Origin of the sequence: Rhodococcus oryzae, assembly GCF_005049235.1 — a bacterium.
GTDB lineage: Bacteria > Actinomycetota > Actinomycetes > Mycobacteriales > Mycobacteriaceae > Rhodococcus_G > Rhodococcus_G oryzae.
Genome location: NZ_SUMD01000015.1, coordinates 1 through 91,461 on the forward strand (window position 1 = coordinate 1; position 91,461 = coordinate 91,461).

General features: G+C 68.2%; 68 protein-coding genes and 2 pseudogenes. 59 read left to right on the plus strand and 11 right to left on the minus strand.

The genetic code is table 11. The annotated features are described in order from the left end of the window. Positions 1 to 1,367 (plus strand): thioesterase domain-containing protein (locus FCG67_RS22925; protein WP_246045237.1); only part of this gene is annotated, 1,367 nt, incomplete at its 5' end. A 21-nt stretch (positions 1,368 to 1,388) separates the two neighbouring features. Here FCG67_RS22925 and FCG67_RS22930 read toward each other — a convergent pair. Further along, positions 1,389 to 2,084 carry a GntR family transcriptional regulator gene (locus FCG67_RS22930; protein WP_136911918.1) on the minus strand — a complete coding sequence of 232 codons (696 nt, stop codon included), beginning with the start codon at positions 2,082 to 2,084 and terminating at the stop codon, positions 1,389 to 1,391. Positions 2,085 to 2,128: 44 nt separating this feature from the next. Next, positions 2,129 to 3,274 (minus strand): acyl-CoA dehydrogenase family protein, encoded by a 1,146-nt coding sequence (locus tag FCG67_RS22935; protein ID WP_136911919.1) that lies wholly within the window; start codon positions 3,272 to 3,274, stop codon positions 2,129 to 2,131. Between the two features lie 174 nt (positions 3,275 to 3,448). On the opposite strand from FCG67_RS22935, the gene FCG67_RS22940 reads away from it, so the two are divergent. The 4 genes from FCG67_RS22940 (at position 3,449) to FCG67_RS22955 (ending at position 8,892) form a co-directional block, all read left to right on the plus strand. Continuing rightward, positions 3,449 to 4,978, plus strand: coding sequence for an aldehyde dehydrogenase family protein (locus tag FCG67_RS22940; RefSeq protein WP_136911920.1), 1,530 nt, complete (start codon positions 3,449 to 3,451; stop codon positions 4,976 to 4,978). 9 nt (positions 4,979 to 4,987) lie between these two features. Further along, on the plus strand, positions 4,988 to 5,884 hold the full coding sequence (locus FCG67_RS22945) for an oxygenase MpaB family protein (RefSeq protein WP_136911921.1): 897 nt from the start codon (positions 4,988 to 4,990) through the stop codon (positions 5,882 to 5,884). 105 nt (positions 5,885 to 5,989) lie between these two features. Continuing rightward, positions 5,990 to 7,447 carry a wax ester/triacylglycerol synthase domain-containing protein gene (locus tag FCG67_RS22950; RefSeq protein ID WP_136911922.1) on the plus strand — a complete coding sequence of 486 codons (1,458 nt, stop codon included), beginning with the start codon at positions 5,990 to 5,992 and terminating at the stop codon, positions 7,445 to 7,447. A 38-nt stretch (positions 7,448 to 7,485) separates the two neighbouring features. Beyond that, complete coding sequence (locus tag FCG67_RS22955; RefSeq protein WP_281282355.1) at positions 7,486 to 8,892, plus strand: wax ester/triacylglycerol synthase domain-containing protein; 1,407 nt, start codon at positions 7,486 to 7,488, stop codon at positions 8,890 to 8,892. A 19-nt stretch (positions 8,893 to 8,911) separates the two neighbouring features. Here the strand turns inward: FCG67_RS22955 and FCG67_RS22960 are convergent, their stop codons facing one another. Beyond that, complete coding sequence (locus tag FCG67_RS22960; protein ID WP_136911924.1) at positions 8,912 to 10,144, minus strand: TetR/AcrR family transcriptional regulator; 1,233 nt, start codon at positions 10,142 to 10,144, stop codon at positions 8,912 to 8,914. A 270-nt stretch (positions 10,145 to 10,414) separates the two neighbouring features. Here FCG67_RS22960 and FCG67_RS22965 point away from each other — a divergent pair, with 270 nt between their 5' ends. The 14 genes from FCG67_RS22965 (at position 10,415) to FCG67_RS23030 (ending at position 59,635) form a co-directional block, all read left to right on the plus strand. Beyond that, the gene (locus tag FCG67_RS22965) at positions 10,415 to 11,200 is read left to right on the plus strand and encodes an enoyl-CoA hydratase-related protein (RefSeq protein ID WP_136911925.1); all 786 of its coding nucleotides are present in this window, start codon (positions 10,415 to 10,417) and stop codon (positions 11,198 to 11,200) included. Between the two features lie 121 nt (positions 11,201 to 11,321). Continuing rightward, a complete protein-coding gene (gene fadD5, locus FCG67_RS22970; RefSeq protein WP_136911926.1) occupies positions 11,322 to 12,908 on the plus strand; it encodes a fatty-acid--CoA ligase FadD5 in 1,587 nt (528 codons plus the stop codon). Positions 12,909 to 13,091: 183 nt separating this feature from the next. Continuing rightward, positions 13,092 to 13,901 carry an MlaE family ABC transporter permease gene (locus tag FCG67_RS22975; RefSeq protein WP_136911927.1) on the plus strand — a complete coding sequence of 270 codons (810 nt, stop codon included), beginning with the start codon at positions 13,092 to 13,094 and terminating at the stop codon, positions 13,899 to 13,901. Beyond that, positions 13,901 to 14,761 (plus strand): MlaE family ABC transporter permease, encoded by an 861-nt coding sequence (locus tag FCG67_RS22980; protein ID WP_097211061.1) that lies wholly within the window; start codon positions 13,901 to 13,903, stop codon positions 14,759 to 14,761. The genes FCG67_RS22975 and FCG67_RS22980 overlap by 1 nt, the downstream gene beginning before the upstream one ends. Position 14,762: 1 nt before the next feature. Further along, positions 14,763 to 15,992 (plus strand): MCE family protein, encoded by a 1,230-nt coding sequence (locus FCG67_RS22985; RefSeq protein ID WP_136911928.1) that lies wholly within the window; start codon positions 14,763 to 14,765, stop codon positions 15,990 to 15,992. Then, entirely contained in the window at positions 15,989 to 17,038 is a 1,050-nt protein-coding gene (locus tag FCG67_RS22990; RefSeq protein ID WP_136911929.1) for an MCE family protein, read from the plus strand. The genes FCG67_RS22985 and FCG67_RS22990 overlap by 4 nt, the downstream gene beginning before the upstream one ends. Then, on the plus strand, positions 17,038 to 18,084 hold the full coding sequence (locus FCG67_RS22995) for an MCE family protein (RefSeq protein ID WP_136911955.1): 1,047 nt from the start codon (positions 17,038 to 17,040) through the stop codon (positions 18,082 to 18,084). The genes FCG67_RS22990 and FCG67_RS22995 overlap by 1 nt, the downstream gene beginning before the upstream one ends. Then, the gene (locus tag FCG67_RS23000; protein WP_136911930.1) at positions 18,081 to 19,199 is read left to right on the plus strand and encodes an MCE family protein; all 1,119 of its coding nucleotides are present in this window, start codon (positions 18,081 to 18,083) and stop codon (positions 19,197 to 19,199) included. The genes FCG67_RS22995 and FCG67_RS23000 overlap by 4 nt, the downstream gene beginning before the upstream one ends. Beyond that, the gene (locus tag FCG67_RS23005; protein ID WP_136911931.1) at positions 19,199 to 20,281 is read left to right on the plus strand and encodes an MCE family protein; all 1,083 of its coding nucleotides are present in this window, start codon (positions 19,199 to 19,201) and stop codon (positions 20,279 to 20,281) included. The genes FCG67_RS23000 and FCG67_RS23005 overlap by 1 nt, the downstream gene beginning before the upstream one ends. After that, positions 20,278 to 21,489 (plus strand): MlaD family protein, encoded by a 1,212-nt coding sequence (locus FCG67_RS23010; RefSeq protein ID WP_136911932.1) that lies wholly within the window; start codon positions 20,278 to 20,280, stop codon positions 21,487 to 21,489. Before FCG67_RS23005 ends, FCG67_RS23010 begins: the two co-directional genes overlap by 4 nt. Then, complete coding sequence (locus FCG67_RS23015; RefSeq protein ID WP_211243304.1) at positions 21,486 to 22,067, plus strand: mce associated protein mas1a; 582 nt, start codon at positions 21,486 to 21,488, stop codon at positions 22,065 to 22,067. Before FCG67_RS23010 ends, FCG67_RS23015 begins: the two co-directional genes overlap by 4 nt. A 24-nt stretch (positions 22,068 to 22,091) precedes the next feature. Then, a complete protein-coding gene (locus tag FCG67_RS23020; protein WP_136911933.1) occupies positions 22,092 to 22,997 on the plus strand; it encodes an oxygenase MpaB family protein in 906 nt (301 codons plus the stop codon). A gap of 507 nt (positions 22,998 to 23,504) precedes the next feature. Beyond that, positions 23,505 to 33,035, plus strand: coding sequence for a non-ribosomal peptide synthetase (locus FCG67_RS23025; RefSeq protein WP_169310602.1), 9,531 nt, complete (start codon positions 23,505 to 23,507; stop codon positions 33,033 to 33,035). A gap of 191 nt (positions 33,036 to 33,226) precedes the next feature. Continuing rightward, positions 33,227 to 59,635 (plus strand): non-ribosomal peptide synthase/polyketide synthase, encoded by a 26,409-nt coding sequence (locus FCG67_RS23030; RefSeq protein WP_211243305.1) that lies wholly within the window; start codon positions 33,227 to 33,229, stop codon positions 59,633 to 59,635. A 73-nt stretch (positions 59,636 to 59,708) separates the two neighbouring features. Here FCG67_RS23030 and FCG67_RS23035 read toward each other — a convergent pair whose 3' ends face one another. The 3 genes from FCG67_RS23035 to FCG67_RS23045 are packed head-to-tail and all read right to left on the minus strand — an operon-like array spanning position 59,709 to position 62,355. Further along, a complete protein-coding gene (locus tag FCG67_RS23035) occupies positions 59,709 to 60,563 on the minus strand; it encodes an ABC transporter permease (protein WP_136911936.1) in 855 nt (284 codons plus the stop codon). Next, positions 60,560 to 61,375, minus strand: a complete 816-nt coding sequence (locus FCG67_RS23040; RefSeq protein ID WP_246045239.1) for an ABC transporter permease — start codon at positions 61,373 to 61,375, stop codon at positions 60,560 to 60,562. Before FCG67_RS23040 ends, FCG67_RS23035 begins: the two co-directional genes overlap by 4 nt. Then, a complete protein-coding gene (locus tag FCG67_RS23045) occupies positions 61,372 to 62,355 on the minus strand; it encodes an ATP-binding cassette domain-containing protein (protein WP_136911937.1) in 984 nt (327 codons plus the stop codon). The genes FCG67_RS23040 and FCG67_RS23045 overlap by 4 nt, the downstream gene beginning before the upstream one ends. Before the next feature lie 271 nt (positions 62,356 to 62,626). Between FCG67_RS23045 and FCG67_RS23050 the strand changes: the two genes are divergently transcribed. After that, entirely contained in the window at positions 62,627 to 63,430 is an 804-nt protein-coding gene (locus FCG67_RS23050; protein WP_246045240.1) for an oxygenase MpaB family protein, read from the plus strand. A 19-nt stretch (positions 63,431 to 63,449) separates the two neighbouring features. Here the strand turns inward: FCG67_RS23050 and FCG67_RS23055 are convergent, their stop codons facing one another. Further along, positions 63,450 to 63,926 carry a hotdog fold domain-containing protein gene (locus FCG67_RS23055; RefSeq protein WP_136911938.1) on the minus strand — a complete coding sequence of 159 codons (477 nt, stop codon included), beginning with the start codon at positions 63,924 to 63,926 and terminating at the stop codon, positions 63,450 to 63,452. 480 nt (positions 63,927 to 64,406) lie between these two features. On the opposite strand from FCG67_RS23055, the gene rpsJ reads away from it, so the two are divergent. The 28 genes from rpsJ (at position 64,407) to FCG67_RS23195 (ending at position 81,709) form a co-directional block, all read left to right on the plus strand. Continuing rightward, complete coding sequence (rpsJ, locus tag FCG67_RS23060; protein ID WP_003938093.1) at positions 64,407 to 64,712, plus strand: 30S ribosomal protein S10; 306 nt, start codon at positions 64,407 to 64,409, stop codon at positions 64,710 to 64,712. Between the two features lie 20 nt (positions 64,713 to 64,732). Further along, positions 64,733 to 65,389, plus strand: a complete 657-nt coding sequence (rplC, locus tag FCG67_RS23065) for a 50S ribosomal protein L3 (protein WP_097211071.1) — start codon at positions 64,733 to 64,735, stop codon at positions 65,387 to 65,389. Beyond that, on the plus strand, positions 65,386 to 66,066 hold the full coding sequence (gene rplD, locus FCG67_RS23070) for a 50S ribosomal protein L4 (RefSeq protein WP_136911939.1): 681 nt from the start codon (positions 65,386 to 65,388) through the stop codon (positions 66,064 to 66,066). The genes rplC and rplD overlap by 4 nt, the downstream gene beginning before the upstream one ends. Beyond that, positions 66,063 to 66,368 carry a 50S ribosomal protein L23 gene (gene rplW / locus FCG67_RS23075; protein WP_056818486.1) on the plus strand — a complete coding sequence of 102 codons (306 nt, stop codon included), beginning with the start codon at positions 66,063 to 66,065 and terminating at the stop codon, positions 66,366 to 66,368. Before rplD ends, rplW begins: the two co-directional genes overlap by 4 nt. A 40-nt stretch (positions 66,369 to 66,408) precedes the next feature. Beyond that, positions 66,409 to 67,248: a 50S ribosomal protein L2 gene (gene rplB / locus FCG67_RS23080; protein ID WP_077040838.1), complete on the plus strand. Its 840-nt coding sequence runs from the start codon at positions 66,409 to 66,411 to the stop codon at positions 67,246 to 67,248. Positions 67,249 to 67,261: 13 nt separating this feature from the next. Further along, positions 67,262 to 67,543, plus strand: a complete 282-nt coding sequence (gene rpsS, locus FCG67_RS23085) for a 30S ribosomal protein S19 (protein WP_003940820.1) — start codon at positions 67,262 to 67,264, stop codon at positions 67,541 to 67,543. Beyond that, positions 67,540 to 67,944 (plus strand): 50S ribosomal protein L22, encoded by a 405-nt coding sequence (gene rplV / locus FCG67_RS23090; protein WP_027503154.1) that lies wholly within the window; start codon positions 67,540 to 67,542, stop codon positions 67,942 to 67,944. Before rpsS ends, rplV begins: the two co-directional genes overlap by 4 nt. Continuing rightward, a complete protein-coding gene (gene rpsC / locus FCG67_RS23095) occupies positions 67,944 to 68,753 on the plus strand; it encodes a 30S ribosomal protein S3 (protein ID WP_097211072.1) in 810 nt (269 codons plus the stop codon). Before rplV ends, rpsC begins: the two co-directional genes overlap by 1 nt. Before the next feature lie 3 nt (positions 68,754 to 68,756). Further along, positions 68,757 to 69,173 carry a 50S ribosomal protein L16 gene (rplP, locus tag FCG67_RS23100; RefSeq protein ID WP_027503156.1) on the plus strand — a complete coding sequence of 139 codons (417 nt, stop codon included), beginning with the start codon at positions 68,757 to 68,759 and terminating at the stop codon, positions 69,171 to 69,173. After that, positions 69,173 to 69,409: a 50S ribosomal protein L29 gene (gene rpmC, locus FCG67_RS23105; RefSeq protein WP_077040840.1), complete on the plus strand. Its 237-nt coding sequence runs from the start codon at positions 69,173 to 69,175 to the stop codon at positions 69,407 to 69,409. Before rplP ends, rpmC begins: the two co-directional genes overlap by 1 nt. Beyond that, a complete protein-coding gene (rpsQ, locus tag FCG67_RS23110) occupies positions 69,406 to 69,693 on the plus strand; it encodes a 30S ribosomal protein S17 (protein ID WP_077040841.1) in 288 nt (95 codons plus the stop codon). The genes rpmC and rpsQ overlap by 4 nt, the downstream gene beginning before the upstream one ends. 249 nt (positions 69,694 to 69,942) lie before the next feature. Further along, positions 69,943 to 70,311, plus strand: a complete 369-nt coding sequence (rplN, locus tag FCG67_RS23115; protein ID WP_027503159.1) for a 50S ribosomal protein L14 — start codon at positions 69,943 to 69,945, stop codon at positions 70,309 to 70,311. Then, complete coding sequence (rplX, locus tag FCG67_RS23120; RefSeq protein WP_027503160.1) at positions 70,311 to 70,625, plus strand: 50S ribosomal protein L24; 315 nt, start codon at positions 70,311 to 70,313, stop codon at positions 70,623 to 70,625. Before rplN ends, rplX begins: the two co-directional genes overlap by 1 nt. Before the next feature lies 1 nt (position 70,626). Further along, positions 70,627 to 71,193 carry a 50S ribosomal protein L5 gene (gene rplE, locus FCG67_RS23125; RefSeq protein WP_077040842.1) on the plus strand — a complete coding sequence of 189 codons (567 nt, stop codon included), beginning with the start codon at positions 70,627 to 70,629 and terminating at the stop codon, positions 71,191 to 71,193. A gap of 3 nt (positions 71,194 to 71,196) precedes the next feature. Next, positions 71,197 to 71,382, plus strand: a complete 186-nt coding sequence (locus tag FCG67_RS23130) for a type Z 30S ribosomal protein S14 (RefSeq protein ID WP_005239644.1) — start codon at positions 71,197 to 71,199, stop codon at positions 71,380 to 71,382. 142 nt (positions 71,383 to 71,524) lie between these two features. Next, positions 71,525 to 71,923: a 30S ribosomal protein S8 gene (gene rpsH, locus FCG67_RS23135; protein ID WP_050063876.1), complete on the plus strand. Its 399-nt coding sequence runs from the start codon at positions 71,525 to 71,527 to the stop codon at positions 71,921 to 71,923. A 14-nt stretch (positions 71,924 to 71,937) separates the two neighbouring features. Next, positions 71,938 to 72,477, plus strand: coding sequence for a 50S ribosomal protein L6 (rplF, locus tag FCG67_RS23140; protein ID WP_097211073.1), 540 nt, complete (start codon positions 71,938 to 71,940; stop codon positions 72,475 to 72,477). 1 nt (position 72,478) lies between these two features. Continuing rightward, positions 72,479 to 72,886, plus strand: a complete 408-nt coding sequence (gene rplR / locus FCG67_RS23145; protein WP_136911940.1) for a 50S ribosomal protein L18 — start codon at positions 72,479 to 72,481, stop codon at positions 72,884 to 72,886. A 31-nt stretch (positions 72,887 to 72,917) separates the two neighbouring features. Beyond that, on the plus strand, positions 72,918 to 73,568 hold the full coding sequence (gene rpsE / locus FCG67_RS23150) for a 30S ribosomal protein S5 (RefSeq protein ID WP_097211074.1): 651 nt from the start codon (positions 72,918 to 72,920) through the stop codon (positions 73,566 to 73,568). A 1-nt stretch (position 73,569) separates the two neighbouring features. Further along, positions 73,570 to 73,749, plus strand: coding sequence for a 50S ribosomal protein L30 (gene rpmD, locus FCG67_RS23155; protein ID WP_027503165.1), 180 nt, complete (start codon positions 73,570 to 73,572; stop codon positions 73,747 to 73,749). Between the two features lie 2 nt (positions 73,750 to 73,751). After that, on the plus strand, positions 73,752 to 74,195 hold the full coding sequence (rplO, locus tag FCG67_RS23160) for a 50S ribosomal protein L15 (RefSeq protein WP_077040845.1): 444 nt from the start codon (positions 73,752 to 73,754) through the stop codon (positions 74,193 to 74,195). 182 nt (positions 74,196 to 74,377) lie between these two features. Beyond that, positions 74,378 to 75,688, plus strand: coding sequence for a preprotein translocase subunit SecY (gene secY / locus FCG67_RS23165; protein WP_136911941.1), 1,311 nt, complete (start codon positions 74,378 to 74,380; stop codon positions 75,686 to 75,688). After that, positions 75,685 to 76,230, plus strand: a complete 546-nt coding sequence (locus FCG67_RS23170) for an adenylate kinase (protein WP_027503168.1) — start codon at positions 75,685 to 75,687, stop codon at positions 76,228 to 76,230. The genes secY and FCG67_RS23170 overlap by 4 nt, the downstream gene beginning before the upstream one ends. 9 nt (positions 76,231 to 76,239) lie before the next feature. Beyond that, complete coding sequence (map, locus tag FCG67_RS23175) at positions 76,240 to 77,034, plus strand: type I methionyl aminopeptidase (RefSeq protein WP_136911942.1); 795 nt, start codon at positions 76,240 to 76,242, stop codon at positions 77,032 to 77,034. A 196-nt stretch (positions 77,035 to 77,230) separates the two neighbouring features. Continuing rightward, positions 77,231 to 78,592 (plus strand): MFS transporter, encoded by a 1,362-nt coding sequence (locus tag FCG67_RS23180; protein ID WP_136911943.1) that lies wholly within the window; start codon positions 77,231 to 77,233, stop codon positions 78,590 to 78,592. Positions 78,593 to 78,643: 51 nt separating this feature from the next. Next, positions 78,644 to 79,309 carry a response regulator transcription factor gene (locus tag FCG67_RS23185; RefSeq protein ID WP_136911944.1) on the plus strand — a complete coding sequence of 222 codons (666 nt, stop codon included), beginning with the start codon at positions 78,644 to 78,646 and terminating at the stop codon, positions 79,307 to 79,309. Positions 79,310 to 79,328: 19 nt separating this feature from the next. Continuing rightward, positions 79,329 to 80,798: a sensor histidine kinase gene (locus tag FCG67_RS23190; RefSeq protein WP_136911945.1), complete on the plus strand. Its 1,470-nt coding sequence runs from the start codon at positions 79,329 to 79,331 to the stop codon at positions 80,796 to 80,798. Then, positions 80,795 to 81,709, plus strand: coding sequence for a TAXI family TRAP transporter solute-binding subunit (locus tag FCG67_RS23195; protein WP_136911946.1), 915 nt, complete (start codon positions 80,795 to 80,797; stop codon positions 81,707 to 81,709). Before FCG67_RS23190 ends, FCG67_RS23195 begins: the two co-directional genes overlap by 4 nt. Positions 81,710 to 81,727: 18 nt before the next feature. Here the strand turns inward: FCG67_RS23195 and dtd are convergent, their stop codons facing one another. After that, complete coding sequence (dtd, locus tag FCG67_RS23200; RefSeq protein ID WP_136911947.1) at positions 81,728 to 82,159, minus strand: D-aminoacyl-tRNA deacylase; 432 nt, start codon at positions 82,157 to 82,159, stop codon at positions 81,728 to 81,730. 189 nt (positions 82,160 to 82,348) lie between these two features. Here dtd and infA point away from each other — a divergent pair, with 189 nt between their 5' ends. The 8 genes from infA (at position 82,349) to truA (ending at position 87,038) form a co-directional block, all read left to right on the plus strand. Beyond that, positions 82,349 to 82,570 (plus strand): translation initiation factor IF-1, encoded by a 222-nt coding sequence (infA, locus tag FCG67_RS23205; protein WP_003418601.1) that lies wholly within the window; start codon positions 82,349 to 82,351, stop codon positions 82,568 to 82,570. Between the two features lie 81 nt (positions 82,571 to 82,651). Next, positions 82,652 to 82,765, plus strand: a complete 114-nt coding sequence (gene rpmJ, locus FCG67_RS23210) for a 50S ribosomal protein L36 (protein ID WP_025347279.1) — start codon at positions 82,652 to 82,654, stop codon at positions 82,763 to 82,765. A gap of 227 nt (positions 82,766 to 82,992) precedes the next feature. Then, positions 82,993 to 83,367: a 30S ribosomal protein S13 gene (gene rpsM / locus FCG67_RS23215; protein WP_027503171.1), complete on the plus strand. Its 375-nt coding sequence runs from the start codon at positions 82,993 to 82,995 to the stop codon at positions 83,365 to 83,367. Next, positions 83,367 to 83,777 (plus strand): 30S ribosomal protein S11, encoded by a 411-nt coding sequence (rpsK, locus tag FCG67_RS23220; RefSeq protein WP_077040851.1) that lies wholly within the window; start codon positions 83,367 to 83,369, stop codon positions 83,775 to 83,777. Before rpsM ends, rpsK begins: the two co-directional genes overlap by 1 nt. Positions 83,778 to 83,798: 21 nt before the next feature. Next, positions 83,799 to 84,404, plus strand: a complete 606-nt coding sequence (rpsD, locus tag FCG67_RS23225; protein WP_136911948.1) for a 30S ribosomal protein S4 — start codon at positions 83,799 to 83,801, stop codon at positions 84,402 to 84,404. Between the two features lie 118 nt (positions 84,405 to 84,522). After that, a complete protein-coding gene (locus FCG67_RS23230; RefSeq protein ID WP_077040853.1) occupies positions 84,523 to 85,587 on the plus strand; it encodes a DNA-directed RNA polymerase subunit alpha in 1,065 nt (354 codons plus the stop codon). Positions 85,588 to 85,620: 33 nt separating this feature from the next. Continuing rightward, positions 85,621 to 86,166, plus strand: coding sequence for a 50S ribosomal protein L17 (rplQ, locus tag FCG67_RS23235; RefSeq protein WP_077040854.1), 546 nt, complete (start codon positions 85,621 to 85,623; stop codon positions 86,164 to 86,166). 2 nt (positions 86,167 to 86,168) lie between these two features. Then, a complete protein-coding gene (gene truA, locus FCG67_RS23240) occupies positions 86,169 to 87,038 on the plus strand; it encodes a tRNA pseudouridine(38-40) synthase TruA (protein ID WP_136911949.1) in 870 nt (289 codons plus the stop codon). Positions 87,039 to 87,053: 15 nt separating this feature from the next. On the opposite strand, the gene FCG67_RS23245 is transcribed toward truA, so the two are convergent. Beyond that, positions 87,054 to 88,067, minus strand: coding sequence for an EamA family transporter (locus FCG67_RS23245; RefSeq protein WP_136911950.1), 1,014 nt, complete (start codon positions 88,065 to 88,067; stop codon positions 87,054 to 87,056). Between the two features lie 83 nt (positions 88,068 to 88,150). On the opposite strand from FCG67_RS23245, the gene FCG67_RS25725 reads away from it, so the two are divergent. Further along, a complete protein-coding gene (locus FCG67_RS25725; protein WP_136911951.1) occupies positions 88,151 to 88,435 on the plus strand; it encodes a CGNR zinc finger domain-containing protein in 285 nt (94 codons plus the stop codon). Here the strand turns inward: FCG67_RS25725 and FCG67_RS25265 are convergent. Together FCG67_RS25265 and FCG67_RS23260 are read right to left on the minus strand one after the other, a co-directional pair. Further along, a pseudogene (locus tag FCG67_RS25265) lies at positions 88,340 to 88,714 on the minus strand (PAS domain S-box protein); the annotation flags it as partial. The gene FCG67_RS25725 and the pseudogene FCG67_RS25265 overlap by 96 nt on opposite strands. Positions 88,715 to 88,834: 120 nt before the next feature. Then, positions 88,835 to 89,977 (minus strand): acyl-CoA dehydrogenase family protein, encoded by a 1,143-nt coding sequence (locus FCG67_RS23260; protein WP_136911953.1) that lies wholly within the window; start codon positions 89,975 to 89,977, stop codon positions 88,835 to 88,837. A gap of 55 nt (positions 89,978 to 90,032) precedes the next feature. On the opposite strand from FCG67_RS23260, the gene FCG67_RS23265 reads away from it, so the two are divergent. Next, positions 90,033 to 90,623 (plus strand): TetR/AcrR family transcriptional regulator, encoded by a 591-nt coding sequence (locus FCG67_RS23265; protein WP_136911954.1) that lies wholly within the window; start codon positions 90,033 to 90,035, stop codon positions 90,621 to 90,623. A gap of 173 nt (positions 90,624 to 90,796) precedes the next feature. Further along, a pseudogene (locus FCG67_RS23270) lies at positions 90,797 to 91,461 on the plus strand (Ig-like domain-containing protein); the annotation flags it as partial.

A 91,461-nucleotide genomic window follows, 5' to 3' on the forward strand; every position in this document is an offset into this window, starting at 1 on the left:
CGGGTGAGCGGATGTACCGGACGGGTGACTTGGTGACGTGGACTGCCGGCGGTGAGTTGGAGTACATCGGTCGTACTGATTTCCAGGTGAAGTTGCGTGGTTTGCGGATCGAGCTCGGCGAGATCGAGTCGGCCATGCTCGGGCTCGACGGGGTCGATCAGGCCGTGGCCGTGGTCCGGCAGGACGGCCTGGGGCATCAGCAACTGGTCGGGTATGTGGTCGGCGACCCGTCGTTCGATCCGGGCGTCGCCCGCGCTTCCCTCGGCCGAGCGCTGCCGGAGTACATGATTCCGAGCGTGTTCGTGGCGCTGGGGGAGTTGCCGTTGAACGCGTCCGGCAAGCTTCACCGCTCGGCTCTGCCCGCGCCGGAGCCTGTCGCCCGCGAGTATCGCGTACCGGTGTCCACGACGGAGGTCGCGATCGCAGAGGTGCTCGCCGAGGTGCTCGGCGTCGGCCGGGTCGGGTTGGACGACAACTTCTTCGAGCTCGGCGGTAACTCGCTGATCGCCACCGGCGTGGTGGCTCGGCTGTCGGCCCGGCTCGGATCCGAGGTTCGCCTCCAGTGGATGTTCTCCGATCCGACCCCGGCGGGGCTCGCCGATCGGATCGACTCGGGTACGAGCGCCGACGCTGACGGTGAGGCGTCCTTCGAGGTGCTGCTCCCGATCCGCGTCGGTGGATCCGAGCCGCCCCTGTTCTGCGTGCACCCGATCGGCGGGCTGTCGTGGGCGTTCGCCGGCCTGGTCCGGCACCTCGAGTCCGACCGCGGAATCTACGGCCTGCAGTCGCCCGCGCTCGGGAGCTCCGGCTGGGCGCCGGGTTCGATCGGTGAATGGGCCGACAGGTACGTGCGCGAGATCCGTTCGGTTCAACCCGAGGGGCCCTATCACCTGCTCGGGTGGTCGCTCGGTGGCGTGATCGCGCAGGCGATGGCGGTCCAATTGCAGTCAGAGGGCGAGGATGTCGCGCTACTGGCGATGATGGACAGCTTCGCCGATCACGAGGCCGCGCCTGCACGGTCGGTCCTCGATGAGCCGACACCGGACGAGCTGATCGGCGGGCTGGTCCCGGAGGGGATCCGCATCGACGACCGGGCACAGGCCGTCGAATCAGTGGTGGAGTCCCTCGCGCTGCTGGCCGCGCATCGCCCGAAGTCGTTCGCGGGTGACGTCGTGTACTTCACCGCGGCGCAGGAAGACAGGAGCGGGTCGCTCGGGGCCTCGACCTGGCGGTCGGTGGTGGACGGCGCGATCCACAATCATCCGGTGGAATCGACGCACTGGGGGATGGCCTCGCCCGAGGCCCTGGCCGTGATCGCCGGCATCCTCGACGACTGGTGGACCGGCGCGGAGGCGGTGACCCGCTAGAGCGCGGTGACGACTACACAGTCAGTCCCAGATCCCGACATCTTCGAGGTGGCTGATCAGTCGCTGCGCCCCGTCGAGGAAGTGCGCCCGGGATTCGCGCCCGGCCTCCTCCGCGTCGCCCACGGCCATCGCGTGGATCAGCCGGTCGTGGCTCGCGATGGCGGCATCGCCCCAGCCGTGGTCCGCCGAGTAGAAGTGCACCGGCGTGTACCGGGTCGCATTGAGCAGGAACCGGGAGAGCTTGGCGGAACCCGCCAACCGATTGAGGATCCGATGGAAGCCGAACTCGAGGTCCTCGATCCGTGCAGCATCCGAATCCTCCACGGCACGAGCCAGTTTCACATTGATGGCGCGAAGCTCGTCGAGGGTCTCCTTGTCGATGGCTGCGGTGGCCCTCGAGGTCAGCTCCTCGGCGATCTGCCCCTGCAACCAGAAGACGTCGTTGATGTCGCCACGACTGAGAGTGGCGACGACGTACCCACGGTGCGGCACCAGCTCGACGAGGCCCTCGCTGCGCAGTGTCAGCAGGGCCTCGCGGACAGGGGTGACGCTGACCCCGAGCTCGGCGGCGGTCTCGTCGAGACGGATGAACTCGCCCGGCCGCACCCCGCCCGACATGATGAGGTTGCGGACGTGTACCGCGACGTCATCGGAGAGCTGGGGGCGGCGACGGAGCGCGCGCGCCTCCTTCGGGCGGGGTGTGGCGGACGAGGTCATCGAGTCTCCTTCTGACGGCACTCAGCTTAAACGCCTGCCAGTGGCTACAAGCCGTACGTCTTGCCGATGATGTCCCGCTGAATCTCGCTGGTCCCGCCGAAGATGGTGGACACCAGCGCCCCGCGGACATGCTTCTCCATGTCGAACTCGGTGGCGTAGCCGTACCCGCCCATCATCTGCATGCCCTCGAGGGCGACGCGCTTGGCGGTCTCGGTCGCTTTCAGCTTGGCCATAGAGGCCTCCCGGGCGAGGACCTTGTCCGGGTTGGCATCCGCCTCGCGAGCGACGTTGTAGACGAGCAGCTTGGTGCATTCGATCTCGGTGGCGAGGTCGGCCATCCGGTGCCGCAGCGACTGGAAGCTGCCGATCGGCCGGCCGAACTGCTTGCGCTGGGTGATGTACCCGAGGGTGTCGTCGAAGGCCCGCTCCGCGGTCCCCAGGATCATCGCGGCAAGGATCAGCCGTTCGAAGTTCAGCCCGGTCATCAGCTGACGCCAGCCGTTCCCCACCTCGCCGACCACCGCATCCGCGGGGAGTACGCAGTCGGTGAAGTAGAGGTCGTTCGTCTCCTTCTGGCCGCCCATCAGCTCGATAGGGCTGATCTTCAGGCCGTCCGTGCGAGCAGGCACGTGGAACATGGTCATTCCCTCGTGCTTGTTCTCGCCGCGGCTCGTTCTCGCGACGAGCAGGATGTTATCCGAGATGTGGGCGTTGGAGCACCACGTCTTCTGGCCGTTGACCAGCCAGCCGTCCGAGGTCTTCTCGGCCTTGGTGCTCAGGTTCCCGACATCGGAACCGGCCTCGGGCTCGGACATCGAGATCGACTGGGACGCACCGCGGACGATGCCGCGCAGCACATCGTCCTTCTGCTGCGGGGTACCGAACTTGGCGTATGCCCCGCCGGTGATGAGCGTCGGCCCGATCGCGCCGATCGGCAACATCCCGCGGTGGGTCTGCTCGAGCAGGATGCACATGTCGACCATGGTCGCGTCGGAGCCGCCGAATTCCTCCGGGATGGTCAGCCCGAGCCAGCCCAGCTCGGCCAACTTCTCGTATACGCCCTGGTTGTGATTGTGCGCGCCGTGATCCGTCAACTGATCGCGCTTTTCGCGCGTACCGGCCTCGCGCTTGCAGAAGTCTGTGACGGACGTGGCGAATGCCCTCTGTTCCGTGGTGAATTCAACGCTCATCTTCGTATGGCTCCCGCTGGTCGTGTGGGCGCACGGTGCGCGCCGGGGGATCAGTGTCGATGTGGTCTTGTCGGCGGGCCTGCCGCCGCCTAATGTGATGTTCACAACAGTACATCACATCAAATATATTTGATGCGAAGTATCTACAGCGATCGGCGACGGAGGGAACTGTCCATGCCACAGCAGGCGGCCAAGAAGCGCGAGCTCACCGAGACAGCAGGGTCTCCCGCGGCGGCGGGGGTGATCGAGTCGCTCGATCCGCGCACCGACGAGGTCATCGCCAGCTACCCGGTCGCGGACGCGGACGAGGTCGCGAGGGTCGTCGAGCGGGCTCGCCCCGCCGCGCGTTGGTGGGAGTCGCTGGGCTTCGACGGCCGCAAGCGATGGCTGCTGGACTGGAAGACGGCGCTCGCGTCCGACGCGCAGGCGCTGGCCGCCGTGATCTCCCGCGAGACCGGGAAACCGCCTGGCGACGCCCTGCTGGAGGTGATGCTCACCGTCGAGCACCTGGATTGGGCTGCCCGCAACGCCGCGAAGGTGCTCGGCAAGAAGAAGGTGCCCGCCGGGTTGGTGAGCGCCAATCAGGAGGCGACCGTTCGGTACCAGCCGCTCGGCGTGGTGGGGGTGATCGGGCCGTGGAACTATCCGCTGTACACGCCGATGGGTTCGATCTCGTACGCACTCGCGGCGGGCAACGCGGTGGTCTTCAAGCCGAGTGAACTGACGCCGGGTGTCGCGGTGTGGATTGCCGACAAGTGGCAAGCGCTCGTCCCCAACCAGCCTGTGCTGCAGGTGATCACGGGTGACGGCGACACAGGGACCGCGCTCTGCAGGGCCGGGGTCGACAAGGTCGCGTTCACCGGTTCGACGCCGACCGCCAAGAAGGTGATGGCCTTGTGCGCGGAGACCCTGACCCCGATGGTCGCGGAGTGCGGCGGCAAGGACGCGATGCTGGTGGACGCAGATGCGGATCTGGAGGAGGCGTCGAACTTCGCCGTCTTCGGCGCCATGGGCAACGCGGGCCAGACCTGTGTCGGTGTGGAACGAATCTATGTGGCGGACGGGGTGTTCGACACGTTCGTGCAGAAGGTCACCGAGAAGGCCAAGCGGTTGCGGCCTGGCGGTGCCCCGGACTCCTCGTATGGGCCGATGACGATGGCACGGCAGTCGGAGGTGGTGCGTGGGCAGATCGACGACGCCATCGCCAGGGGCGGTCGCGCGGTGCTCGGCGGCCCGGAGTCGATCCGCGGGTCCTTGGTCGAACCGGTGATCCTCGTCGATGTTCCGGAGGACAGCAGCGCCGTCCGGGAGGAGACCTTCGGGCCGACGGTGGTGATCAACCGGGTCGCGGACCTGGATGAGGGGATCGCTGCGGCCAATGCGTCCAAGTACGGACTCGGTGCCTCGATCTTCACCGGTGACCGCAGGCGGGCGGTGGCGGCGGCCGAGCGGTTGCGAGCCGGAGTGGTCACGATCAACTCGGTGCTGGGATTCGCGGGCGTGGCTGCGCTTCCGTTCGGCGGGGTGGGGGAGTCGGGCTTCGGCCGGATCCACGGCGCGGACGGACTGCGCGAGTTCAGCCGCGCCAAGTCGGTTGCCCGGCAGAAGTACCGGGCGCCGCTGAACCTGCTGTCGATGGAACGCAAACCAAGAGACATGAAGATCGCCGCGTGGTTGCTCAAGACGCGGCACGGCCGGAGCTGAGGGGGCACGATGTTGCTGGTGAACGAGAACCCGTCCCGACCGCGCGGCAGGTATGGCTGGCTCCACCGGATCGAGCAACTCGATCCGGCAACGGACAACCACGAGATCCATCGGATCACCGCCGGCTTCGAGTTTCCGTGGGACTACCAGCGCGCGCTCGAGTTCGCACTGTTCCGGACCTACTGCGTGCCCACGATCTCCGCGTTGCTGCGCAGGACCGGGGAGTTCGAGAAGCGGCCGCAGAAGCGCTATGACGACACCGCGCTGCTGATGGCAGAACTCGTCGAGCACGGCTACGACTCGCCCCGCGGCACGGAGTCGCTGCGAATGGTGAACCGGATGCACGCGAAGTACGACATCGACAATTCGGACATGTTGTACGTGCTGAGCACCTTCGCTTTCGATCCGTTGGACTGGATCGACCGCTACGGATGGCGCCCACTGCACCCGAACGAGCGACTTGCCTCCTTCCTCTTCTACCGGGAGGTCGGACTGCGGATGGGCATCAAGGACATCCCGGAGGACTTTCAGGAGTTCTACAGGTTCAAGATCGAGTACGAGGCCGAGCGTTTCCGGTACACCGAGGACAATCACCTGATCGGCGTCTACACCCGGGACCTGTTCTGTGCGTGGTTCCCCCGTCCGCTTCGGCCTGCCGTCCGGCAGGGGGTCTACGCGATGCTGGATCAGCAGATGCGCTCCGCCTTCGGGTTCCCGGCCGCACCGGCCTGGATGACGGGCGTCGCGCAGCGCGGATTGGTTGCCCGGTCCAAGGCTGTCCGGCTGCTGCCGCCGCGCAGAAGGTCGAAGGCCGCCAGGGACCCGCACAACCGGACCTATCCCGGATACCCGGTTGGCTACCGACCGAGCGATCTCGGAGTGGACCAGAACCACGGTCGGGGCTGACCGGCGGGGAACGCGCGTCGTCCCGCGCTGCGGGAGCCTCGATGCGCGGGGCTTAGTGTCAAACGGTACCGTCTCGCCGGCAGGGGTCGACGAACGGGGAGTTACGTGCTGCAGGTCGATCCGCGGGATGCGGTGTTCCTCTATGTGGAGCGTCCCGTCGCCTGGCAGACCTTTCTGTCCGCCTACGCGTTCGTCCCCGATGGTTCGCAGGCGCGCCCGGCTGAGCGCCGGGAGATCACCCGTTGGATCGCCGACCGCGCTCGCGGGATCGCTGTACTGCGGCAAAGACTGGTCCGCGTCCCGTTCGACCTCGACCATCCGTACTGGGCCGAGGATCCCGAGCACTCGGTCGAGGATCATCTCTTCTTCCATGACGGCTCGGGATGGGAGGAGCTGCGCGAATGGATGGCGCAGCTCGTGCAGCAGCCGATGGATCGGTCGAGGCCGCTGTGGGAGCTCCACGTCGTCACCGGGGTCCGCGATATCCCCGGCGTCACGGGGGAGGCCACGGTCGCGGTGATGAAGTTCCATCACTCGATGGCGGACGGCGAGCTGAGCACCACCATCTCCAGGGCGCTGTTCGGGGCAGGCCAGGTCCCGGCCGTTCGCCCCGGCGAGCCGGTCGCCGCGCTGCAGATACCGGCCCCGGCCGGTCTGTTCACCTCCGCCGTCCGAGCGTGCCCGCGCAAGATCGGTGAGCTCGTCGGCGGCTTGCGAGAGTTCCGCGCGACGCGCCACCGGCTCCTGGTCGAACGCGAGGAGGGCACGCACGCCCTGCCCGTCGCGAAGCGGCCGCGGACCGTGCTCAACCAGCCGCTCGGCCCCGACCGGGTCTTCGACGTGGCGTTCCTCCCGCTCGACGAGTTGCGGGACATGAAGGCCGCGCTCGGCGAGGTCACCGTCAACGACCTCGTACTGACGGTGATCGCGGGCGCGTTGCGCAGGTACCTCCACGAGGTCGACGGCCCGACGGCGGGTTCGCTGGCCGCCGCGGTTCCGATGTCCATCCGCCACACCCGCGCATCCGAGTCACGAAATCAGTTCCTCACGATGGCGGTGGACCTGCACACCGCCACGGTCGATCCGATCGCGAGGGTCCGCGCGATCCATCGGTCGGTCCTGGAGGAGCGCGAGCGGTTGAGCATTCCTGCCGAGGCCGTGGCGGCTTCCTGCGATGTCGTCGGAGTCATACCCGGATGGGTGATTCGAGCCGCGCTGCGCATCGGTTACGGACGACCGAAGCGACGGTCGGACTCGATCCACTACGTCAACACTCTGGTCAGCAGCGTGCGCAGTGGCGGTGCGGACCTGCGCCTGTGCGATGCGACCGTCGTCGCCGGCTTCGGCCTCGCGCCGCTCGTGGGTTTGGGTGGGGTGGCCCACGCCGTCGGCTCGGTGGGCAACTCCCTCACCGTCAATGTCACCGCCGATCCGCTGCAGTTGGCCGACATCCGCCGCTATCACGAACTCCTGCTCGAGTCGTTTGCCGAGCTAAGGGACCAGATCTGCCTCGGGAATGGTTCGCCGGTACGGTTGGACATCGGGAGCGTCGCCTCGGGGTGAAGCGGCGCGTGTTGGGGATGAGGCGGTACATGGAGCAGATGCATCCGAGAGACACCGTATTTCTGTACGTGGAGAAGGAACAGGCCAAACAGGCCACTATGACCGCGTATGCCTTTGTGGCCGAACATGATTCGGATCGACATCCGGATCCCGTGGAGATCACCCGGTGGATTGCCGATCGCGCGGGCGGGATGGAGATGCTGCGGCAGCGGGTGGTCCGCGTGCCGTTGGACCTCGACCACCCGTACTGGGCGGAGGATCCGGAGTTCTCCGTCGACAATCACCTCGTCTTCCACACGGCCGAGCGGTGGGAGGATGTGCGGACGCTGCTCGCCGACCTGCTGCAGAGCCCGATGGACGAGTCCAGACCGCCATGGGAACTGCACGTGGTCTCCGGCGTCCGCGGGATCGACGGCATCCCGGGCGAGGCCACCGTGGCGGCGCTGAAGCTGCATCACGCGGCGGCGGACGGCATGTTGAGCGCCGCGATCGCACGCCGCCTCTTCGCGGCGGAGCCGGGCGAGCGGGACGGAATGGTCGACGTCGTGGACGTGGCCGCGCCGCCGTCGCAGGTCGGAATGCTGGCGCGCGCGCTCGGATCGACCCCGCGGAACCTGGGCCGGCTCGCGCAGGAGCTCCTCAGGGCGCGGTCGGCGCAGCGTGCACTGCAACTCGGAAGCGATCTGGGTTTGTACCGGACGCCAACGGCCGTTCGCCCGCGCACGACGCTCAACCAGCCGTTGGGCCCGGATCGGGTTTTCAACACCGCGATACTCCCGCTCGGCAGCCTGCGCGCGATGAAGGCAAGGCTCGGCGAGGTCACGGTCAACGACCTGGTGCTCGCCGTGATCGGCAGGGCGATGCGGAATTACCTGCACGCGGCAGGCGAGGTGCCTGCCGGGTCGCTGGGTGCCGGGGTTCCGATGTCGACCCGTTCGACCGTGGAGGCGACGTCGCGAAACCGGTTCGTGACCATGTACGTGGATATGCACACCGAGACCGAGGACCCGGTCGAGCGGGTGCGGGAGATCCACGATTCGGTTCTCGACGAACGGGTCCGCACGACCACTCCCGCGTCGTTGACGCTCGACGAGCTCCCCGGCGCCGTTCCTGGCGCTCTCCTTCGCGCGGGCCTTGCGGTTCTCGGCGCGCTGCCCAAGTCGGAGTCGTCGACTGTCAGCCTGGGGAACGCGCTCGTCTCGAACGTGCCCAAGGGGCCGGCGGACATGAAGCTCGGCGATGCGACGGTGGTCGCGAGTTTCGGCCTGTGCCCGCTCTCGGGGCTCGCCGGTCTTGCGCACCGGGTCGACAGCGTCGGGGATGTCCTCACGATCAACGTCACAGCGGATCCGTTGCAGTTGCCGGACGACGATCGTTACGTCGAGCTGCTGCACGAGTCGTACGACGAGCTCGAATCGGCGATCATGAGCGGCGCCACGGTCTGAGGCGACGGCTCGCGGCCGGTCAGCTGTGCAGCACCGTCAGCATGAGGGTCTGCATCCGGCCGCGGGCCTGTGCGCCGGTGTCGAAATGGAGTAGCCGGCCCACGTCGAGGGTCTGGCCGAGAGCCGCGTGCACCAGGAATCTGGCCTCGACCGCGGACAGCTCGGGCCGAACCGCGGTGAGCAGGTGGACCCACTCCTCGACGTGCAGGCGCTGCACGTTGCGGAGGTTGGTGCGCTCCTGCTTGGGCAGGTTGCCGATCTCCGAGAAGTACACGGAGAGCACCTCGGGATGCGTGAATGCCAGATCGATATAGGTGGCCGAGAGTCGACTGAGGGCCTCGTCCGGGTCGGTGGATGCGGCGAGCGCCGCCGCCGTCGCCATGGCCAGGCGATCGGCTGCCCGGTGGAATGCGGCCGCCAGCAGGTCCGCCTTGCTGGGGAAGTGCCGGTAGACGCTGGACGCGTTGATGCCGGCGGCGGCGCCGATCTCCTCGATGCTCGACTCGTGATAGCCGCGGTCGTGGAAGATCTTCACCGCCTCCGCGAGCAGTAGTTCACGCTTGGAGGTCACGGCGAGTCCGCGCTGAGTGGCGGGATCGTCGATCGTCGTCGTCGCGGGCGGCGCGGCTGCCAGGTCGCATCTCAACACGCCCCGCGCGGTGCCGAGCAGGAGCTTCTCGATCTTGCGGTTCGCCAGCGCGGCGCTGTGGGCGGTGATGCTTCCGATCACGCTGAGCGCCGCTGCCGCGAGGATCACCGATTCGCGTTCGGTGAGTTCGGGTCGCAACTCGCGCAGCGGCCCCGCGACGTTCTGGGTCACCGCGACGAACTCGGCCCGCATCAGGTCCCGGTCGTCCGGCCGGAGGTAGCGGCCCTCCCACCGGTAGAGCCCACCGGTCTTCCGGCTTTCGACGGTCGTCACGATCAGCGCTCGCAGCACGGAATCCAATTGGAGCTCGGGGGTGCGGTCCGGATCGTCGGACTCGGCGGCGGCATCGGAGGCCGATCGGAGGGCGCCCACCGTTCCCATCGCGGCGTGGACCAGCAAGGCGTACTTGTTCGGGAAGTGGCGATACAGGGCAGGTCCGGAGATGCCGAGAGCGGCGGCGATGTCGTCCACGCCGACCGCGTGATAGCCCCGTTCGCTGAAGGCCTGCGCCGCCACCAAGGCGATCTGCGCCTTGCGGTCCTTCGGTCGTCGCCGAACGGGCGCGGCGGCCGAAGCCGGCCGGCCGGTGGTCGTCTGGGGCATCGACGTCTCCTGACTTCGGTCCCCACACCTTACCGGAGAGTCCCGCCGCGCCGATCCACAAGCAAAGTGCGGATCGTGGAATGGTCGTGACCGAGCCGAACGGGCGCTCCATGCAATAGTCAGGCTGGCAACAGAATTCGTTGTTGACAGGCGAGGTTTCGTGGGTGAAAGTTAGCCATCATTCTCACCGTGTGATCACCCTCGCCGGGCCGGGTGAAGCCGCGCCCCGAATGTCGCCGTTCTGTTCGTGTTCGTGCACGAGAAGGGAAGATGGCCGTGGCCCGACATGCGGGACTCCGGGTCGAGTTGGAGGAGGGCGTCCTGCGGGTCACCTTCGACCGGCAGGAGCGGATGAACGCGCTCGACCTGGAGTCGATGAACGCCCTTGGTGACCTGCTGACGGGGCGGGCGGAGGATCCGTCGGTTCGGGTCGTGGTGATCGCCGGGGCGGGTGCGGCGTTCTCGACGGGCGCTGACCTTGCGACGGCGGCGGACGGTCCCGGGGCCGACCCCCGTGCCGTGATGGCATCGGCGAACCGAGTGATCCGGGCGATTCTCACGTTGCCGGTGCCGGTGATCGCGAGAGTGAACGGGGCGGCGGCCGGTATCGGCGCGTCCATCGCCTTCGCGGCGGATCTGGCGTTCGCGGCGCCGAGCGCGTACTTCCTGTTGGCATTCGTCAACGTTGGGCTGATGCCTGATGGTGGATCGAGTCTGCTCGTTCCCGCCGCGATCGGCCGGGCCAGGGCGACCGAGATGGCGCTGCTCGGTAGGAAACTCGGCGCCGCGGACGCCGCGGCGGCAGGGTTGATCGCCCGGGTGCTGGCGGAGGACGAGCTGGCGTCCCACGTCGACGCCGTCGCCGCCAGGCTGGCGCGCGGACCACGGCGAGCGATCGAACTGACCAAACGCTCGTTGACGGCCGCCACGCTCGCCCGCATCGACGAGGCCATAGAGCGGGAGACCGAGGGCCAGGTCGAGCTGCTGGCCGCCCCGGACTTTCGGGAGGGTGTGGCCGCGATGCTTGGCGGCCGGGCTCCCGAATTCGGCAGCTAGACCCAAACTCCCGCTGCGAATCTCTGTTAACAAAAACGCCGCGCGCTAGATCTGGTATTGCCATACTGGGCGCATCCGTGAGGGTACGTCAGCCACACCGTGCCAGGGAAGGGACATCAAGATGTCATTCAGCGATGATCTGCTCTCGCAGCCGCTGCAGTCGCGTAGGAATCACTGGAACAATCAGGTCGCCACGCACGCGGTCATGCGGCCGGATGCGGTGGCTCTGAGGTTCCAAGGGACCACCACGACCTGGGCCGGGCTGCATCGGCGCTCGGAGTCGTTCGCGGACGCGCTCGCTCGCCGGGGCATCGGGGCCGGTGACCGGGTTCTGCTGGTCATGCTCAACCGCCCCGAATTCCTCGAGGCGGTTCTCGCCGTCAATTCACTCGGCGCCATCGCGGTTCCGGTCAACTTCCGCCTCACCCCGCCCGAGATCGCATTCATCGTGACCGACAGCGGCGCGACCGCGGTCGTCACCGACACACCGCTGGCGCCCCTGGTCGCTGCTGTGCGAGCTCAGGTTCCGGCCCTGTCGACCTGTGTCGTCGTCGGGCAGCCGGGTGCGGACGGGATGCTCGGCTACGAAGAACTGCTCGACGAGGACGGCGCGGCCCACGCGCCGATCGACCTGATCGAGGACACCCCCGCGCTGATCATGTACACCTCCGGCACGACGGGCAGCCCCAAGGGGGCGGTGCTCTCACATGCGAACATGCAGGCGCAGGCCCTGACCTGTATCCGAGCCCTGCGAATGTCAGGCGGCGACGACGTCGGGTTCTGTGCGTCGCCGATGTTCCACATCGCCGCGCTCGGGAGCATGGCTCCTTCCCTCGTGCTCGGAGTGCCGACGGTGATCCATCCGCTCGGTGCATTCAACCCAACGGAGCTGCTGGAGGTCTGGGAGGCGGAGCGGGTAACCACGGCCTTCCTCGTGCCGGTGCAGTGGCAGGCAGTGTGCGCGGAACCCACAGTGCGGCAACGTGACCTGGCACTACGAGTGATCAGCTGGGGTGCTGCACCCGCTTCTGACGTGGTGCTTCGGGCGATGTCCGACACCTTCCCTGACGCGGTCAACGTCGCGGTGTTCGGGCAGACCGAGATGTCGCCGATCACCTGTGTCCTGGACGGCGACGACGCAGTGCGCAAGCTGGGATCGGTCGGCAAGGTCATCCCGACGGTTCAGGCGCGCATCGTGGACGACGAGATGAATGACGTGCCAGCCGGGCAGGTCGGCGAGATCGTCTACCGCGGCCCGACCATGATGCGCGAGTACTGGCGAAATCCGCAGGGCACGGCCGATGCGTTCGCGGGCGGATGGTTCCACTCCGGAGACCTGGTTCGCCAGGACGAGGAAGGGTTCATCTTCGTCGTAGACCGGAAGAAGGACATGATCATCTCCGGTGGGGAGAACATCTACTGCGCCGAGGTCGAGAATGCGCTCTTCGCGCATCCGAAGGTGTTGGAGGCGGCGGTGATCGGGCGACCGGATGACAGGTGGGGCGAGGTTCCCGTCGCCGTCGTGGCGCTCCGGGGTGACGATCTCACACTCGATGAGCTCTCCGAGTTCCTCGAAGCGCGACTGGCGAGGTACAAGCACCCGAAGGAACTGGTCATCGTGGACGCGCTGCCGCGGAACGCCAGCGGCAAGGTGGTCAAGGGTGACCTGCGCAAGAACCACGGATCGGTGTCGGCGAAAGCCGGCTGACGTCGGGGTTGGGGGAGCGGGCGGCGGGGAGGGTCGTCCGCGCCAAGGGGGAGGTGCGTCACATGTCTCATTTGCGAGAATCGCCGTTCACTTAATCATTGCGGTTGGCTGTCTGCTGTGAGAGGCTTCACGCATTCGGACCCCGAGGGGCTTCGATCGCGAACGGGTTGAGAGGGGGCTCTCATGACGTACGAACTACCGGTCGCCAAGGGGCCGGTTCGTGACGTCGCGAACCAGGGCGGGTACCTGATCGGATTCGCGGTTCTCTCGCTCGTGGCGTTGGTCCGAGCGTTGTTCCGCCGCCGATTGTCTCTGCACGAGACCATCACTCAGACGTTGTTCATCGGACGGGTCAGCACCGGCCCCTCGCTGCTGCTGATGATCCCGATCGGCGTGTTCATCGCGGTGTCGGTTGGCGAGCTCGCGGGCCGGATCGGTGCGGGTGGGTACTCGGGTGCGGTGGTGGCATTCATCATCGTCGGGCAGGCCGCCGCGCTCGTGTGCGCGCTGATGATGGCGGGCGTGGCGGGCTCGGCGATCTGTACCGACCTGGGGTCACGCAAGATCCGGGAGGAGATCGATGCCATGGAGGTCATGGGCATCGATGTCATCGAGCGGCTGGTCGCGCCCCGGCTGGTCGCGGCGGTGGTGGTCTCGCTCGCGCTGTGTTCGATGGTGACCTTCGGCGGCGTGATGGCCTGCTACCTCTATCACATTTACGTTCAACATCTTCCGGCTGGGACTTTCATGTCGACCTTCAGTCAGTACGGACGAATGTCCGACTTCGTGATGGCGCTGGTGAAAGCGGCGGTCTTCGGTCTCACGTCCACCCTGGTCGCCACCTTCAAGGGCTTGCACACCAAGGGTGGGCCGCGAGGAGTCGCGGATGCGGTCAACGAGGCGGTGGTGATCGCCTTCGCCCTCGTGTTCATCGTCAACGCCGCACTCTCCGCGCTCTACACCGTGATCGTCCCGGCCGTGGGGTCCTACTGATGGTCGGCTTCGACACGATGGTCCGCGTCCGGCGTCAGTCGACCGTGCCCGCCAGGGCGGTCTACGGAGCGCTGGTGGACGTCGGCAGGCACGTGACCTTCTATGCGCGGACCGTCGCATCGATCCCGTTCGCGCTCACGAGATATCGCAAGCACGTCCTCGGCCAGATCAGCGAGGTCAGCTTCGGTACCAACTCGGTGCTCTCCGGGGGCGGCACCATCGGAATCGTGTTCGCGATGTCCCTGGCTGCCGCGATGATGCTCGGCGTCGAGACGCAGCGCGGTCTCGAACTGGTCGGGATGACGACGATGTCGGGAATGCTCTCCGCCATCGCGAACACCCGCGAGCTCGCGCCGGTCGTGGTCGCGATCGCGCTGGCGGCCAAGGTCGGCACCGGATTCACAGCCCAGATCGGCGCGATGCGGATCTCGGATGAGATCGACGCGCTGGACGCGATGGCAATCCGCTCGATCCCGTTCCTCGCCGGCACCCGGGTGCTGGCCGCCATGGTCTGCGTCCTCCCCATATTCATGGTCGGATTGCTCGCGAGCTACCTCTCGACGCGGCTGGTGATCGTGTTCTGGGGCGGTGCCTCCGCGGGCACCTACGACTACTTCTTCCACCTGGCGCTGTCCCCGCAGGACCTCGTCTACGCAGCACTCAAGGCGGTGGTCTTCGCCGCGGTGGTCTCGCTGGTGCACTGCGCGTACGGCTACTACGCCTCGGGTGGGCCCGCGGGGGTCGGGCAGGCCGCGGGCCGCGCGCTGCGCACCGCGATCCTCGCGATCGGGATCCTGGATGTGCTGATGACCTTCGCGCTGTGGGGCCTGGTCCCCGAGATCCCCGGAATGGGGGTCTGAGGTGGACCAGTTCACGGGACGATCGCGCGCGTGGCTGGCGCTGCGCGGGGCGGTCGCCGTGCTCGTCGGTGTGCTCGTCGCGGTGACGCTGGTGCTGCGCGGATCGGGGAACCTGCAGCGCGATCCCGAGGTGGTCGTCGCCATTCCCGCGTCCGCGGGCCTGATCACCGGTGAAGCGCCGGTGCGCTATTCCGGTGTCAATATCGGCAGGATTGCCGGAATCGACTCGGGCACAGAGTCGTCCGTGGTGCGGCTGCAGATCGATGCCGCCGCGATCGGGCAGGTGCCGTCCTCGGTCCGCGCGCGGGTGGTACCCCGGACGTTCTTCGGGGACATCTACATCCAGTTGGTCGACGACCCGAACGCACGGGCTGGGGTCGCGCTCGCGGACGGTGACGCGATCGCTGTCGATGCCGGTCCGGACGCGGTGGCGCTCTACGGGGTCTACAAGAAGATGGTCGACGTCCTCGACCACATGCAGCCTCAGAAGATGCAGTCCGCGCTGACCGCGCTTGGCCAGGCGCTCGACGGGCGGGGGGAGACGGTCGGCCGAATCGTCGACCGGCTCGGCTCGGCATCGCGAACGCTCGGCCCCGCCGCCGAGCAGTTCGTCGGGGCCACTCCCGATTTCCGTTCGGTGATGGCGGCGCTCGACACGGCGACGCCGGACGTGCTCGCCACCCTGACCGCGGCGACATCGGTATCGCAGCGAATGGTCGATCACGGCGAGCAGGTGGCGGCGATGTTCGGGAGCGCGGCGGGATTCGCCTCGGTGGCGGCGTCGTTCGTCGGCGAGCAGCGCGATCAGATCATCACCGTGGTCGATTCGACGGGCACGATCCTCGCGACCACAGCGGCGAACCCGGCCGGCCTGGTCGACACCCTGTCCGGGGCCGAGACCTTCGGGGCGGCGGGCGCTCGCGTGTTCGCCACGGGAAAGTTCAACATCACCGCGGTGCCGACCTTTCAGGGCCCGCTGCCATACACGGCGTCCGACTGCCCGCGCTACGGCGACGAGTACGGCGCCGACTGCGGCGGGGCCCAGGTCTTGTCCGTGCAACCGGGACGCCAGCCCGTTGTCGATGTGGGACGCGAGGCCCCCGTGCTGAACCTTCTCGAGGCCGGTCTGCGCGAGAATCCGGCCAGCACCGACCCTGATGCGGTCCCGAACCCGGCCACCGTCGTCATGCTCGGGCCGATGGTGCGCGGCAGCGAGGTGGCCGTCCGATGAAGATCGGTTGGGTGCCCGCGCTGAAGGCTGTTGGATTCTGCCTGACCGGCGTGCTGTGCGGGTCCTTCGTGGTGAACACGCTGACGGTTCCGGTGCGCGGCGCCACCGATCGGTACACCCTCGAATTCACCGACGTGGAGGGCCTGAGTCCCGGCAATCCGGTGACCATGGCAGGCGTTCGGGTGGGGCGCGTCGAGACCATCGACTTCGCCGACGCGGGCGGCGGCACCAGCAAGGCCGTGGTCCGGATCGAGGTCGAATCGGAGCACCGACTGGCCCGGGACATCACCGCCGCGGTCCGATACGGCGACATGCTGGGCGCACGCTACATCGCGCTGACCCAACCGGATGGCGTCGCGATCGACACCGTGGCGATCGGGCAGAGCCCGGCTGCCCTCGAACCGGGTGGGCTGATCCCGGTCGCGCAGACCACGCCGCCGGTGGACCTGACCGCTCTGATGAACGGGTTTCGACCGCTGTTCGATGCGCTCGCCCCCGATCAGGTCAACACCCTCACCCGTGGATTCGTCGAGACCTTCAGCGGACAGGGACAGACGATCGCGACCCTGCTCGCACAGATCGGCTCGCTGAGCACCGGGCTGGTCGATCGGCAGGACGTGATCGAGCAGCTGGTCGACAACCTGGCCTCGCTGCTGGGCTCGGTCGAAGCGAGAGCCCCTCAGCTCGAGCAGCTGCTGGCAGGGCTCAGCGGGCTGAGCACTTCGGTGGCGGGCAACAGCGACCAATTGATCGCCCTGCTCGGCGACGGGAACCGGGCGGTCGCTCAGATGGCGCAGGCGATGGCTCGGTCCAACGGGGCCTTCGGGAGGTCCGTGACCGATCTGAAGGCGGTGACCGACAGCTGGGTCGCGAGCACCGATGAGTTCAACGCTTTCGTGGCCGAGATGCCGGAATTCGGGGCCGAGATCAACCGGATGGGCAGCTACGGCGGGTTCGTCAATCTCTACCTCTGCAACTTCACCCTGAAGGCGGGCGATGTGGAAGCAAACACCTTCGGCGCAGCGCATTCGCCGGTGTGCTCATGATGTTCCTGGTGAAGCTGATCGACGTGTTCGTCGGCGCCACGCGGTTTCTGTTCACCGGCGAGCGGCGGCCTGGCAGTGGCACGCCGATGGTGCTGGGTGCCCTCGGGATCATCGCACTGGTAGTGGGCCTCGGGATCGCGATCGGCGCGCCGAAGGCGTGGTATCTGGCGCGGACCGGTCCCTTTGTCGCCGAACTCGACAACGCCGCCGGGTTGTCCGGAGGCGACCCCGTGTACGTGGCAGGGGTCCCTACCGGCCGGGTGGAGGGAATCGAGTTGTCAGGTGACCACGTCCGTGTCGACTTCCGGTTGGACAAGCAGCAGCCACTCGGCAATCAGAGCACCGCAACCGTGCGGCTCAAGACGGTACTCGGCAAGCGGTACCTCGAGATCGTGCCCGCAGGGGTGGACGACGGAGGCACCGTCATCCCACGCTCCCGCACCACCGTTCCGTACAGCCTCGATGACGTCAGCAGGGACGCGACGGCGGCCGCCGAGGGTGTCGATGTGGACTCGATTCAGGCGATGATGACCACGCTGTCCCAGATCATGCCCGCCGATTCGGACCAACTCGGGAAGACCCTCGCCGGGCTCAGCGGCGCATCGGCCGCGTTCGCCGAGAACGGGCAGCAGATAGACGAACTCCTCGTCATGTCCCGTTCGCTCTCCGATCTCGTTGTCCGTCAGAGTGATTCGCTGGCGACGACGATGTCGAACGCGCAGATGGTGTTGCAGATCCTCGCCGTCAGGAAGCAGGCGCTGACCGAACTGGTGGACAACCTCAGCACGGTGGTGGCGACCCTGTCCGCCTCGATGTCCGACCATCAGGAGGAGTTCGGACAGCTGGTCACCAACCTCGTGTCGATCACCGACACCCTGAAGACGAACGCGGGCAACATCGAGTTGCTGATGGACAGGCTTCCCCCCGCCCTCCGATCCGCGACAGATGCGACCGGTAACGGGGCCTGGACCGACGTCAACGCGCCCGCCGCGGTGATCCCGGACAACATGCTGTGTGCCCTCGGAGTGATGCAGGGGTGCAGATGACCGCCGCCCGATGGTCGCGGGTCGCGACCGCGCTCACGCTCGCCGTCGCGCTGCTGGCGGCTGGATGGTTCGTCTTCGCCCGCACCGACGATGCGAAGACCGTGCACGCGAACTTCAGCTACGTCAACGGGATCTATCCCGGGAGCAAGGTCACCGTGCTCGGCGTCCCGGTCGGCTCCGTGATCGCGGTGGAGCCGCAGGGCACCTCGGTGCGCGTGACGATGACGGTGCCCGGTGAGGTGGAGTTGCCAGCAGATGCCAGTGCCTACGTGCTCAATCCGTCGGTGATCAGCGACCGGCACGTCGAACTCGGACCCACCTACGGTGGCGGGCCGCTACTCGCGGACGGTGCCCAGATCCCGCTGGAACGCAGCCACGCCCCGATCGACTTCGACGGGCTGATGGGGAGCATCAGCACGCTCACGGATGCCCTCGGTGGCGGTGCACCGGACCGGCCGGGTGCCAGCACCGGCGACCTGCTGACCGAGGTGGCGGACAACTGGCGCGGCAACGGTGACCAGTTCAACGCCGCCATCAAGAGCCTCAGCGCGGCAACGGGAGTGGTGGGAGCGCGGGCCGAGGACATCGGTGCGCTGGTGCGCAACCTCAATGCCCTGATGGCCGCGTTGGATGCCCGTCAGGTGAACTTGGACGCGCTCGTTGCCGACCTCGGGGAGCTCGGGGACGAATGGTCGGCGCAGAAGATCGACATCGCCGGACCGCTGCAGGACCTGCGCGTTGTGCTCGATCAGGTCAACGCCTTCATGACCCGACACGGGGACGATATCGGCACGGTGGCCGAGAACACCCGGGTGCTCGGCGACACGCTTGCCGCGAACCAGGCCGGCCTCGCCGAGTTCATGGACGTGGTGCCGCTGCTGATGCAGAACCTGTCGAACACCGTCGGGCCCGACAATCGGGGCCGGATCCGGCTGAATGTGTCGACGGCGCTGACCCAGTTCGCCGTCGCGAAGCCGCTCTGTGACGCCTACCCGCTGCCGCTCTGTACCGGGGCCGGGTTCACCAATCCGATCTCCTTCCCGGTCAGTGCCTCCGATCCGCTCGGCATCGTCTCGGCGGTCACCGGGGCCGCGCAGGCGCCGAGGGGGAACTGATGCGCCGCACGTCGATCGGTCTCGCCTGCGCCGCGCTGGCAGGCAGTCTGCCACTCGCGGGCTGCGGCATCGGCATCGCGGACCTGCCGCTCGGCCGCACGGCGGACGGTCCCGACTACGCGGTCACGCTGGAGCTCGCCACCGCGGATGGATTGCTGCCGGGTGCCGACGTGCTGAACGGGCAGAAGGTGATCGGTCGCGTCGCGGGCCTGGCGACCGACACGGTGGGCGCGAGGGTCGCATTGAGTCTCGAACTCGCGATCGAATTGCCGGACAACGTCGAGGCGTCCGTGGAACTTCCGTCCGCGCTGGGAAACCCGTTCATCCGGCTCGCCGAACCAACGCAGCCCTCGTCGCGGCCGCTGCGGGACGGCGACGTCATCGCCGAGTCCCGCACGACGATCGGTCCGCAGATCGAGAGTGCGCTGGCCACCCTCGGCACGATCGTCAGCGGAAGCGGGTTGAGCCAATTGCAGACCGTCGTCGGCGAGTTGAACACGGCGTTCGCGGGCCGGTCGGGGGAGGTGCGGGGACTGATGGACACGTTGGCCTCGTTGATGGCGGGCGCGACCGCCAATCAGGCCGAGTTCGATGCCGCCATCGACCTCGCGGCACGGGTCTCGCAGCAGCTGGCCGATCAGCAACGGGTCGTCGACGGCTACCTCGACGCGATGCCGGGTGCGGTCGAACTGCTCACGCAGCAACGGGATTCCATTGCGTCGCTGCTCGCCTCGACGACCGCACTCGCGAGTAGCACCGACGCCATTCTCGCTGCGTCGCCGCAGGGCATCGACGGCATGCTCGCCGATGCCGGCACGGTGATCGGGGCGTTGAACAGCGTCAACGGCAGGATTGCCACGACGCTGGACAACATGAACACGTTCCTGGGGAACTTCGGGCGCTCGGTGCACGGGGACTACCTGAACTTCGATGGCGCGCTAGACATTCCGGGAGGTATTGACAAGCTGATCATCGGAGGAGCGCTGCCCGGCGGCGCCGCGAGCCCGCCCGCGGGCACACTGGCATCGCTGCTGACCGGCGGTGTCCCGTTGTCTGCGCCGATCTCGGGTGGTGTCCGATGAGGCGCCTCGTGCTCGTCCAGCTGGTGCTGTTCGCCCTCACGTCGGCGATCGTCATCCCGTTCGGCATCAACTACGTCCTCGGGCCGCAGGCGTTCGGGGACCCGGTCCGGGTGCATGCCACGATGACGGACGCGCTCGGGCTCACCGCGGGCACCAGCGTCACCTACCGGGGGGTCACGGTCGGGAAGGTGGCGGGGGTGTCTCTCGACCCCGACATCCGTGGTGCCCGTGTGGAGTTCGACCTGGACCCGGGGATCCTGATCCCGCGGGACAGCGTCGCCCGGGTCGGGATGGGGACGGCCGCGGGCATCCAGAACGTCGACATCTTCCCCAACACCGAGCTGGGCCCCTACCTCGCGGAGGGCGACGAGCTCGCCGCGCCCGCCGAGGCGCAGCCGGTCCAGATGGGTCAGATGATGTTGCAGGCAGCCCGACTGCTCGAGGACATCGATCCGCAGGCGGTCAGCGATATCGGAACGGAGCTCGGCGCGTCGTTCGACGGTCTCGGTCCGGCGATGGCGAGCATGATCGATCACGGAGACCGGCTGTCGGCTCAGCTCGACGAGCAGGCTCCGATGCTCAAGGCCCTTCTCGAGCGGACCACGAGTCTGGTCGGAGCGATGGCGGGACAGTCCGATTCGTTCGGGCGGGGGATGGCGGCCGCGCGCAACTTCACCGAGCAGCTCGACTCGAGCGCCCCAGTTCTCGTCTACCTCGCCGACACCTCCCCGCAGGCGCTCGGCAATGCGAGGACCCTGTTCGACCGCTACCACGACACCTTCGGTGCCGTGCTCGCGAATCTGGTGACCGTGGAGCCGGTCATCTCGGATCGCAGCGACGCCCTCGCCGCCGGTCTCGTCGGTATTCCACAGGGTCTGGGCAAGCTGGAGTCGATCGTCACAGGGGACCGCGCGAACTTCGCTCTCGTCGCCACACAGGGACCGGTCTGCAGTTACGACACCGTGCGCAGAGCGGTCGGAGACGTGAGTCCGACCGAAACCGATCTCACCTACTACTGCCCGCCGGGAACGAACATCGCTCAGCGTGGCGCCAGGAACGCACCCAGGCCCGACGATCTCGGCCTGCAGAACGCCACAACGCCAGGGACCCCCATCGGTCCCCCCGTTGTCGCCGACCCGATCCTCATCCCCACCGGGGTCGAGGCATTGAACTACTGGAAATCGCTTCTGGAGGATCTCGGACGATGACAACTGACAGCATCACAGCCGCTACGCCGCGAGGGTCCGACGCGCCCACGACCACAGCGGAAAGCGAGATCGAGCCCGTGCCGCCACGCCGCGCGATCGCTTCGCTGCGTCGACCGTCGGCGCTGGTGGCGCTGCTGGTGGTGCTCGCGCTGCTCGCCACGTCGGCCGCGCTGACGATCCAGGTACTCCGTGCCCGGCACCTCGACGCGCTGCGCGCCGAGGCTGTCGACATCGCGCGGGAGTACTCGGTGGCGATGTCCTCGTTCGACTTCCAGAGCCTGGATGCGAACCGGGACGCGATCATGGAGATGTCGACCCCGGCTTTCGCGGACAAGTACAACCAGATGGTCGACGCGCTCGCGCAGATCGTCACGGAGGGCAAGGGCCAGGCGACCGCGACCGCGGACCACGTGGCGGTCGAGCGCATCGACGACTCATCCGCGCTGGTGCTCGTCTTCGTGGACCAGCAGGCGAAGAACGTCGTCTCGCCCGACGGCAACTCCCAGAAGTACCGGATGGTGGTCTCTCTCGTCCGTGAGGGCGACCGATGGATCGTCGACAACGTCGACACCAAATAGTCACGTACGAGGACAGGGGAAGCGATGCCCACTCACCACCCGGAGGCCTCGGCCGGTGGATCGGCCCTGACCACGGCACAGACCCGCATCCGGATCACCTCGTCCGAGCGCGGGTGGACGCGGCGACCCGCGCACATCTCCGAGGCATTGGACTTCTGGTCCTTCGCAGGCGGCGCGGCGAACGTGGTCATGCAGCTGAGCCGGCCCGAGGTGGCCTACGGGGTGATCGAGAGCAAGGTGGAGTCCGGCAGCCTCATGCGACACCCCTGGAAGCGGGCCAGGACGACCTTTCAGTACCTCACGGTCGCGATTCTGGGAACCGACGAGGAACGTCTCGCCTACCGGGAGGCGGTCAACGCCGCACACCGGCAGGTGCGCTCGGACGAGAACAGCCCGGTCAAGTACAACGCCTTCGATCGCGAGCTCCAGCTGTGGGTGGCGGCCTGCCTGTACATCGGGTTCGAGGACACCCACCAACTCCTGCACGGCGCGATGTCCGAGGAGCAGGCGGAGTCCTTCTATCAGTCGTCCAGCACGCTGGGCACGACCCTGCAGGTCACCGAGGAGATGTGGCCCTCCACCCGGGCCGACTTCGACGGTTACTGGAACAACGCATGCCTGCGGGTGTCGATGGACGACACTGTCCGCTCCTACCTGATGGACCTGGTGAACCTGCGGATGATCGGGTGGCCGCTGCGGCTCGTCTTCGGGAACCTGTTGTCGTTCCTGACCGTCGGTTTCCTGCCGCCGCTGTTCCGCGAGCAGCTCCGGGTCGAGTGGAACGAGGACGACCGCAGGCGATTCGAGCACCTGTTCGTATTCGTCTCGTTCGTCAATCGGTTCCTGCCTCGCTTCGTCCGGCACGGAGCCAACTACGTGCTGATGCGCGACCTTCGCCGGCGGATCGGCACCGGACGGGCGCTGATCTAGTCCGCGGGGGCGGGTTTCGCCGAAATGTGATGAACGCTAAGTTACTCGCTAGTAACAGTCGGGTGCTGGTAGCAAATAGCGCGTAACGCGTGTCGGCTGAATGGGTCTCCCGTCTTTGGTGTGCGATGATTTCGGTTGCTGTATTGCAGGTCATGACGGACTGCGTGCTGTGACGGGGGTCATTGGGAGGTGGAGGCAGGCTCCGCAACCTGCATAGGCCGATCGAGCGATCCTCGACGCGGTCGATGGACCGTGCGCGCTGTTCACCGATGGCGGGCACCCTCGCTGACGTGGACTTATGTGTGCGGCGCCGGGTTACTTCGGGAAAACGGCTAACGCGGATCGTTCGAGCGGCGATGTGATGGGTGGACTGAACGGAAGACCATTTCGCCGCTTGGGCGGGGCCATGACGGGATACAGCGACGGAGTGTCGTCGAGATGGGGGAGCGAACGTTGGACGCCCTGGGTACGGTCGGACCTGCTGAATCTTCGGATGAAGGGGCGCAGGTGAGCGCGCACCCGCAGGATGCCGCACCGTTTCCGCTCTCGTCCGCGCAGCGTGGCATGTGGTTCGCTCAGCAGGCCGCAGGAGATGTTCCCCTCAACATCGCTCAGTACGTCGAGGTCGACGGTGTCCTCGACGTGGATGTCCTCACGGCGGCATGCCGATTCGCCGGCATGGAGCTCGGCTCCGCCTACCTGCGACTGATCGCCGATGACGGTCTTCCCCAGCAGGTCGTCGATCGAACGATCGACGACCGCGTCGAGTTCATCGACCTCTCGGGGCACGAGGATCCGATCGCGGCGGCACAGGCCTGGATGCGCAACGACTACGGATCCGCTCGTGACCTGTTCGTCGAGCGCCTCAACGTGTCGACGGTTCTGAAGCTGGCCGACGATCGCAGCTACTGGTACTGCCGCTTCCATCACATCTCCATCGACGGCTTCGGCGCGATGAACATGCTCAACCGCGCCGCGGAGGTGTACACGGCGCTCGTAGAGGGCCGGGAGATCACTCCGGGCAAGGCTGCCGATCTCGTCGAGATCTACGAGGACGAGCTCGCCTACCGCAACTCCGACCGCTTCCAGCGTGACCGGGAGTACTGGATCGAGCGGGTCGTCGACCTGCCTGCGGCGCCCAGCCTCGCGGGCCGAACCGCGCCCGTCGACTCGCATGCCACCGTGGCGGGCGAGCAGGTACCGCCGTCCACGGCCGAGCTGCTCAGCGCGACGGCGTCCGCGAGCGTCGTCGGCGAGACCCCCGCCATCGTCGCCGCCTTCGCCGGCTACCTCGCCGCGATGACCGGCAACGCCGACGTGGTCCTGAGCCTGCCGGTCTCCGCACGATCGTCCGCGGTACTGCGCAGGTCGGGCGGCATGGTGTCCAATGTTGTGCCGATCCGGCTGCGGATCGAGGGCGACACCACCGTCGAGGACCTGATCGGGAAGGCGAACCTCGAGCTGACCGGTGCCCTGCGGCGCCAGCGGTACCGGCACGAGGACATGCGCCGCGATGCCGGAACCGTCGACGGCCAGCGCGGTTTCTTCGGACCGTCGATCAACATCATGATGTTCCACCGCGAGATCCGACTCGGTGATCTCACGGGCCGGTTCACCGTGCTCAGCACGGGCCCCGTGGAGGACCTCGCCGTCAACCTCTACCCGAGCGTCGCGGGCAAGAGCGTTCAGATCGACTTCGAGGGCAACCCCAACCTCTACGGCGCGTCTGATCTCGACGCCTACCACCATCGATTCCTCAGCTATCTCGAGCGCTTCCTGTCGGCGGCGCGCGATTCCGAGGTGCGCGGCATCGACCTCCTCGAGGTGGGGGAGGCGGAGCACCTCCGATCCCTCGGCGCGGGCGGGTCGGCCCCCTTCGAGTCGAACATCATCGATCGCTGGGAACAGAGCGTTCGGCGTGACGCAGGCGCGGTCGCGGTGGTCGGGTCCGGAAAGTCCGTCACCAGGGGTGAGCTCGACCGGCGCGCCAATCAGCTCGCGCGCGAGCTGATCGCCAGGGGCGTCGGGGCCGACGACATCGTGGCGCTGATGGTGCCGCGGTCGGTGGACTGGGTGGTCGGGATGCTGGCCACGTGGAAGGCGGGGGCCGCGTACGCCTACGTCGATCCGACGCTGCCAACCGATCGGGTGCAGTCGATCCTGGAGGACTGCGCGGTGAGCTGCGTGGTCGCCACGAGCTCGTGGGAGCGGGCGGGATTCGACGGCCAGGTTATCCTGCTCGACGATCCGATCTCGCAGGCCGCCGTCGCCGAGCTCGATCCCACCGCCCCCGTGAACCGGTGGGCCGAGCCGTGCGCGGGCGAGCGCATCGCCTACGTCATCTCGACCTCGGGTTCGACAGGTAGGCCGAAGCCGACGCTGGTCCCCATGCACGGGTTCGCGAACAACGTGGACTGGTACCGCGGAGAGGTTGCGCTGCAGCCCGGCCAGGGCCTGATCGTGGCCGGCTCACCCAGTTTCGATGCCACCCAGAAGAACGTCTGGGTTGGACTGTCGGAGGGCTGGTCGGTCCACCTCGCGGGCGATCCGTTCGACCCGGTCGAGGTCCTGGACATCGTCGACAGCGAGGTCGTGCGGGTCGCGAACATGGCGCCGAGCCTGTTCAACGTCCTGCTCGATCACGACACCAGGGGCGTCCTGCCCAAGCTCGATGCGGTCTTCCTCGGTGGCGAGGCCATGCGCGTGGACCGGCTGGGTCATCTCGCCGCGGCAGGCACCCGACTGGTCAACCATTACGGTCCCACCGAGGTGACCGACATGACGACCTTCCACGAGGTGTCCGTCGACCATGCGAGCTACCCGGATGGGCGGATCCCGATCGGTGGGCCGCTGCCCAACGTCGATCTGTACGTCCTCGACGAGCACCTGCGGCCCGTCCCCGCGGGGGTGACCGGGGAGCTGTACGTCGGTGGCGCCGGTGTCGCGCGTGGATACGGCAACCGGTTCGGCCTCACCGCGTCGACGTTCGTAGCGGACCCCTTCCGCGGCGCCGGGACGCGTATGTACCGCACCGGCGACGTGGTGTGGTGGAACTCCGATGGCGAGCTCGAGTTCCAGGGCCGCAGCGACTTCCAGGTGAAGATCCGCGGACTCCGGATCGAGCTGGGCGACATCGAGGCCGCCGTCCTCGCGCACCCGGACGTGGTGGCGGCCACCGTGCTGGTCCACGAGAGCGATCTCGGGCAGCGACTGATCGGCTACGCCGTTCCGGCCGCGGGCGCCGACCTCGACGTCGCCGCCGTCATCGGTCACGTCGGCGAAGTGGTGCCCAGCTACATGGTTCCCGCATCGATCATCGTCCTGGATCGGCTGCCGCTGACCGCGAACGGGAAGGTGGACCGGAAGGCGTTGCCGGAACCGGACTTCCGGACCCCGGTTTCCGCATTCGTGGCGCCCGCCACCGCGATGGAGAAGACCATCGCCGCGGTGTTCGCCGAGGTGCTCGGCCTCGACGAGGTCAGCGTGGAGGACAGCTTCTTCGCGCTCGGCGGTGACAGCATCATGTCGATCCAGCTGGTCTCCCGCGCCAAGGAGGCCGGCGCGGTGTTCACCACCCGCGACGTGTTCGACTGTAAGACGGTCGCGGGCCTCGCCGAAGTGGTCACGCGCCGTCAGCTCAGCGACGACGTCCAGTTCGTGCTCGACGAGTTGCCGGGCGGGGGCGTCGGTGACCTCCCGCTGTTGCCGGTGGTCCGGTGGATGGTCGATCGGGGACGCTTCGACCGGCTGGCCCAGGCGGTCCTGTTGACGCTGCCCGACGCCGTCGACGACGGACACCTGCGGGACGCGCTGCAGTCCGTGCTCGATCACCACGATGCGCTGCGTTCACGTCTGTTGCGACATGCGGACGGGGAGTGGATCTTCCAGGTCGGCGAGCCCGGTGTGGTGCGTGCCGGAGACCTCATGCGCACGGTCGCCCTCGCTGTCGAGCCCGGTACCGATGAGTTCGAGGCCGCCGTCGACGAACTGCTCGACGCGGCTGCCGACCGACTCGACCCCGCCGCCGGGGTGATGGTGGCCGTGGTCAGGACGACCTCGCCGTCAGGTGCGGGTCGACTGCTGATCGTGATCCACCACCTCGCCGTCGACGGTGTCTCCTGGCGAGTGCTGATTCCCGACGTCGCGATCGCGTGGTCGAAAACCGCATCCGGACAACCGGTGGCGCTCGAGCCGGTCGGCACCTCCATGCGCCGGTGGGCGCACAGCCTGTCCGAGGAGGCGGGCAGCGACGCCCGCGCGGACGAGTTCGACCGCTGGCGAGAGGTTCTCGACGGGCCGGACACCGTGCTCGGCTCGCGCGCGCTCGACACGGCCGTCGACACGGCGGAGACCGCGCAGACGGTCCGGATCGACATCTCGCCCGAGGTCACCTCGGCCGTGATGACCAGCATCCCCCGTGCGTTCCACGGTGGCGTCAACGACGGACTGCTGTCGGCACTGTTGCTCGCGGTCGCCCGCTGGCGCCGCGACCGCGGCGTCGACGAGTCCTCTGTCCTGTTGTCCCTCGAGGGGCACGGGCGCGACGACGACGTGATCGCCGGGGCCGACCTGTCCCGCACGGTCGGCTGGTTTACCAGCATCTTCCCGGTTCGGCTCGACCTCGCGGGCGCGGATCTCGACGATGCGCTCGCAGCGGGTCCGGCCGCGGGTGCGGTGGTCAAGGCGGTCAAGGAGCAGTTGCTCGCAGTTCCCGACGGTGGCCTCGGCTACGGCATGCTGCGTCACCTCGGGGAGGCGACCGGGACCCGGCTGGCCGCCATGGCCGAGCCGCAGATCATCTTCAACTACCTGGGACGCACGGCGTCTGTCGGCGAGCACCTCATCGGCGCCCCGTGGACGCCGGACGACTCCGTCGGCATCGGTGGATTCATGTCGACCACCGACGGCACGACCCCGCTGTCGGCGACCGTCGAGATCAACGCGGGCATCGAGGGCGAGGGCCCGAACGCGCACCTCGCCGCCTCGTTCACGTTCGCGGGCGGACTGCTCAGCGAGGACGAGACCCGATCGCTCGGGCACTGGTGGGCCTGCGCGCTCGAGGCGATCGCGACGTTTGCGAGCGGAAGCGACGCAGGCGGATTGACGCCGTCCGACCTGAATCTCGTCGAGCTGTCGCAGAAGCAGGTCGACCGGCTCGAGCAGCGGTACCCGAAGCTCACCGACGTGTGGCCGCTGGCTCCGCTGCAGCACGGCATGTACTTCCATTCGCTGCTGTCCTCGGACGTCGACGTCTACACCGCCCAGATCCTGCTCGAACTCGGCGGCGACGTCGATGTCGATCGCCTCCGGACGGCCGGCCAGGCGCTGATCGACCGGCACGAGAACTTCCGGACCGCCTTCGTCCAGGACGAGGACGGGGGCGAGGTCCTGCAGGTGTTGCTGCACGATGCGCAGTTGCCGTGGACGCACACCGACCTGTCGTCGATGGACCCGCAGGCCGCCGCGGTCGAGGTGGAGCGGATCCTGGAGGCGGATCGGACCACCCGATTCGATCTCGGTTCGGCGCCGCTGACCCGCTTCCACCTGATCAAGACGGCACCCGCGAAGTGGCTGCTGACGGTCACCAACCACCACATCCTGATGGACGGCTGGTCGACCCCGTTGATCATCCGCGATCTGCTGACCCTCTACGCGGCGGCCGGTTCGTCCGAGGTGCTGCCGAGGGCCCGCTCGTACCGGGATTTCCTCGCGTGGCTGGCGGCCCAGGATGCCGAGGCCACCAAGGCCAGGTGGCAACGGGTGCTCGCGGGCATCGAAGAGCCGACCCTGCTGGCGGCCCGCAGCGAGGCGGCCGCGGAGGACGCGGTGCCCGAGGAGGTGTCCGCGGCGTTGTCCGCCGACCTCGACCGGCGCCTGTCCGAGCTGGGTCGCTCCCTCGAGGTCACCACGAACACGCTGCTGCAGGCGGCGTGGGGTGTGGTGCTCGGCCAGCTCACCGCCCGCGACGACATCGTCTTCGGGGCCACCGTCTCGGGGCGTCCGCCGGAGTTGGCAGGCGTGGAATCGATGGTCGGACTCTTCATCAACACGGTCCCCGTCCGGATCGAGCTCGATTCCCAGGAGTCGGTTGCGGAGCTGCTCTCGCGCGTCCAGCGTGAGCAGTCGGAGACCCTCGGCCATCAGCACATGGGCCTCAGCGAGATCCTCACGGCGCAGGGCAAGGGAAACCTGTTCGACACCCTGGTGGTGCTCGAGTCCTACCCCGTCGATCGGCAGGGGCTGACCGAGCACTCCGACATCGCGGGCATGCGTCTGCTCGATGTCGGGGTCCGTGACGGCTCGCACTACCCGCTCGCGGTTGTCGGACTGCTCGGCGAGACGCTCGAGCTGAACCTCAAGTACATGCCGTCGGTCTTCGACCGCGCCGCGGTCGAGGGCTTCCTCAGCCGCCTCGTGCGGGTGCTCGAGGCGTTCGCGGCGGACCAGCATGCGCGCGTCGGCGGGATCGAGTTGCTCGGGGACGACGAGCGCGCCCGGCTGGTGCCGGTACGGGGCACGGGCGCCGTCGCGGGATCGACTCTGCCCGAGCTGCTCTCGGCCGCGGCAACGGCCAACCCGCAGTCGGTGGCGCTGGTCGCAGGCGGCCGTGAGCTGACCTATGCCGAACTCGACGAGCGCTCGAACCGGGTGGCTCGCGCGCTCATCGCGGCAGGCGTCGGCCCGGAGACGTTCGTGGCGCTGGCGTTGCCGCGCTCGGTTGAATCCGTGCTCGGTGTGTGGTCGGTGTCGAAGGCGGGCGGCGCGTATCTGCCGATCGACCCGGGTTACCCCGAGGACCGGATCGCCCACATGGTGTCCGATTCGGGTGTGCGTATCGGGCTGACCGTCGCCGCGCACCGCGCCGGGCTGCCCGAGTCGGTCACCTGGGTCGTGCTCGACGATCCGCAGTTCGTCGCGCGCTGCGAGGGCCTCGCGGCGGGCGCCCTCGCCGACGCGGAGCGGCTGGCGCCGCTGCGGCTCGAGCACAGCGCCTACATGATCTACACCTCCGGCTCCACCGGGTTGCCGAAGGGCGTCGTCGTCACCCACGCCGGGCTGGCGAACTTCGCGAGCGAGCAGCGGGAGCGGTATGCGCTGTCCGCGTCCTCGCGCACGCTGCACTTCTCCTCGCCGAGCTTCGACGCCTCGGTGCTCGAACTGCTGCTCGCGGTCGGTGCCGGAGCGACGATGGTGATCGCCGGACCGGAGATCTACGGAGGCGAGGAACTCCGCGCTCTCCTGGCGACCGAGGGCGTGACCCACGCCTTCGTCACCCCCGCGGCGCTGGCGACCGTCGATCCGTCCGGACTCGACACCGTCCGCACGGTCGTCGTCGGTGGCGACGCCTGCAGCCCGGACCTGGTGGCGCGGTGGTCCGTCGGCCGGGCGATGTTCAACGCCTACGGCCCCTCTGAGGGCACGGTCGCGACCAACATCAGCGACCGGCTCGTCGCGGGTGAGCCCGTCACCATCGGCGGACCGATCCGTGGCGTGTCGGCCGTGGTCCTGGACGCGCGACTGCGCCCGGTCCCGGTCGGCGTCGCGGGCGAGTTGTACGTCTCGGGGGTCGCGCTGGCCCGTGGCTACCACGGCCGGGCCGGCCTGAGCTCCGAGCGCTTCGTGGCCGACCCGTTCGGTGCGTCCGGTAGCCGGATGTACCGCACGGGGGACGTGGTGCGGTGGATCGAGGCGCCGGGCACCGACACCGGCTTGGCCATCGAGTATGTGGGCCGCAGCGACTTCCAGGTGAAGGTGCGCGGCTTCCGCATCGAGCTCGGTGAGGTCGACGCCGCGCTCGGCGCCCACGAATCGGTCGACTTCGCGGTCACGGTCGGGCGTCCCGGTCCCTCCGGCGACATACTGCTGGCCTCGTACGTGGTCCCGGTCTCCGAGGAGGCGGTCGATGCCGCCGAGTTGAAGGAGTTCCTGGGTCAGAGCCTGCCGGGGCACATGGTGCCCTCGTCGATCGTGTTGCTCGACGCGCTGCCGCTGACGGTGAACGGCAAGCTCGATCGTAAGGCGCTGCCGGAACCCGAATTCGTTTCGGACGCGGGCGAATTCGTCGCGCCCGATTCCCCGGTCGAGGAACTGGTTGCCGGGATCTTCGCGGAGGTGCTCGGTCTGGATCGGGTGTCGGCGGCCGATTCGTTCTTCGCCCTCGGCGGGAACTCGTTGTCCGCGACCAGGGTGGTGGCCCGGGTCAACTCGGCGGCGGGCGCAGCACTCGGGGTGCGCGACCTGTTCGAGGCGTCCACGGTGCGGGACCTCGCGGCGCGCGCGGTCAGCACGGACGGACGTGCGCCGCGGCCCGCACTGGCGGCCGGGGATCGGCCGGATCGCCTCCCACTCTCGCTCGCGCAGCAGCGGATGTGGCTGATCAACCAGCTCGACACCGCCTCGCCGGTGTACAACATCGCGATCGCCGTGCGGCTGTACGGCAGCCTCGATTTCGACGCGCTCGGCTCGGCCGTGACGGATGTGCTCGCGCGGCACGAATCGGTGCGGACCGTCTACCCGGCGGACGAGGGGGTGCCGCGGCAGGTCGTGCTCCCGGTGTCCTCGGTCCCGATCGATCTCGACCCGGTGGCATGCGCGGAGGAGGCGCTCACCAGCGGGCTGGTCGAGTTCGCCTCCAACGGCTTCGACGTGACCTCGTCGCCGCCGCTGCGGACGCGGTTGTTCCAGGTGGGCGATCAGGAGTTCGTGCTCGCGCTGGTCGTGCACCACATCAGCGCCGACGGCGCCTCCATGGGGCCGCTGGCACGGGACGTCATGCTCGCCTACGGGCAGCGGGTCACCGGGCAGGAGCCCGGCTGGGAGCCGCTCCCGGTGCAGTACGCGGACTATGCGCTGTGGCAGCGCGAGGTCCTCGGCGCCGAGGACGACCCCGAGTCACTGGCCTCGCGTCAGCTCGACTTCTGGGAGCGGACGCTGAGCGGCATGCCTGCGTTGATCGAGCTGCCCACCGACCGGCCCCGGCCGGCGCGGCAGTCGATGGACGGCGGCAAGGTCGACTTCGAGATCGGCGCGGATCTGCTCGCCCGACTGCACGAGATCGCGCGCGGCAACGACGCAACGCTGTTCATGGTCACGCACGCCGCGCTTGCGGTGCTGCTCGCCCGTCTGACCGGCGGCGAGGACATCGCGATCGCCACCCCGGTTGCCGGGCGCGGCGAGGCCGAGCTCGACGGGCTGGTCGGGATGTTCGTGAACACGCTCGTCCTGCGGGCGGGGGTGGACCCGGGCGCGACCTTCACCCAGGTGGTCCAGCAGGCCAAGAAGGTCGACCTCGAGGCCTACGCGCACGCCGATGTGCCGTTCGACAGCGTGGTGGAGCGGCTCAACCCGGAGCGGTCGACCGCCTACTCGCCGTTGGCGCAGGTGATGCTCTCGTTCGAGAACCTGGGGCGTCCGACCCTGGAGCTCCCGGACCTGACGGCGTCGGAGTTCGACAGCGGGTTGGTCGCGGCCAAGCTCGACCTGCAGCTGACCCTCGTGGAGAACCGGGACGCGGAGGGCAAGGTGACCAGCCTGTCCGCCTCGTTCAACTACGCGGCCGCCCTCTTCGACGAGGCCACGGTCTCCAGCTTCGCCGATCGGTTCCTGCGCATCGTGACGGCCGTGGCCGATGACGCCGAGGTGATCGTCGGCGATATCGACATCTGGAGCGCGCCCGTCGACGAGTCGCCGAGCATCGTGGGGCCCACCGTCGACGACCTGCCGGTCCTGGTCGCCGCGGTGGCCGAGGTGGTGCCCGCCGAGATCGCTCTCGAGCACGACGGGATCAGCGTCACCTACGGGCAGATGGACGAGCGCCTGAAGCTGCTCACCGCGTCGCTCGCCGACCGCGGCATGGCGGTCGAGGCCATCGTCACGACGGCCCTGACCAGCCTGGTGCCGACCATCCTGCTCGCGGCGGGCGGCAGCGGTGCGGGCGACGGCTTCGCCGACGTGGTCGACCGCCTGGTCGCCGACGCCGCGGCAGCGGCGGCACGACATTCGAAGGATCCGATGGTTCGCCTTGTGACCGGTCACTGATCCACAGCAGCGAGCCTCGTCGTGTCGGTCCCGTATGTTTAGCTGCGGTGATTCGTTGCGTCCGACGGCTCGCTGTTCTGTGATGCGTAAACGAACGAACTAGCTCGAATGCTTCGGAGGAACTGTTGTCTGCTGCGGATCTGACTCGATCGATCGCCGCTCTCGCCTCGGACCGCCCGGACACGATCGTAGTGTCGGTCGACGGTATGTCGGCGACGTATCGGGAGCTCGGTGAGCGTCTGCAGCTGCTGGCGGGGGCACTGTCCGATCGCGGGATGGATGCCGATGCCATCGTGTCCGTGGTCCTCACCGGTCTGGTTCCGACGATCGTTGCCGCCGAGGGTGGCATCGGTGGCGTGCTCGACAGGATCCACGCCGACGCCTCCACCCTCGACATTCCCGAGGAAGCCGCCGAGGCGCCAGCCGACGGATGGCCTTTGGTCTCGGCAGTCGCCTTGTGGCAGGAGTGGGTCGAGCGCGATCCCGAGGCGGTCGCCGTCGTCGAGGGCGGCCGCCCGACCACCCGTGGTGAGCTCAACCGCAGGGCCAACCAGTTGGCGCGGGAACTCGCCTCCCGTGGGGTGCGACCCGACGACGTGGTCTCCCTGATCGTTCCCCGTTCACTCGAGTGGATCGTCGGCATGCTCGCGGCGTGGAAGCTCGGCGCCGCCTACTCGCCGCTCGACCCCGCATGGGCCATCGAGCGGACCGAGGGGCTCATCGAGGCGAGCGGGGCAAGGGCCGTGGTCGCACTGAGCGGCTGGCCCGCGCTGGCGGACGCGCCCTTCGAGGTGACGGTCCTCGACGATCCCGACACCGTGGCACGCCTCGAGGCGCACGAGGCGACGGATCTGGATCGGGATCCGTGGATGGACGACGACGCGGGCCTGCGACTGGCCTATGTCATCTCGACGTCGGGATCGACCGGCCGTCCGAAGCCGACGCTGGTGCCGATGCGCGGCGTCTCCAACACCTTCCAGGCCTACCGCCGCATGCTGGACTTCGGTGCCGGCACCGGCGTCCTGATGGCGAACTCGCCGCTGTTCGACCTGACCCAGAAGAACATCTGGGTCGCGCTCGCGTACGGCGGCGCGCTGCATCTGTCCGAGGACGGCTTCGACCCGCAGCCGATCCTGCGTCAGATCGGTACCGGGGACGTCCAGATCGCCAACATGGCGCCGAGCGCCTTCGAGGTGCTGGCTGACCTCGACACCGAGGGCGTGCTGACCAACCTGGGCGCCGTGATCCTGGGCGGTGAGCAGATCCGGCCCGCCGCGTACAACGGGTTGATCGGCACGCAGACGCGGATGATCAACAGCTACGGTCCGACCGAGGCCTCCGACGTCACATCGATCTACGAGCTGGACCTCTCCGCCCCTGACGCCGAACAGGGCCAGATCCCGATCGGTACCGCCTGGGAGGGAGTGGATTACCACGTCCTCGACGGCCGCCTGCGGCCGGTGCCCGCGGGTATCACGGGTGAGCTCTACATCGGTGGCAACGCGGTCGGCCGCGGCTACGGCGGCATGACCGCTCTGACCGCGTCACGATTCATCGCGAGCCCGTTCGGTTCCGGCGGCGCCCGGCTGTACCGCACCGGCGACCTGGTGCGCGAGCGCAGCGACGGCGAACTGGTGTTCCTGGGGCGCAGTGACTTCCAGGTCAAGATCCGAGGTCTGCGGATCGAGCTCGGTGAGATCGAATCCGCACTGGTCGCGAATGCCGATGTCCTGCAGTCCATTGTCGTAGTGCACGACGACAACCGGGTGCAGCGTCTCGTGGGGTATGTGACCGCGGTCGCGGGCGCGACGATCGAGACCGATCAGGTGCTTGCCGACGTGGGCCGGACCCTGCCTGCGTACATGGTTCCCGACCTGCTGCTCGTGCTCGACGAGATGCCGCTCAACACGAGCGGAAAGATCGACCGGAAGGCGCTGCCGCGCCCGCAGTTCGAGTCGCATTCCGATCACTACCGGGAGCCGTCGACCCCGGCCGAGATCGTGGTGGCGCAGATCTTCGGCGAGATCCTCGGCATCGAGCGGGTCGGCGCCGACGATTCGTTCTTCGAGATCGGCGGCAACTCGCTGTCGGCGGCTCGGGTGGTGGCGCGGGCCAACGCGGCACTCGGCTCGGACGTGAATCTGCGCGAGGTGTTCGATGCACCGACGGTGGCCGGGCTGGCCGCCCTCGCGGCCGCGGGGGCGGGGACCGGTCGTCATCGGCCGGAACTCGTGGCGCTGCCGCGACCCGAGCGGATCCCGTTGTCGCTGGCTCAGTCTCGGATGTGGTTCATCAACCAGTTCGACACCTCGTCGCCCGCCTACAACCTCCCGCTCGGCATCCGGCTGACCGGTTCCCTCGACACCGAGGCCTTGGCGGCCGCGGTGGCGAGTGTGCTCGAGCGGCACGAGTCGCTGCGCACCGTGTTCCCGGACGACGGGGACGGTCCGCACCAGGTGGTGCTGCCCGCCGACGGACTCGACATCGATCTGACCCCGGTCCAGGTCCGTGACGAGGCCGACCTGATGACCACGCTCGCCGACCTCGCGTCACGGGGCTTCGACGTGACCGTCGAGATCCCGGTCCGGCCGCGCCTGTTCCGGTTGACGGAGAACGAGCACGTCCTGCTGTTCCTGGTGCATCACATCTCCTCGGACGGCGCGTCGATGGCGCCGCTGGCGAGGGACGTCGTCATCGCGTACTCGAGCTGGGCGAGCGGTCAGGGCCCGGAGTGGGCGCCGCTCGAGGTCCAGTACGCGGATTTCGCGATGTGGCAGCGCGAGCTGCTCGGTGTCGAGGACGACCCGGAGTCGCTGCTGGCGCGACAGGTCGGCTACTGGGTCGACGAGCTCGCCGGTATCCCGGAGGTGCTGCCGCTGCCGACCGATCGCCCGCGTCCCGCGGTCATCTCCATGGAGGGCGCTCGGGTCGAGTTCGAGATCGGTCAGGATCTGCACGGCCGGTTGCTCGAGCTGGCCCGCGAGCACGAGGCGACCCTGTTCACCGCCGTGCACGCCGCGTTCGCTGTGCTCCTCTCCAAACTGTCCGGCACGGACGACATCGTCCTCGGTACCCCCACCGCGGGTCGCGGCGAGCGTGAACTCGACGACCTCGTCGGCATGTTCGTCAACACCCTCGCGCTGCGGACCGTGGTCGACCCGGCCAAGACCTTCGTCGAGATGCTTCGCAGCACAAGGGAATCGGACATCGGTGCGCTTGCGCACGCGGACGTACCGTTCGAACGCCTGGTGGAGCTCCTCGCGCCCGAGCGGTCGACCGCGCACTCGCCGATCTTCCAGGTGGTCATCGCGCTGGAGAACACCGAGGCCGCGGTCCTGGAACTGCCCGACCTCGTGGTCGGCGAGGTCGACCCGGGCGTGACCTTCGCGAAGTTCGACCTGCAGCTCTCGGTGGGCGAGAAGGCCGATCAGTCGGGGATGACCGGCACCCTGGTGTACGCGACCGACCTGTTCGACGAATCCAGCGTGCGCACCCTCGGGGAGCGGTTCGTGCGCCTGCTCGAGGCGGTCACCGCCGACCCGTCGGTTCCGGTCGGCAACGTGGAGATCACCAGCCCGGACGAGCGCCGGGCCCTCACACCCGTGCGTGGCGCGGATTCCGCGGCGCCGGTGTCACTGGCGGCGCTACTGACCTCCGGAGCCGCGGAACGCGGTGCCCCGGCCCTGGTCTCCGGCGACCGCGTGGTGTCCTACGGGGAGCTCGACGACCGGTCCAGCGCCCTTGCCCGGGTGTTGATCTCGCACGGGGCCGGCCCCGAGACCTTCGTGGCACTCTCCCTCGCGCGGTCGATCGAGTCGGCGGTCGCGGTGTGGGCGGTCGCGAAGACCGGCGCGGCGTTCGTGCCGATCGATCCCGCCTATCCCGCCGACCGGATCGAGCACATGGCCTCGGACTCGGGGGCGACGCTCGGCCTGACCACGACCGGGGCGCTCGCCGGACTGCCGTCCGGCGTGCGCTGGCTGGCGATGGACGACCCTGGCTTCCTCGCGGACTGGAACGCCGAGCGTACTGATCCGATCCTCGACGCCGATCGCACCACGGCTGCGCACGTGGACAACCCGGCGTTCATGGTCTACACCTCCGGCTCCACCGGGCTCCCCAAGGGCGTCGCGGTCACGCACACCGGCCTGGTCAACATCGTTGCCGAGCACCAGCAGAAGTTCGGTGTGCAGGCCACGTCCAGGGTGCTGCACTTCGCGTCGCCGAGCTTCGACGGCGCGGTGTGGGAACTGCTGATGGCCTCGGTCGCGGGCGCGGCCGCTGTCATCGTGGCACCGGGCGTCTACGGCGGCGACGAGCTGCGCGAGGTGATGTTCGAGCAGCGGGTCACGCACGGCTACACGGGACCCGCCGCGTTGAACACCGTCGATCCCACCGGGCTGGTCGACCTGGAGTCGATCTCGGTCGCGGGTGAGGCGGTCAGCCCCGAGCTGGTGGCCAAGTGGGCGCCCACCTATCCCTTCCGGAACCTGTACGGCCCCACCGAGACCACCATGATCGCGACCATCTCGGAACCGATGGTGACGGGCGCGCCCGTCACCATCGGTGGCCCGATCCGCGGGGTGTCCGCGGTGGTCCTCGACGGGCGACTGCGCCCGGTCCCCTTCGGTGTGACGGGTGAGCTCTATCTCGCGGGCCCGGCGCTGGCCCGCGGCTATCACGGCCGCTTCGACCTGACCGCGTCCCGGTTCGTGGCCGACGTGTCCGGATCGCCGGGTGCCCGGATGTACCGCACCGGTGACCTCGTCCGCTGGGTCGACCGGTCGGTCTCGCGGGACCGATCCCGGCTCGAGATCGAGTACGTGGGGCGCAGCGACTTCCAGCTCAAGGTGCGCGGCTTTCGGATCGAGCTCGGTGAGATCGACGGCGCACTGGCGGCGCACGAGTCCGTCGACACCGCGTACACGATCGGCAGGGAGGGACCGGCCGGTGCCACCGTGCTGGTGTCCTACGTCGTGCCGGTGCCCGGTGCCGCGCTCGCGGACCGCGAGCTGACCGAGTTCGTGTCCCGTTCGCTTGCTCCGCACATGGTGCCGTCGGCGATCGTGGTGATCGACGCGCTGCCCGTGACGATCAACGGCAAGGTGGACCGGAAGGCGCTGCCGGAACCGGACTTCGGCTCGGCCGCGGAATCGTATGTCGCTCCGTCGAATGCGACGGAGGAACTCCTGGCCGGCCTGTTCGCCGAGGTGCTCGGCGTCGACCGGGTCAGCGTCGCCGACTCGTTCTTCGCGCTGGGCGGCGACAGCATCGTCTCGATCCAGTTGGTGGCCAGGGCGAAGGCCGCGGGCGTGCTGATCAAGGCAAGGGATGTCTTCGAGCGCAAGACCGTCACCGGTCTTGCCCAGGTCGCCACGACGGTCGCCGAGGCGGGCGTCGCGGTGCTGGAGGAGCTACCTGGCGGCGGGGTCGGCGACATGCCGCTGCTGCCGGTGGCGCGCTGGGCGCTGGAGAACGGCGCGGCGTCGCGGTTCTCCCAGGCGGTGTTGCTGACGGCGCCGCTCGGACTCGACCGCGGCACCCTGGCGGCGACGGTGCAGGCGGTGCTCGACCAGCATCCGATGCTGCGGTCGGTGCTGGCCTCCGCGGACGGGGGCGCACCCGTGCTGCGCGCCCGTGAGCTCGGTGCGGTCGACGCGAACTCGGTGATCGACCGGATCGAGTTCGATTCCGAGAATGCCCCCGGCAGTGCGGGATTCGAGCGGATCGCGGCTGCGGCACTGGGCGCGGCCGCGGACCGACTCGACCCCGCCGCCGGTGCGATGGTGCAGGTCGTCTGGTTCGATCCGGCATCGCAGCTCGGCGAGGCGAACGGACGCCTGCTCCTGGTGCTGCACCACCTCGTGGTGGACGGCGTGTCCTGGCGCCTGCTGGTGCCCGCCCTCGCCTCGGCCTGGGGCCAGATCGTCGCGGGCGGTACGCCGAGCTTCGAGCCCGAGGTCACCTCGATGCGCCGGTGGGCGCACGCCCTCACGGACGAGGCACTTTCGGACTCTCGGGTGGCCGAACTCGGTTACTGGCGTGAGGTTCTGGCGACGCAGGAGGCGCCGATCGGATCACGTCCGCTCGACGCGCGGCTCGACACTGTGGCGACCAGGGGACAGGTCTCTCTCGAGTTGCCTGCCGATGTGACCGACGGGCTCCTCACCGGGGTGCCCGCCCGATTCCGGGGCGGCGCCCAGGACGGACTGCTCGCGGCCCTCGCCGTCGCCGTCGCCGCGTGGCGGCGAGCCCGCGGCGGACGCGGAGCGGCGGAGTCCTCGACCCTGATCACCCTGGAGGGACACGGCCGTGAGGACCAGGTCGTGCCGGGCGCGGATCTCTCGCGGACCGTCGGCTGGTTCACCAGCGTGTACCCCGTTCGGCTCGACCTCGGTGGGGCCGACCTCGATGACGCGCTCGCGGGCGGGGCAGCGGCGGGAGCCGCTGTCAAGGCGGTCAAGGAGCAGCTGCTGGCGGTGCCGGACAACGGCATCGGGTACGGCCTGCTGCGGTACCTCAACCCGGAGACCGGCGCGGAGCTGAGCTCCGGGGCTGTTCCCCAGATCAGCTTCAACTACCTCGGCCGGTTCGGTACCGGGGAGCTCACCGACGAGATCCGTGGCCTCGGCTGGATCCCGGTCACCGACGGCGGCACGCTCGGCGGCGCGGCCGATCCGGCCATGGCACCCGAGTCCGCGTTGGAGATCAACGCGTCGGTGCTGCCGGGCGGCGGCCTGTCGGCCACCCTGTCGTTCGCGACCGGTGTGCTCACCGAGGCGGAGGTCGAGGAGTTCGCCGGATTCTGGCGCGCCGCGATGACCGCGATCAGCGCGCACGCGCGCACCGAGGCAGCAGGCGGCCTGACCCCGTCCGACCTGCCACTGGTGTCCCTGTCGCAGGATCAGATCGAACTGTTCGAGTCGCGGTACCCGAGCGTCGAGGACCTGTGGTCCCTGTCCCCGCTGCAGCACGGACTGCTCTTCCACGCGCTGCTCACCGAGGGCATGCCGGACGTGGTGGACGTCTACACCGCGCAGTTCGTGCTCGACCTGGCCGGATCGGTCGACGCCGATCGGCTGCGTCGTGCCGCCGACCGGCTCCTGGTCCGGAACCCGAACCTGCGCTCGGTGTTCCTCGTCGACGAGGCAGTGGGATCGGTCCAGGTCGTGGTTGGCGACACCCGGGCCCCGCTCACCCTGCACGATCTCAGCGGCCTCGACGAGGAGTCGAGGGCGGCCGAGCGGCAGCGGATCCTCGATGCGGACCGCGCGACGGGCTTCGACATGGCCACGCCGCCGCTGGTCCGGCTGACCCTGCTCAGGCTGGCGGCCGATAGCTGGCAGCTCGTGTTCACCAACCACCACGTGATCCTCGACGGCTGGTCGACCCCGCTGGTCATCCGTGAGCTGATGGCGCTCTACGCCATGGACGGCGACGATTCGGCGCTGCCTCGGGCTCGGGACTACAAGGACTACCTGCACTGGCTCGCCGGACAGGACCGCGCGCAGTCGCTGGAGACCTGGCGCGATGCGCTGGCCGGAGCGGATGATCCGACCCTGCTGGCGCCTGCGGTGCAGGGCGTCAACCACGCCGCGGTGCCGGGCAAGGTGGAAGGTTCGCTCTCCGCAGAGGAGACCGCGGGTGCGGAGGCGCTCGCGGCGGAGCTGGGCGTCACGCTGAACACGCTGGTGCAGACGGCCTGGGGCGTCGTGCTCGGCATGCTCAGCGGTCGCGGCACCGTGGTGTTCGGTGCCACCGTGTCCGGTCGACCGTCGGACCTGTCCGGCGTCGAGTCGATGGCCGGATTGTTCATCAACACCATTCCCGTTGCCGTGCGGCTCGTTCCGCACGAGCCGGTTCGCGAGCTGCTCGCACGCCTGCAGTCGGAGCAGGCGGGCCTGCTCGACCACCACTTCGTCGGGCTGACCGACATCCACCGGGCGGCGGGTGACGCCGCGCTGTTCGACACCGCCGTGATCTACGAGTCCTATCCTGTGGACACCTCCGGCGTTGGCGGCGACGTCGACATCGCCGGGATGCGGTTGATGGGTGTGGAATCCGCGGCCGCGAGCCATTTCCCGCTCTCGATCGTGGCCGCTCCCGTCGACGGCCGTCTGCACCTCGCCGCCGAGTTCCAGCACGAGGCCTTCGACGAGGCGACCGTCGCGGGTCATCTCGACCGCACGATCCGGGTGCTGCGCGAGTTCGTGGCGCGTCCGGATGCGAACGTCGGTTCGCTGCGGCTGATCACCGACGACGAGCTGCAGCTGCTCGACTCGTACAACCGCACCGAACTCGCCCGCACCTCCGAGACGTTGCTCGAACGCATCGACGCGCGGGTCGCCGAGGACGCGTCCGCGATTGCGGTGGTGGCATCGGGCACGAGCGTCACGCGCGGCGAGCTCGACCGTCGCGCCAACCGGTTGGCGCATGAGCTGATCGCGGCGGGCGTCGGCATCGATGACGTGGTGGCCCTGATCGTCCCCCGGTCGGTGGACTGGGTGGTCGGCATGCTCGCGGCGTGGAAGGTCGGCGCGGCCTACCTGCCGGTCGACACGAAGGCGCCCGCGGACCGGATCGCAGCCGTTCTGGAGGACTGCGAGGTCGGGGCCGTTGTGCTCGCGGACGGGTGGAGCGAGGAGCTCGCCTACTCCGGAGCGCTCGTGCGGCTGGGCGATGTGGACACCGAGTCCCGGCTCGCGAGCAGGCCGGAGACGGCCCCGCCGAACCGCTGGACCGAACCCGGCGCCGGTCACCGCCTCGCCTACGTGATCACCACCTCGGGATCGACCGGCAGGCCGAAGCCGACCCTGGTGCCGATGGCGGGCGTCCTCAACACCGCCGAGTGGTACCGCGGTGAGATCCGCCTCGAGCCGGGTGACGGTGCGCTGGTCGCGAACTCGCCGGTCTTCGACCAGACGCAGAAGAACGTGTGGGTCACGCTGTCCGACGGTGGCGTGCTGCACCTGGCGGGGGACCCCTTCGACCCGGTCGAGATCCTCGAGATCATCGGTGGGGGCTCGGTGGTCAACGCGAACCTGGCGCCGAGCGCCTTCGCCACGCTGCTCGACGCGGACGCGGACCAGTCGGTGCTGCCCGCGCTGCGGTCGTTGCACCTGGGCGGCGAGTCGTTCAATCCGGCCAGGCTCGCGCACCTCGAGGCGGCGGATACCAGGCTGCACAACAACTACGGGCCGACCGAGGCCACCGACATGATCACCGATCACCGGTTGAGCTCGGTGACGACCGGCTACCCCGACGGCCGGGTCCCGATCGGGCCCGCGCTGCCGAACTACGAGCTGTACGTGCTCGACCAGCACCTGCGCCTGGTGCCGCCCGGAGTGCCCGGCGAGCTGTACATCGGTGGTCCGCTGGTGCTCGCCCGCGGCTACGGAAGTCGGTTCGCGCTCACCGCGGCCCGGTTCGTGGCGAACCCGTTCCGGGGTGGCGGCGAGCGGATGTACCAGTCCGGCGACGTCGTGTACTGGAACACCGACGGCGAACTCGAGTACGTCGGCCGCACCGACTTCCAGGTCAAGATCCGTGGTCTGCGGGTCGAGCTCGGCGAGATCGAGATGGCGCTGCTGGCCGACCCGCGGGTGGGCCAGGTCGCCGTGGTGGTCAAGACCACCGAGACCGGGATCGACCGGTTGGTCGCCTACGTGGTTCCCGCCGACTCCGCGGACGGACTCGAAGAGGCGGTCACCGAGGTCGCCCGACGTGCCCTGCCCGACTACATGGTGCCCTCGGCGGTCGTGGTCCTCGACGAATTCGAGCTGACCCCCAGCGGAAAGGTCGATCGGAAGGCGCTGCCGGATCCTGATTTCGGCTCCGCGGAGGAGTCCTACCGGGCGCCCGCGAATGTCGTCGAGGAGATCGTCGCGGCCGTGTACGGCGAGCTGCTGTCGGTGCCCCGGGTGTCCGCGACCGACAGTTTCTTCGCCCTCGGCGGCGACTCGCTGGTCGCGACCAAGGTCGTGGCGCGGGTCAACGCGGGGACCGGGGCGGCGCTCCGTCTGCGCGACCTCTTCGAGGCGCCGACGGTGGCCGAACTGGCCGCCAGGATCGAACGCGGGGAAGGCCGCGCCGAGACCCGCAGCGAACTGTCGGCCCGGCCGCGCCCCGGCCGGATCCCGTTGTCGCTGGCGCAGTCTCGTATGTGGTTCCTGAACCAGTACGACACCTCCTCGCCGGTCTACAACATCCCGATGGCGATCAGGCTCACCGGTGCACTCGACACCGACATCCTCCGCGCCGCGCTCGGTGACGTCCTCGAACGCCACGAGTCCCTGCGGACGCTGTTCCCGAATACCGATGACGGTCCCTACCAGCTGATCGTGCCCGCGGCCGACGTCGATCTGGACGTGAGCACCGCGACCGTCTCCGAGTCCGGCCTCGCGGCCGAGCTCGTCGCGTTCTTCTCCCAGGGCTTCGACGTGACGACCGGGATCCCGTTGCGGGTCAAGATCGTCCAGGTCGCCGACACGGATGTCGCCGAGCACGTACTGGCGATGTCGATCCATCACATCTCGTCCGACGGCGCCTCCACCGCGCCGCTGGCCAGGGACCTGGTCACCGCCTACCTCGCGCGCACCGCGGGCGAGGCGCCGCGGTGGACCCCGCTCGAGGTCCAGTACGCGGACTTCAGCATCTGGCAGCGCGAGGTCCTCGGCACCCCCGACGATCCGAAGTCGTTGGCGGCGCAGCAGATCGAGTACTGGACAACGGCACTCGCCGGGATCCCCGAGGTCCTCGAACTCCCGGGGGACCGCCCGCGGCCCTCGCAGCAGTCCTTCCGGGCGGGCAGCGTCTCCTTCGCCGTCGACCCCGAACTGCGTGGACGCTTGGATGCGCTCGCCCGCGAACACGGGGCCACCCTGTTCATGGCCGTGCACGCGGCGCTCGTGGTGTTCCTGTCTCGGCTCGGCAACACCGATGACGTCGCCATCGCGACGCCCGTCGCGGGACGCGGAGAACGTCAGCTCGACGATCTCGTCGGCATGTTCGTCAACACGCTGGTGCTGCGTACGGCCATCGATGCGGATGCTTCCTTCGCCGAGCTACTCGAGCAGGTCAGGGAGACCGACCTCGGTGCCTTCGGCAACGCCGACGTGCCGTTCGAGCAGCTGGTCGAGGCGCTCAACCCCACCCGTTCGCGGGCGCATTCGCCTTTCGCCCAGGTGATCCTCGGATTCCAGAACCTCGAGCAGGCCGCGCTGGAACTGCCGGGACTCACGGTGAGCGCGCTGGAGAGCGGCCTGCAGGTCGCGAAGTTCGACCTGCAGCTGATGATGATGGAGAGCGACCCCGCGGGTGGCGGCGGGCTGACCGCCGAGTTCACCTACGCCTCCGATCTGTTCGACGAGTCGACGGTCCGGGACTTCGCCACTCGCTTCCTGCGGGTCCTGGAGGCCGTCGTCGCGGCTCCGGCGCAGGCAGTCGGCGACCTGAGCCTGCTCGATTCGGACGAGCGGGCACGGCTCGCGCCGGTGTCAGGGACCCCGAGCATCGCGCAGGCCACCCTTCCGGAGTTGCTGGCCGCGGCCGTCGAGCTGAACCCCGACGCGCACGCGGTGGAGTTCGGTGACCTCGCGATGACCTACAGCGAGCTCGACGAACTCTCGAACAGGCTGGCGCGCAGGCTCATCGGAGCAGGCGTCGGCGCCGAGGACTTCGTCGCGGTGGCGCTGTCCCGGTCCGCCGGATCGGTGCTCGCGGTCTGGGCGATCGCCAAGACCGGGGCCGCCTTCGTGCCGCTCGACCTGTCGTACCCGCAGGAGCGGATCGAGTACCTGGCCGCGGATTCCGGCGTCCGGGTCGGGCTCACCGACCTGGCCAGCATCGACTCCGTGCCCGGCTCGGTGACCTGGATGGCGCTCGACGACGTCGAGTTCTCCGCCTCGGTCGACGAACAGTCGTCCGAGCCCATCACCGACACCGATCGGGTCCGGCCGCTGACGGTCGAGTCCGGGGCCTACATGGTCTACACCTCGGGCTCCACCGGTAAGCCCAAGGGCGTGCTCGTCACGCACACCGGCCTCGCGAACTTCGCTGCGGCGCAGCGAGAGCACTACTCGGTGACCCGTGACTCGCGGACCCTGCACTTCGCGTCGCCGAGCTTCGACGGTGCGGTGCTGGAACTGCTGCTCGCGATCGGCTCGGGCGCCACGATGGTGATCGCGCCGCCGAGCATCTATGGCGGCCAGGAGTTGGGTGACTTCCTGCGTGCGGAGCGGGTGACCCACGCCTTCGTCACGACGGCCGCCCTGGCGACCGTCGACCCGGTCGGGCTCGACGAGCTCACCGACGTCGCGGTCGGCGGCGAGGCCGTGCAGGCCGAGCTGGTCGCCCGATGGGCGCCCGGCAGGCGACTGTTCGACGTCTACGGTCCGACCGAGACGTCGATGGTGATCACCATGAGCCGGCCGATGGTGCCGGGCGGATCGATCAACATCGGCGGTCCCGTCCGCGGCGCCGACGCGATGGTGCTCGACGGCCGCCTGCACCCGGTCCCGGTCGGGGTGCCGGGCGAGCTGTACTTCGCGGGTCCCGCGCTCGGCCGCGGCTATCACCAGCGGTTCGCGCTGACGGCGGACCGCTTCGTCGCGAACCCGTTCGCGGCGGACGGCTCCCGGATGTACCGGACCGGCGACGTGGTGCGCTGGATCGAGACCGACGGGGCGAGCGGAGCGACGGGGGATGACACCGCCGCGCTGGCCATCGAGTACGTGGGCCGCAGCGACTTCCAGCTCAAGGTACGCGGCTTCCGCATCGAGCTCGGCGAGATCGACGCCGTTCTCACCCGGCACGAGAGCGTCGAGTTCGCGGCGACGATCGGCCACAAGACCGCCTCGGGCAACACGGTGCTCGTGGCGTACGTGCTCGCAGGCGCCGGTCGGAGCATCGACAGGTCGGTCCTGGCCGAGTACGCGGGCATCGAGATGCCCGCGCACATGGTGCCCTCGGCCTTCGTCGAGCTCGATTCGATCCCGCTGACGCCCAACGGAAAGCTCGATCGCAGGGCACTGCCCGAACCGGTCTTCGAGTCGGCCGCCGAGTACCGCGCCCCGCGCAACCCGGTGGAAGAGGTGATCGCGGGAGTCTTCGCCGACGTCCTCGGCGTGGACCGGGTCTCGGCGGACCAGGACTTCTTCGACATCGGCGGCAACTCACTGGTGGCCACCCGGGTGGTGGCACGGGTGAACGCCGCGCTCGGTATCTCGATGGGCGTGCGGGAACTGTTCGACGCCCCAACGGTGGAGTCGCTGGCGGTGGCCGCGGCATCGATGTCCGGCAGGGACGTCAACCGCCCCGCACTGGTCGCACGGCCGCGGACCGGCCGGATCCCGCTGTCGATGGCGCAGAAGCGGATCTGGTTCCTCAACCAGTTCGACACCGCCTCGGCGGCGTACAACATCCCGCTCGGGGTCAGGTTGTCCGGTGCGCTGAACGTGGAGGCATTGCAGCAGGCCATGTTCGACGTGCTGGCCAGGCACGAGTCGCTGCGGACGATCTACCCCTCCGGCCCGGACGGACCGGAGCAGCGCGTGATCGAGGTGGGCGCGGCGTCGATCGAGCTCGCCCGGATCACCGTCACGGAGCCCGAGCTGATGGCAAGGGCGGCGGAGTTCGCCGGCCGGGGCTTCGATGTCACGGATTCGCTGCCGGTGCGCGCGGCCCTGTTCGAACTGTCAGCCGACCAGCATGTGCTGTTGGTCGTGGTGCACCACATCAGCGCGGACGGCTCGTCGATGGCGCCGCTCGCCCGGGACGTGATGAGTGCCTACGTGGCACGCGCGCAGGGCGAGGCGCCGCACTGGGAACCGCTTCCGGTGCAGTACGCCGACTACGCGCTGTGGCAGCGCGAGGTCCTCGGCGCGGAATCGGACCCGGAGTCGGTGATCGCCAAGCAGGTCGACCACTGGCGTGATGCCCTGTCCGGCCTGCCGGACCTGCTGGAGCTGCCCACCGACCGCCCCCGGCCGGCCATGCAGTCGATGCTGGGCGAGCGGGTGGACTTCGAGGTCCCGTCGCAGCTGTCGACCCAGATCGATGCGCTCGCCCGGACGACGGGCACCACCTCGTTCATGGTGATGCAGGCCGCCTACGCGGTGCTGTTGATGCACCTGAGCGGCACCGGCGACATCGCCGTCGGCACCGCCGTCGCCGGTCGTGGCGAGGAGGCACTCGACCCGATCGTCGGCATGTTCGTCAACACCCTCGTGTTGCGTACGCAGATGGAGTCGGCCGACACCTTCCGGTCGGTTCTCGAGACTGTGCGCGAGGGCGACCTGCAGGCCTTCTCGCATGCCGATCTGCCGTTCGAGCGGCTCGTCGAGATCCTCGACCCGGAACGGTCGACCGCGCATGCCCCGCTGGTGCAGGTGTCGTTCGGCTTCGAGAACGTCGACACCCCGGTCTTCGAGCTGCCCGGCCTGACGGTCAGCGGCCTGTCCACCGACCTGGGCCAGGCGAAGTACGACCTGGAGCTCTCCTTCTCCGAGCAGTCCGACGAGGCCGGGAACACCGGTTTCGCGGGTGTGTTCGGATTCGCGACCTCGCTGTTCGACCGCGAGAGCGTGGAGCGGATGGCGCAGCGGTTCGTCCGGATCCTGACCACGGCCGTCGCCGACCCCGAGGTCGTCGTCGGGGACATCGACCTGCTCGAGCCGGACGAGCGCGAGCGCGTGCTGACCGAGTTCAACCAGACCGCGGTTCCGGTGGAGCCGACCACCCTGGTGGAGCTGATCGACCGGTCGGTCGCGCGGACGCCCGATGCGCCCGCGATGACCTTCGAGGACACCACCCTCAGCTTCGCCGAGTTCGACGCCCGCGTGAATCGTCTGGCCCGGCACCTGATCTCCGAGGGCGTTGGGCCCGAGACGCTGGTCGTTCTCGCGGCCCGCCGGTCCCTCGAGATGATGGTCGGGATGTACGCCGTGATGAAGGCGGGCGGCGCCTACGTGCCGGTCGACCCCGATCAGCCGGCCGAACGACTGGAGCTGGTGCTCTCGATCGCGCAGCCGGTCGCCGTCCTCACCACGTCGTGGGACGGGGTCGAGCTGCCTGCGGGTGTTCCGGTCGTGGAGATCGACTCGGCTCCGACCGGTCATCTCGATGCCGCCCCGATCACCGACGCCCAGCGGTTGCGTCCGCTGCGTCGCGGCAATCCCGCGTACGTGATCTTCACCTCCGGCTCCACCGGTGTGCCCAAGGGCGTGGCCGTCAGTCATGCCGCGATCGTCAACCAGCTCAGCTGGTTCATCGGCGAGTACGAGATGACGGCCTCGGATGTGGTGCTGCAGAAGACGCCGATCGTGTTCGACCCGTCGGTGTGGGAGCTGTTCGTGCCCTTCATCTCCGGCGGTCACCTGGTGATCGCGAAGCCGGACGGGCACCGGGACGCCGAGTACCTCATCGACGTTTCCCGTCGGTGGAACGTCACCACTCTCGGCTTCGTGCCGTCGATGCTGGCGGCCTTCCTGTCCAGCCCCGAGCTGGCGTTCCCGCCGTCGGTGCGATCGCTCCAGTTGGCGGGCGAGGCGCTGAGTCCCGAGCTCGCGGCCCGCACGCTTGCGAGCGCGTCGCTCGGGATCAACAACGCCTACGGGCCGACCGAGACCACGCTGACCTCGGTGCACTACTGGGCCGACGGCACCGAGACCGGCTCGATGCCGATCGGCATCCCGGTGTGGAACAGCCAGGCCTACGTGCTCGACTCGCGCCTGAACCCGGTGGTCCCTGGCGCCAGGGGAGAGCTCTATCTCGCGGGCGGTCAGGTTGCCCGCGGCTACCACGCCCGGTCGGGGCTGACGGCGGAGCGGTTCGTGCCGAATCCCTTCGGTGCGCCCGGCTCCGTCATGTACCGGACCGGTGACCTCGGGCGCTTGCGTCGCGACGGGCAGCTGGAGTACCTGGGACGCACCGACTTCCAGGTCAAGATCAGGGGTCAGCGGATCGAGCTCGGCGAGATCGAGTCGGCCCTGCTTGACCACTCGTCGGTGGACCAGGCGGTGGTGATCGCGGCAGACACCGAACGAGGTCAGCGACTGGTCGCCTACCTGGTGGCCGCGACGGGCGTCACTGTCGACACCGGCGACGTGCGGGCCGAGGTGGCCCGCGCGTTGCCCGGCTACATGGTGCCGGACGCCCTGATCGTGCTCGAGGCGATGCCCGTGACCAGCAACGGCAAGCTGGACCGGCGGGCGCTGCCCGCACCGGAGTTCGCCTCCGTCGCCGACACCTACGTCGCGCCCCGCACCCCCGCGGAGCAGACGATCGCCGCGGTGTTCGCGGAGGTGCTCGGGGTGGAGCGGGTCAGCGTCGAGGATTCGTTCTTCGCCCTCGGCGGTGACAGCATCATGTCGATCCAGCTGGTCACGAGGGCCAAGGCCGCAGGCCTGGCCTTCACCGCCCGGCAGGTCTTCGAGCACCGAACGGTCGCCGCGCTCGCCGCGGTCGCGGGTGAGGCCGCCGCGGCCGCCATCACCCTGGCGGAGCTGCCGGGCGGCGGCGTCGGCGAGATGCCGCCCACGCCGATCATGCGGGCCACCGCCGAGCGCGGCGGGCTGCTGCGTCGGTTCTCGCAGTCGAGCTTTGTGACGTTGCCGCACGGAATCGACCGTGCCACGGTGGAATCGACGATCCAGTCCGTCCTCGATCGGCACGACGCGCTGCGTCTGCGCTGGAACGAGGACGGCTCCGGGCTCACCGTCACCGAGGCCGGGTCGGTCCCGTCGGCACGGCTGGTCCACCGCGTCGAGTTCGCGTCGCGGCCCGGCACCGAGGAGTTCGCCGCGCTGGTCCGTGGCGAATTCGAGGCGGCCGCAGACCGGCTCGATCCCACGACGGGGATCGTGGCCCAGTTTGTCTGGTTCGACCCGTCGGCCGGGGCAGGCGACACCAACGGTCGACTGCTGATGGTGATCCACCACCTGGCCGTGGACGGTGTGTCCTGGCGAATCCTCTTGCCGGACTTTGCTTCCGCGTGGGGTCAGGTGCAGTCAGGTGCGGAGCCCGAGCTGCCCGAGGTCGGTACCTCACTGCGACGGTGGGCCCACGGACTCGCCGAGGCCGCGGTGTCCGAGCGGCGCACCGAGGAGCTCGGATACTGGCGGAGCGTGCTCGAGGGGACCGACCCGACGCTCGGGTCGCGTCTGGTCGACCCCGCTCTCGACGTGGTGTCGGCGACCGCGGGAGTCCGGGTCGAGGCGTCCGCCGAGACCACCGAGGGGCTGCTGACTGCGGTGCCGAGGGCGTTCGGCGGCGGTGTCAACGACGGACTGCTCGCCGCCCTTGCCCTCGCGGTGGCGCGCTGGCGTGAGCGACGCGGCGTCGCCGCGTCGGCGACCCTGCTGGGCCTGGAGGGGCACGGCCGCGAGGAAGAGGCCGTCGAGGGCGCGGACCTGTCCCGCACCGTCGGCTGGTTCACCTCGCTGTTCCCCGTGCGGATCGACGTGTCCGGGGTGGACCTCGACGACGCCTTCGCGGGCGGCCCGGCCGCGGGACAGGCGATCAAGCTGGTCAAGGAACAGCTCCTCGCCGTCCCAGACCGGGGCATCGGTTACGGGCTGTTGCGGTACCTCAACGCGGAGACGGCCCAGGATCTGAGCGGTTTCGCCGCCCCGCAGATCGGGTTCAACTACCTCGGCAGGACCGGCGCGTTCGAGGTCACCGACGAGATGCGCGACATGGGCTGGGTGCCGGTCGGTGACGGCGGCGTTCTCGGGTCGGCACTCGACCCGGACATGCCGGTCGCCGCGCTCGACATCAACGCGGTCGTGTCGAACTCCGAAGGTGTCGAGACACTCTCGACGGTGTTCGATTTCGCGACCGGCGTGCTGTCGGCCGCGGACGTCGACGAGCTGGCGGAGCTGTGGAGCGGGGCGCTCGATGCGATCGCGAGCCATGCCGGCGGCCCGGGCGCGGGCGGATTCACCCCCTCCGACCTTCCGTTGGTCTCGCTGACGCAGTCGCAGATCGAACGCTACGAGGCGCGATTCCCGACCATGTCGGACATCTGGTCCCTCTCGCCGCTGCAGTACGGCATGTACTTCCATGCGGCGCTGGCAGAGTCCGCCGTGGACGTCTACACGGCACAGCTGTGTCTGCGTCTCGGTGGCGTCGTCGACGCCGACCGGATGCGCCGGGCCGCTCAGGCACTGATCGACCGGCACCCCAGCTTCCGGACCGCCTTCGTCACCGATGACACGGGCATCGCGGCGCAGGTGGTGCTCGAGGACACCGAGATCCCGTTCGTCACCGTCGACCTGTCCGGCCTGGACCAGGCCGACCGGGGTGCCGAGCGGGCCCGGATCGTCGAGCAGGACCGACTGGCCAAGTTCGACCTCGGCGCGCCGCCGCTGATGCGGTTGACGCTGATCACCCTCGGCGAGGGCGAGTACGAGCTGGTGGTGATGAACCACCACATCGCGATCGACGGTTGGTCCACGCCGTTGGTGCTCAAGGAACTGCTGGTGCTGTACGCGGCGGACGGCGACGCCTCGGTGCTGCCGCAGGCACGCTCGTACCGCGACTTCCTGGCGTGGCTGGCCGAGCGTGACCACGTGCGCTCACTGCAGGCGTGGGAGGACTCGCTCGGTGGCGTGGAGGGGCCGACGCTGCTCGTCTCCGGCGACCGGGGCCGTCAGCAGGACAGCACCTCCGGCCAGTACCTCACGCAGTTGGGTACAGCGGAGACCGCGGAACTCGTCGCCCGCGCACGCGAACTCGGCGTCACGCCGAACACCTTCGTGCAGGTGTCCTGGGCGATCCTGCTCGGGTCGCTGACCGGCCGCGAGGACACCGTCTTCGGTGCCACCGTCTCGGGCCGGCCGCCGGAGATCCCCGGCGTGGAGTCGATGATCGGCCTGTTCATCAACACCGTGCCGCTGCGCGTGCACCTGGACCCGTCGGAGTCGGTGGCGCAGCTGCTCACCCGGGTGCAGGCCGAGCAGGCCGACCTGCTCGACCATCACTACGTCGGCCTGGCCGAGATCCAGCGCGCCGCAGGCGAAGCCGCGATGTTCGACACCCTCGCGGTGTTCGAGTCGTTCCCCGTCGACATGGCGGGTGCGACCTCGCAGACCGACATCGCGGGGATGCGGGTGCTCGGCATGGACGGCATCGATGCCGCGCACTACCCGGTCGCGATGACGGCCAGCCTGGACAGCGCGCTGCACCTGAAGTTCATCCACGCCACCGAGCTGGTGGACGAGGACGCGGTCCGGACCCTGTCCGAGCGCTTCCTCCGGGTGCTCGGCACCGTCGTCTCGGCGCCGTCGACCCCGGTCGGCGCCGTCGAGGTCACCGATCCGGACGAGCGAGCCGCGCTGTCGCCGGTGTCCGGCCCGGCCGCGGAGCCGGCCACCCGCATGCTGCCCGAGTTGCTGGCCGCCGCTGCGACCGACCGGGATGCCCCGGCGTTGGTCTCGGGCGACCGGACCGTGTCGTACGGCGAACTCGACGATCGCTCGAATGCGCTGGCGCGGGTACTGATCGACCGTGGCGTCGGCCCCGAGTCGTTCGTGGCACTGGCGCTGCCGCGGTCGATCGAATCGCAGATCGCGTTGTGGGCGATCGCGAAGTCCGGCGGGGCGTTCGTGCCGATGGACCCGGCGTACCCGTCGGACCGGATCGAGCACATGACCACCGATTCGTCCGCCCTCGTCGGCATCACCGATGCCGAGCACCTGGCGGACCTGCCGACCACCGTCTCGTGGCTGGTCCTGGACGACCCCGAGTTCGCGGCGGCCGTGGATCTGGGGTCGACCGAACCGGTCACCGACGCGGATCGTCGTGCGCCCGTGCGGGAACAGCACGCGGCCTACGTGATCTACACGTCCGGATCCACCGGACTGCCCAAGGGCGTCGTGGTCAGCCATCAGGGCCTGGCGAACTTTGCCGCGGAGCAGCGCGAGCGCTACTACGTCACCGCCCGGTCGCGCGCACTGCACTTCTCGTCCCCGAGCTTCGACGCATCGATGCTCGAGCTGTTGCTCGCCGTCGGCGCGGGCGCGGCCATGGTGATCGTGCCTCCTGGCGTGTACGGCGGCACCGAGCTCGCGGACATCATCTCCGCGGCAGGCGTCACCCACGCGTTCATCACCCCGGGCGCACTCGCGTCCGTGTCGCCGGAGGGCCTGGACTGCCTGCAGCACCTGGTCGCCGGTGGCGAGGCGGTGCCGAACAACCTGGTGGACATCTGGGCGCCAGGCCGCAACTTCTACAACGGCTACGGCCCGACCGAGACGATCATCATGGCGACGATCAGCGGGGCACTGACCCCAGGCGAGATCCTCACCATCGGTGGGCCGATCCGCGGTATGTCCGCGACGGTGCTCGACCGCAGGATGCGTCCGGTGCCGGTCGGGGTCGCGGGTGAGCTCTATCTCGCGGGCGCGCAGATGGCACGCGGCTACCACGACCGCCGCGCGCTGACCGCGGACCGCTTCGTGGCGAACCCGTTCGGCGAGGCCGGATCCCGGATGTACCGCACCGGCGACATGGTGCGCTGGATTGATCGGTCCGAGGCGGGCGACCGGTCGCGGCTCGAGATCGAGTACGTCGGACGCAGCGACTTCCAGGTCAAGGTCCGCGGCTTCCGCATCGAGCTCGGCGAGATCGACGCGGCGTTGTCCGCACACGAGTCGGTCGACTTCGCGGTCACCGTCGGCAGGCAGGGACCGTCGGGTGCAACGGTGCTGGTGGCATATGTCGTCCCGGTCGCGTCCGCGACGGTCGACGTGGCGGCCCTGACGGAGTTCGTCGGGCGCTCGCTGCTCGCGCACATGGTGCCGTCGGCGATCGTGGTCCTCGATGCGATCCCGCTGACCGTCAACGGCAAGGTGGACCGCAAGGCCCTGCCCGAGCCCGACTTCGGTTCCTCGCTCGAATCGTTCGTGGCTCCCACGAACCCGGTGGAGGAGATCCTGGCCGGTCTGTTCGCCGAGGTGCTCGGCGTCGAGCGGGTCAGCGTCACGGACTCCTTCTTCGCGCTCGGCGGCGACAGCATCGTGTCGATCCAGCTGGTGACCAGGGCGAAGGCCGCCGGTGTCGTGCTCAAGGCGCGGGATGTGTTCGAACGCAAGACCGTTGCCGGACTGGCTCAGGTCGCCACGCTGACGTCCGAGTCCGGCGGCGCGACGGTGCTCGCCGAACTCGAGGGTGGGGGAGTCGGCGAGATGCCGCTCACCCCGATCATGCGGTGGATGACCGAGCGCCCCGGCGGCCACAACCGGATGCTCATGCCTGCCTTCCTGGCGCTGCCAGAGGGTATCGACAGGGCCGGGCTGGTGGCGACGCTGCGTGCGGTCTTCGACCGGCACGACATGCTGAGGTCGTCGATCCCGCAGACCGGCGCGGAGCCGATCCTGTCGATCGGCGACGCGGACTCGGTGGACGTGGACGCGATGGTCGCCCGGGTCGAGTTCGGCGCCTGGGCACTGCCCGGCAGCGCCGAGTTCGACGCACTCGCGGCCCCAGCCTTCGAGGACGCCGCCGCAGAGCTCGACCTCGCCACCGGTTCGGTGGTCCGGTTCGTCTGGTTCGATCCCGAGCCCGGTGCCGACGGGTCGGGACGACTGCTCATCGTCGCTCACCACCTCGTCGTCGACGGTGTGTCCTGGCGCATCCTGGTCGCGGACCTGGTGGCCGCCTGGCAGTTCGTGGCCACGGGCGCAACACCGGAGCTCCCGCCCGTCGGGACGTCCATGCGCCGCTGGGCACACGGACTGACCGAGGAGGCGAACAGCGCGGCCAGGGAAGCCGAGATGACGTACTGGCGAACGGTGCAGGGCGGCGCGGACCCGTTGCTGGCATCGCGTCCGCTCGACCCCGCGGTCGACCTGTTCGCGTCGATCGCCGAGGTCAAGGTCGTGCTGTCCGAGCAGGCCACCGATGCCCTGCTGACCGCGGTGCCTGCTGCCGTCCGGGGTGGCGTCAACGACGGTCTGCTCGCCGCGCTGGCGCTCGCGGTCTCGGCGTGGCGGCGTGATCGCGGTGTCGACGAGTCCTCGACGTTGATCAAGCTCGAGGGCCACGGTCGCGAGGAAGACACCGTTCCCGGTGCCGACCTGACCAGGACCGTCGGCTGGTTCACCAGCATGTTCCCGCTCCGACTCGACCTGCCCGAGATCGACCTCGACGAGGCCCTCGCAGGCGGACCCGCCGTCGGTTCGGCCGTCAAGGCGGTCAAGGAGCAGCTGTTGGCCGTGCCGAACAAGGGCATCGGGTACGGGTTGTTGCGGTACCTGAACGAGCGGACCGCGGCCGAACTGGCCGCTCAGCCGTTGCCGCAGATCGGTTTCAACTACCTCGGCCAGCTCGGCGGCGAGGAGCCAGCGGACTCCGCGCCGATCGGGTGGCTGCCCGCGCCGAAGGGCGAGCTCTCGGTATCGGCGGCACCGGACGCGGACCTGCCCGCGGCCGCGGTCGTCGACATCAACGCCTCGGTGACGGGCGCACGGCTGAGCGCCACCTTCGCGTTCCCCCCTGGACTGATCGACGAGTCCGAGGTGCGCGAGCTGTCCGAACTCTGGTCCCGGGCCCTCGAGGCCGTCGGCCGGTGGGCCGCGGCGACCGGGTCGGCGCACTTCACGCCCTCGGACCTGCCGTTGGTGTCGTTGTCGCAGAACGAGATCGAGCGGTTCGAGGCGGAGTACCCGACCCTCGCGGACGTCTGGTCGTTGACACCGCTGCAGGAGGGCATGCTCTTCCACTCGATGCTGGCGCAGACCTCCACCTCGCTCGACGTCTACACCTCGCAGGTGGTGATCGAACTCGGCGGTCTCGTCGACGCCGGCCGCCTGCGCGCGGCCGCTCAGGCACTGGTCGACCGGCATCCGAACCTGCGGGCCGGGTTCCGGCACGACGACGCGGGCAATGCCGTCCAGGTGATCGTGGACGGCGCGCCGGTCCAGTTCCGCGAGGTGGACCTCGGTCACCACGGTGACGAGGAGCGGCAGCGGGTCCTGGACGAGGACCGGCAGCGCCGGTTCGACATGTCCGAGCCCCCGCTGGTGCGGTTCAGCCTCGTGGGGCGTGCGGACGGCACGTACTCGCTGGCCATGACCAGCCATCACATCCTGGTCGACGGCTGGTCCATGCCGTTGCTCCTCAAGGATCTGATCGTGCTGTACGCGGCGCGTGGCGACGGATCGGTGCTGCCGCCGGTCCGTTCCTACCGGGACTTCCTCGAATGGCTGTCCACCCGCGACGCCGAGGCCTCGCTGGAGCAGTGGGCGGGGTCCATGCTCGGTGCCGAGGAGCCGACGCTGCTCGCGCCCGCGGACCGCGGACGCGAACAGTCCTCGCTCCCCGGCGAGGTCAGCCTGCACCTATCCACCGAGCGCACCGGGGCACTGTCGGGACTCGCACGTGAGCTCGGCGTCACGCTCAACACCGTCGTGCAGATGGCCTGGGGTCTGGTGCTCTCGCGCCTGATCGGCCGCGACGACGTCGTGTTCGGCGCGACGGTCTCCGGGCGCCCGCCCGCGCTGACCGGTGTGGAGTCGATGGTCGGCATGTTCATCAACACGCTGCCGGTGCATGTCAGCGTGGACCGGGCGGAGACGGTGACCGAGCTGTTGCTCCGGCTGCAGGGCGAGCAGTCGGACCTGCTCGAACACCACCATGTGGGCCTGCAGACGATCCAGCAGCGCACCGGCACCGGTTCCGTGTTCGACACCATCACCGTGTTCGAGTCCTACCCGGTCGACGCCGCGAGCGCGACCGGCGACGCGGACATCGACGGGATGCGCCTGCTCGGCGTCGGCGGTGTGGACGCGAACACCTTCCCGCTGTCGCTGTACATCGAGGCAGGTGATCGCCTGCAGTTGGACGCGAAGTTCCTGACCGACCTGTTCGCGCCCGACGAGGTCGAGTCGATCCTGGACCGGGTCGATCGGATCCTCGCGGCGATCGAGCGGAACCCGGACGCGAAGGTCGGGGATCTCGACGTGCTCTCCGATGCGGAGTACGCCGAACTCGATCGCTGGAACGCGACCGATCACGAGATCCCGGCCGCGAGCCTGGCCGACCTCTTCGATGCCCAGGTGGCGCGCACCCCGGATGCGGTGGCGCTGGTCTTCGAGGGCGAGGAACTGACCTACGCGGAGTTCGACGCGCGGGCCAACCGGTTGGCGCGGTACCTGATCGAGCTGGGCGTCGGCCCGGAGTCGATGGTGGGCCTGGGAATCCGGCGTTCGCTCGACCTGATGATCGGCATGTACGCGATCGTCAAGGCCGGCGGCGCCTACGTACCGATCGACCCCGATCATCCGGCCGAGCGCACCACCTACGTGTTGGAGACGGCAGACCCGGTGTGCGTGCTGAGCACACGGCGCGACCGGATCGACGTCGACCCGCGTTTCGAGGTGCTCGAGATCGACCTGCTCGACACCTCGGCCTACGACGACGCCCCGGTGACCGACGCGGAACGTCGTGCGCCGCTGCATCTGGACAACACGGCGTACGTGATGTTCACGTCGGGGTCGACCGGAAAGCCGAAGGGTGTCGTCCTCACACACCGGGCGATCGTGAACCAGCTGGTGTGGAAGCAGTCCGAGTACGGACTGGGCGCCGACGATGTGGTGCTGCAGCAGATCGCGATGACGTTCGACGTCTCGGTCTGGGAGTTCTTCTGGGCCCTGCAGAACGGTGCCCGCCTGGTGATCGCCAAGCCCGACGGACACAAGGACATGGAGTACCTGGCCGGGCTGATCGCCGGGCACGGGATCACCACGGCGACCTTCGTGCCGTCGCCGCTCGGCGTGTTCGTCGCGGTCGTCGACGCGCCGTCGCTGCGAACGCTCAAGCGGGCCTTCGTGATCGGCGAGGCATTGCCGCCCGAGACAGCGGCACGATGGCGTGAGCTGACCGACGCGGGCCTGCACAACATGTACGGGCCCACCGAGGCAGCGGTCTCGGTGACCAACTGGGAGGCACGTCCGGAGGACACGGTCACGACGCCGATCGGCTTGCCGCAGTGGAACGTCCGGGTTCACGTGCTGGACGCGGGGCTGCGGCCCACCCCGGCCGGAGTGGCGGGCGAGCTGTACCTGGCGGGCCCGCAGCTGGCGCGGGGGTACCTGACCCGGCCCGGCATCACCTCGGACCGTTTCGTGGCGAACCCCTTCGGAGTCGAGGGCGACCGGATGTACCGCACCGGCGACCTGGTCCGGCGACGGGCGGACGGGGTCCTCGAGTACATCGGGCGCACCGACTTCCAGGTCAAGCTGCGCGGCCAGCGCATCGAGCTCGAGGAGATCGAGTCGGCGGTGCGGGGCTTCGGCGGGGTGCGGCAGACCGCAGTCCTGGTGCAGTCCGACGAGCGCGGCGACCACCTGGTCGCCTACGTGGTCCCGGAGGACGGCGCCACGGTGGATCCGGACGAGCTGAAGCGGTACCTGGCGACGGTGCTACCGGTGTACATGGTGCCGAACGCTGTCGTCGGGCTCGACGAGTTCCCGCTCAACCCCAGCGGCAAGCTGGACCGCAAGCTGCTGCCGGTGCCGGAGTTCGAGGACACCGGCGAGTACCGGGCCCCGAGCACGGCCACCGAGGCCGCCGTGGCGGAGGTGCTCGCGGAGGTCCTCGAGATCGAGAAGGTGTCCGTGGACGCGTCCTTCTTCGATCTGGGCGGAAACTCGCTGACCGCGACCCGGGTGATGTCCAGGCTGACCGAGGTGCTCGGGGTCACGGTGCCGCTGCGGGCCGTGTTCCTCGACCCGACGGCCGAGGGCATCGCGGCGGCGATCGACGCGGAGTCGGGCGCGGAGGGCACAGGCGGCACCGGGACGGACATGTTCGACGTCCTGCTCCCGATCCGCGCCGCGGGTGAGCGGTCGCCGGTCTTCGCCGTGCACCCGGTGCTGGGGCTGTCGTGGGCGTACAGCGCACTGGCCCCGGTGCTGGACGGTCAGACGCCGGTCTACGGTCTGCAGTCGCCCGCCGCCTCCGGCGACGCCACGCTGCCGGACTCGATCGAGGAGATCGCGCACCGGTACGTGACGGAGATCCGGGCCGTTCAGCCGAGCGGGCCGTACCGGCTGCTCGGCTGGTCGCTCGGCGGCGTCATCGCGCACGCCATGGCCGTCGAGCTCCAGGCGGCGGGGGAGTCGGTCGAGCGGCTGATCATGCTCGACAGCTTCGCTGGCGAGGCGGCGGACGCACTCGGTGAGGGCGCGGCGGTGACGGCGGAGGAGATCCTCGGCGGCTTCGGTATCGCGGCGACGGCGGACCTCGATCCGTCGGAGGCCGGCATCGACGAGGTCCTTGACCTGATCCGGGCATCCACCGGCGGTCCGCTGTCCGCGGTGTCCGAGGAGTGGCTGCGACAGATGGTCGCGTCGGCCACGAACTCGGCGGAACTGATGCGCCGCTACGTCCCCGGCCGCTTCCACGGCGACCTGGTGCTGTTCACCGCGGCGCAGGGACGCCAGGACGACACCATCGCGGCGAAGTCCTGGGGCCCGGCGGTCTCGGGCACGGTCCGGCACCGGTCCGTGCACAGCACGCACTGGGCGATGATGAGCCCCGCCGCGCTCGAGGAGATGGCGCCGGTGCTCCGGGAACTGCTCGCAGGCCCGGTCGAGTAACGACAGGACACGAGAAAGGCCCCGCCCGTGAGGGCGGGGCCTTTCTCGTGTCGAGCGAAGGTGCGGGCGGGGACTACGAGGCCGGGTTGTGTGCGGCCCTCTGGTAGCCCTTGATGGCGGGGTAGGTGAATACCAGGACGGCCCCGACCGACCACAGCACCGTCTTGATCAACGGTTCGGCGACCGGTCCGCCCAGGGTCAGGCCCTTCATCGCGTCGATCGCGCACGACATGGGCTGGTTCTCGACGAATGTTTGCAGCCAGGGTGGGTAGGCCGCGGTCGGCACGAACCCGGAATTGAAGAACATCAGCAGGGTGCACAGCAGCGAGAGGAGCTCCACCAGCGGCGCCTTGGCCGCCATCACCGACAACATGGTGACCAGTGTCGCGAATCCCAGTCCCAACAGGAGCGGGACGAACATCATGGCGACAGCCGGGAGGAAGCCTTGGTTGAACCGGAACCCGAGCGGGATGGCCACCAACACGATCAGCACCGTCGTGATCATGATGCGGATCGACTCGGCGATCAGGCGGCTCACCAATCCTGCCGCCCGGTGCATCGGCAGGATCCAGAAGCGCGCGAGCAGCCCCTTCTTCCACTCCTGCTTGAGTGAGAGGCCGCTGGCGATGCAGCCGAACATGGCGCCGACCAGGGTCATCATCGGGGCGGTGCCGTAGATGCTGTTCACCCCGGTCGCCTTGGTGATCGAGATCCCCAGCACGGCCCAGAACATCAGCATCGTGACGGAGGGGTAGATGACCGCCTGCAGAATGGTGAAGGGGTCGCGGAGCCAGCCACGGAGCAGCCTGCCCGCCTGCAGCTTGCTGTGCTCGATGAGGGCAGGCCACGAGGTCTCGGACGGCGGGTCGGTGACGACCGGGAAGCTGTGGGTGGCCGGGGCGGCCTCCCGGGTCTGCAGGTCTGTCATCCTCGCCTCACGTTGGCCCAGATCGACAGCGGGACCGCGACGAGCAGCAGCCCGGCGCACCACAGCAGCGACGGCGTCAGCTGGTGGAGGGTGATATGGCCCTCGGCCATCGAGCGCATCGAGACGGAGAACTGCGAGATCGGCTGATTCCTGACGAAGCCCTGGGACCACTCGGGGAACTGCGACTCCGGGACGAACCCGCTCGAGAACATTCCGAGGATCAGCTGCGGGAGGGTCAGGGACTGGCTGGTGATCTCGGGGCTCTTGGTCAGGGTGCCGAGGGCATCACCCGCCATCGCGAGGGTCATGCCGACGCCGAGCGCCAACGCACAGAAGCCAACGGCCAGCGTCGTACCGCCGATGAAGCGGAACCCGATGGCGTAGCCGTATGCAACGGCGGCGATCAGGGAGATCACCGCATGGATCAGCATGGCGGTCACCCGCGAGGCCAGCGGGACGGCGGGGAAGATCGGCATCGTCTGAAACCGCGCGTTCATCCCGTTGGATGCCTCGGTCGCGGCGCGGCCTGCCGCCGTGATCGCGGTGAACGCCATCGCCTGCAGCACGATGATCGGCATCACGAACTGTGCGTAGTCGATGCCCTGGACCTTCATGACGAACTTCAGCGGCAGGTAGAAGCCGAGCGTGAAGATCAGGGGCGCCAGAACCGCGACGAAGATCTGTCCGTGGCTCCACATGATGTGCACGTTGCGCCCGGACAGCGCCAGCCACTGCTGCATGCTGGACAACTGCGGCTTGCGGTGCCGCCCGGTGCGTGCGATCACGACCGGGCTCGCGGCGACGGCGGTCACGACGCAACGCTCGCTTGCTCGGGTTCCTCGTCCTCGGCCCTCGTTCCGGTCAGTGCCAGGAACACGTCATCGAGCGACGGTCGGCGCAGCGCGATGTCGGCGAGCGGGATCCGCGCGATGTCGAGCCGGCGCAGCACCTCGGCGAGGGTCTGCGCGCCGTACTGCGCGGGAATCGAGAGCCGGTCGTGTCCGGTCTCGGTGATGTACTCGGGCGGGACCAGGCTCATCAGCACATTGAAGACCCGAGGCAGGTCCGCGAGCTGCACGGGCACGACCTCGCAGTAGCTGCCACCGGTGCGCTCCTTGAGCTGGTCGGCAGTGCCCTCGGCGATCACGGTGCCCTTGTCGATGACCACGATGTTGTCGCTGAGGACGTCGGCCTCCTCGAGGTACTGCGTCGTCAGCAGGATGGTGATGCCCTGTGCCTTGAGATCGGACACCAGCGACCACACGCCCTGACGGCTGCGCGGGTCGAGACCGGTGGACGGCTCGTCCAGGAAGACCACCTCGGGACGGGTGACCAGCCCGCAGGCGATGTCGACGCGCCGCCGCATGCCGCCCGAGAATCCGGACACCTTCCGGTCGGCGGCGTACCCCAGATCGAACTGGCGGAGGAGTTCCTCGGCGCGGGCCTTGGCGGACTGCTTGGTCAAGCCGAGGAGCCGCCCGAAGAGTACGAGGTTCTCTCGGGCGGTGAGTGATTCGTCCAGCGCCGCGTACTGACCGGTCGTCATGATGCTGCGTCGCACGGAGGCGGCCTGCGCCACCACGTCATGGCCGGCCACGAACGCGCGGCCCGAGTCGGGGCGCAGCAGCGTCGAGAGCACGTTGACCGTGGTGGTCTTACCTGCGCCGTTCGGGCCCAGGATGCCGAGCACGGTCCCTCGGGGAACCTCGAAGCTGACGCCGCGCAACGCGTGCACGTCGCCGAACGACTTCGTGATTCCCTCGACCAGGACGGCAGAGTGGGGTGAAGGCATGCACGCGAGTATGTCATGCGTCCACTTCGCGGGTGGTCGACAGCGCTGGATTCGTCACATGTTGGGGTTCGGTTTCCCATCTCGCGGACTCGATGTCGCGGCGAGTTCGCCCGCCCCGGTGTTCCGCCGGTCGCTCACCTGGGATTTCGGCAACTAAGTTAACCCTGAATCTGGCATCAATAACAATCTTATGATCCCGCATATTGCAGTTGACCACAGCTTTCTATCGGCACATCGAAACGTATGGTGAACAGCGCCGTAGTGTGGTTGCATGACGATCATGACTCGACGGGCGGCAGTGACAATCCGAGATCTGGCGGGCGAGGGGATCATGCTCGCGGCGGGCGGGCGGGCGATCCTGCTCCAGGTGGCGAATCGTGGCGTCGGTCACGGGGTCGCGGACCACAGTGATTTCGCCTATCGGGCAGTCGACCGGCTGCGGACGACGATGACCTATATATATGCAGTCGTCTACGGCACCGACGAGGAGCGCGCGGCTGTCATCAGGATGGTCAACAAGGCGCACGCCAAGGTGCGCTCGGATGACTACAACGCCTTCGATCCGCAGCTCCAGCTGTGGGTGGCCGCCACCCTCTACGAGAGCGCCGTCACCCTGTACGAACGCGTCTTCGGCAGGCTCGACGACGCCAATGCCGACGCCCTGTACCGCGAGTACGCGATCCTGGGCACCGCGCTGCAGGTGCCGGACGGACTCTGGCCGCGCGATCGTGCCGAGTTCGCCGCGTACTGGAAGCAGCAGATCGACGGTGCCGAGGTGGACGCGAAGGTCCGGGCCGTCTCGAGGAACCTCTTCCATCCGGTCCGGGCGCCGTTCCTCATTCGCGCGAACCTGCCCGCGTATCGGTGGCTCACGACGGGGCTGCTGCCCGAGCGATTGCGGCAGCAGTTCGAGCTGCCCTGGAACGAGCGGGACCAGCGCAGGTTCGATCGGGTGATGACACTCGCTTCCTGGGTGTACCCCCGGATCCCGAGGGTGATCCGGCACGCGCCCAGGTCCGTCTATCTCTTGGACATGCGTAGGCGGCTGCGCTCGCGGGGCTCGCTCGCGGCCTGAGGGGCGCAGCCGCCCGCGGCTACTTCGGGCTCACCCAGATGGTGATGTCCGCATGCACCACCTCGGTGCCTGCCTTGTCATAGAGCGCGACGGACACCACGAGGTCCGTGCCGGAGGTGATCTCGGCGAAGTCCGGGAGGTCCGGCACCGTCGCCACGGCGCGCAGCCCGGTGTCGGCCTTGGCGAGGTACCGGGTGTTCATCGACTTCGGGATCCATCGGTGGGAGGTGGGCACCGTTGCCTCCGCGAGCATGCCCATCGCCGCCTCGGCGAGGTTGCACGCGGCGATCGCGTGGAAGGTGCCGATGTGGTTGTGCACGCCCCACCACTTGGGCGCCCTCGCCTCGCAGAGCCCCGGCTCGAGGCGGGTGACGTGGGGGAGCACTGTCGCGAAGTAGGGCACCCGCAGGCACATGCCCAGCGAGAACAGCGCCCCGCCGATGCGGTTTCGGGGGAGCTTGAGCCAGCCGCGGTAGGTCGGTGTCTGTAGCGTCATGGACGCTATCTTACTTTGGAGTAAGTTACTGTGCGTCCGGCCGCCCCGGATCGGATTTGAACTCCTGGCCGGTCTGCGGCATACTGTTCGGGTTGCCTAGACCCCGGTCGTGTTCCACTGCGTCTGGCGGCGGGCGAGAGATGACCGAAGCTCCGGCAGTCAGTGCGGGGCCGAGGCCAATGCAGGACGGAAGCAGTACCTGCGCTCACTTGCGAGCGCATCCGGCATTCATGTTCAGGGGACAATTGTGCCTTGAGTGTGAGAGGTAGGGCGACACGCCCGACCGCGTGTACCGGAGAACCATGACAGATGAACAGCGGCAGCGGATCGGGTACTTGCCCGGTCGCCAACGTTCGGACAGTCATGGGCAAGGCAGGAACTGTGCAAACGAGGTAGCCCATGACGGGTCTACACGAACGAGGTAGCCCCCCAGGGTCTACAAGGGCCTAATTCATAACGGGCAAGGAAGAGGACACAAGCGTGGCGGGACAGAAGATCCGCATCAGGCTCAAGGCCTACGACCATGAGGCGATCGATGCGTCAGCGCGCAAGATCGTCGAGACGGTGACCCGTACCGGGGCCCGTGTCGTTGGACCGGTGCCGTTGCCGACTGAAAAGAACGTGTACTGCGTCATCCGCTCGCCGCACAAGTACAAGGACTCGCGCGAGCACTTCGAGATGCGTACCCACAAGCGGCTGATTGACATCCTCGACCCGACGCCCAAGACAGTCGACGCGCTCATGCGCATCGATCTGCCGGCCAGCGTTGATGTCAACATCCAGTGAGCGCGGCGGAGACAAAAACAATGACTGAGAACAAGATCAAGGGAATCCTGGGCACCAAGCTCGGCATGACCCAGGTCTTCGACGAGAACAACCGGGTCGTCCCGGTCACCGTCGTGAAGGCCGGACCGAACGTGGTCACCCAGATTCGTACCGAGGAGCGCGACGGCTACAGCGCCGTGCAGCTCGCGTTCGGTGCGATCGACCCGCGCAAGGTCAACAAGCCGGAGTCCGGCCAGTTCGCCAAGGCCGGTGTGACCCCCCGTCGCCACGTCGTGGAGCTCCGCGTTGCGGATGCCTCCGAGTACGAGGTCGGCCAGGAGCTCACCGCCGAGGTCTTCGAGGACGGCGCCTACGTCGACGTCACCGGAACCAGCAAGGGCAAGGGCTTCGCCGGAACCATGAAGCGGCACGGCTTCGCCGGCCAGGGCGCCTCTCACGGCGCGCAGGCCGTGCACCGTCGCCCGGGTTCGATCGGTGGCTGCGCCACTCCCGGCCGCGTGTTCAAGGGCATGCGCATGTCGGGCCGCATGGGTAGCGACCGCATCACGACGCAGAACCTCTCGGTCCACAAGGTGGACGCCGAGAACGGTCTGCTTCTCATCAAGGGTGCGATCCCTGGCCGCAAGGGTGGTCTCGTGATCGTCAAGACCGCAGTGAAGGGTGGTGCGTCCGCATGACCGAGACCGCAACCAAGCTGACCCTCGACGTCAAGACCGCCGGTGGCAAGACCAACGGCACCGTCGATCTCCCCGCTGAGATCTTCGACGTCACGGCCAACATCGCGCTGATGCACCAGGTCGTCGTCGCGCAGCTCGCCGCTGCACGTCAGGGCACGCACTCCACCAAGACCCGCGGCGAGGTTCGCGGCGGTGGCAAGAAGCCGTGGCGTCAGAAGGGCACCGGCCGCGCCCGTCAGGGCTCGACCCGCGCTCCGCAGTTCGCCGGTGGTGGCGTCGTCCACGGCCCGCAGCCGCGTGACTACAGCCAGCGGACCCCCAAGAAGATGAAGGCAGCCGCCCTGCGCGGTGCCCTCTCCGACCGGGCGCGCAACGAGCGCATCCACGTGATCACCGAACTGGTGTCGGGTCAGACCCCGTCCACCAAGGGCGCGAAGTCGTTCCTCGGCGAGATCTCGGATCGCAAGAAGCTCCTGCTCGTCGTCGGGCGTGCAGACATCGCGGCATGGAAGAGCGTGCAGAACCTGGAAGGCGTGCACCCCATCGCACCCGACCAGCTCAACACGTACGACGTGCTCAACAGCGATGACATTGTGTTCAGCGTCGAGGCGCTCAACGCGTTCATCCACGGGCCGGCCGAGTCCGCCCAGGCAGACAGCAAGGAGGAGAGCAAGTGAGCACCATCGCTGATCCCCGCGACATCTTGCTGGCCCCGGTCATCTCCGAGAAGTCCTACGGACTGATCGAGGAAGGCACCTACACCTTCCTGGTGCACCCGGACTCGAACAAGACGCAGATCAAGATTGCCGTCGAGAAGGTCTTCGGCGTCACTGTGACGAGTGTCAACACCGCCAACCGTCAGGGCAAGCGCAAGCGGACGAAGTTCGGTTACGGCAAGCGCAAGGACACCAAGCGCGCGCTCGTCACCCTCTCCGCCGACAGCAAGCCCATCGAGATCTTCGGAGGACCGGTCGCGTAAGCGGGCGGGACTTGACGAGACATAGAGGACGAGAAGACTCATGGCAATCCGTAAGTACAAGCCGACTACCCCGGGCCGTCGTGGCTCGAGCGTCTCGGACTTCGCCGAGATCACTCGGTCGACTCCCGAGAAGTCGCTTATCCGCCCGCTGCACGGTCGCGGTGGACGTAACGCCCACGGTCGCATCACCACCCGTCACAAGGGTGGCGGTCACAAGCGCGCCTACCGGCTGATCGATTTCCGTCGCAACGACAAGGACGGCGTGCCGGCCAAGGTCGCTCACATCGAGTACGACCCCAACCGCACGGCGAACATCGCCCTGCTGCACTACGCCGACGGCGAGAAGCGCTACATCATCGCGCCGAAGGACCTCAAGCAGGGTGCGAAGGTCGAGTCCGGTGTCGGAGCCGACATCAAGCCGGGCAACAACCTGCCGCTGCGCAACATCCCGACCGGTACCACCATCCACGCGGTGGAGCTGCGTCCGGGCGGCGGCGCCAAGATGGCCCGCTCCGCAGGCGCCAGCATCCAGCTGCTGGGCAAGGAAGGCCCCTACGCGACCCTGCGTATGCCCTCCGGTGAGATCCGTCGCGTCGACGTGCGCTGCCGCGCATCCGTCGGCGAGGTCGGCAACGCCGAGCAGTCGAACATCAACTGGGGCAAGGCCGGCCGTATGCGCTGGAAGGGCAAGCGCCCGACCGTCCGTGGTGTCGTGATGAACCCGGTCGACCACCCGCATGGTGGTGGCGAGGGCAAGACCTCCGGTGGTCGCCACCCGGTCAGCCCGTGGGGACAGCCTGAGGGCCGTACCCGCAAGCCCAACAAGCCGAGCGACAAGCTCATCGTCCGCCGCCGCCGTACCGGCAAGAACAAGCGCTAGGAGGGAGTTCAGAATGCCACGCAGCCTGAAGAAGGGCCCGTTCGTCGATGACCACCTCCTCGCGAAGGTGGATGTGCAGAACGAGAAGGGAACCAAGCAGGTCATCAAGACCTGGTCCCGTCGTTCCACGATCATCCCGGACTTCATCGGACACACGTTTGCGGTCCACGACGGCCGTAAGCACGTCCCCGTGTTCGTCTCCGACTCGATGGTCGGACACAAGCTCGGAGAGTTTGCACCGACCCGCACGTTCAAGGGTCACATCAAGGATGATCGGAAGGCGAAGAGGCGATGAGTAACACCGAAACCGCCAACCCGACCGCCAAGGCTGTCGCGCGCCACGTGCGTGTGACGCCGATGAAGGCGCGTCGCGTTGTGGATCTGGTTCGCGGGCGTTCCGTCGAGGACGCGCTGTCGATCCTGAAGTTCGCGCCGCAGGCAGCGAGCGAGCCGGTCGCCAAGGTGATCGCCTCCGCAGCGGCCAACGCCGAGAACAACCTCGACCTGGACCCGAGCACGCTTGTCGTCGCCACGGCGTTCGTGGACGAGGGTGCGACCCTCAAGCGGTTCCAGCCGCGTGCACAGGGCCGTGCGTTCCGGATCCGCAAGCGCACTAGCCACATCACCGTGATCGTGGAGAGCCTGCCCAAGGCCGGCACCTCGACCCGCAATCGCCGGAAGGGAAGTGCTCAGTAGTGGGCCAGAAAATCAACCCGCACGGCTTCCGCCTCGGCATCACCACCGACTGGAAGTCTCGCTGGTACGCAGACAAGCAGTACGCGGAGTACGTCAAGGAAGACGTCGCCATCCGCAAGCTCCTCGCCACCGGCATGGAGCGGGCCGGCATCGCGAAGGTGGAGATCGAGCGCACCCGTGACCGGGTTCGCGTCGACATCCACACCGCGCGTCCGGGCATCGTCATCGGCCGCCGCGGCGCCGAGGCCGATCGCATCCGCGCCGAGCTGGAGAAGCTGACCGGCAAGCAGGTGCAGCTCAACATCCTCGAGGTCAAGAACGCTGAGGCCGAGGCCCAGCTCGTGGCCCAGGGTGTTGCGGAGCAGCTGTCGAACCGTGTCGCCTTCCGTCGCGCCATGCGCAAGGCCATCCAGTCGGCCATGCGTCAGCCGAACGTCAAGGGCATCCGGGTGCAGTGCTCGGGCCGTCTCGGCGGCGCCGAGATGTCCCGCTCGGAGTTCTACCGCGAGGGTCGGGTTCCGCTGCACACGCTGCGTGCGGACATCGACTACGGGCTCTACGAGGCCAAGACCACCTTCGGCCGCATCGGCGTGAAGGTCTGGATCTACAAGGGCGACATCGTCGGCGGCAAGCGTGAAGCCCTCGCCAGCGCTGCAGCCCCGGCCGGCGATCGCCCCCGTCGCGAGCGTCCGAGCCGTCCGCGTCGCTCCGGTGCCTCGGGCACCACGGCGACCAGCACCGAGGCCGGCCGCGCTGCGACCGCCACCGCAGAAGCTCCGGCTTCGACCGAGACGAATCAGGAGGGCTGACGCATGTTGATCCCCCGTCGGGTCAAGCACCGCAAGCAGCACCACCCGAGCCGTTCGGGTGCCGCCAAGGGCGGAACTCAGGTGACCTTCGGTGACTACGGCATCCAGGCTCTCGAGCCCGCCTACATCACCAACCGTCAGATCGAGTCCGCTCGTATCGCCATGACGCGCCACATCAAGCGTGGCGGCAAGATCTGGATCAACATCTTCCCGGATCGCCCGCTCACGAAGAAGCCTGCCGAGACCCGAATGGGTTCCGGTAAGGGTTCGCCCGAGTGGTGGGTCGCGAACATCAAGCCCGGTCGGGTCATGTTCGAGATGACTTACCCCAACGAGGAGATTGCTCGCGAGGCCCTGCGTCGCGCGATGCACAAGCTCCCGTGCAAGTGCAGGATCGTCACGAGGGAGGAGCAGTTCTGATGGCTACTGGAACCCCAGCCGCAGAGCTCCGTGAGCTCAGCGAAGAAGAGTTGGTCACCCGGCTCCGCGAGTCGAAGGAAGAGTTGTTCAACCTTCGCTTCCAGATGGCGACCGGTCAGTTGGACAACAACCGTCGTCTGCGCGTTGTCCGCCACGAGATCGCGCGCGTCTACACCGTCATGCGCGAGCGTGAGCTCGGCCTCGCAGCCGCCCCGAGTGCGGGTGACGCGGCATGAGTGAGAACGAGAAGGACACCGCAGTGACTGAAGAGCGTGGGACCCGCAAGGTCCGCATCGGCTACGTCGTCTCCGACAAGATGGAGAAGACGATCGTCGTCGAGCTCGAGGATCGTGTGAAGCACCCGCTGTACGGCAAGATCATCCGCCGTACCACCAAGGTGAAGGCGCACGACGAGAACGGCATCGCCGGCATCGGCGACCGCGTCCAGCTCATGGAGACCCGACCGCTGTCGGCGACCAAGCGCTGGCGTCTGGTCGAGGTGCTCGAGAAGGCCAAGTAAGAAGAGCACTACACCGAAACGGCCCGTCCCGGTTGGGGGCGGGCCGTTTTGTGTGTTTCACCAGCGGGGGAGTGCGCAACCACAATCGACGCCGATAGCGCGCGATTTGGATTCCCTCGGCGTGTTCCCTACACTAGAGCGGTTGCCTATGCCTCCGCATGCCCGCATGTGGGTACGGCTGGGTAACAGACCGCGCGCATCGGGTCGGTAATCCGGTGCGTACGAAAATCCAGGTCTTAGGAGAGATCAGTGATTCAGCAGGAGTCGCGACTGCGCGTCGCCGACAACACGGGTGCCAAGGAGATTCTCTGCATCCGCGTTCTCGGCGGTTCGTCTCGTCGCTACGCCGGGATCGGCGACATCATCGTCGCCACCGTCAAGGACGCCATCCCGGGTGGAAACATCAAGAAGGGCGAGGTCGTCAAGGCCGTCATCGTCCGTACCACCAAGGAGCGCCGCCGTCCGGACGGCTCGTACATCAAGTTCGATGAGAACGCTGCCGTTCTCATCAAGCCTGATCACGATCCCCGTGGCACCCGCATCTTCGGACCCGTGGGTCGTGAGCTGCGCGACAAGAAGTTCATGAAGATCGTTTCGCTCGCCCCGGAGGTGCTGTGATGAAGGTGCACAAGGGTGACACCGTTCTGGTCATCGCCGGCAAGGACAAGGGCGCCAAGGGCAAGGTCATCCAGGCCTTCCCGGCGACCGAGAAGGTCCTCGTCGAGGGCGTGAACCGGATCAAGAAGCACACCGCGGTCTCCGCGAACGAGCGTGGCGCCTCCTCCGGCGGCATCGTGACGCAGGAAGCCCCGATCCACGTGTCGAACGTGCAGGTCGTGGACTCGGACGGTAACGCCACTCGCGTGGGCTACCGCACCGATGAGAACGGCAAGCGGGTTCGGATCTCCCGTAAGAACGGGAAGGACATCTGAGATGACTAGCACTGAGAACAAGATCGTTCCCCGTCTGAAGACCCGCTACCGCGCCGAGATCAAGGACGCGCTGAACGCGGAGTTCGAGTACGCGAACGTCATGCAGATCCCCGGCGTGGTCAAGGTCGTCGTCAACATGGGTGTCGGTGACGCCGCCCGCGACGCGAAGCTGATCAACGGCGCGGTCAACGACCTCGAACTGATCACCGGCCAGAAGCCCGAGATCCGCAAGGCCCGCAAGTCCATCGCGCAGTTCAAGCTGCGTGAGGGCATGCCCATCGGCGCGCGCGTCACCCTCCGTGGCGACCGCATGTGGGAGTTCCTCGATCGCCTGGTCAGCATCGCGCTGCCCCGTATCAGGGACTTCCGTGGCCTGTCCGGCAAGCAGTTCGACGGCAACGGCAACTACACCTTCGGTCTCAACGAGCAGTCGATGTTCCACGAGATCGATGTGGACAAGATCGATCGCCCGCGCGGTATGGACATCACCGTCGTGACGACCGCGACCAACAACGAAGAAGGCCGTGCCCTGCTCAAGCACCTCGGCTTCCCGTTCAAGGAGAACTGAGCCATGGCGAAGAAGGCACTGGTCAACAAGGCCAACAAGAAGCCCAAGTTCGCGGTGCGCGCCTACACCCGCTGCCAGCGGTGCGGCCGTCCCCACTCGGTGTTCCGCAAGTTCGGCCTGTGCCGAATCTGCGTTCGCGAGATGGCGCACGCGGGCGAGCTGCCGGGCGTTCACAAGAGCTCCTGGTAGCCACAACACTTCTGGCTTGCATCCGTGAGCCAGTCCAAAGGAAAACCCCTTCGCTGTAGGCCCACGACCGGCAGGCGCTCCACGAGTGCCGGACCCGGTGTTGCATGGGAACCGCTGCGAGAAAGGTGAACAGGTCAACCCCATGACCATGACCGATCCAATCGCAGACTTCTTGACGCGTCTGCGCAACGCCAACTCGGCGTACCACGACGAGGTGAAGCTTCCCCACTCGAAGATCAAGGCGAACATCGCCGAGATCCTCAAGCGCGAGGGTTACATCTCCGATTTCCGTACCGAGGACGCCGAGGTGGGCAAGACCCTCATCGTCGACCTGAAGTACGGACCCAGCCGTGAGCGCAGCCTCGCGGGTGTCCGGCGCGTTTCCAAGCCCGGCCTCCGGGTTTACGCGAAGTCCACCAACCTGCCCAAGGTCCTGGGCGGCCTCGGCGTGGCGATCATCTCCACGTCCTCCGGCCTGCTCACGGATCGTCAGGCGGCCAAGCAGGGCGTCGGCGGCGAAGTCCTCGCCTACGTCTGGTAAGGGAGGCCACCACAATGTCGCGTATTGGAAAGATTCCGGTCACCGTCCCCGCGGGCGTTGACGTCACCATCGAAGGCCAGAACGTCTCGGTCAAGGGCCCCAAGGGCACCCTGGCGCTGACGATCGCCGAGCCGATCAGCGTTGCCAAGAGCGAGGACGGTGCCCTTCTGGTCACCCGTCCGGACGACGAGCGTCGCAGCCGCGCGCTGCACGGCCTCTCGCGCACCCTGGTCGCCAACCTGATCACCGGTGTCACCGAGGGCTACACCACGAAGATGGAGATCCACGGCGTGGGTTACCGCGTCGCGCTCAAGGGCAAGGACCTCGAGTTCGCGCTGGGTTACAGCCACCCGGTGCCGATCGAGGCCCCCGAGGGCATCACCTTCGTCGTCGAGACGCCCACCCGGTTCTCGGTCTCGGGTATCGACAAGCAGAAGGTCGGCCAGATCTCGGCCAACATCCGTCGTCTTCGCCGTCCGGACCCGTACAAGGGTAAGGGCGTGCGTTACGAGGGTGAGCAGATCCGCCGCAAGGTCGGAAAGACGGGTAAGTGATATGAGCCAGACTGCAAACCAGAAAGCCAAGCGGATTCCGCTGGGCAAGGATGCGTCCACCACGCGTCGTCTCTCGAAGACGCGTCGTCACTTCCGTCTGCGCAAGAAGGTCTCGGGCACGCCCGAGCGTCCGCGCCTGGTCGTGAACCGGTCCTCGCGCCACATCCACGTCCAGCTCGTGGACGACCTGGCCGGCCGCACCCTGGCCGCCGCGTCGACCATCGAGCCGGACCTGCGTGCGGTCGAGGGCGACAAGAAGGCCCTGAGCGCGAAGGTCGGTCAGCTGATCGCCGAGCGCGCGAAGGCAGCCGGCGTCGAGGCCGTGGTCTTCGACCACGGTGGCCACGGCTACCACGGTCGCATCGCGGCCCTGGCGGACGCTGCTCGCGAAGGCGGGTTGAAGTTCTGATGATGAAGTTCACGAATGGAAGGACAGTCTGATGCCGGGACGTCAGAGGCGTGACGGCGGCAGCGGACCCGCCGGACAGAATGGCCCCAACACCGGGGACAACCGCGGCGGCGGCGACCGCCGTGGCGGCGGTCGTGACGATCGTCGTGGCGGCCAGGCGGCCCCGAAGTCGGACCATATCGAGCGCGTTGTCACCATCAACCGCGTGTCGAAGGTCGTCAAGGGTGGTCGTCGCTTCAGCTTCACCGCCCTCGTGATCGTGGGCGACGGCAACGGGCTCGTTGGCGTCGGTTACGGCAAGGCCAAGGAAGTTCCCGCGGCCATCCAGAAGGGTGTCGAGGAGGCTCGCAAGAGCTTCTTCCGCGTTCCGATGATCGGCGGCACCATCACTCACCCCATCCAGGGTGAGGCGGCTGCCGGTGTGGTCATGCTCCGTCCGGCCAGCGCCGGTACCGGTGTCATCGCCGGTGGCGCGGTGCGTGCCGTGCTCGAGTGCGCGGGTATCCACGACATCCTGTCGAAGTCGCTCGGTAGCGACAACGCAATCAACGTCGTTCACGCGACCGTCGCCGCCCTCAAGGGCCTCCAGCGTCCCGAGGAGGTGGCCGCTCGCCGCGGTCTGCCCATCGAGGACGTGGCCCCGGCCGGCATGCTGCGTGCACGTGCGGGACAGGGAGTCTGAGATGGCTGAACTTAAGGTCACCCAGGTAAAGAGCTCGATCGGTACCAAGAAGAACCAGCGCGACAGCCTGCGCACCCTCGGTCTGAAGGGCATCCGTCAGACCGTCGTCCGCGAGGACAACGCGCAGAACCGTGGCCTGGTCAACGTGGTCCGCCACCTCGTCACAGTTGAGGAGGTCTAACCATGACCATCAAGTTGCACCACCTGCGCCCCGCCCCCGGTGCCAAGTCCGACAAGATCCGCGTCGGTCGAGGCGAGGGCGGCAAGCGAGGTAAGACCGCAGGTCGCGGCACGAAGGGCACCAAGGCCCGCAAGAACGTGCCCGCAGCCTTCGAGGGTGGACAGATGCCGCTGCACATGCGTCTGCCCAAGCTCAAGGGATTCAAGAACCCGTTCCGGACCGAGTACCAGGTCGTCAACGTGGGCGATATCGCCCGGCTGTTCCCCAATGGTGGGACCATCGGCGTTGCCGAGCTCGTCGAGGCCGGCGCGGTTCGCAAGAACCAGCTCGTGAAGGTCCTCGGCGACGGAGAGCTCACGGTGTCCGTTCAGGTCACCGCGAACAAGTTCACCGGTGCCGCCAAGGAGAAGATCGCCGCTGCCGGTGGGACGACCACCGAGCTGTGATCCACCAGTAGGTCGAGACCGATGGCCGCAGCGCATCCCGAAGGGGCGTGCTGCGGCCATTCGTCTAACCTGACTCACACGGTCTATCGGGGCTGAGTGAACGGGTGCCACTGCTAGTGTTCTAAAGTTCATTTCGCCTCGTGAGCGATCCCGCTCGCGTTCTGCCAGTGCCAGGAGGATCTTTGCTTTCCGCCTTCGTCTCGGCCCTCAGGACTCCCGACCTGAGGCGGAAGATCCTCTTCGCCCTCGGCATCATCGCGTTGTACCGGTTCGGTGCGACGCTGCCGTCGCCCGGCGTCGACTACGCGAACGTCAAGACCTGTATCGATCAGATCTCCGGTGGTGAGTCGGCGGGTATCTACTCGCTGATCAACCTGTTCTCCGGCGGTGCGTTGCTGCAGCTGTCGGTGTTCGCGATCGGCATCATGCCGTACATCACGGCGAGCATCATCGTGCAGCTGTTGACGGTGGTCATCCCCAGGTTCGAGGAACTCCGCAAGGAGGGCCAGTCGGGCCAGGCGAAGATGACCCAGTACACGCGGTACCTGTCGATCGCGTTGGCCATCCTCCAGTCCACCGGCATCGTCGCGCTCGCAGCGCGCGGTCAGCTGTTGCAGGGCTGCCAGGAAGACATCATCGCCGACCAGTCCATCTTCGGCCTGGTGACCATCGTCCTGGTGATGACGGCCGGTGCGGCCCTGGTGATGTGGTTCGGCGAGCTGATCACCGAGCGCGGTGTCGGCAACGGCATGTCGTTGCTGATCTTCTCGGGTATCGCCTCGCGCATGCCTGCGGAGGGCGGGGCGATCCTCGACAGCCGCGGCGGACTGATCTTCGCGATGGTCTGTGTCGCGGCACTCGCCCTCATCGCGGGCGTGGTCTTCGTCGAGCAGGGCCAGCGGCGCATCCCGGTGCAGTACGCCAAGCGGATGGTCGGCAGGAAGATGTACGGCGGCTCCTCGACGTACCTGCCGCTGAAGGTCAACCAGGCAGGCGTCATCCCGGTGATCTTCGCGTCGTCGCTGCTGTACCTGCCGAACCTGATCGCCCAGCTGACCGGCGCGAGCACTGCCACCGACCCGAGCTGGTGGCAGCGGTTCATCCAGGAATACCTGGTCAACCCGAGCAACCCGGTCTACATCCTCATCTACTTCCTGCTCATCGTCTTCTTCACCTACTTCTACGTCGCGATCACCTTCAATCCCGAAGAGCGCGCGGACGAGATGAAGAAGTTCGGTGGCTTCATCCCGGGCATCCGGCCCGGCCGCCCGACGGCGGACTACCTCAACTACGTGCTCAGCCGCATCACGCTGCCGGGCGCCATCTACCTCGGTCTCATCGCGGTGCTTCCCAACTTCTTCCTCAGCGGAAGCGCGGGTAGCAGCATCTTCGGTGGTGCGGCAGTGCTGATTCTCGTCAGCGTCGGCCTCGACACCGTCAAGCAGATCGAGAGTCAACTCATGCAGCGCAACTACGAAGGGTTCCTCAAGTGAGACTTGTCCTCCTTGGTCCTCCCGGTGCCGGTAAGGGCACTCAGGCCGCCATCCTGTCGGAAAAGCTCGGCGTTCCGCACATCTCCACGGGCGACCTGTTCCGCGCCAACATCGGGCAGCAGACGGCGCTTGGGCTCGAGGCGAAGAAGTACCTCGACGCGGGCGACCTGGTGCCCAGTGAGATCACCAACAACATGGTTCGCGCCCGGGTCTCCGAGCCGGACGCCGTGAACGGTTTCCTGCTCGACGGCTTCCCCCGCACGGTCGATCAGGCGCAGGCGCTCGAGGGCATCCTCGGCGAGCTCAACGCCAAGCTCGACGGCGTGCTCGCGTTCGAGGTCGACGACGACGTCGTGGTGGAGCGGATGCTCGCCCGCGGTCGCGCGGACGATACGGAAGACGTGATCCGGAACCGGATGCGTGTCTACCGCGAGGAGACCGCTCCGCTGCTGGACCACTACGCGGGTCAGATCGTCACCGTCGACGCAGTCGGCGAGGTCGACGAGGTCAACGCGCGCGCACTCGCCGCGCTCGGTAAGTAAGAGGCAGTCGTGGGGTTTCGTCGTAAGAAGGTCGTTCCCTTCCGTACCGCGGGCGAGCTGGACGCGATGGCGGCGGCAGGCGCCGTCGTCGGAGCGACGCTCGTCGCGGTGCGCAATGCGGCGAAACCCGGCGTGAGCACCCTCGAGCTCGATCAGCTGGCCGAGCAGACCATCCGTGACGCCGGTGCCGTGCCGTCGTTCCTCGGGTACCACGGGTTCACCGGTTCGATCTGCTCGTCGGTGAACGATCGTGTGGTGCATGGGATCCCGTCGGCCGAGGACGTTCTCGTCGAGGGTGACCTGGTGTCCATCGACTGCGGCGCGATCCTCGACGGCTGGCACGGCGACTCCGCCTGGACGTTCGGTGTCGGCACGATCATCGAGGCCGACGAGCTGCTCAGCGAGGCCACCAAGCTGTCGATGGAGGCGGGCATCGCGGCGATGATCGCAGGCAACCGCCTCACCGACGTTTCGCATGCGATCGAGCTGGGCACCCTGGCCGCCGCGAAGGCCCACGGACGCAAGTACGGCATCGTCGACGGGTACGGCGGTCACGCCATCGGCCGCGAGATGCACATGGATCCGTTCCTGCCGAACGAGGGGGCACCCGGCAAGGGACCCGAACTCGTCATCGGCTCCGTATTGGCCATCGAGCCGATGCTGACCCTGGGTACCCACGAGACCGTGGTGCTCGAGGACGAGTGGACCGTCGTGACCACCGACGGATCCAGGGCGGCGCACTGGGAGCACACCGTCGCGGTCACCGAGGACGGACCGCGGATCCTGACGCTCCGCCCCGAGTAGGCGCACACAATCCCATCGGGCATCCACGGTCGACTCCGACCGTGGGTGCCCGTTCTGGTTTCGGGGGCAGGCGGATCCGGGCTCGGCGCGACTTGCCTAAGGGAGTGTTAGGAAAGCCGCGCAGGCCTTCCCGCCCTTTGTGACAGCGACCACAGTATCTCCGAGCGGCGCAATGGGGCGTCCGGAAGGAGATCTGATGAGCACGACAAAGAACGTCGGTGAGCGGAGAGTCGTCGCCAACGTGCTGCGTGGGTCGATCGGCAACCTGGTCGAGTGGTACGACTGGTACGTCTACGCAGCGTTCAGCGTGTACTTCGCGAAGGCGTTCTTCCCGGAGGGGGAGCCGACCGCCCAGCTGCTGTCCACCGCGGCCGTGTTCGCCGTCGGATTCCTGATGCGCCCCCTCGGCGGCTGGGCGCTCGGCCGCTACGCGGACAAGTTCGGCAGGCGGTCCGCGCTCACCCTGTCGGTGACGGTGATGGCGGCGGGGTCGCTGATGATCGCGCTGACACCGGGCTTCGCCACGATCGGTATCGCGGCTCCCGTGCTGCTGCTCCTCGCGCGCCTGCTGCAGGGCCTATCCGTAGGTGGTGAGTACGCCACCAGCGCGACCTACCTGTCGGAGGTGGCCTCGCCTGGTAAGCGCGGGTTCTATTCGAGCTTCCAGTACGTGACGCTCGTGGCAGGCCAGCTCACGGCCCTCGGCGTGCAGATCGTGCTGCAGCAGGTACTGACCTCCGAGCAGATGTACAGCTGGGGCTGGCGGATCCCGTTCCTGATCGGCGCCACCGGTGCGGTGGTGGTGATGCTGCTTCGTCGTGGCATGGACGAATCGGAGTCGTTCCGGGCCGAGACCGCGCGAAACGCGCAGGCGCCGGCGGAGTCCCGCGGCTCGCTGCGGGTCCTGCTCCAGTACCCGCGCGAGTGTCTGCTGGTGGTCGGGCTGACGATCGGCGGCACCGTCGCGTTCTACACGTACACCACATACATGCAGAAGTTCATGATCAACACCTCCGGCATCTCGAAGACGACGGTCGCGTGGATCAACTTCGTCGCGCTGCTCGCCTTCGTCGTGCTGCAGCCGCTGGCCGGTGCGCTGTCGGACCGCATCGGCAGGCGCAAGTTGCTGATCTTCTTCGGCGTCGGCGGCACGGTGCTGACGGTGCCGATCATGACCGTGCTGGCACAGACCACCAATCCGTTCGCCGCCTTCGGTCTGATGATGCTGGCGCTGGTGTTGGTCACCGGCTACACCTCCATCAACTCGATCGTGAAGGCCGAGCTGTTCCCGACGAAGATCCGGGCCCTCGGCGTCGGGCTCCCGTACGCGTTGACGGTGGCGATCTTCGGCGGCACCGCCGAGTTGATCGCGCTCGGACTGAAGAAGGCAGGCCACGAGTCGATGTTCTTCTGGTACGTCGCCGGTTGCGTGGCCATCTCGCTGATCACCTACTTCTTCATGCGGGAAACATCGGCGCAGTCCACCATTGAGGCAGAGGCCGGTGCCGCCGCCGGAGCCGATGCACGGGACAGGGAGATCGTTGGCGTCCACAACTGACCGCGAGCTTCGCCCGCCGACACTTCTCCGGAGCGGGGGGAGGGTCCGCGCGTGCGGATAGCGGTGGTGGAGGACGACGACGGGGTCGGCGATGCGTTGATCGAGGCACTCGGGGCCCGCGGCCACGTCGCCGAGCGCATGCGGCGCGGCTCGGACCTGCTCGTGGCGCACCGCGGATTCGACGCGGTGATCCTCGATCTCGGCCTGCCCGACGCGGACGGCCTCCAGGTGCTGCGGCAGCTGCGTGAGGTGAGCTCGGTCCCGGTCCTCATCCTCACCGCGCGCAGCGACGAGCGGTCGATCGTTCGAGGTCTGCGCGGTGGCGCCGACGACTACCTGGTGAAGCCGCCGCGCATCGCGGAGCTCACGGCGCGGCTGGACACCGTCACCAGGCGCGCCGCGCAGGCGCCGTCGCCCGCGCGCGCCGCAGACGTGGTGGTCACCGGCGATGTCCGGGTGGACCGGCGCGCGCGCATCGTCGAGGTGGACGGGGTGGACATCGGGCTGACAACGAAGGAGTTCGCACTGGTGGAGGTGCTCGTCGAACGGCCGGGGTCCGCGGTGAGCAGGCAACAGTTGATGGACCGGATCTGGGGCGACGCGTTCGTCGCCGTCTCACGGTCGCTGGACGTGCACATGACCGGTCTGCGATCGAAGCTGAACCGGCCGGGACTCATCACGACGATCAGAGGATTCGGTTACCGGTGGGGTTCGTGACCGGAAGGGAGACCCCGCGATGCGCCGACGTCTGCTCGCCGCGCTGACGGGGTTCGCCGCCCTCGCGGTGCTGGCGTTCGCGGTGCCGTTGACGCTGACCGTCGCCACCAACCGCACGCAACAGCTCGTGCTGGCGCGCAGTGGCGATGCGGACAGGTTCGCATTGCTCTCCGGCGACGCGGTGGGATCGGGTGACGCCAGAGCCCTTGCCGACGAGGTGGCGCGGTACTCGGACCTCTACTCCGAGGGCGTGCTCGTCGTCGACGCGCGGGGCGCCGTGGTGGTCGAGGCAGGCATCGAGCGGAGCGATCCCGCCATCGGTGACGCCGTCGCGGCCGCCCGCCGCAACCAGCGGCCCGCGGTGACCGAGCGGCTGATGCCGTGGAGCGCGCCCGCCATGCTGGTGGCCCGGCCTGTCGGCACCGGCGTCCAGGTGGACGGCGCGGTGGTGATCGAGGCGTCCACGGAACGCGCGCGAACGGACATCGCACGGGCGTGGGCGGTCATCGCGGCCGGAGCGGTGGTCGCAATGGCCGTGTTCACGGCCCTGGCGCTGGTGTTGAGCCGGTGGGTGCTGCGACCGCTCGGGGAACTGTCCGACGGGGTCGCCGCGTTGACCGCGACCCTGCCGGCCCCGCGGCATGGGCAGGGTTCGCCCGCCTCGATCGCGCGGCGCTACGGCGGGCCGCCTGAGGTCCGCGAACTGACCGAGTCCTTCGATGCGATGGCGGCGACGGTCGCCGACTCGGCCGAGGCGCAGCGGCAGCTGGTGGCGGACACCGCGCATGCGATGCGTAATCCGCTGGCGGCCCTCACGATCCGATTGGATTCGCTGGAGACCTCGATCCCGGACCGCGCGGCGGACACCTTCCGCGGCGCCGCCGCCGAGGTCGACCGGCTCACCTCCCTCCTCGACGGTCTGCTGGCACTCGCGGTCGCCGAGAGCGCGTCCGGGTTCGCCCCTGCCGACCCGGCCTCGACGGCGGCTGAACGCTGCGACCCCGTTTCGGTTGCCCACGAACGGGTGGACGCCTGGCATCAGGCGTTTGCGCGGGCGGGGGTGGAGCTCACCCTTGTCGACCTCGGGCCGTCACACGAGGCGGCGGTCTCGCCCGATGTCCTGGCGCAGATACTGGATGTTCCCTTGAGCAACGCGTGCCGATACGCGGGGGCAGGGGCGCACACCCGGATCGCCGTGTCCACCGAGCCGGGGTGGACGAGGATCGAGATCGCGGACGACGGGGTCGGCGTGTCCCTCGAGGAGGTCGACCGCCTGGACACCCGGTTCTTCCGGGGCACGAGTGCGGCAGGAGGGCCTGCCGGAGGCTCGGGGCTCGGCCTGCCCATCGCGCGGGCCCTGACCCGGGCCAACCGGGGCACGATGACGATCGCCCGGGTCTCTCCACACGGGCTCGCCGTCAGTGTTCGGTTGCCCGCGACGGACCGGGGACGCGCAGGTAGCGCGTCCGGCGAGGGGTCGGCGTCGTGATCACCCGCCGCGGGTTCCTCGCCCTGGCCGCCGCGGGCGCGCTGGCCGCCGCGGCCGGTTGCGGCTCGCGATCGGGTCCCGCGGTCGTGCGGATCGCGTCCGGCGAGTACGGCGGTTTGTATCACGCCTTCGCCGTGCTGCTGGCCCGTGCGGCCGCCGAAACCGACGACCTGCGGATCGAGCCGGTGGTCACGAGTGGATCCCGCGAGAACCTCGACCTGCTGGCCCGCGGTGAGGTGGACCTGGCACTGACCCTCGCGGACTCGGTCGATCCGATGACGGTCGGTGCCGTGGCCATCGGCCGGGTGTACGAGAACTATCTCCAGCTGGTGGTCCGTGCGGACAGCCCGGTCGGGGCGGCGGGGGATCTACGGGGGATGCGGGTGAACCTGGGTGCGGAGGGTTCCGGGGCCGCACTGACCGGGGAGCGCCTGATGATCGCGGCCGGGCTGGATCCCGCCTCGGATCTCACCGTCACGCACCTGCCGTTGGAGGCGGCGACCGAAGCGCTCGAGGGGGGCTCCATCGATGCGCTGCTCTGGGCGGGTGGGGTACCGACCGCAGCGTTGGACATTCCCGCCCGCATGCGATTGGTCGACCTGTCCGAGCTGGTGTCGCCGATGAGGGACCGGTTCGGGCAGGTGTACGACCCGGTGACGATCCCCGCGGACGCGTACCCGGGCGGTCCGGCCGTCGGCACGGTCGGGGTCGCGAACCTGTTGCTGGCGGCCGAGGGTCTTGCTGATGCGCTCGCGGCGGAGGTGGTCGACCTGCTGCTGTACCGGGCCGCCGATCTGGTGCCCCCGGAGGCGTCGGGCACCCAGTTCCTCGACGGCCGCTCGTTGATCACCACCGCGGGGGTTCCGCTGCACCTGGGTGCGGCTCAGGCCTACCGTCGCTGGCATGGGTGAGCAGCGGAAGGATCTGCCTCAGGCCTCGAGCAGCAGGGTGACGGGGCCGTCGTTGACCGAACTGACGCGCATGTGCGCGCCGAAGTGTCCGGTCTGGACGTCCGCGCCCAGCCCGCGCAGGGCGTCGGCGAACGCGTCCACCAGCGGCTCGGCCACGGCGCGCGGCGCGGCGGCGGACCAGGACGGGCGCCGACTCTTGCGGGTGTCCGCGAGCAGCGTGAACTGGCTGACCACCAGGATCGGCGCGCCGATGTCGGACGCCGAGCGCTCGTCGTCCAGGATGCGGAGCTTCCACACCTTCGCAGCGAGGGCGTCAGCGACCACGAGATCGTCGCCGTGGCCGACGCCGAGCAGGACCAGCAGCCCCTGGCCGTCCGGGTCGATGCCGGCGACGGTGTGACCGTCGACCTCCACGGCCGCCTCGGTGACCCGTTGCACCACCGCGCGCACTCTTCACATCCCTTCGGGGGTTCGGGGGGATTGAACCCGCATTTGGCCTGGTGAGCGAACTCCGGTAAGCTAGATCAACGGTGCGCCCTGCGTGCCGGTCGTTCCCTGCGTCTGTGCGGGTCGCCGGTTCTCTACCGCGTGCGCATCACCGTAACGGAGAACGATGCCCACCAACGGATCGCGGAGGATATGGCTAAGAAAGACGGGGCCATCGAGGTCGAGGGACGCGTAGTCGAACCGCTGCCCAATGCAATGTTTCGCATTGAGCTCGAGAACGGCCACAAGGTCCTCGCGCACATCAGCGGGAAGATGCGTCAGCACTACATTCGCATCCTGCCGGAAGACCGTGTCGTCGTAGAGCTGTCGCCCTATGACCTCTCTCGCGGTCGCATCGTCTACCGGTACAAGTAACACACACTTCCCGGGCCACATCTGGCCTGGGGAAAACATGTCCACCCACCGGTGGGCGACCACACAGGAGATTAGACAGACGTGAAGGTTCAGCCCAGCGTCAAGAAGATCTGCGAGAAGTGCAAGGTGATCCGTCGTAACGGCCGGGTCATGGTCATCTGCGACAACCTGCGTCACAAGCAGCGTCAGGGATAACCACCTGCACGACTTGCGATCGGCTTGTCCGACGCAACTGAAAAGAAGACCTCTCAGCACCAGCCAGGATGACGGCCAACGGGTTTCAGCCCGAACAGCACATCCCGGTGCACCCCCGGCACGGAGGCCGGGGCCCCACTGAGTTAGTTGAAAGACGCTCTGAGCGATCAGAGGACACAGGGGACGGACTGGGAGCAGACCTCCGCACACCGATAGGAAATGCCAACATGGCACGTCTCGCAGGTGTTGATCTTCCTCGCGAAAAGCGCATGGAGATCGCACTGACTTACATCTACGGCGTCGGCCGTACCCGCTCCAAGGAGATCCTCGCGGCCACCGGTGTCAACCCGGATCTGCGCAGCAAGGACCTCAGTGACGAGGATCTGACCAAGCTCCGCGAGTACATCGAGGAGTCGCTGAAGGTCGAGGGTGACCTTCGCCGCGAGGTCCAGGCGGACATTCGTCGCAAGATCGAGATCGGCTGCTACCAGGGCCTGCGCCACCGTCGTGGTCTGCCCGTGCGTGGACAGCGCACCAAGACCAACGCGCGCACCCGCAAGGGCCCCAAGCGCACCATTGCCGGCAAGAAGAAGGCGAAGTAATGCCCCCTAAGTCACGCACCGGTCCGAAGAAGACCCAGAAGGCACGTCGCAGGGACAAGAAGAACGTCCCGCACGGCGCCGCTCACATCAAGAGCACCTTCAACAACACCATCGTGTCCATCACGGACCCGGCCGGCAACGTCATCTCGTGGGCGTCCTCGGGCCACGTGGGCTTCAAGGGTTCGCGTAAGTCGACCCCGTTCGCCGCTCAGCTGGCCGCCGAGAGCGCTGCCCGCAAGGCGCAGGAGCACGGCGTGAAGAAGGTCGACGTCTTCGTCAAGGGCCCCGGCTCGGGACGCGAGACCGCGATCCGTTCGCTGCAGGCTGCAGGCCTCGAGGTCGGCACCATCTCCGATGTCACCCCCCAGCCGCACAACGGCTGCCGTCCGCCCAAGCGGCGTCGGGTCTAGCGGGAAGGAAAGGTTTAGAAAATGGCACGTTATACCGGCCCCATCACCCGCAAGTCGCGTCGTCTGCGCGTCGACCTCGTCGGAGGAGACCAGGCGTTCGAGCGTCGCCCCTACCCGCCGGGCCAGCACGGCCGCGCGCGGATCAAGGAGAGCGAGTACCTGCTCCAGCTGCAGGAGAAGCAGAAGGCACGCTTCAGCTACGGCGTCATGGAGAAGCAGTTCGTCCGCTACTACAAGGAAGCGGTGCGTCGCCCGGGTAAGACCGGCGAGAACCTGCTGCGCATCCTCGAGACCCGTCTCGACAACGTCGTGTACCGCGCCGGTCTGGCCCGTACCCGTCGTCAGGCCCGCCAGCTCGTCAGCCACGGCCACCTTCTCGTGAACAACAAGAAGGTCGACATCCCGAGCTTCCGCGTCTCCCAGTACGACATCATCGATGTCAAGGAGAAGTCGCTGAGCACGCTGCCGTTCCAGGTTGCCCGTGAGACCGTCGGCGACCGCCCGGTTCCCGCGTGGCTGCAGGTCGTTCCGGGTCGCCTCCGCGTCCTGGTCCACCAGCTGCCCGAGCGCGCGCAGATCGACATTCCGCTGCAGGAGCAGCTGATCGTGGAGCTGTACTCGAAGTAATGCCTTTCACCCCGTGCGCTTTTCCGGTGGCTCCGGCCACCGGAAGGGCGCACGGGTGCCGAAGGCGCCATCCATCGTGGGCGTCAAATAGCGGACGTCCGTACAGGAGGAAAACCACATGCTCATTTCTCAGCGACCCACGCTGACCGAAGAGGTCATCGCTGACAACCGCTCGAAGTTCGTCATCGAGCCCCTTGAGCCCGGCTTCGGGTACACCCTCGGCAACTCGCTTCGCCGCACCCTGCTGTCGTCGATCCCCGGCGCTGCTGTCACCAGCATCCGTATCGACGGCGTCCTGCACGAGTTCACCACCGTTCCCGGTGTGAAGGAAGATGTCACCGACATCATCCTGAACCTCAAGGGCCTGGTCGTGAGCTCCGAAGAGGACGAGCCGGTCACCATGTACGTCCGCAAGCAGGGCCCCGGTGCCGTGACTGCAGGCGACATCGTGCCCCCGGCCGGCGTCACGGTGAACAACCCGGATCTGCACATCGCCACCCTGAACGACAAGGGAAAGCTGGAGATCGAGCTCGTCGTCGAGCGCGGTCGTGGCTATGTCCCCGCCGTCCAGAACAAGGCGTCCGGCGCCGAGATCGGCCGTATCCCGGTCGACTCGATCTACTCGCCGGTGCTCAAGGTCACCTACAAGGTGGAGGCCACCCGCGTCGAGCAGCGCACCGACTTCGATCGGCTCGTGCTGGACGTGGAGACCAAGAACTCCATCACTGCTCGGGACGCGCTCGCCTCGGCGGGCAAGACCCTGGTTGAGCTCTTCGGCCTGGCCCGTGAGCTGAACGTCGAAGCAGAAGGCATCGAGATCGGACCCTCGCCCGCCGAGGCCGATCACATCGCTTCCTTCGGACTGCCGATCGAGGACCTGGACCTCACCGTCCGTTCCTACAACTGCCTCAAGCGCGAGGGTGTTCACACCGTCGGCGAGCTGGTTGGTCGCACCGAGTCCGATCTGCTGGACATCCGCAACTTCGGTCAGAAGTCCATCGACGAGGTGAAGGTCAAGCTGCATTCGCTGGGCCTTGCCCTCAAGGACAGCCCGGCCTCCTTCGATCCGACCACCGTTGCCGGCTACGACGCCGCCACCGGTACCTGGAGCGACACGGACGCCGGTGCCTTCAGCGACGCCGAGGGCAACGACCAGGACTACGCCGAGACCGAACAGCTGTAGTCAGCTCACCGGTTCCTTACTAGGAGATTCATCATGCCCAAGCCCAAGAAGGGTGCTCGCTTCGGCGGGTCGGCTTCGCACCAGAAGGCGATCTACGCCAATCTGGCCACCGCGCTCTTCGAGCACGGTCGCATCACCACCACCGAGGCCAAGGCCAAGGCCGTGCGGCCCTACGCCGAGAAGCTCATCACGCACGCGAAGGCCGGCACGCTGGCTCACCGTCGTGAGGTGCTCAAGGTCATCCGCAACAAGGATGTCGTGCACACCCTGTTCGCGGAGATCGGTCCGTTCTACGCGGAGCGCGATGGCGGCTACACCCGCATCATCAAGACCGTCCCCCGCAAGGGTGACAACGCTCCGATGGCGATCATCGAGCTCGTCAAGGAGCAGACCGTCACCTCCGAGGCCGATCGCGCGCGTCGCGTGAAGGCTTCGCAGGAGGCCCCGGCCGAGAACGTCGTGGAGGCCGTTGAGGCCGAGGCGACCGAGGCCGAGGTCGAGAACGCGGACGCAGTCGTGGAGGCTCTCGAGGACGAGACCGCCACCGCCGCCGACGCGGACGAGGCCAAGAAGGACTAACGCTGAACGCGTCAGAACCTCGCAACGAACCCGTCGCCCCCTCCGGGGGTGGCGGGTTCGTTCGCTATCGCCTCGATGTGACCTATGACGGCACCGACTTCTCCGGCTGGGCGCGCCAGCCCGGGCTCCGCACCGTGTGCGGGGTGCTCGAGCAGGCATTGTCGACCGTGTTCCGCGAACCGGTCGAACTGACCGTCGCCGGCCGGACCGACGCGGGCGTGCACGCGGCAGGACAGGTCGCGCACATGGACCTCGCGGCGCCGTTGGACGACCCCAGCCGGCTGGTTCGCCGATTCGCGCGGTTCCTGCCGCCGGACGTCCGGATCAAGGCGGTCACCGCGGTGCCCGCGGAGTTCGACGCCCGGTTCTCGGCCATCCGCAGGCACTACGAATACCGCATCAGCACCGCGAAGTACGGCGTCGAGCCGTTGCGGGCCCGCGACACCGTCTCTGTGCCGAAGGACCTGGACCTCGACGCGATGAGCCGGGCGTCGGCCGGGCTGCTGGGTCTGCACGACTTCGCCGCGTTCTGCAGGCGCAAGGAGAACGCGACGACGGTCCGCGAGTTGCAACGCTTCGAGTGGGTTCGCGACGGTGACATCGTCATCGCGCACGTCAGCGCGGATGCCTTCTGCTGGTCGATGGTCCGCAGCCTGGTCGGCGCGATGCTGGCGGTGGGCGAGGGCCGCCGCAGCGTCGAGTGGACGGTCGGGCTGTTGGAGCAGCGCGAGCGGTCGAGTTCGGTGCTGGTCGCGCCCGCGCACGGGCTGAGCCTGGTGCGGGTCGACTACCCGGCCGAGGAGGACCTCGCCGAGCGCAACGCCGTCACCCGTGAGGTGCGGGCGGTGCCAGGCGGCTGCTGCGGCGACTGATCGCCGAGTGTGCAGCTACCGAGGCATCGGCCGAGAGGGCGGGTCGGTGACTGCACACTCGGCTGGGTGCGGCGCGGGCAACGGTGGGCGTCGGTCGCCGGCGCCGCCGAGCCGGGCGAGCGCGATGCCGCCGAGCATCCCCGCACCACCGACTACCTGGACGGGCGTCATCGATTCGCCGAGCAGGATCCACGAGGCGATGACGGCGAACAGCACCTCGGTCAGCAGGACCAGCGAGGTCAACGTCGGCCCGATCCGGGCGACCGCGGCGCTGCCCGACAGGTATGCGACGACGGTGCTCACGAGGATCAGCAGGGCGAGCGGGACGAACCAGGCCAACTCGACCGACCCCAGCGTGGTGTCCGCGGCCGCCACGCTCAGCGGCAGCACTCCGATCAGTCCGACGCAGCCGATCGCGACGGCGCCGACGCTCATCCCGGTCGCGGTCAGCACCAGCGGGCTGAACGTGTCGGAGGTCCGGTCCGAGATGACGAAGAAGCAGGCCAGGCAGACCATCGAGATCGTCGACCACGCGACGCCCGCGAGGCTGACCTCGACGGGCCCGAACAGGTCGAGCACGCCAACCGCGCCCGCCAGCGCCAGCCCCGTGCCGACCAGGGTCACCGGGCCGGGGCGCTCGCCCCGAGTCGCCCACGCCCAGCCGATGACCAGTAGCGGCGCGAGGAACTGGATCATCAGGGCGACGCCGACCGAGAGGTACTGCAGCGCCAGGAAGAAGCTGGCCTGAACGCCGGCCACCGCCATCAGGCCGTACAGCACGATCGTCTTGGCGTGCCGGTGCGCGGTGCGCAGCCCGGCCGGGTCGGCAATCGCGGCGATGACAAGCATCACGACGGCGGCCCCGGCAATCCTCGCGAGCACCGTGCCGCCGGGGGACCAGCCGACACCCATCAGCGACTTGGCGAACGGGCCCGACAGCCCGAAGGCGAAGGCGGAGAGCACGCTCAGGGCGGTACCGGTCCGGATCACCACGGCCGCGCTGCTGTGCACGTCGGCGACTCCTGTCATGGGTGAAAGATGATCAGCGCAATTGTCGCAGTCGGGCAGCGACCGCGACTCGGTGCAGATCGTGAGCGCGTTGCTCCGGGAGGATGGCGATAGTGGACATCATCCGCGTCGGCGACGTCGACCCGCTGGGGCACTGCGTGGCACCCGAGTGTGATCGGGTGCTGATCGAACCGTCCCGCAACAGGTCCCGGCGGTATTGCGATGCGGGAGATTGTGGGACCGGGCGAACCTGGCGGCGGTCAGCCTTGCTGCGCGACGCCCTCGATCACGGTCATCACCACAGTTTCGGCGTTGTGGCGCGCGACCGATTTGTTCACCTTGACCCGGATGACGCCGCCGTCCTTGCGCACCAGATCGACGTCGGCTGACAGGCCGAGTTGCTCGCCGTTGATCAACTGGGTGTGTCCGCGATCGTGTTCTTCGATCAGGCTCGGATGGACGAATTGGCGAGGACCCAGGGTGCGCGCCTCGGGAAGTGAATACCCGAGGAGGTCTGCGAAGGCTCGGTTGACATCGATAACGTGATCGTCGCTCTTGTGCACGATCACCGGCATGTTGACGTTGTGGATGAGTGACCGATAGTGGGCACCACTGATCGCACTCACGGAACTCGAAGACACCCGCGACCTCCCGACTGGTCTGCGCACGCACTCGATCCAACGTTGTGGATCGTTCAACCAATGTGACAGCGGGGGAAGTGTAAGTGCAACGTGATGGGCGACACATCGGTTTTCTGTGTATAGAGCACCGAAATGGTTTTGTTCCGGTCAGCCCGCCAGTGACCGGGCGATCACGAGGCGCTGAATCTGATTGGTGCCCTCGAAGATCTGGGTGATCTTGGCCTCGCGCATGTACCGCTCCACCGGGAAATCCTGGGTGTAGCCGTACCCGCCGAAGACCTGGACGGCATCGGTGGTGACCTTCATCGCGGCGTCGGTGGCGACCAGTTTCGCGACGCTGGCGTTGCGCGAGTAGGGCACACCGGCGTCGCGCCTGCGCGCCGCGTCCAGGTAGGTGGCACGGGCCGAGTCGACCGCGGCGGCCATGTCGGCGAGCAGGAATCCGAGGCCTTGGTGGTCGATGATCCGCCTGCCGAAGGCCTTGCGTTCCTTGGCGTATGCGACGGCGTCGTCGAGGGCGCCCTGAGCGAGCCCGACCGCGACCGCGGCGATGCCGAGGCGGCCCGAGTCGAGCGCGCTGAAGGCGATGGGCAGGCCCTGTCCCTGCGCTCCGATCAGTCGCTCCTGCGGGACGAAGGCATCGTCGTAGTGGGCGGACGTGGTGGGGACGGCGCGCAGCCCCATCTTCTCCTCGGGCTTGCCGAAGCTCAGTCCCTCGGTGCCGGAGTCCACCAGCAGGCAGGAGATGCCGCGCGGACCGTCGTCGCTGGTGCGCGCGAACAGGGTGTAGAAGTCGGCCCGGCCACCGTTGGTGATCCAGGCCTTGGATCCGTTGATCCGGAAGCCGCCGTCGACGGGCGTCGCCTTGCAGCTCAGCGCGGCGGCGTCGGAGCCGGCCTGTGGCTCGGAGAGGCTGTATGCGCCGATGGTGTTGCCGCCCAGCATGTCCGGGAGCCACCGGGACTTCTGCTCATCGGTGCCGTGGGTGGCAAGCGCGAAGCAGGAGAGGCTGTGCACGCTGGTCGCGACGGCGACGGCTGCCCACCGCGCGGCGAGTTCCTCGAGTACCTGCAGATACACCTCGTACGGCTGGTTGCCGCCGCCGAACTCCTCGGGATACGGCAGGCTCAGCAGCCCGGCCTGGCCGAGGGCGGGGAAGACGCCCTCGGGGAAGGTCTCGGTCTTCTCGTGCTCGTTCACCTTCGGTGCCAGCACCTTGTCCGCGACGTCGCGGGTCAGTTCGATCAGGTCGCGGGCTTCCTGGCTGGGCAGCAGGCGTTCGACGGGCACGGCGGTCTCCTCTGGTGAGTAGTACTAGAAAAGATACTGCAGTACAGTTACTGGTATGGCAACCCGGTCCAGTGCCCCGGCCGTTCGTGGCGCCGCGCGGCGAGCGCAGCTGCTCGATCAGCTCGTCGACCTGCTCCTGGAGGAGGGCTTCGCCCACCTGACGCTCGACGACATCGCGGGCAGGTTGCGGTGTTCGAAGTCGACGCTGTACGGGCTCGCGGACAGCAAGGAACAGCTGGTTCGCGCCGCGACAGTGCATTTCTTCCGGGGCGCCACCGAGCGCGTGGAGTCCCGCCTCGACGGCGTCGTCGGCGCGCGCGAACGAATCGGGACCTACCTGGAGGCGGTGGGCGAGCAGCTCCGGCCGGCCTCGACCCGCTTCATGGACGACCTCGCGAGCAACGCGGCGGCCCGCGAGATCTACGAGCGCAATACCCGGTTCGCCGCCCGGCGGGTGCAGGAACTGATCACGGAGGGGGTTCGGGCGGGCGAGTTCCGGGACGTCAATGCCGCCTTCGTCGCCGATGTGGCCGCGGCGATGATGGTGCGCATCCAGCAGCGCCGGGTCGCGGAGTCAACGGGGCTCCCGGACGCCCAGGCGTATCTCGAACTGGCGGCGCTGCTCACCCACGGTCTCGCGGTATGAACCTCTGACCTGCATCTTCACAGTTGGACGAATGTCCGCGACCGTAATCATCTCAATTTGGCATCGCAGCGCGGTCGCGGTTGGTTATGGTTGCCGCATTTCGTGCGATCTGTAACCGGTTCTAGGTTCTGGCTATGCATTCGCGCGGTCCCTGGATGCATGGAGGAACAAGAATGTCACATGCGGTGATGCGTCGTGCGGTGGCGGCGGTGAGTGGCGCAGCCCTCGCGGTGCTCGGTCTGGGGATCGGCGGTGGTGTCGCGTCGGCGGCGCCGGGCTCGGTGACCTGGGACGACGGGAGCGAGCGGATCACCCGCACGATCAGTGACGTCACCCCGGCCGCGGGCGACACCATCACGTCGACGACAGTCTTCGACCGGACCGGTGGGGTTGTCGAGTACATCCAGCAGGTCAAGGACATTCATCCGCCGTGCCTGACCTACGTGGAGGGTTCCGCGAAGGTCGACGGCTCGCCGCGCGGCCTCGACAGCCAGGGCGCCGACTTCGCGAAGGTGGCGGGCAGTTGGGCGCTCTACCCGCACATCTCGCCGAACCTGCGGACCTTCGAGTTCTCCTACAAGGTGGGCGCCGATTGTGCCCGCGGCGTGCCGCTGATGACGACGGTGCACTACTCCGGGACGCTCGGCAGCGGCACCTATGACAGCAAGGGGCCGACGGTGTCGGTGTCCGAGACCGCATCCACGACGACGCTGACGGTGCCTGCGACGGCGAATGTCGGTGCTGCGGTTGAGTTGAAGGCGACCGTTGCTCCGGCTGCCGCTGCCGGCACGGTGCAGTTCAAGGACGGCGCCGCGAATATCGGTGGTCCGGTTGCGGT

Coding starts and splice junctions, on each gene's coding strand:
- rplP (WP_027503156.1), top strand. CDS start 68,757: ATGTTGATCCCCCGTCGGGTCAAGCACCGCAAGCAGCACCACCCGAGC.
- rpsS (WP_003940820.1), top strand. CDS start 67,262: ATGCCACGCAGCCTGAAGAAGGGCCCGTTCGTCGATGACCACCTCCTC.
- rplD (WP_136911939.1), top strand. CDS start 65,386: ATGACCGAGACCGCAACCAAGCTGACCCTCGACGTCAAGACCGCCGGT.
- FCG67_RS22935 (WP_136911919.1), bottom strand. CDS start 3,274: ATGAGCGTTGAATTCACCACGGAACAGAGGGCATTCGCCACGTCCGTC.
- rplC (WP_097211071.1), top strand. CDS start 64,733: ATGACTGAGAACAAGATCAAGGGAATCCTGGGCACCAAGCTCGGCATG.
- FCG67_RS22955 (WP_281282355.1), top strand. CDS start 7,486: ATGCATCCGAGAGACACCGTATTTCTGTACGTGGAGAAGGAACAGGCC.
- rplX (WP_027503160.1), top strand. CDS start 70,311: ATGAAGGTGCACAAGGGTGACACCGTTCTGGTCATCGCCGGCAAGGAC.
- FCG67_RS25725 (WP_136911951.1), top strand. CDS start 88,151: ATGGCGATAGTGGACATCATCCGCGTCGGCGACGTCGACCCGCTGGGG.
- FCG67_RS23015 (WP_211243304.1), top strand. CDS start 21,486: ATGACAACTGACAGCATCACAGCCGCTACGCCGCGAGGGTCCGACGCG.
- rpsD (WP_136911948.1), top strand. CDS start 83,799: ATGGCACGTTATACCGGCCCCATCACCCGCAAGTCGCGTCGTCTGCGC.
- infA (WP_003418601.1), top strand. CDS start 82,349: ATGGCTAAGAAAGACGGGGCCATCGAGGTCGAGGGACGCGTAGTCGAA.
- FCG67_RS22980 (WP_097211061.1), top strand. CDS start 13,901: ATGGTCGGCTTCGACACGATGGTCCGCGTCCGGCGTCAGTCGACCGTG.
- FCG67_RS23245 (WP_136911950.1), bottom strand. CDS start 88,067: ATGACAGGAGTCGCCGACGTGCACAGCAGCGCGGCCGTGGTGATCCGG.
- fadD5 (WP_136911926.1), top strand. CDS start 11,322: ATGTCATTCAGCGATGATCTGCTCTCGCAGCCGCTGCAGTCGCGTAGG.
- FCG67_RS22965 (WP_136911925.1), top strand. CDS start 10,415: ATGGCCGTGGCCCGACATGCGGGACTCCGGGTCGAGTTGGAGGAGGGC.
- rplE (WP_077040842.1), top strand. CDS start 70,627: ATGACTAGCACTGAGAACAAGATCGTTCCCCGTCTGAAGACCCGCTAC.
- FCG67_RS23010 (WP_136911932.1), top strand. CDS start 20,278: ATGAGGCGCCTCGTGCTCGTCCAGCTGGTGCTGTTCGCCCTCACGTCG.
- rpmC (WP_077040840.1), top strand. CDS start 69,173: ATGGCTACTGGAACCCCAGCCGCAGAGCTCCGTGAGCTCAGCGAAGAA.
- rplF (WP_097211073.1), top strand. CDS start 71,938: ATGTCGCGTATTGGAAAGATTCCGGTCACCGTCCCCGCGGGCGTTGAC.
- FCG67_RS23190 (WP_136911945.1), top strand. CDS start 79,329: ATGCGCCGACGTCTGCTCGCCGCGCTGACGGGGTTCGCCGCCCTCGCG.
- FCG67_RS23130 (WP_005239644.1), top strand. CDS start 71,197: ATGGCGAAGAAGGCACTGGTCAACAAGGCCAACAAGAAGCCCAAGTTC.
- FCG67_RS22945 (WP_136911921.1), top strand. CDS start 4,988: ATGTTGCTGGTGAACGAGAACCCGTCCCGACCGCGCGGCAGGTATGGC.
- FCG67_RS22960 (WP_136911924.1), bottom strand. CDS start 10,144: ATGCCCCAGACGACCACCGGCCGGCCGGCTTCGGCCGCCGCGCCCGTT.
- FCG67_RS22930 (WP_136911918.1), bottom strand. CDS start 2,084: ATGACCTCGTCCGCCACACCCCGCCCGAAGGAGGCGCGCGCGCTCCGT.
- rpsQ (WP_077040841.1), top strand. CDS start 69,406: ATGAGTGAGAACGAGAAGGACACCGCAGTGACTGAAGAGCGTGGGACC.
- rplV (WP_027503154.1), top strand. CDS start 67,540: ATGAGTAACACCGAAACCGCCAACCCGACCGCCAAGGCTGTCGCGCGC.
- FCG67_RS22975 (WP_136911927.1), top strand. CDS start 13,092: ATGACGTACGAACTACCGGTCGCCAAGGGGCCGGTTCGTGACGTCGCG.
- FCG67_RS23230 (WP_077040853.1), top strand. CDS start 84,523: ATGCTCATTTCTCAGCGACCCACGCTGACCGAAGAGGTCATCGCTGAC.
- rplO (WP_077040845.1), top strand. CDS start 73,752: ATGACCATCAAGTTGCACCACCTGCGCCCCGCCCCCGGTGCCAAGTCC.
- FCG67_RS23045 (WP_136911937.1), bottom strand. CDS start 62,355: ATGCCTTCACCCCACTCTGCCGTCCTGGTCGAGGGAATCACGAAGTCG.
- rpsE (WP_097211074.1), top strand. CDS start 72,918: ATGCCGGGACGTCAGAGGCGTGACGGCGGCAGCGGACCCGCCGGACAG.
- rpsH (WP_050063876.1), top strand. CDS start 71,525: ATGACCATGACCGATCCAATCGCAGACTTCTTGACGCGTCTGCGCAAC.
- FCG67_RS22940 (WP_136911920.1), top strand. CDS start 3,449: ATGCCACAGCAGGCGGCCAAGAAGCGCGAGCTCACCGAGACAGCAGGG.
- FCG67_RS23180 (WP_136911943.1), top strand. CDS start 77,231: ATGAGCACGACAAAGAACGTCGGTGAGCGGAGAGTCGTCGCCAACGTG.
- rpsM (WP_027503171.1), top strand. CDS start 82,993: ATGGCACGTCTCGCAGGTGTTGATCTTCCTCGCGAAAAGCGCATGGAG.
- rplQ (WP_077040854.1), top strand. CDS start 85,621: ATGCCCAAGCCCAAGAAGGGTGCTCGCTTCGGCGGGTCGGCTTCGCAC.
- rplR (WP_136911940.1), top strand. CDS start 72,479: ATGAGCCAGACTGCAAACCAGAAAGCCAAGCGGATTCCGCTGGGCAAG.
- FCG67_RS23000 (WP_136911930.1), top strand. CDS start 18,081: ATGACCGCCGCCCGATGGTCGCGGGTCGCGACCGCGCTCACGCTCGCC.
- rpmD (WP_027503165.1), top strand. CDS start 73,570: ATGGCTGAACTTAAGGTCACCCAGGTAAAGAGCTCGATCGGTACCAAG.
- FCG67_RS23055 (WP_136911938.1), bottom strand. CDS start 63,926: ATGACGCTACAGACACCGACCTACCGCGGCTGGCTCAAGCTCCCCCGA.
- rpsK (WP_077040851.1), top strand. CDS start 83,367: ATGCCCCCTAAGTCACGCACCGGTCCGAAGAAGACCCAGAAGGCACGT.
- rplB (WP_077040838.1), top strand. CDS start 66,409: ATGGCAATCCGTAAGTACAAGCCGACTACCCCGGGCCGTCGTGGCTCG.
- FCG67_RS23005 (WP_136911931.1), top strand. CDS start 19,199: ATGCGCCGCACGTCGATCGGTCTCGCCTGCGCCGCGCTGGCAGGCAGT.
- FCG67_RS23035 (WP_136911936.1), bottom strand. CDS start 60,563: ATGACAGACCTGCAGACCCGGGAGGCCGCCCCGGCCACCCACAGCTTC.
- FCG67_RS23020 (WP_136911933.1), top strand. CDS start 22,092: ATGCCCACTCACCACCCGGAGGCCTCGGCCGGTGGATCGGCCCTGACC.
- FCG67_RS22995 (WP_136911955.1), top strand. CDS start 17,038: ATGTTCCTGGTGAAGCTGATCGACGTGTTCGTCGGCGCCACGCGGTTT.
- FCG67_RS23265 (WP_136911954.1), top strand. CDS start 90,033: ATGGCAACCCGGTCCAGTGCCCCGGCCGTTCGTGGCGCCGCGCGGCGA.
- FCG67_RS22990 (WP_136911929.1), top strand. CDS start 15,989: ATGAAGATCGGTTGGGTGCCCGCGCTGAAGGCTGTTGGATTCTGCCTG.
- FCG67_RS23050 (WP_246045240.1), top strand. CDS start 62,627: ATGACGATCATGACTCGACGGGCGGCAGTGACAATCCGAGATCTGGCG.